Raw genomic sequence first — 115,343 nt, 5'->3', positions numbered from 1 at the left:
GCAATCAGGGTATTATCTTCGATGAGGTTATAATTTCCATTATTGCCGGTACCATTGCTGAGGGTTGTACTCGAAGAGAATACGATTCCATGTGTTTGGGTGGCTGTGGTAATCGTATTGAAGTTGATCGTACACCTTTTGAATACGTTATAATCCGCTTCATTATTGAATTGTACTCCTACAAAGTAGTTGTTTGATGTGCAAGCTATTGTCAAGCTATCGATGGTAACTCTATCAGTGCCATTCAGATATATGACAATCCTATCATTGGCCACCGTATTGTATTGGAGGGTATTTCCATTTCCATTGATGGTAATGGTATTGGTAGCAGAGGTACCAGATATTTGATTCAAGTGAAATTTTTCAGTGTAGGGACCTGTACCAGCAACTACTTCTATATTTACAGGACCAGCAACTCCACAATTATTTAACCTAAAAGCCAAATCGCTAAAACTGGTAAAATTGGTCGCTGAGGAGGCAATGTTTTGGTTGATGGTATAGCTTCCATTAAGGGGTGTGCCACATACAGTAGAGAAATCAAAAGGTCCGACCCATGCTGTAAACTGATTGTTGGGGCATACAGAACGCACATAAAAACTGTAGTTAGTAAGCTCCGTTAATCCTGTTAATGTATAAGGATTTGTGTTGATATTCTGTAACACAGTTCCAGTACCTTGTGAAAATCCTTGTATTCCATACTCAATTTCCCACACAGTAGAGTTTCCATTTTCTGTCCAGCCTAATTGGGCGCTCGTAGCACTTATGCTGCTGGCGTTTAGGTTAGAAGGTACTACACAACCTGACGGAGTAAACTCAATGGCTCCAGGGTCTGGGGTGGCAGTACGAGCTACTTTGAAGAAGTCGTTGGATACAGTGCTCAATAGATTTGTTCCTATATTATTGATACTTGCGGTACTTGGTGTGTAGTCAAAAGCTGCCAAATCAACAAAAACAGGATCTGTTTCTACTGAGTTTGCATCTTGATTGGTAGCAGTTTGCCAATCAGAAAGGGTATTTCTGTATTGACCATTGAAGAATCCTACTCCTATACTGGCATTAGCTACTGGCTTGATGTAAAATACATTGTGATTGAATGATGAGCTTCCCATATTGGTAAACGGAAATCGAATACCCACCTTATAGCCGGTACCATCGCGATCGATAAACAGAATGTTATTTTGAACAACAATACCAATATTGGATGTCATTTCAATGGCATCTGAGTTACCAGAATTGCCCGGTGAGGTTATTATTATGGTATTGTGATAGGCCCTTATGTGATTACCTCCTATAAAAATGCCAGTATACGTGCCACTTCCTCCATGTAAATGCAGGATGTTGTTGTATATGAATAAAGGATTTGAAGAAGTTCCTCCACCCGATTGGATGTAAATGCCGCTTATTGCCTTAGTATTACTTACACTGATGTTTCCAAACAACCTGTTGATCAAATTATTTCTGATGATGGTACCTGAACTGGTGTTGGATGAATTTATTGCTCTGTAAGGGTTAGATGAATTTGAAAAAGCAGAATTGTTTATTTCATTATCTTCAATAAGACATTGTACACAAAAGACGATGTCAATAGCTCTTGACACTATGTTTTCTAGTTTATTTCCCCTAATGATATTACCGATTGCAGCTGTGCTTGAATTTCCATATATGGTAATTCCCCGATCGATGCTTGTACTGTTTGCCGCTATGAAGGTATTTTTTTCAAATAGATTGTAGGAGCCTACTTGTCCTTGAAATATTGAGGAAGATGTAGAATTGGACATAGCGATCCCCGTACTGTTAATATAGCTTGTTACACTGCTGAAATCAAAAACACATTTTCGTATCACATTGCTGTCGGCCTGGTTATTTAATAAAAATCCCATACCATATTGGCTGTTTAATGATTTTATTTTCAGTGAGTCAAAAATGATGTGATCGGCCCCATTCAAATAGACTATATAATTGAACGTTGCATTCGGATTAAACTCCAGTGTATTTCCGTTGCCGTTGAAGGTGATGGTTGCAGCACTGGATGCACCTCCTATTTCAGGGATTTCTAATCTTTCATTGTAGGGACCTGAGCCTGCAACTACATCAAAAACCACATGACCTGATACACCACAATCGATGAGTTTTTTAATGGCTGTCTCAAAGGAGGTAAAATTGGTTGCAGATGAGGCTGCATTCTTGTTTATGGTATAATTGCCAGCAAGAGCACCACTGCAAATAGTTCTGAAGCTGAATGCCCTGCTCCAAACGGTGTAGTTGTTGGCTCCGCAGTTAGACCTTACATATACATCATATTCTGTAAGTTCATTGAGCCCTGTAAGGGTAAATGGTTTAGTACTTATATTGCTGATCAACGTACCGGTGCCCTGTGTAAATCCTTTTATTCCATATTCTACTTCCCAGGAAGTAGAAATCCCATTTTCCGACCAATTGATTGCTACGCTTGAACTTTGAATATTGGAGAATAGAACATTGCTCGGAACTACACAATTACCTGGAATGAACTCGTAAGCTCCAGGGTCAGGGCTACTACCCCTAACAACACCGTTGATGTCAGTAGGTACCAAAGCATTTGCGTTGAAGCCAATATTGTTGATGATTTGACTTTGGGGTACAAAGTTTTGGTTGCTCATGTCTACAAAAACGGGATCGTTTTGTATGGAATTGGTATCTTTACCGCTCCAGTTATGCCATGCGGCTAAATTTTTGAGTGGTCATACACTTCCTACCACGAAGGCTAAGGCATCTAACTCCCTGTCAGGAGAGTGAAATTCATATACATTATTATCGATTTGATATAAGCTAGAGCTGGAAAAGTTCCCGTTATTAATACTAATCAATCTCTGACTTGAACCACCCGTTCGATCAAAATAGAAAATATTGTTTTTAATATAAGTTCTGGTGATTCCTCCACCATTGAAAGTAAGACAACTGCTTTGTCCTGTTCCAGTTTGATTTAACCCTTTAATCACTATAGTATTGTGATACAGATAGGTGTGATTGGCCGACAGACTTATTCCAACATATTCGCCAGATGTTCCATCTAATTCTACGACATTGTTGTAAACACTTAGTGGCGAGGCTTGTGTGCCTCCTGTGACTAAACTCATCCCTATGTATAGGTCAGTGTTTGAACCTGGAAGATTCCCTTTTATCTTCCAAATCTTATTGTTCCTTACTACCGTGTTATGGTGAGGGCCTGAGTTAAATGATAGGCCAACTTTATTAGAAGGTAGTATCGCTGACAGATTCTGCCTGTAGATTTCATTTCCTTCAAAAAGGCAGCCAACACATCCCAAGGATTCAATTCCTACAGAAGTCCAGTCTATTATTTTATTGAATTTAAAAAGGTTACCTTCTGCAGTACCTGTAGCTAAAAATATACCTGTAGCTACTGCACCTGTTCCCCCTATTTGATTGTTTTCTATAAGGTTATAATTTCCAGAAATTCCTACATTATTATAAATATTACTTATACCGTTGGAAATGACAACGCCATAGTATTGAGTATGAGCGGTGGAGTTTAATGAAAAGTCAAACAGGCATTTGCGTACTACATTGCTGTCTGATGACTGGGTAAATTGAATAAAGTGCCCAAAATTATTGATATTGGTACTTTTTATGGTTAAACTATCAAGGATATAGTGCTTTGCTCCTTCTAGTCTCACAATGCTTCTATCTGTAGAGCTAGGGTTGAATCTAATGGTTTCTCCATTACCATTAATGGTTATGGTATTGATGGTAGATGTACCAGAAATTTCTGTTAAAATCACCTGCTCATCATAAGGTCCTGTATTTGCAACTACATTAACCACCACTGGTGCGCTCACACCACAATCAGAAAGTCTTTTTATCAAGGTGCTGAATGAAGTAAAATTGGTAGCTGAGGCAGCGGAATTTTTATCTAAGGTATAGGTACCTGCAAGTGGAGCAGAACATATTGTCTTGAAAGGTATGCCTACAGTGTAGGTTGAGAAAACGTTGCTTCCACAGTTAGAGCGCAGATATACCACATAATCGGTGAGTTCAGTTAAGCCCGTAACTGAAACACTTAGCCCAGTAGTACTACCCGATGCCACTAATCCCGTAGGACCAGAACCTGGCAAACCTGAAGTACGTACTTCATATTCATAGCCACTACTTGGAGCATTTGGTGGGGCATTCCAGTTGATTGTAGCCCCAGTAGCAGTGATGTTGCTCACATTGATTCCATTAGGAATTTGGCAGGTAGATGCTGTGTAGATGAATTGCGCATGAGGTTTTGAATCTAAACCAGAATTTACATCGAGGTCGCAAATAGGTGTACTTACACTTTGCCTATTGGAGCGTAACTGGTTAGGGGTATTGTTATATGTCCAAATGGTTCCTGAAGTAAAGGATTGTCTTACATAACAGATGTCTAAGAGTATATTTTCTACTCCATTCCATTCAAACGGAGTATCAAAAATAATGGTGTACCAGCCCAAACTGCCTGGAACTAAGGTATGAGCATTTTTAACCACCATGGTTGGGTCATTGTTATGTGCTGCGGCATTTGTAGCAGAAGTATGCCCCATGCGTATCTCATAATTGTTGAGGTTGGCGGTATTCACAGCAGTTACTTTAAAGGCAAATGCGCTTATAGAACCAGCACTAGCACCTGCATTTGTCAATTCTGCCGCTGTATATACAAACTGTAATCTATTGGAACTGAACCATCCACTGTAAGGACTTGCTAAACTTGAATTTATGTTAAATTGCTCACTACCAAGGGTTATCGTAGTTTGGGAGTAAACATTTGTTGCACAAAAGCTTACAAAGAGTAGAAGTGTAAAGAATCTTTTCATAAAACTGAGAATTTATTTTCATCAAAAATATTTTGGTCTAATAGGTCCCATATCTCAGAACCTATATTCGGGGCGTTTTATCAAAAATTCGGAAGCTTATCTGAATAGGTCTAAAAAATCTTCTTTTTTTTTCCTCGATAAAGGTATTTGCTTGCCATCGGTCATGATTAAATAGCCCCCTTCACTTTTTATGTACTTTTTTAAATATTGAGGATTGATCAAGTGAGATTGATGTACTCTGATGAACCCACTATCTTTAAATAACTGCTCCTCAACATCTTTCAAAGTTTTTGATAACAAAATTGGCTTTTCATTATTCAAATAAATATAGGTATAGCCAGCATCACCCTCACATCGTATGATGTCCTTTTGTTCGATGAATATCAAACCTTCACTTACAGGAAGCGGTATTTTAATAGGCGATTTTTCTTGTTTATTAATCAGTTCTTTAAGAAGGGCTAGTTGCTCAAGGCTCACTCCTTTGTTTTGATTTTTTTTGAAGTTTCTAAAAACTTTTGTAAGTAACTCTCTATCTACAGGTTTTAGCAAATAGTCGAATGCACTTACACGAAACGCATCTACTGCAAATTGATCGTATGCTGTAGTAAATATTACCTCAAAAGGAGGCTGCTCCCATTGTGCCAATAGTTGAAAGCCATTCATTCTAGGCATTTCTATATCCAGGAATAATATATCGATCTCATTGTTTTTTAAATACCTTACTGCCTCTTCCGGATTGCTGAATTTAGCCAATACTTCGACATCTGCATTACATCTGGCTATCTGAATATCAAGGGCATCGAGGGCATGTTGCTCATCGTCAACTATTACAGCTTTGATTTTTTTCATTTTACAAGATGTTGGTGAGTCATAAACAATTTAGTAACGTAATTTCAACGCAAGTACCTGCTGCATTTTGATTAGGGTCATATAAATCCTTGATGGAGAATTCTATGTTGCCGGATAAATTATTTTTGATGAGCTCAAATCGTTCGCTGGTAATTTGCAAGCCAAACGATTTGTGTTTTGTAGCGCTTTTGCTTTTGAGCTGCCTGGCTTTTTCCCGGCCAATACCATTGTCTTTTATAGTTATCTTCAGGTTTTTGCCATCTCTATCAAAGCTAATATCCAGTTTGCCATCGTGATTTTCTTTGTTGAGCAGTCCATGCCAGATGGCATTTTCCACAAAAGGCTGTATTAACATGGGTGGTATTAATATTATCGAGGTATTGATGCTTGAATCTATGTGAATTTGGTATTCAAATTTATTCTTAAAGCGCATAGACTCCAAGGTACAGTAGAGTTCGAGAACTTGTATTTCATTATTTAGGTTTACCCATTCGTTTCTGGAATTGGCCAATACGTGTCTGAGCAATTGAGAAAATTTAGTGAGGTAATCACTTGCTATTTCTTCTCGCTTTATAAGAATGAAATAATTAATGGAATTCAAACTGTTGAACAAAAAATGTGGATTCATCTGAGCTCTAAGGGCTTCGAGCTTTACTTCTGCGAGTCTTTTTTCAAAGTTACTTTTCAGTTGACTCTCTTTTTGAATTTGATGGATACGAAATCTGTAGAAGGAATAAATCACAAGTAACAGTGCTGAAACCATTAAAAACTTAAACCAGTACGTAAGCCAAAAAGGGGGTAAAATTGTAAAGTGAAAAACGTCCTGTGGTGTACTCCATGTGTTGTTTACGGTGGATGTTCTTACCTCCAATATGTGTTTTCCATAAGGTAGATGTGTGAACAAGCCCTTGTTTTTATTGGCAGTTTGCCAGACTTCTTCTCCCTTTATTCTGTATTGAAAAACAACATCTGCCGGATTTTCGTAGTGTAGTGTAGTGAATGAAAAATTGATAAAATTTTGAGTATAGTTCAATACTAATTTTTGTTGTTTGGCGACGAGCTCTTCGCCTTGAAGAATTGAGATAGAACTCAATAAAATTTGAGGCTCATTTGGGATGAATCTGGCATCAATTTTTTTTAAATCTATTCAATTGATCTCATTGTTGAGCGACAAATTGAGAAAATGGTCGGGTGTGTAATGAAGTTTGATGATGCTTTGGTAGGGTTTCAGTCCATTTGAGTAATTAAGGAGCAATGATGTATTAGTTTTTAAATCAAATACTTGAATTCCAATGGGAGTAGCCAAATAAATTTTATCATTTTTGTCTATGGCTGTACTGTAGAGCTGATCGCTGAAGAGAATGCCTTTTTCATTGATGTGCCGAAGTATTTGGATGGTGTCCCGTTTTACTCTCAAACCAAATATTCCGGATGAGGCACTTACTGCCCAGATCATTCCTTTGCTATCTTGATAGATTTGCCTGATTTCGGTCATCAAGCTATTTACATTGCCCTTTTGGGTTTGTTTGAACTTAAATCCGCTTTTGGGTTCATATACAGCCAATCCTGGTAGTGTACCTATCCATATTCGCTCTTCGCTGTCAGCAAATACGGTAAAAATTCCATTTTCCAATGCGGAATTAGAAAGTCCGGCTTCGGATGTGGGTATTTCTTTGTAGAAGTTTCTTGCTTCATTGAAAATTACAAGGCCTTTGTTGGCAGTAGCCATGTAAACAGTGCCATCTCGTACGATGCAAGCCGTGTAACAAGCGCTTTGGTTAAGAGCATTTACCTGTGAAATTTTTACTCTTGTGAATTTATTATTTTTCCACTTATATACCCCGTTTCTAAAGGTGAATATGTAATAAAAATCTTTGAATTTTAAGATTTTTGTGATTGTAAGCAGGCCAGGTAAGGGATATGAAATGAGAGTTTCGCTGTTTAAGTGTATTGCATCGAAATATTCAGAATCCCGATTGCCTAAATACAACTGATTTTTATCTCGATCCAGGTATACTTCATATGAATAAAAAGTGCGTTGAAAAAGTGTATTTCCTTCAGATAATCTGAATCGTTGAATCAGCTGATTACTAGGATGCAAATAACTCAATCCATTGGATGTACCAATCCATACGGCTCCAATTAATTCATTTAAAAACGTGTAACATTCCTGATTGATGGCGGAGTACATATCATCCGGGTAATGTTTGTAGAAGAAAAATTTGTTTGATGCTATATCAAACACTCCAAATGCCGAGTCATGGGTAGCTATCCAAAGTTCGGAATCGGATTTTCTCGCAATTTTTCGAATGATGTTTCTGGTTCCATTCAATGGAAGTCTGTTGTCATAGATATAGTTTTTCCATGTGTTTCTTTTGTGATTAAAGTAAATCAGACCTCCACCCCATGAGCCTATAAACATTGCACTATCTCCTTGGAAAACAATGTACCGCATACTGTTGTGTAAGCTTGTTGATATTTTGTCATTATTGTAATTAAAGATATCAAATTTACCGGATTTTCGATTCCATTTTACTAAGCCTGCACCTGTGCAAATCCACAGGATATTTTTATCGTATGGGTCGCTGTTAAAACTGTGTATATTGTGAAGAGATGAAGCGATTTTTTTTTCTTCAAGAAGCTTATCCGAATAGTCGTACATGGTATCTCGCTTTATGTCATACATCTGAAAAAAATTGTAGTGTAGACCTATGAAAAGCAGTGAGTCACCTTCCTGATATAAACTGAGAATTCTGTTGTCCTTTAATGGATGCTTTTGGCTGTCTATTTGATAATTTGCAATTACTTTTTGGGACTTTGGATCAAACAAACTGAGTCCACTGCTGTAGTGCCCTAGCCATAGATAACCTTCGGGGTGATTTTCGATAGCCATAATTTCATTGTCAGGTAGCTGTACATGAGGGTCACTTTTTCGTAAGACTTTGAAATCATATGCATCAAATCGAGATAATCCATTGCTTGTTCCGATCCATACAAAGCCATCTGAATCCTTAGCAAGTGCGTAAATGGAGTTGGAGGGAAGTCCCTGAGAAACCGTGTAGTTTCTAAAATAATGGTCGTATTCTTGACCCTTTATTTTAAAAATAAGCGGATAAACAAGCGAAATAAAAAAAAATACAAAGTACCTCATGTAGATTACAAAATAATTACTCTCTACGGAATCCTGGCACGTTAGTAAATTTTATTTTGCTTAGATCTAGGGTTTGTTTTTCATCTATTACTTGTGTCGCTTTAAATTCAAAGGTTTCTCTGCCATCTTTTACTTCCATTTCTAAAAGGATTCCCTTCAAACTCTTATCTAATTCGCTTAAAGCATACCTGGGCATCCCTGGCATCATGATATAGGGAGTTTCTATCTGTGGTGCAAGCCATATTTTGCTGTAATTATTTCCGTCTGAAGAATGCAACAAATCCAATGTATATCCTAAGAGTGTTTTGTGATTTTTTTCTATAACTATGTTCTGTTTTTCTGTAACTATTTTTTTATCGTCAAGGAGTTTTGGAACCAAATTTTCAACGATTCTGTTTACTCCTATTTTCATTTTCATATTCATATCGGGTTGAATCATATACATCATATCACTTTGATAATCGTATAGAACAGAGATTTCCTCATTGTCGATGTTGTACTTAATTAGATAGTATTCATTACCTGAGCTCAGATAATATTTCATTGAATTTACGTCCTTTCTTTTTCCCTTTATGGTGTTTATTTCATAAGTGATTTCATAATCGAAAACAAATACCTGTGCTATCGATGTATGCAGAAATAGGAGAAGCCATGCTCCTAATATCCATTTATTTGGTTGCATATATTGATTTTTTTATTCAACTCAAATGTAGGCTTTTTACCTGTGGAAGTGGTTGAACTTTAAAAAAGAGGTGCTGTCTGACCCATATTCGGTTGAAAGAGTAGGTGTAGCTGTAATTTTTTAACGTGTAAGAGGAATTGGTTCAGTGATTATGTGAGAATTGCTGGAAATTGATAGGAGAAAAGATTCCGGAGCTGGTGAGTATTTGCGTCTATTTAATGCGAAAGCTTTGAATGCTTGACTGATTTTACGGATTTTGAACAATATTGAATATAGATTTAAGAAAAGGGATTTATAAAGTCAGCTTTCTGGATTCGTATTTCAAGTTTTTGCAGAGCGAATATTTCAAAGTAGTTTCACTTCTTTATTTTAAGGAGAGCGATTGGGGTGCTTTATCTCGGTGAAGGATGGGGCGGTGTGCATTCTCAGTGGGCTTAGCGTGAGGGATGCGGAGGGCGCCCGCAGGGCGGTGCGAAGCACGGGAGCGAAGCGTACCCCGGAGCAGCCCGACCCCGCGCGATAAGGCCGCCAGGCCGGCGCGCGGGGGCACGCCCTAATGGAAATTAAAAATCAGTGGGGTATGTGGAGGGTGAGGCCATCGTAGGCGAGGTGCATGCCGGGGGGCAGGGTGGGCTCTACTTGCGCGTGCAGGCCCAGGTCGTGTGAGATATGGGTAAAGTAGGTGTGCTCGGCGTGTACCTGGCGGGCGATGGTGATGGCTTCTTCAAGGGTGAAGTGTGAGTAGTGCGGCTTGTGACGAAGGGCATTGAGCACGAGGTAGCGGGTGCCGGTGAGCAGTCGGAGGGTCTGCGGGGGAATGTGATTGGCGTCGGTGATGTAGCTGAAGTCGCCAATGCGGAAGCCGAGTACGGGCCATTGGCCATGAAGTACGGGCAGTGGGGTGATGGTGAGCTGACCGATGGTGAAGGGGCGTTGCTCATCGATGAGGCAGGGGGTCAGTTCGGGAGCACCGGGATAGCGGTTTTGTGGCGCTGCGAAGGCATAGGGAAACTGGCGCTGGACTGCCTGTAGCGTCTGATCTGAGCCGTAGAGGGGCATGGGCTTGCCCTGGATGAAGATCAGGGGGCGGAGGTCGTCGATGCCGGCGAGGTGATCCATGTGTTCATGGGTGAGGAGTACGGCATCCAGTTGGCGGATGTGGTGGCGGAGCATCTGCTGGCGGAAGTCGGCGCCGATGTCGATTTGAAGGTGCAGGGAGTCGGCGATGAGGTGTGCCGAGGTGCGCGTGCGCTGGTCGCGAGGGTCAGTGGAGGTACATACGGGACAACTGCAGCCAATGACCGGGATGCCTTGTGAGGTACCGGTGCCGGTGAATATGATGGTGAGGTTCATGAACCTGGGGATTCGAAGGTGACATTGTCGACGATTTCAAGGCCGTAGCCGGTGACTCCTACGCGTTTGATGGGGTTGTTTGTGAGGAGTTTTACTTTTCGGATGTGGAGGAAGCGAAGGATTTGTGCACCGATACCTATGTCGCGCGGGTCGCGGGTAAATGAGGGAGTGGGTTGGGACCGGTGCTGCTTGTAGTGGCGAATGATGTCGAGCAGGTGGTGGGGTGGGAGGTTGTTTTGGTTAAGGTAGACGATGGCCCCTTTGCCTTCTTGTGAGATTTTTTTGAGGGCTTTGTGGAGCTGGTGTGCCGGATCGGCGAAGATAAGGGAGAGCAGGTCGGAGCCTGCCAGGGCGGAGTGGAGGCGGACCATCACGGGTTCGTCTTCTGACCATTGGCCGGTGGTGAGGGCCATGTGGATTTGTTGGTTGGTGGTTTGTTCGAAAGCGTAGAAGTGAAAGGGGCCGTATGGGGTCTGGATGTCGAAGTGATCGTGAAGGCGGATGAGGGATTCGTGCTTCATGCGATATGCAACGAGGTCTTCGATGGAGATGATTTTGAGGTTGAATTTCCGGGCGATTTCGATGAGTTCGGGCAGGCGTGCCATGGAGCCGTCTTCGTTCATTATTTCGACGATGACGCCTGCGGGTTTGAGGCCTGCCAGGCGCGCCAGGTCGATGGCGGCTTCGGTATGGCCGGTGCGCCGGAGTACCCCGCCCGGGCGGGCTCTGAGGGGGAAGATGTGTCCCGGTCGGGCGAAGTCTTCGGGCCGGCTTTTATCATCGACCAAAGCACGAATGGTGCGTGCGCGGTCAGCGGCTGATATTCCTGTGGTGTTGCCATGGCCTTTCAGGTCGACCGATACGGTGAAGGCTGTGTGATGTGGATCGGTATTGTGGGTAACCATGGGGGGCAGGTCGAGCTGGTCGCAACGTTCGTCGGGCAGGGGTACGCAGATGAGCCCGCGGCCGTGCCTGGCCATGAAGTTAATAATTTCGGGGGTGACTTTTTCGGCAGCTGCCACGAAGTCGCCTTCGTTTTCGCGGTCTTCGTCGTCTACTACGATTACGATTTTACCGTTTCGGATATCTTCTATTGCTTCTTCTACGGTATTGAGTTTATACTTGGTTTCTTCGGGTTGGTTGCCAGACATTTGATTTTACTCCTTTGGTGTATTCAATAAATCCGATTAGCAGGGCAAAGTTCATGTGTATGAAATGATAGAGGTACTGTGGAATATTTAATTTCCAGTCGAGCCGGATGGACAGGTATCCTATAAGGGCCAACAATGCGGCTGCTGCTGCACAGAGCATGAAAAATGTATAGAGCGGAGAAGATGCGGTGGCCAATATGGCAGCGGACAGCAATGCAAGGAGGAGTAAAAACGGGGTAATCCACCGAAGGCCTTTGTGTGACCAAAATACAAAGGCCAGCAATGGCCTGGAGTGAATGCAGGTGAAAAAGTGAAAGAGGTTTTGAAAGTTGCCAATGGAAATGCGTTTTTTTCTCTGAAATTCTTCGGATGGAAGAGTGCTAACGTCTTCGTAGGCGATGACACCGGGGTGGAGTATGGCCTTGTATCCGCGGCAATAGAGGTGAAGAGTCTGGAAGAAGTCTTCCATGAAGTAGTTTTTTGGGATGGGGGCAAACAGGGAGCGACGTATAACATAGAGTCCTCCTTCCAGGCCCATGGGATAACCCCAGAGACTGGATTCTGTGAATTTCATTGCATTTTCGCGCTGTCGGTAGAAGTTTTCTTGGGGTGCGATACCGGAGGATTTTGATGTGAAGTAGTGCAAGGTACCTCCGACGGCCCCCAGTGTTGAATTGTGGAGCAGGGCAGCGACTGCGATTTTTAAAAACTCGGGTGTGTGTATGATATTGGCATCGGTGAGGACGAGAATTTCGGCGGACGATTCCTCAACGATTTTGTTGATAATGCGGGCTTTGCCGGTTCTTTGGGTAAATTTTTGGAGGGTGATAAAGGGATATTTTTGGGCATAATGGCTTATGATGTCGTCGGTCTGATCAGTAGATGCATCGGAGCCGATGGTTATGCGAAATTTATCCCTTGGATAGTCAATTTGGATAATGGATTGAAGTTTTTTTTCAATGACAGCTTGCTCGTTGAAAGCGGCAAAAATGAGGTGCACTGCAGGCCAATCGGTGCAATCAGTAGGGCTAGAAGGAGGGATTGACGGATGTAAACGGAGTAGCCATGGATAGATGAGGTAGCTATGGGCTACTCCGGCTGTCGATATCCAGAAAAAGACCTCAAAAAGCCACATCAGGCTATTGTTTCAGGCCTATTTCGCGAAGTCTTTCGTCGAGAAATTCTCCGGCGGTAATGTCGGGATATGCTTTGGGGTTTTGCTTCGTAATGCATTGAGGCAGGCAGTTGAGCGGCATGCTTGATTTGGGATGCAGGAAGAAGGGTATGGAAAAGCGCGGCTCGTGCCACTTATCTTTTGGTGGATTGACAACTCTGTGTGTGGTCGAGCGCAATACATTGTTGGTAAGTCGCTGGAGCATATCGCCTACATTGACGATGATTTGTTCGGGCAGCGCTGTGACGGGGATCCACTGTCCTTTTTTATTGAGTACTTCAAGCCCTTCGGCTGAAGCACCCATCAGCAGTGTGATGAGGTTGATGTCCTCGTGCTGTGCAGCGCGAACGGCATCATCAGGCTCGCGGGTGATGGGTGGATAGTGTATGGCTCGCAGGATGCTGTTGCCGTTGTGTACCCAGGAGTCGAAGTAAAACTCATCGAGTCCCAGGTAGAGGGCTATGGCCCTGAGCATGTGAATGCCGGTAGTTTCAAGGGTTTTATATACTTCTCTTGCGACTTCATTAAAACCTTCAACTTCAGCTACGTAAACATTTTCGGGATAGACTTCACCATCCACCGGACCGCTGACCCATTGGCCAAACTGGAAAAATTCTTTGAGGTCTCCTTTGTTGTGTCCTTTGGCATGTTCTTTACCAAAGGAGGTGTATCCGCGCTGGCCGGCGAGTCCGGGGATTTCGTATCTGGCTTTTACATCTGCCGGAAGGGAGAAGAACTGCTGGACTTTGTCGTAGAGCCGGTCCCTAAGCTCATCGGAAAGTCCATGATTTTTTACGGCTACAAATCCGATTTCTTCGTAGGCTTTTCCCAGTTGTTCGACAAATGAAGCTCTGGAGTGGTTGTCTCCATCGACAAATAATGCTAAATCTACGGAAGGTATTTCTGTCATCTTGTTTGTTGGTTTTAAACGATGGTTGTTCTACTCTTTGGTTGCCTCAAGAAATCCGACCATGTATCCCAAAAGTCCTATGCCATACAACAACATGGCTACGGGTACTACGAAACTTAGATTTTCCCTGAAATTGCAAAAGCTCAAAAGGTGATTGGATACCGATATACCGGCCAAACCTCCGATTAAAAAATATTTCTTTTGCGGTGTTGTAGAATGTACAAGAGTGGTAGCTGTCAATATCAGAAATGCAGCCACAAAGAGATAAAAGGAAATGTTGCCTGCCTCATTGCTGCTGAAAATATACAGGTAAGACAAAACTCCATTTACAAGGGTAAAAAATGTAGCAATGAGCATGTTTGATAATGTAAATTTGGTACGTGTTAGGGCTGTAATGGACAAGAATGTAAAGGCTGCTGAGTACGCAAGCATAGGAGTATCGAACTTGCAGGGATCGTATTCGGGATTGACCATCATCAGAATATTTCCCAGGATAAAAAAAGCAATGGATGAAGAAATGAGGATATTGCTTACCTTATCGACATTGTAGTAAAAGTTGTAGAGAAAGACCGAGAGTGGTATGAGTAATTTTGTAAAGAATATAAAGGAAAAATCTTTTGCCACTGTTTGTGCAGCTGTATGCGCCAAAAGTATGACTGCATAAATTTTTATAAAATCTTTTAATTTCAAGTTTGGGGATTATTGAGGTTTATAATATTTCAAAGCTTCGGGAATTGCTGCATTCAAATCATTGATTCTTCGTTGGTCTGAGGGGTGGGTGCTGAGAAATTCAGGAGTTACTGTGCCGCCTTTTAATCTGGCCATTCTTTCCCAAAATTTCGGTGCAGCATCGGGATGATAACCTGCCATAGCCATGAAGATGAGTCCTAATCGGTCGGCTTCACTTTCGTGTAATCTGGAAAAGGGCAATAGTGCACCTAAAGTAGTTCCGACGCCATAAGCTGCCAAGAACATGGCTTGTGTTTCGGAGGGTTTATCGCGTAGTGCAACGGCAAGGGCGACTCCTCCAAATTGCTGGAGGAGAGCTTGAGACATGCGTTCGTTGCCGTGCTGAGCTATGGCATGAGCTACTTCGTGTCCCATAACCACAGCCACTCCCTCTTCGTTTTGGCAAACTGGCAGAATGCCGGTATAAAAAGCTACTTTTCCGCCGGGTATGCACCAGGCGTTCACCGCGTCGTTTTTGATCAGGATAAATTCCCATTCGAAGCCACGAAGCAGATTGGACTGGTTGTTCATAGCCATATAGTCTTCTACGGCTTTCTGAATGCGCCTGCCGACGCGTTCTACCATTTTGGCTTCGGGAGTACCGGTGATTACTTGTTCTTTTTCCTTAATCTGCTGATATTGAGAAAAGCTAAGGGTATTCAACTCACTGGCGGGAATAAAGGCAAGTTGTTTTCGGCCGGTGATGGGTACTTTTTTACAAGTCGAGGTTATGACCACCAGAAGTAGAAGACTGAAAATTTTCAGTACTTTCTGTTTCATCGGATTCTGGTTTGATAGGAATTCTGCAGAACGTATTGACCCATTGCAGGATTGTACCTGAAAATTAAGGTGAGAACGTGCAACTTATCTGCTGCTTCACTGAGGGTAGTTTTAGGTATTCTGAATCGGATTGGGGTTTCCGGGAGACCAAAAATATCTCCGGCATCGTAGCTACTCCCGAAAAAGTTAATGGTATCGAGCAATATACCTGGGGCAAATGCGATGGAATCGGTTCCAATCAATACACTGTAGTGCATGACGGGGTCTCCTTTTCTGATGACTGTGATGGAAGTATCTCTGAGCGATTTGACATCTACAGCAAAGGAAAGCTTTCCGTCGACCACTTCGGTAACGCCAGGCACTGCCGGTGTGGTAAAGTTGATGCCTCCTCCGTAGTCTTTTGGTTCAAAATCGCCTAAAAGGTAGCTGACTACGTAAAATGAGGTTAGGTAGATAAAGTCAAAAAATTTCACTTTAGCCCGGATTTCGTAGTGGTCGCCTTTGTCAGTGACCAAGTGATTCACTCCTGCAGTTGGCTTTCGTTGGGCAATTTCGGAAATTGCCTCTTCAAGCTCAAGTCCAACATATTCGTTGTTGACATGCAAGGCAGGCATGGGTGGTTTTTTGAAGAAAGTGATCAGAATGCTGTCGGTAATATCAGGCTTAAACGCGATGTTGTTGCTGGATGGGATGTTTAAGGTAAATACGCTGCCTGGCAAAAAGTCCTGATAGACCTTAAAAAGTCCGGCAGCTACTCCGGAAGCGGGATCATTCGGACCGTAGGTATTGGTAAGCAGTATGAAGTTTTTTTCCTCTACAGTCAGGGCAAATAGCGGGTCGTCATATGCGTTGTTGTCGTCGGATTTTTTGCAGCTAGTGGAAAATACCAACATTGCAAGTCCGAAGATCAAAGTATTTTTCATTTTTGAATAGTCGTTTGTCAAAAAGTTGCACAAATAAAACATGAAAAAAATCAATTTTTAATGATCAAATCTACATAAACCGGTAAGTGGTCGCTAAATCCTCCGTTGAATTTAAATCCGATGAATTGGCGAAAAGGCATTTTACCGGGATAGCGCCTATCGTCTTCCAGCAAAAATTCTGCCTTAAAGACATTGGCTTCCTGGTTATGTATCAGGAGTCTTCCTTTGGCTTGAAACAAGGCTTGAGATACAATGATTTGATCGAGGAAACCCCAGTTGCCTTGAAATTTATGACTGCCGGAGCCTTCGGGCATCTGAAGCATCAGATTGATGAGTTTTGAGTTGGAGTTGGGGGCTTTTGCCTGTAAGATTTCCAGAAGACTACGGTCTTTGGGTTCGTCGTTGAAGTCGCCCATGATAAGAATATTGGCATTAGCATGTAATGCGAATATGCTGTCGGTTTTGGCCTTCAGGGTGGAAGCTGCGGCAATTCGATTTGGCTCACTGGTAGCTGCACCACCTAATCTGGAGGGCCAGTGGTTGACAAACAGATGAAGGGTATCTGAATTGGCCAATATACCTTTCACATATAAGATATCCCGGGTTTTAAAATTTGGATTGTCAGGTAATTGTACTAAAATGGGTTCAGAATACAGAAGGTAAAAGAGCTCATCTCGGTAGAAAAGTCCTACGTCGATTCCGCGTCTGTCCGGCGATTCATAGTGTACAATTCGGTATTTTCCATCCTTGATTATGGGGTGTTTGGCAAGTTCTTCCAACACCAATCTGTTTTCAATTTCGCAAAAACCTATAATAGCCGGCAGATTCCCTTCTCCAAGGGCGCGAATTACCTTGGAGATTTTGGCGGTTTTTTCCCTCCAGCGGTATTCGGTCCATCGATAGTTGCCTTCGGGTGTAAAGTCGTTGTCGTTTTTCTCAGGATCGTCGTAAGGGTCAAAAAGGTTTTCGACGTTGTAAAACATGATTCTGAAGGTGCTTCCCGTAGATTGGGATGCTGGCTGACCGTTTGAAAGATCACAGGCCAACAGCAGAAGGACTGCGGAAGCAACTTTACCTACGGATATTTTTTGCATTTCAGTATCGTCCAAGGCGTTTTAAACTTTCGGAAGCAGGCTCGTAATCAGGGTTTAATGTGAGTGCATGGGTATAGTCTTCGATAGCGCCTTTTACATTTCCCAGCAGCTCATTGGTATACCCCCTGCCGTAATAAGCTTTGAAGGAAGACGGATTGGCTTTTATAGCCTTGTCAAAGTAATCTCGTGCTATCTGATAGTTTTTGGTTTCTACGTGAATGTATCCCATGTTGAAGTAGCTCTGTTCGTCGTTTGGGTTTATTATGGTCGCTTTGGTAAACATGTCCATGGCATCGTTAAACTTTCCAAACCGCATGTAGGCGTATCCTAGCTTGTAGAGCAGGTCGTGCCGGTCAGGCGCATACGACAAGGCATTTTGCAGGTATTTAATGGCCAAAGGATCGCCTTTTGCCGTGAGGAGTACACCCATCATGTCCAATGCATCGAGATAGTCTTCCCGGATTTCCAGGGCACGCTGGATGGAAAGCAGGGCTCTGTCGGTATCGCCGTACAAATCGCGTATGACTACCCCCATCATAAAGTGAGCGTTGGCATTGGTCTTATTTTTTTCAAGTATAACTTTTAAATGTTCGAGAGCCGCTTCCAGGTCTTTTACAGCCAGGTAGAGTTCTGCCAGACGCATGCGGCAGGTTTCATTGTCGGGGTCTTGCTCTACGCAACGTTGCCAGCTGTCCCGCGAGGCACGAGTGCGGTTGAGTACGTAATACACATCGCCACGAATCAGCTGAACCCGGATGTGATTGGAGTCCAGGAGCCACGCTTTGTCAATGTCCTCCAGTGCTTCTTTATAATTTCGGTTGTCGAGGTACAACGAAGCTCGCTCTGCCAGGTAAATGGCATTGTTGGGTTCGCTTTCAATCAAGGCCGTGAGGCTGTCAATAGGCGTTTTGTGGCTGTCTGTTTGCTCTACTTCGCGGTTTGTGTTTTCTGAACCTGGACCTGAGCAAGACCATAAAACAAACATTAACAGCAGAATTGGATTGGCTCGAATAGATCTCATGCTACAAAAGTGTGATGAAATTCTGTTAACCTTTTGTAAACGATGAAAAATTGTGGATAGCGTGACCTTTTCTTCATTCTATTGATTTTTGCTATCCCTTACAATCACACACACTCAATTCAGCACTGGTTTTTGACTACCGAGTTTGGATCAGTATGTTTTGCAATTGGTTGCCGATGTGGTAAAGGTTTATTCCCCGAAATGGCATTCCATTTAACTATTGATCTGGAACTTTTGGTTCGCCGGAATGCAGGCTTAGGGACAGATAATTTGAATTTCAATCCATAGTTGCATTGCAGAAATCAACTAAATCAGCAATGAAGCGGAAATTATCCTGCAGAAAAACCTACATTCCTTTGTAATCTACAGAAAATGCACATCAAAAAATACCCTCCTATACTCGGAATTTCTCTAAAAGGGCAGGAACAGCAGATTTACCACCCGAAGCAAAACTACTGACGTACTCTAACATGTTCGAGTTTCATTAGATTGTATTTAGCCATTTCCGGGTTTTTTGTTCAATTTATGAGAGGTAAAGTTGACGGTGACGTTGCATCACGCCTTTAAATTCAGGGGACTTCAAACGATGGTGGAGTTGGAAATGCAAAGGTATAAGGTCAGAAAATATCTTTTCTGCGCATAGTGCTCATAAAAAATTCCTGGCCGCGCCCTTTGATTGGAATATCAGCAAGATTCAGGATTCGCTATCAGATCGGATCCACATTGCTGGTGACATCTTGTCACCTTTCATGAGTTTGGCATTTGATTCGTCAAAAGATACAGATAAAAATAAAATCAATATGAGTACAAGCGGTAGAATTAGCGTAACAGCCGACAACATCTTCCCGATCATTAAAAAATTTCTCTACTCCGATCACGAAATTTTTCTCAGAGAACTTATTTCCAATGCAGTAGATGCCACTACCAAGCTTAAAACTCTAGCTTCTATAGGCGAATTCAAAGGAGAACTGGGCGATTTGACCATCTCTGTAAAAACCGACAAAAACAAAAAAACCATCACCATATCCGACCGGGGAGTAGGGATGACGGCAGATGAAATCCGCAGATACATTAACGAAGTAGCTTTCTCAGGGGCTGAAGAATTTGTTAATAAATACAAAGACAAAGCCGGCGATGCCGGCATAATTGGTCACTTTGGATTAGGATTTTACTCTGCCTTCATGGTGGCCGATAAGGTGGAAATTTTTACAAAATCCTGGACGCAAACCGATGAAGAGGAAGGGACCCACTGGGAGTGTACCGGAACTCCTGATTTTGTGATGAAACCAATTGAGAAAAAGGACCGAGGCACCGACATTGTACTGCACATATCCAGCGATAGTACAGAGTTTCTTGAGGAATACAGAATCCGAGAGCTGTTAAAAAAATATTGCCGATTTCTGCCCGTACCTATACAATTTGGCACCAAGGAAATTACCGAAAAAGACGAAAAAGGCAAAGAGATAAAAAAAACAGTACCCGATATAGTTAACAATCCCTCGCCGGCCTGGATTAAAAAGCCCTCTGAGCTCACGCATGAAGACTACATCAATTTCTACCGGGAACTTTATCCCTTATCCTTTGAAGAGCCTTTGTTTTACATTCATCTAAATGTGGATTACCCCTTTAATCTGACAGGTATCCTGTACTTCCCGAAGATTAAACCATTGATGGAACCTTCCAGAAACAAAATTCAACTCTACCAGAATCAAGTATTCGTCACAGACTCACTGGAAGGAGTGGTACCTGAGTTCCTCACGCTGCTCCACGGGGTTATCGACAGCCGCGATATTCCACTCAATGTTTCCCGATCCTATCTGCAGAGTGATGCCAATGTGAAAAAAATATCGTCCCACATTACTAAAAAAGTAGCGGATAAGCTTGAAGAAATGTTTAAGAACAGTCGGGAAGATTTTGAGCAGAAATGGAACGACATAAAAATATTTATTGAGTATGGAATGCTCTCAGAGGAGAAATTTTACGAAAGAGCCAGAAAATTTGCACTTTTCCCAACTACTGATGGTAAATTCCATACCCTGGATGAATTGAGGAAAAACCTTATGGACCGACACATTGATAAGGAAGGTCATCTGGTACTGTTGTATGCTTCCGATAAAGACGGCCAGTACGCTTACATCCAAAAAGCAAAAGACAGCGGCCACACCGTACTGTTTCTAGACAGTCCTCTTACAGCTCATTTGATCAATAAACTGGAATACAAACAGGACGACAAACTTCGGTTTGCACGAGTGGATGCCGGACCGCTGGATCAATTGATACCGAAAAAAGATCAAACTAAACTGTCTATTCTGTCGCAAAAACAAAAGGATGATTTGAGAGACTTGGTCGCAAAAAATGTTGATAAAGAAAAGTTTACTGTCAGAGTAGAAGACTTGTCCTCCTCTGATGAGCCATTTCTGATTACCCAGCCAGAATTTATGAGGAGAATGAAGGAAATGAACATGATGGGAGGCGGGTTTTATGGCAGCGGAAATTTACCAGAGTCCTTCGACCTGATTGTCAATGCAAATCACCCTGTCTCACAGAAAATCCTGGAATCCACCGATAGCGAACAGCAAAAACAATTGATTCAGCATTGTACGGAATTGGCCATGTTGCAGCAAAATTTGCTCAAAGGTGAAGCACTTACAGATTTTGTGAGGAGAAATATCGCTTTGCTAGCGAAATAAAAATACTACTAATGCCCGGTTTTCAGCCGGGCTTTTCTACTTAAAAGCAATCGTAATTTCATTATTAGAGCTACTTCTGTTGAGTTGTTTTGCTGACGTGTGAATTGATAGATGGTCAGCGTAAGGAAAGTACCAAATATTAACAAATGAAATATTCAACGATCGTGAAGTACATCGTTTACCTTAATTGGTTATATCAAAACACCACTTTATTCGCGATACAAAATTTTAGTGGGTAGAAAATGATATTTTTTTTAAAACTCAATATAGCTAATTTAAAACTTGATTCAAAGGTCTAAGATAAACACCTAATAATAATGAATTCTTAAGGCTATTGATCTACTCAATATTCTATTGTATAAAAAAATTCCAAAAAATGAATCAACATTTTCCAAATTTGAAACATCATTACATATAGTTGGAATTTTTAAGTTCAATATTAAAGTGTTATTTATCAATAAAATATGCTTCATTTTGCCTTTGATTGAACGTTTATGGCCTTTGGTAGTAAAATTGAAGTAAAGTATTTAAATACTGGATAATAGTATGAAAAATTTACTCTTTATATGGTTGTTTGCCTTAACATTGATCGGGTCAGCTCAGCCAATAGCCATGGTTACAAATACCAATGATGCAGGACCTGGCTCGCTGCGGCAAGCAATTTTAGATGCCAATTCAAATTCAGCTTATACCGCCATTCACTTTAACATCCCCACAACAGACCCAAATTTCAATGCTGCATTAGGGGTTTTTACCATTGCAGTGGCTACCCCCCTTCCACAAATAACTCGGGCAAATCTGGTGATAGACGGCACTACGCAACCTCCGGCAAACAATGTTTTAATTGGCTCTAACCAACAGACAGGAACCTGCTTACCGGCCCAGTATTCTCCAGTGATCAAAAGACCTGATATCAGCATCGTAGGAAACAACACAATACCAACCGGATTTGACGTATCGGCATCAGGCGTAAAATTCAAAGGCCTTCACATTACGGGTTTTGGCACTGACTTCGACAATGCGCATCACTGTATTTTCTATCGCTATGGGGCTAACAACGGCGAAGTTTCTCATTGCTTGATTGGCGCGGATATTTCTAGCCTTGGCTCCAATATCATACTGCCACCGGCACCCATCCGAACCAATGGCGGTGGCATTTTCGTTCTTGCCGGTTCCAATCATTACATTCACCACAATATAGTAGCTCATTGCGGAGCCATGGGCGTATATTTTGGTTACAACTGTCAGAACGGATTGGTAGAATACAATGAATTTTTCGGAAATGGGAGAATACATGTTGTAACCGATGGACTTGATATAGCATTTAATACTAAAAATTTCACCATCAGATACAATTTATCACACTACAACGGGGGAAATGGTTTCGATACACATCAGGCAGAGGGAAATCACCTATTTGAGTGCAATACGTCGCACCACAATGGTCAACTGAAAGTAGAAACCAATGGATTCAGAGTTTGGGGGCAAAATAGCATTTACCGGTATAACAATGTTTTTGAAAACTACGGAAATGGTTTTATGGTGGCGGCTTTTGGCACACCAGTACCCACCAAAGGAAATATAATTTCTCAAAACAGGACCATCAATAATGGAAACTACTTAATGGGTTCCAATCCTATTACTGGTGCAATTGGTATTGATTTGATTCCTAACGGAGGTTTCAATCTAAAAGGTGTGGCCCCGTATGTAACTTTAAACAGCGATGTTCCTCCAGGTAACAATGGAGGTAACAACCTAAATAATTTTCCGGTAATCGAATTGGCAGCTTTCGATGGCACAAATCTGCATCTGAAAGGTTTTGTTCGTCAGGGGCAATTGGTTGAAATTTTCAAAGCACACAACTATCCCGGTGGATTTAATGCACAGGGCGAAACTTATGTCACAAGCTTTACAGAAGGTTCTTCAGCTGACCTCGACAATACAACAGGCAGCTATAGCGGAGTAGTGAATGGCAAAAATGTGGGAACAGGAACCAACGTCGATCGCTTTTATGTCATCATACCAACTACAGCATTTGCTATTGGAGATTCACTAACCACCACCGCCACAGGAGCTGATGGAACATCAGAATTTTCACCAGCAGTGGTCGTAGGAGCATATGTGCCTTCTGGTATTGTTACTCCTTTGTGTCACTGTAAATGGAACAACACACCCGCTACTGTGGCTGGTAATTTTGGCTATAGCAATACAGGTGCTGCTATCCACATTCCTGTTGGCCCAATGAATTCCATTGCAGGCACAGCCTTATCCTCACAACCGACTATGTTCCATGCTGGCACCAACAACCATGTAGTTGACATTCAATATGTAGGTGGTTTGGCCTCCTGGACTTTGCAATCCAATACTGCAATAGCAAATTCTTCCACCGGTTATTGTCCGCAAGATTTAGATGTACAAATTGCTTCTTCCAGCATAAACCCCAATCCGGGAGATCAGGTGACCGTAACGGTGACCATTACCAATAACACCTCAGCCCCCTTTGTTTTTACCAATGGATATTTTACAAATCTGGAAATAAGCATTACACAACCTTCTGGTTTTGTATTTGTTTCGGCTACTCCTTCTACAGGTTCGTATGGAGGTTTAAATTGGTCAGTTCCCCATCTTGGTCCGGGAGCCTCAGCAACTCTTCAATTGGTATATACAGTAAATACTTCAGGAGTAGTTGCAGCTTACGGGGGTATTTTCGACCAGTATGACCCAGATCTGACAAATAACCTTGCCTCCGTCAACATTACTACCGCTTCCTCTTCCAGCGGTGGCTCAGGTGGTATAGAATCCATTGGGGGATTATCAACACTCCTTGCTCAACGCAATATGCAGAGGCTAAGAGACGGAAAATTTAATTTCTTCAACCAAGTCGATCAACTTCCTCTGGCTGGTACAGTTGGTTCAGTTCTTGGCGCAAGGGGAAATCTCACCCTCGCAGATGTAACGCCTACCACAGGGCCTGAAAGCAGCACCGGCAAAGTGGTAACACCTGGTGATCTGATCGGCATTACCAACGCAGTGGACGTTTATTCTGTTGACTATTTCAAATCAGGTAACAGAATAGGTTCAATTCTGGCCCTGGAGTCACCTACCGGTAAAGTATACGATCACACCAAAGTGGTGTGTGATCGACTCACTGGCGCACGGCTACCAGAAATTCGTGTCGTCAATGCTGCCGGCCATCCTTTTCTGATGGCATTGCTTGAGCAGGAAGACGGTCAGGTCGATTACAATATCACCTTTGTCATGTATCTACACGAAAATGGCACGATCGAAATAGACAATAAATGGAATCTGGCTGAATACGATGTGCCCGCCGGCGCCAGGGTGTTCAATATGCAGGTATGGTCCGTATCGCCAAACCTTACGATTGAAATGGTACAGGAAATTATCCATCTTGCTAATCTGCACGGTGACGTAAGCTTTTTGAACAAAAGACCAGCACCAATGCCTTCAGTATTTGTTGAAAGCGGATTTTATCAAAATGGAAAATTACATCTTAAAATCAGAAATACAGCCCATGCCAACAGAATTACTTTCAGAGGTTTGGCTGCAGCTACAGAGACTCAATCCCACACGCCGGTATTTGACGACCTTCCACTTCCAGCCGGTCAGCAGATAGCAGACTTTGTGTTTCCGATTGGTTTTACTTTCGATGCAGGTTTTAGCATTACCAACGATGCCAGTTCGGGTGCAGATCAAATTTATGTGGCTGACGGTGCATGGGGTGTTGATTATGAGTTGACATCTGCTGAAGACGTTGAGTTTGAAACCGTATCGCAAACCAAAGAATTGCCAAAAGACGGCCTGGCTCTGGAAAGAGCCGCTGTGGCTTCAGCCAAAGTAAAAGAATACTTCTCTGTCTACAGAGTGTTGCTTCCAGGTGCTTACAGACCGATGAATGTATCTGAATTCAACACCATAAACTTTACGGCCACCGTTCAACAAACTACAAATGTCCAACTCGTAGTAGTCAAAAAGAGCATTTCAAAGTGGTCTGAGCAATTTAGAGCTACCATAACTTTAATCCCCGGAACTCATGCGTACACCGTATCGTTTGACCAATTGAAGTCATCCAATGGAAGTGTCTTTACTGCTGATGATGTACTTTCAGTAGTGTGGCTGGCTACAAAAGGTTCTACTGCCAATGATAACGTGTATATAAAAATTTCCGACCTGATTTTCAAAAAGGGAAATGCATCTGATGTAACCCTTACTCCGGGTAAAAAAGAAATATTTGTTTATCCCAATCCCGCCGTATCCGATTTTAACTATTCTTTTCTTCTCGAAAGCGAAATGAATGTAAAGGTTGAATTGATCAATTCTTTAGGTCAGGTAATTGATGTATTGAAAAATGAGCGCATGAGCCAGGGAGTTCACACCTTTGTTTACGATAAAAAACTTCACCCGGGTATTTATCACATACGAATTACCACAGGCCGAAATTCAAAAAGTGCAAGTGTAGTTATCGTAAATTAGTTTTTATGAGCTTTATAACGAATTTAAGCCCGGTAAATCCGGGCTTATATGTTTAATCGATTAGCTACCTTGCTACTGGTATTTCAATAAAGTTTGAAATCATTTGTCAAATAGAAAAGTACCGATATTTTTACTGCCTTGTTTATTGAAAATTAAAAAAAATGCTGAACATTGTACTTTTTGGTCCACCAGGTGCCGGTAAGGGTACTCAATCCCAATTTCTTATAGAAAAATTCGGACTGATTCACTTGTCTACCGGCGACATCTTCCGAAGAAACATAAAAGAAGGCACCGAACTAGGAAAATTGGCACAGAGCTACATGAATCAAGGAAAATTAGTACCTGACGAGGTTACGATCAACATGCTCAAAGCCGAGCTCGAAAAATACCCTGATAGCAAAGGATTTATTTTTGATGGCTTTCCTCGTACACAGGCACAGGCCAAAGCATTAGATGCCTTGCTGAAAGAGAAGAATACTTCCATTACCCGAATGATAGCCCTTGAAGTACCAGAGGAAGAACTAAAAAGACGCCTGGCTGATAGAGCAGTCACCAGTGGCAGGCTCGACGATGCTGACCCGGAAGTGATTCAAAAACGCATTGATGTATACATGGATGAAACATTGCCTGTAAAGTCTTATTATGAAAACCAAAATAAATATTGCGGTATCAATGGAGTTGGTGCCATCGAAGAGGTCACAAAAAGACTTCTCGACGAGATAAATACCCTCATCTGATTGATTAATTGGATTCCTTATCTATTTTTGCCCGCGTTTTTTAGAATTTAAAATATTTGATTTTCAGTATGTCGAAAAAAGAAACTGAACAAAAAGAAGAGGTCATTATCGATGTAGCTGCCTCATTAACAAAGGCTGAGGCTTTTGTTGAAAACAATAAAAAGATCATAACTTATGTAGTTGCAGGGGTTTTGGTGCTGGTTGCAGGGTATTTTGGGTTTACCAAATTGTATCTCGAGCCATTGGAAAGAGAGGCACAGCTCGAGCTCTTCAAAGCTCAGGAAAATCTGGACAGAGATTCGCTGCGCTTAGCGTTAAATGGTGACGGGGTCAGCATGGGTTTTCTCGAAATTGCAGAAGAATATAGCTGGACAAAAGCCGGCAACCTTTCCAGATACTATGCAGGCGTATGCTACTTACAGTTGGGTGAATATGAAGATGCCATCCGACAAATGGATAAATTTAGCACCAGCGATCCTGTGTTTAAAGTTCTGACCAACGGAGTAATCGCTGATGCATTTCTGGAGCTTAATCAGCCAAAAGAAGCCCTTGAATATTACAATAAAGCGGTAAACGCTTCCGACAACGAATTTGTGGTGCCTTTTTATCTAAAAAAAGCCGGTATGCTGGCCGAAGAACAAGGTAAATTAAAAGAAGCAAGGAGGTATTTTGAACGTTTAAAGAATGAATTTCCAAAGTCACAGCACGCCCTCGATGCGGAAAAGTTTTTAGCCAGAATAGATGCCAAAGAAATGAATTCAAAATAAAAATGGCTACAGCGAATACAAATTTATCTCAGTACGATAAAAGCCGACTGCCGTCGGCTTTTTCGTTTAAATATGCCATTGTAAAAGCACAATGGAATGAACAAATAACCAATGGATTGTATAAAGGTGCATACGATACACTTATCGATCTTGGGGCTTTACCTTCCAGCATACATACCATTGAAGTACCGGGAAGCATGGAGTTGATTTATGGATGCCGGCAGGCTGCCGCCATCAGACCTGCGGTGGACGCGATCATCGCCATTGGTTGTCTGATCAAAGGCGAAACCATGCATTTTGAATTTGTCAGTATGGCCGTGTATCATGGTCTTAGCCAATTGAATCTCTCACTTACCATGCCAGTCATTGCATGCGTTTTGACCGATAACAATCTGGAACAAAGCATTGCACGGAGCGGGGGAGTACATGGAAACAAGGGCGTAGAAGCCGCTGTAACGGCCGTTCTAATGTCAGGCAGAAGGGTGATTTAAAATCATTGTTTGCATGGAAAAGGAAGTAAACTTTGCTCTGGTAGCATTTACATCGTTTTTTTCTGTGATGAACCCTATCGGAGTCATGCCTTTATTTCTGAGCATGACTGCCGGAATTGACCTGGCAAATCGAAGGAAAACGGCTGTAAAAGCCTGCACTGTAGCTTTTGTAACCCTGGTCATTTTTGGGCTACTCGGAGAATTTATCTTTAATTTTTTCGGGATTTCTGTTAACGGTCTTAGGGTAGTCGGTGGTTTTATCTTCTTTAAAATGGGTAGTGAAATGCTCCAGGCTCAGGTAAGTAAAATGAAATTGCCCGACAATGAAGTAAAGACCTATGTGGGTGATATTTCCATTACCCCTCTCGCCATACCTATGATCACCGGTCCTGGTGCCATCACCAATGCAATGCTGCTGATGCAGGATGCCACCTCTCTATTCTTCAAAACCATTTTGGTAGTTGTTATGCTATTTGTTTGTCTTATAATGCTTTTTGCCCTGTTATTTGCTAGTCGTATTGTCAGCCTGCTCGGTCAGACAGGTGTAAATGTTTTGGTTCGATTGATGGGTCTTATTGTCATGGTAGTAGCAGTAGAATTTTTTATTTCAGGATTGACACCTATCATCCGAAGCATTCTCATCATTGCTCCATAACGCGTATCAATTCACCACAAGCCGGCAATTTTTCATTTACTTTATAGAGTGCATTGAAATCGCTTGGTGAACTTTTAGCGTTTGTCTATCGTAAGACTACGAAATCCCACTCTCTTTGAGCAATGAAACTCCGATTGATACTTGGCGACCAACTGAACGAAAGGCACCCTTGGTTTGCAGTGCCTTCCGATGAAATACTTTATACCCTGATGGAAGTCCGATCAGAAACCGATTACGTGGCTCATCACATTCAGAAAGTTACGGCAATTTTCATGGCAATGCGAAAATTTGCTGATAACCTAGCCAAAAAAGGGCATAAAGTACAGTATATACAGCTCGATGACCCTCGAAACCAGCAATCATTCATTGAAAATATCAAGTTGATTGTACAACGGTATCCCATTCGTGAGATTGAGTATCAGGAGCCCGATGAGTATCGCCTGGACCGGACCTTGGCCGAATTAAGCATCAAGACCGGATTGCCGGTTACCATGGCCAAAAGCGAGCACTTTCTCACCTCCAGAGATTCTATTGCAGAAGTATTTCCCGGTAAAAAGCACTATTTGTTAGAAACATTCTATCGGTATTACAGAAAAAAATATCAGATTTTAATACTTCCCGACGGAACTCCGGAAGGAGGACGCTGGAACTTTGATGCCGAAAACAGAAAATCATACCCTAAAAATCATGTACCTCCTGAACCCCTGTTTTTTAACCATTCGGCAGATGAAGTTGTGACCATGCTATCAAAATCAGGCGTCACAACCATCGGGCAGATGGAAAACAACCAATTGCATTATCCCTTAGACAGAGCTGAAGCGCTAAGGTTGCTCGAACATTTTGCCATTCAGTTGTTGCCCAATTTCGGGACTTACCAGGATGCCATGCATACCCATCATGCATTTGGCTATCACTCCCGGTTGTCCTTTGCACTAAATACCAAAATGTTGCATCCGTTGGAAGTGATTCAACGATGTATTGATGAATGGAGAGCACGTCCCGGTGAAATTAGTCTGTCTCAACTCGAAGGCTTCGTAAGACAAATCTTGGGTTGGCGAGAGTATATGCGCGCCATTTACTGGGCAAAAATGCCGGAATATGCTACCCTAAATTATTTTAATCATCACAATCCACTTCCAGAATGGTATTGGACCGGAAATACGAATATGAATTGTTTAAAACACACGATTCGTCAGTCCCTGCAATATGCCTACGCGCATCACATCCAAAGATTGATGGTCACAGGAAATTTTGCCTTACTTGCCGGCTGTCATCCCAACGAAGTAGATCAATGGTATCTGGGTATCTACATCGATGCCTTTGAATGGGTAGAAATCACCAACACACGGGGGATGAGTCAGTTTGCAGATGGCGGAATTGTAGGAACCAAACCATACACATCATCAGCTAATTACATCAACAAAATGAGCAACTACTGCAAAAGTTGCAGTTACAACCACAAGTTGAAACATGGTCCCAGAGCCTGCCCATTCAACAGTATGTACTGGCATTTCTTTCACAGACATCGAAATTTGTTGGAGCACAACCCGCGAATCGGAATGATGTACCGTACATGGGATAAAATGGAATCAGATGAAAGGCAAAAAATCTTAGCGCAAGCAGAAAAATACCTCAATGCCATCAATGACTTATAAATAATCCCTTTTCAGTTTAAGTCCTCTCAATTCGCCAAAATAGAGGATTCCACCCTTTACAATGATTTCTTAATGAAATTCTCCATTGTGCCTTTCTATTTTTGCTCCTTCAATAAAAAAACATGAAAAATCTACACTTCATACTAACCGTCAGTGTATTTATTGGATTACATGCAAATATTCTATCAGCACAAAGTAAATATCATCCCAATCATACAGATGAGAATGGGCGTAAGCAAGGAGCCTGGGTGTATTATCATCCAAGTGGAAACCTGAAAACAATAGAAAATTACAAAGACAACCTATTGGATGGCATACGTATCATTCTGAATGACAGAGGCTATCTAAACATAGAAGAATATTACAAATCGGGTAAACTCCACGGCGAACAGCGGATTTTCGATGGATTTGCCCGATTAATGGAGCTAAAAGAATACCACGAAGGAGTGCTTTCCGGAAGTTATAAAAAATACAACCCCAATACCGGAAAATTAAGTGAAGAAGGCACCTATGTCAACAATGAAAAGCATGGAAAATACATTTGGTATTACGACAATGGAAATCCGGCCGTCGCATATACTTACAATATGGGTATTATCGATGGCGACGCGATTGAATACTTTCGAGAAGGTGGAATAGCATCTATTTCTACATACCGTGCAAATGAACTTAATGGTCCTTACAAGGAATTTTATCCCGATGGGAAAATAAAACTGGAAGGCCAATACCGCATGGGAGAAAAAGTCGGAAAGTGGTATTCCTTTGATGAAAATGGAAGAAAAACACTGCTGAAAAACAACAAAAAATGAAAACAAAAGAAGAAATTGTAAACAACTGGCTCCCTCGATACACAGGGGTATCTCTGGACCAATTCAGCAAGTACATATTGCTTACCAATTTTAACAACTATCTGGAAGTCTTTAAAGAATTGTATGGAGGTGAAATAATGGGTACTGACCGTTCGATGCCGAGTATCCATGCCAATGGTGTATCATTTATAAACTTCGGCATGGGAAGTCCCAATGCAGCCACCATAATGGACCTATTGACATCTGTACAACCCAAAGCAGTACTGTTCCTGGGAAAATGCGGGGGCTTAAAAAAGAAAAATGCCATTGGCGACCTGATACTTCCCATTGGAGCTATACGCGGTGAAGGAACTTCAAACAGCTACATGCCTCCTGAAGTACCGTCGCTACCTTCCTTTGCTCTCCAAAAGGCAGTGTCCACCACCATCCGGAACAACGAAAAAGACTATTGGACCGGTACAGTCTACACCACAAACAGACGAGTATGGGAACATGATCTTGATTTTAAAAAATATTTAAAAGTTACCAGAGCAATTGCCATTGACATGGAAACTGCCACACTGTTTACAGCCGGATTTAGAAACAAAATTCCGACAGGAGCTCTATTGCTGGTAAGTGATCAACCAATGGTACCCGAAGGCGTTAAAACTGAAGAAAGCGATAAGATTGTAACTGCTAATTTTGTAAGGTCGCATGTAAAAATAGGCGTAGAATCACTCCTGGAACTCATTAACAACGGACTGACGGTGAAACATTTGAGGTTTTAAACACTAATACATCCAATACCTCATTGGGACTCATAGCTCGGCAAACCATTAAAGGTAGCATTGCCTCATACGCAGGAGTAGCGCTTGGCACATTTACATTGCTATTTTTATTTCCGGCCTATCTGACCGAGAGTCAGATCGGGTTACTACGCATTGTGCTTAATGCAGCCGGTATGTTTTCTACCATTGCAGTACTTGGTATCCCCCAGGTTTCGGTCAAATACCTACCATTTATACAAACGACAAAAGATTACCGGGCATATGCTACCCTGCTTTATCTCGCTGGTCTTGTGGGAGTATTGGTTTGTTATCTGATTTTTTTGGTATTTGAAAATTCCATCACCCAGTTTTACTCAAAAAATTCAAAAGAACTCACCGATTATTACTATCTGGTCTGGAGCATTACGCTTTTAAATACTTTGTACCTTATTGCAGCTTCCTACGCGAGGATGAACAATAGAATTGTAGTTCCGGCAGCCATCAAAGATGTGGGAATACGTATTCTGACTATTGTGTTCTTCACCGGGATTATATACAATCTTTTTGATTTTAAGGCCTATCTAAATATTCAAATAGTGATTTATGGATTGGCGCTATTGGGCGTTCTCATTTACAATCATCAACTTGCACCATTTGTACCATCTTTTGAATTTAAAAGATTAAAAGGACATCTAAAAGACGTAGTTCCTTTTGCTTTTTTTTCATTATTGACAACAGCAGCAAGTGTTCTCGTGACCACAATTGACAGCCTGATGATCGGAGGATTGATCAACTTGGGTGAGGTAGGTATTTATGTCATAGCATCTTACATTGGCCTGGTTATCGAAATGCCCAAACGCTCTCTTAATGCCATAGCCGGGCCGTCCATTTCCGAAAGTTGGAAAAAAAATAACATCGAAGCCATCAATCAGTTGCACCAACGAAGCTCTATAAATCAGATTATTTTCGGAGGAGGAATGCTCCTTCTCATTTGGGCTGCAATTGATGGAATTTTTTACCTGATGCCAAATGGAGAAATATATGCCTCAGGTAAGTACGTTGTTCTGTTTATTGGTTTAGCCAAATTTACAGATTTAGCTTTTGGACTTACTGCAGAAATAATATCATTTTCACCGAAATACAAATACAATCTCTATTTATTGATTTCTCTGTCTGTGATAGCTGTACTTACCAATTATCTGCTCATACCTATTTTAGGAATCACTGGTGCAGGACTTGCCACATTTATCTCGTATTTAATATACAATCTTTTATCGTATTGGTTGATGTACAATAGGTATAAAATTTCACCGTTTTCAAATGATTCTATTAAAGCTATCCTACTATTATCAGCATTGTTTATTACAATTTCATTTTTAAACTTTACCAATCATTCATTGATCAATTCTGGCGTAAAAATTTTATTTTCAATTGCACTTTTATTCATTGGAATTAAGAAAATGAATATTCGATCAGATGTTTATATTTTATCGGACCGAATATTAAAATATATTCAAGGGATTTTCCGGAGAAAATAAAATTTTTGAAATTTAAAATCTGGCTATTCAGAGGGTTTATCTTCAGACCAATTTCCAGAGTATTTTACTTTCCCATCTGGGCCATAAAGCGTGCCATGACCTGAGCGCATATTTTTTTTCCAATTACCTACATATTTCTCTCCTGATGTCCAATAATATATGCCGTATCCCTCTCTTTGATCATCGTAAAAATCTCCATCGTATTTATCCCCGTTTTTCCAAATGTATACGCCTTTGCCATGTCTAAAATTATTTTTCCAAAAGCCGTAATAATAACCTCCAGTTGACCAAATGCCCACGCCCCTTCCATTAGCTTTATTATTGTTAACTTCACCGAAGTACCGAACCAGATTTCCTGTACTTGAAACAAAGTTCAAAGTATCATACTGTTTGGATTTTTTATTTTGTGTATACTCTTCCAACGAATCCCTTATACTATTTTGAACTTGCAATAGTGAATCAATCAAAAATGTAGTGTTATTTGAGGTGTATTTTAGCGCACTTAACTGCGTTTTTAGACTATCGATTTCCCTTAAAGCTTTTGAATATGATTTGACAAGTGATTCTGAGTTCATTGCTTCGAGTCTTGCTAAATTTTGCGTTTTTTCCATCCAGGCTCTCTTTTCGACTACCAAATTAGAGCCTGTAAGTGAATCTATTTCTCCATATATCTTTAAAGCATTATCTACTTCGCCATTGTAAAAGAATTCATCCGCATTCATTTTAAGCTTTGCAACTTTTAATTCAAATACTACACTATCATACGTTAACTCTGATTTTTGCAAAAGATTTTTATAATGAATGTGTTGATATATATTTACTACTAAAAAAATCAGTAATGCGAGTAATGTAAGAAGTTTTGTTGAATTTTTTTGTTTCATATCCATGGTCTTTTTTAGTCTCCCATCATCACATTTGGTAATACTTTTGATGGGTTTCGAAGGTCTAGATTAATAAAAATATTCAGTCGTATTATATGTGTTTGATTGTAGATATTTCCGACTTGATCTTGACCGACAGTCCACATGTGTCCGCCAAAAAAAGTAACTGAATTGTTTAAAATGTATCCCAATCCAGTGTACACTCTGAAATCTTCAAAATGATTATAGACGATACTTTTACCGCTTTGCATAAAGATTTCGGCACTTGGAGAGAAGAAAAGGGTTCTTTTTTCTAGTTTATTTTTGTTAATAGGTATATAGGCAAAAATTTTATATCGGTATCTGTTGGTATATTGAAATTCTGAACCTTTAAGATTACTTCGTCTCCATCTGTGTTCAAAGCGAAATTGGTGGTATATTTTCACTCTTCCTAAGTAGGGCATGGTAAATAACCATTGATGCCAAATTCTGGGTTCAATGGTTATATACTCATAATCCGGGTCTCCTGGTCTGGGCGTATAATTCAGTACCAATGTAGGTCCGATGATAACATTGAAATATTCGTTGTAGAAATAATTGATTCCAGCCCGATTGTACCATTGACGCATTCTACCCACAAAATCGTATAAATTATCTACACTGTTTCTCCGTCTGTAGTGGTGCTCACCATAATAGTATAATTTTTCGGATATTCGAAAACGCAAGTAAAGACCATTCCAATTTCCTGTTTCTACCAATCTGTTTTCTGCAACATCTTGAGCTCGTGATGGCCAAAATAATAGCATTAATGAAAAAAATACAATACATTTTTTCATAGAAATTTATCTGATATCTAATGAAAGTTTTTTAATAAGAGTTTCGAAATTGTCTTTACGTCGTATTTTTCTATTGTAAGATTTCATTTTGGAGTCATCCGTTTCGAGCATAAATTTCAAGACGGTTTCAATATTTTGGTATTTATCAGAAAATTCATCGCAATTTCCATTTGTCGCTGTCTCTCCCAACATATGTATCAGACGTGGAAGTAAAATTTCCCTGTATGCTTTATGCACTCTGGGATGTTGAATTTCTGTAATACTGGTATTGGTATATGGATTAAACTCCAGTTTATGGAATTTGTTATGAACGTTATCTGAAAGCGTTTGTAAATTTGAAGTGTTTTTAAGTTTTTCAAGGATGTCGTTCAGGCACTTAAGACTCTGTATTGCAATCAACTTCCGGTTTGAGTCGCTATAATCGACCAGATTACTTAATTGAAGATCCAACAATTCTTTATATGCCTTTCTGTACTTTTCTGTTATTGAGTTGCTAAAGAAAAAACTCCCATCTGATGATAGAATTTTTCGTATCTGATCAGCAACTTCTTCAATTTTTTCTACAAGTTGATGATATTCATCATTGCTTTTTCTAATTTTTTCTGCATTTTTAGCTTCTGACAGCAGATTTTCAATTTCCCTGATATAAAAGGTAACCAGGGTATCAAGTACGACCTTCCAGTCTGAAAAATCAATTTCTTCGGGAATTCGAATTTTTCCATCCACAAAAGTTCCTTTGTGAGAAATGGTAAATTCTCTGTTTTGACGTAGGTCATCAAGCATATTTATTATCCATTGTTCTTTAGAAATAAAGGCAGAATATTTTCCGTTTAAAGCAGATATTTTATGTATCAAATCTCTAGTGGTAGATTTATATTTTTCCAATAAACCTACTTTAAGCGAATGGTCTATATTGTTTTGGGAAATAAGTAAAGTATTGAATATTGCTAAAGCCGAATCAAGCAATGACTGATTTAGATATAATTGGTGTAAACAATTGGTAAGAAACTTTTTATCTGCTTCGGAAACATTAGCAACAGGAAGTGAAAATAAAGATTTAAACAGATTGGGTGTTTCGATCCGGAGGGTTTCATCACTGAATTCAGGGCCATTGTTTTGGAAATTATAATCAAAATGTATAAAAAAATTCGTTATTGATGACAGCAATGCGGTCATTAGTTCTCTGTCTTTTAAATTGGAAGGTATCCTGCTGATAAAATAATAATAAATAGATGAATCGGGCTCAATATCCGTGTAATTTTCGGCATCATCCTCGGTAAATATTACAGTATCCTTGCATACAATATACATTGGAATACCATCAGAAAAATACATCTTGCACGTATCGTCTATATAATCACGAAAAAATAAATGGGATGTACCGGATAATTGACCTTGAATTGTTTTAAGATTCCATGACAGATTTTTAGTACGATCGTGGAATTCTATATAGCCATTGATTTTTCCGTTTTCGACTGGAATCGTTGAAACTTGAAAAGTATCCACATAGACCTGATTGTCGATTTTTGAGGTAGTAAAAATCCACTTGCCTACTGGTACATTGTTGGCAAAAGAACCTTCGATATGCGATATGGTGCCGGAAAGCGGAATTTTCATGTTTGTTACTGAGGGTCTGACATTTTCATAGTCAAGCCGATATTTTACTTTTCCACACTTATACTTTCCATTGAGCTTTCCATTGTTAAACTCTGCGTTTAATAAATACAATTGCTTTAGTGAATCACTGTGTTGAATATCCAAATAATATTCAAACAACCCATGCAAAATGATTTTTTCTTTTTGCAAAATGTAATCATAATACACATATCGCACGGAATCTTTACTGAGTGATGTTTTTTTTGAAAAGTGATTTTTTTGTTGAGCATTTAATTGATGGTCAGAAATTGTAAGTAACAAATAAAGAAGTAAGAGGAAATGAAAGAAGTTTTTGCAAAAGAATAAGTTCATGTTTTGGATGATAATTCTAACAGCCAAAGTTACCCATAATATTTATAACAGAATTTAAAATCATTTAACACGCTGATAATCAGTTTATAAAAACAAAAAAGACGCTTCATCTGGAAGCGTCTTTTTGACATTAAAAAAGAAAGATCATCTGATACCGATTTTAATGCCCCCCATAAGTAAAAATGGCATTCCAGGTCTGTATCCTTGTGGCAGGTTGGATGCAATATACGATCGATTAAATAGATTGTTTATACTTGTAAATACACTAACGGTTTCGGATACAGCATAGTTGGCTGAAAGATCACATATCCAATATCCGTCCAGGGTGTTGATTTGTGCCAAGGAAAATTGTTCAGATGGTTTCGTATCAAGGGTCGTAGTAGGCCTTACCGGTGTAGCGCTCAGATACCTTGCGGTAAAGGTGAGGTCAAAAGCTCCATGTTCGAAACCCGAGAGGAAGGTGAGTTGATGAGGGGTAATGAAAGGTATCCGCTCACCAAAATTGATTTGTCCGCTTCCCCAGTCACCACCTGGATTTATAAACGTTTCTCTGAAACGAGCATCGGTAAATGTATAGGCGATTCTTAAGGGTAAGTTCCACGACTTCTGAATTCCAACAAGGTATAAAAGGTCCGATTTTACACTGAATTCGACTCCTTGGGTCACAGCTTTTCCACCATTGAACATATCACCAGTACCCATGCCGCCAGCGGCCATCATATCCGAACCCAGGATATTGGAATAATCGTTGTAAAATCCAGTAGCCTGTAGTTGAATATTTGAGGTGAAGTATCTGTATCCAAGTTCATAATTCCATGCTTTTTCTGGTTTTGGTTGCTCATCTGAATCAAGACGCGGCATACCGGGAGGGGAGAATCCCTGGTAAACACCTGCAAAAACATTGGAGTAGTCCGTAAATTGGTAAGTAAACCCAATACCTGGTGTTATGACCTGGATGTTTTGGGACTTAGTTCGGAAGTTGGTCTTTATTCGGGCCGGATCCTCAATTCCAAAATTGTCAAATCGCAGATCGATATTTTCGTACCTCAATCCTGGTATGATAGACAATTTATCGATTTGTACTGTATGTTGGATCCATGCCGAAGTAGCATCTGCATTCCTTATTTGATTTTCTGTATTTCCTTTTACACCTTGTTGTGAGAGAATCAATACCCCATCGGTCATGGTATATTGTGAACGTGTTCCGAATCTGTCGGCCATATCGCTGTGAATCCTCACACCTGCCTCAAAAACGTGCTCAATGCGGCCTGTGTTAAAGCTGTAACGGCTGTTACCCTGGATTCCTCTGGAATAATAGGTTCTGGCTGCACTTCTGTAGTCAACGTTTCCATTGGCTGTACCAGTTAGTATGGAATATTCGACTTGGTTTGCTGTAGGATTGGTAATGATGGCTGTAAGTGATTTCCCATTAATAGAATTTGCACGAGCCCAATCCCTGAATACAAAATTGTTGTAAGCTGTGATATTCAACTGCCAATTATTCAGCGGTTTCACAGTATACGACAAGGATATATGCCTGTGTCTTAGATCAAGTCGATCCAATTGAGTGACGGAATATCTTCTGTATGGATTTGCTCTGAAATCGGTATAGTTTAACCCTAAATACGTTTCATCAGCTTCTTCGGTAGTGCTTAACAGCTTCAGTGTGAAGTGTTGATTAATTTTTAATGAAGAGGGTGTCCATCTGATTTTTCCCATAAAGTCTCTACGGTCAAATCCGGTAGGTCCGCCATTGTCCAATTGCTTAAATCCGTTGCTGGCATATCGGCTCAATTCAAATACATAGGACAAGCTTCCATGCTGGTCTGTGACATATAAATTTTGGAACCCAGTACCATACATACCATAAGACAATTGTGAAAATGCTTCAAATCGGTCGCCGATTGGTGTGGATAAAAAATTAATTGCGCCCCCTATTGTGTAAGGTCCGGCTACAATCTGACTACTTCCTTTCAGTATTTCAACACCTTGCATCCGGGAAAATGTTGGAAAATAATAAGCGGCAGGATCGGCATAGGGCGCTGGCGCTATCAGTATGCCGTCTTCCATCAAAGTGATTTTAGTTGAACGATTGACAGAAGTTCCGCGCATGCCAATGTTGGGTCTTAACCCAAAACCTTCTTCATCTCTGATGTTAAGTCCCGGTACTATACGTAGTGCTTTTGTCACATCAGGTTGATTGATTTTTTGAAGTGTTGCAGAAGGAATATACTCACCCGAGCCCGGTACTATATGGATCCTGTTGGCCGTTATTGTGACTTCATTTAAAAACCGTACACTGTCCGGAGGTTCTGGAATCTTTCCTTCCACTACTGAAAAGGTCAATGCTGTAATAAGCAGTGTTTTCATACCTTATATTTTATTTATTTAGACTAAATATAAACAAGGCAAAAATGATTAAGATGGGAAAAATAGAAAAATGATATCTGTCATAATCTTTGGTTAATTGCTTTGCAAGTACTTCTTTTTGGTATTCAATACTATGAAATATAAGGATTTAGGAAAAAAAGAGGTTACAGGAGTCGAAAGTATCAGAATGCTCAGGTATTTGCTAGTGGAATTACCATTTCTTTGTCTGGAAAGCATTTGAGATTAAATTGCATTGAAAAACAATTCACTATGATGTCAAAGATATTCATACTTCTTGCCTTCATGAGTTTGCTGTTCCCCGGATTCGGTCAGACTACAGACAGCCTTAAAAAATATGTAGAACATTTGACCATACATAATTCCTTCAGTGGCCAAATAGCTATAGTTCAAGGCGGAAGACTTTTATTTTCTACGACTGCTGGTTTTCGAGATGTCGAAAGTAAAAAGCCGATTTCTATGGATGATGTATTTAGAATCGGCTCTATTTCAAAAACCTATACAGCAGCTTTGATATTCAAACTCATTGAAAAAGGCAAATTGAACGCAAAGACAACTTTAGACAATTTTTTTCCGGAAGTTGCCAACTCAAAAAGAATCACCATAGAAATGATGATTCGACACAGAAGTGGAATCAGAAGCTATACAGAACAGATGGATTATCCGGAATATCATACCCAACTCAAAAATTCTGAACAAATTGTGAAGAAAATTGAAACCTATCCGCCGGAGTTTGATCCAGGTGCACAATACAAATATTCCAATAGCAATTATTTGCTTCTGGCGCTTATAGCTGAAAAAGTAATGAAAAAAAGTTATTGTGAGCTTCTTACAGAACTGATTTTCAGGTCAAACAAGCTAAAAAATACTTTTTGCGACGATTTATGTATCCGGAGAGTGATTCCTTCCTTTTATCATATTGGCGATAGCATCATCCCATCGACCATCACGGCTTCTTCTGTAGCAAAGGGAGCAGGAAATATCTGTGCTAATGCCAGTGATGTAGCTCTATTTTATCAGAGACTTTTCGATGGTAAAATCATCAAACCTACAAGTTTATCCGATATGGTCACTTTTGAAAACAATGTAGGAGCCGGAATTTTTCAGGTGCCTTTTTACAACAGAAAAGGTTATGGTCATGGAGGGAAGATAGATGCCTTTCGCAGTTATGCAATCTACTTCCCTGATGATGGGCTGAGCCTGGCAATTGTAAGCAATGTAGAAAATGATTTTGACTTAAACGATATTTTGATAGGTTTATTATCTATTTGGTACGGAATTCCGTATTCATTTCCGGAATTTCAAACTGTAAATTTTTCAGCTTCTGATGCTGAATACTATATTGGAGAATATACTTCTAACGAGATACCTCTTTCCATCGATATTTTTTTAAAAAATCAGCAGATTTATGCGCAGGCTACAGGTCAGGCAGCATTTCCTCTAAAAATGGAAGACGTAGAAAAATTTTCTTTTAAGCAGGCAGGGATAGTTTTGGAGTTTAAAGACCTTCGTGATGGAAAATACCAAGGGTTCATCTTACGACAGGGAGGCTATACATTTCATTTCATCCGAAAGTGAGAAACCAGATATATTTCATCATCGTACTGACTCTCTTACAAGAAACAATGGCTCAGTCCACTGATTTTCAGTGGTGGAACGAACGACATGGATGGGATGGTATTTCTCCTTATGAAAAATACATGCATATCGAACCGGGTCGAATGGGCCCTAATGCACTTCCGGTACCTGATCTGGTCTTTTTTGTCTGGGATTCTTTAAACTATCTAAAAGGGAATGTTCAAACCTATTTTGCTCCCGGTGATTTCACTTTTTCTGGAGGATGGCAAGTTTATTACCAGGCCGACCGAAGAGTAGCTATTTCAGCCCACATGGTCTATGCGGAATTTTTCAAAACATCGGAGAGTGTCCGGGATTTTCGGGTGGCGCGTACTTTTGATGCAAGAGGCTGGGCTGTAGGTGATCTTTATGTAGAGACACACTGGTTGATGGTCAGGAGTCGAAGATGGATTCCAGAAGTGATTCTGCGTTCAGGCATAAAAACTGCTTCTGGCAACAGACTTGAAGATGCCAGGTTTTCTGATACTCCCGGGTATTATTTTGATTTGAATTTCCGAAAAGTTTTTAAAAAAAATTTCATTGTACATCAATGGTACTCCATGATGGGCTTTTATGCTTATCAGACGTACAGGGTTGATTATAAACAAAACGATGCTTTGTTGTACGGAGTAGGGTGGAGGTTTCAAACAAGGACCATTGGTCTGGATACGCATTTGAGAGGTTATGCAGGGTATTTTGGAAAGTACGATAAACCCCTGATCTTTTCATTTAGCTTTTTCAGACAATTAGAAAGTTATTTACTCTCCGTTCGATTTCAGAGAGGTAATCACAGCTGGCCGTTTTGGTCAGCAGAATTGGGTTTTGTCTATCGCTTTTTTTGATGATATACTTCTACTTGTCGAAGTATTTTTTAATTTTGAGTTGCAAAATTCATCCCACCATGAGTACAGTAGATCAATGGTTTTCAGAATATGCTGAAAGTCATCAGCATCCCACGAATAAGTTAATTCATTGGATTTGTGTGCCTTTGATTTTTTGGAGCATTCTTGCTCTATTGTATTCTATACCGGTGCCTTCATGGATATCTGACAGTATAGAAGGGTATAATTGGAGCTATATTGTTGTTTTTGCTGCCTATATATACTACTTACGACTATCGATCCCTTTATCATTGGGAATTGCAATTTTTGTGATTGCTTGTTATCTGATCATTTTTTCGCTCGAAAAAACGGGTTTATCTATATCGGTGATCGCATTTTCAGTGTTCGTACTTGCATGGATTGGACAATTTATCGGACATAAAATTGAGGGTAAAAAACCATCGTTTTTAAAAGATCTACAGTTTTTACTGATTGGCCCTGTGTGGCTGCTGCATTTTATATATAAAAAACTTAATATATCTTACACATAAATACCGGGTCGAAGATGTTTCCAGCGCTTATGTGTCCATAAATATATTTCTGGTTGCTTTTTTATACTGGCTTCAAGCAGCTGATTGTACCTGTCTGTTATCTCGAAATCCGGGAGTTCCCTAGGATTTTCTGTAATTATAACTGGTGTATATTCATATTTTCCTCTGCTGACTTTTTCACAATTCAAGTATATCACCACCATGTTGTACATTTTAGCTAGTTTTTCAGCTCCTACATGAGTTGGAGTATCTTCTGCAAAGAACTTTGATCGATGATGAATTCTGCCTTCATGAGGGCTTTGATCTGCAATAAAACCATACACAGCTGTTTGATCCATATTACGTTCAACAAATGTGTAAGTTTCTTTCATTGGAAAAAGTTTTAAGCCAAATTTTCCTCTTTTTCTTAAAAAATCTTTCTCTATTTTTTTATTTTTTAATTCACCATAAACAGCATAAATATTTTGAGGAATTAAGGCCGGTAAAATGGATAAGTATTCAAAGTTACCATGATGGCCTAACATAAGCATTATTCTTCTTTTCATTATATAGTAATGTTCAAATATTTGAAGATTATTTATGTTCACAAATTTGAAATTTTCTTTATATTCTGGATTAAAATCTTTAAGGTTTTCGGCTATTAATTCTGAAAAATATATATAAAAATTCTCCCTCAGAGTTTTCCTTTCTTCTTCGGACTTGTATGGGAAAGCGATTTTCAGATTTGCTTCAACTACTTTTTTTCTATATTTATAAAATCTGATGACTAATGAAGTTAAAAAATACAGTACCGTAAGAGGCAGTTTGGAAATAAAATTCAATAGAAACATGTGCTACAGGCCGTTGATTCTACCATCTGTTGTATCGGCCAAATTTAGAGGGGTTGATAATGATGCTGTTGTTAAATCGGTTACCCCAGTCACCTGCCTGTGCGGGAAGGTCCACGTCATCAACATTTGGCGTCCACATATCTCTTTCCATGAGCAGATATTGCCATCTTTCGTTGAAATTTTCGCCCATCGCATTGCTATGAATAAGTCGGTAAGTGCCAGTATTGATTTCTCTATCGGCAAAAATGAAAATTCTATCCGACTGAGTGGTACTTCCATTGTAAGCTATGAGTCGGTCATATTGCCAGATTTCATACGGATAGGTATTGGGTTCATGTTTTCTGCTTTCAATTATAGTGGGAGGCCCATAGAGACAAAATACCCTTCCTCGGTCTGTCCTGAAACCTTTGATCAGCCTTGTACCGTAGTTTGAATTGGCTATTTTCACTCGATCATAATATTCCTGCCAGTATTTTCCACTCGATGCTTTGGTAATCCAGTAAGAATTGAAATATTTCATCATCATCTCAACATCGCCTTCGGCAAGGAGGCGGTCAATGATTTTCTGTTCGCTGTAAGTAACTATTGGCATCATGTAGAGCAAGTAATCTTTCACACTGTCTTTTAAGGTTTCGACGGGTACAATTGTGTTTTCCAAAGTGAATTTTTCGAGTAGATCAAGAGAAACTGATGCGGGCTCTACGTCAGAAATTCTTTCGATTCTAATTTTTTTGCCTGCATACAATTCATTTTTTCGATTTATGGCTTCAACGACCAAGTTGTATATTCCTGAAGGCAGACTGGATATATCAATTTTCGCAAAAACAGGATGAAGGCCAGTGTTTTTAATTTTTACTCTACCTGAAAATTTTTCCATGGGAAAATTCCCATTGAACGATTCTAAATAGTAATTTACAAAGAATGGCAGTTCTTTTTCGTCGTCCACGGGCAAGTCATAAAATTCCAGGTAAAAAAGAATTTCTTTTACTCTGTTGTCATACAGATACGTGTTGCTGGCGATGTAGGGTATAAAATCATTTTTAGATAAATTTCCTGAAATATTGTCAGGAATACCTGCAATCAACATCAAATCTGAAACTTTGAAATCTTCAGCATTTGGTACATCTATGGTAAGCTCAAAATGATAACTTTCTGAAGCATTGTTTTCGTCCATAATTTCCAGGGCAAGGATATTTATACCGGGCGGAAGTCTGAATTGAGATTTTGCAGTAAATCCTCTGTCATAAAAATCCAGATCACTTACCTCTGGAAGAGTAATGCGAATCTTATCACCTTGAATAACCTGACCATCCTTATAAAAGGTCATCGTAATTAGAACAGATCCGGTATAATCACCACTTTCATTTTTGATGGCTGATATGGATTTGCCGTATACATTGAAGTGAGTTTCGGTATATATATTTACTTCAGGATGAAAAAAATGAAAGTAACCGAATCGCAGGTCTAACTTTTCACCGCATAAATTGAGGATAAACAATGTATTTATAACATTTAAAATGAGATATTTAAAAAACCGTTTTGTCATTTTTTGAAATTTCTTCTAAAATGCATATAAATCTACAAAAAAAAAGTTGTGCAAAAACCAATCCAATATAATTTTGCGCCCGGAGAGATGGCAGAGTGGTCGATTGCGGCGGTCTTGAAAACCGTTGAGGTTAACAGCCTCCGGGGGTTCGAATCCCTCTCTCTCCGCCAAAAAGCCAGCCAACAACTTTGGCTGGCTTTTTGTGTTTTATATATTGAGTAATTTCGTTATGAAAAATAATTTATTAAAATTCTTTTTGATAAAAATATTATTATTATGGTCTTGTTCTGTTAAAAAGGGTGCCGAGGTTAAGACCATCAACAAATTGCCCACTTTAGAATTTTATGATGATGTGATTATTATATCTGATCAGAGTCTGTTACCAGACAATAGAAGAGATGTCGGCACGATCCAGGTAACTCATTCAGATTATCACGATGTACCTTGTGGATGGATAGAAAGACTTACAGCTGCACAATTGGAAGCGCGCAAATATGGAGGCAATCTCATATTGCTAGATAAAATAACTGGACATGTAAATCTAGCAACCAACTCTTGTGGAGTGATTTCCGGATATGTTTACAATGTGGATGAAAGTACATTATACAGACTAAAAAATCAACGGATAAATGGAGGGCTTAGAAACAAATACGATTTTGCTAGAGTGGTCTTTATAAAACCAACTTTTGCCACTAATTATTCCATCTATGTCAATAAAGAAAATCTTGGACTTATTAAAGGTGGCGAAATTGTAGAGTATAAGACAAAAAATAAAGAACTTTTGGTCATTTGGGCAAAGACCGATCGAAAATCTAAGCTTGTGATGAATGTAGAACCTGGATATGATTATTTTGTTTTGTGCAATGAGTTACCCATGGGATTGTTATTGCCTACTGTTCAATTTGTAACCTTACAGCCAGAAGTAGCTATTGATTTAATTAACAGGATGAAGCGATGAAAAAACTAGCTTTTGTACCTTTTATACTAATTGTTTATTTTTTACCGTATACATCATATTCTCAAGACAGAATCATCACGAAGAGAAACCAAAGAATAGAATGCAAAATACTACCTATCAGAGATAAAGAGTATGTTTATTTTCAAATATATGAAGATAATGAATTGAGATACACGTTGATACCTAAAAATAATGTAAAGAGAATTGACAGAAATTTTTACAAAAGACCTATTTTAAACATGGAGCAATCTTTAAATAAACTAAATTATCACAAACTTCTAATATCAGCTAGGGCTGGATTAGGTCGAATGTCCTATCAAATTGATCAAAATCTCGCTCCACAATTGAAAGATTTTCAAAATAGAGAGCGTTTTGGTTTAAATTTAGAGTTGGAAATTCAATACATGTTTTCAGAATCATTTGGTATTTTTGTTAATTATATGAATTTTTCTAATAACTTGAGCAAAACCTATCAATTTTCGAATCCTGGAAATCCTTCCGAGCCTTTAGAACTCACTTTTAAATCATCACAGCTGAATCAAAACTTTTCCTTTGGGGTTGAATATTTCACTTTACTTTCTGAAAAAGCATCTTTTTCAGTAGGAATTGGCCTGGGAAGATTTAATAATCGATACGATATTAATTATGATTTTTTAACTACTCCAACCAGATATCTGGGAAATAATTTATCCATATTAACAAAAATTAATTTTAGCTACAAAGTATCTGAAAATCTGTACGTACAAGCGGGTATTAATTTCTTAAGCGCCAATATGACGAAAGTTAGAGAAATCACCGAAAATTCTGATATAGAAGTTGATTTAGGACTTAATCCGTGGTCGGTATCAAGGACCAATTTTACCTTAGGATTGAGATATGGTTTTGACTTTTAATTGAAGAGGTAAACCTGTCCTTTTTTTACATGTAGAACATCCTGATAATCTCTGGCTTTGATGATATAATTATATACTCCTGAAGGTACATTAGCGCCTTGATGAGTACCATCCCATCCTTCTGATGGATTGGTTGAAAAATAAACTCTATCTCCCCAACGATTAAATATAGAAATTTCAAATTCAAGAATTCCGGATACGGACACAAAAAAGATATCGTTGATCCCATCACCGTTTGGTGTGAAAGCATTGGGAACAAATATGGTTATTTCAGGAAAAATCCAAATGACGAGAGAGTCTGTGTCTACGCATCCATAATTATTTATTACTTTTACTACTGCTGTATATCTACCTGTATCTGAAAAAGTGTGACGATATTCATCAAAATTTGGCACCATGGTACCGTCACTTAAAATTAATGAATATTGAGCCGGGACATCAGATTTAGATGTATTTTTAAAAAAGATGGTAGGAAAGAATATACTTGCATTTATGGGGTTTGCAGAAAAAGACGCTTTCGGAGCGGGGTAAATTGTGATGGGTGGAAGGGATATTTCAGCTGAGTCAATACATCCGGTTAAAGTGTATACCTTTAGCTTTGGGAAGTATATGCCTGGATTTTGATAATAATGGAGTGGATTGCATTGAGTAGAAGTTAAACCATTGTCAAAATCCCATAAGCAAAACAATGGGGTTTCTGCTGTGGATTGATTAAAAAACTGAACGCCTTCCCCCAGACATACTTCAATGGATGAAGCATCGGCATTGAAAATGGGCGGCTGAAAAAACTGCACGGTGTCGGAAAAATAACTCTTACAGCCGAAATCTTCTACCTCTAACGTGACGAGGTGAGGACCTGGAGTATTGAAAGTGATTACAGGTGGTGATGCTCCGTTGTAACCGGAAACAGAGGCATTATTTCCAAAATTCCAATGAATTTTAGCCATGGGCGAAAGGGAAGTGCCTTTCAGCAGAAATTGTACTTGGGTATTTGGAAGACATAAACTACCCTGATGTTCAAAATAAACATTCAGTGGGTACCTGACCTCATAAATTTCGTAAGTAGTATCTTTACACCCATTGCCTGCATCTATTACAAGCATAACGTTGTAAACACCTGTATCAGAGAATGTATATGTTGGATTTTGCAGATTGGAAGTATCGCCCGGAGCTTTTCCTGGGTCGTTAAACTTCCAGAAATAACTTTTGGCATTATTGCTGTAACTTACAAAGGGGATCGTCAGGCCGGCACAGTAGGTTTCTGGTACGAGATTTTGAGGCCTAATAGTAGCAAATTTTGACAAATCACAGTTGTAAACAGTAAACTGATAATCTCTGCGGTGAATGCCTAATAATTGACCATTTCTCCATTCCTGAACACAAACCGTTACTACGTGAATTCCACTTATGGTTGGATTGGCTGATAAAATACCCGTTTGCGGATGTATTATCATGGGCGGATTTCCCATCATCGGATTTGCACCACTATATCCGGGAGCATACGTAACATTTGAATATGGAGGGGGCAAAGGTGGATCGGGCTGAGGGGATGTAGGTCCTCCAGGTATATTGTCCCGGCCTCCTCCATGAAAAGCATTGCAAAGAGAGTAAACCAAAGAGTCACCATCATCATCTATTGCACTATGGTCAAAGTTAAACCCCATATTTCTGCAAAGAATCAAAGGAGGGTGATATGGAAAATGAGGAGAGCTATTGCAAGCAGTGTCCATAGGTGGAATAGTGGCCATGTATGTAGCTCCATTAAAATCAGGGTTGATCAAATTGATGATCGTTGAATTTCTGCAACATCTTTGATACACAATTGTATATCCCCCCGGCACTGGCGGAAGAGCAATTGTACTGGTATACGTAGTATATTCAATACAAGTATTGGGCGGTGGCGGAGCACAAGGGCTTGGAGCACTGTATGGCAGAAGGAAGACGGCTTGGAGTGGTAACTGGAGTTTTTGCACTAAGTTGGTTCCATTGTAAATCCCGACAATTGCAGGATTGTCGAAAGGTGCGCCATTAATCGAGTTGCAATCCCTGTATATGGTAAGCTTAATCTGATATAATTTGTTTCCATTTGAAGAGTTGCCCTGACATTTATATGACAATTCTCCTCCCACAATGTGGAACGAAAAAATTTCTGAGGATAATATCAATAGCAAAAAAACCAAAGAAACCCCTCTCATCATCTAACAAAAGTAGAAAAAAAACGCGACTTTTCATCGTCGCGTTTTAAAGTCAGAATATTAGTTTTAAAATGTAAATCTGAAACTTAAATTAAAATTTATTAAATCCCAGAAATATGGGACTATGTTTAGCTCAGGCTTTGCGTCCAATGAAATGTTGAGAGGGACACCCTGAAATTTGTAGTCTATTCCAATAATGCCATCTACCCCAAGCAGCAGATTATCGTTGGCAGGTGGTACATTGCGTCTGCCACTGGCATAAGTACCAACATGCACACCGTATCCGTAAAACCAACTTAAACCTGGTTCGTTACCAAGCGGTCTGAAGTGTTCGATAAGTCCTGTAAGACTAAATCCGCCCCATCTGGGCGAAAGGATAAATTCATAGGCATGACTCTGAGAATTATAGTATCTGTAAGTCAGACCATTATTAAAACCTCCTCTCAAGCCAAGTGCATGATTATAACTTTGAGCACCAGCAATGATGGACATCAGAAATGCAAGTAAAATTAGTGTTCTTTTCATAGAGAATATTTTTTCAAAAGTAGAGTATTCAAAACTTAGGAAAGTTTTAAACCTTACGTTATTTATGGAAGATAAATCTAATTAATGTTATTTTTGTTTAAAATAAAAACCTTAGAACCATGAGAACAGTAAGGCTGAGTACCACATGGATATCTGATGGTTTAATTGACTTTGAGTATAAAGTTTACCAACTTCTCGCTTATTTGCAAAAAATCAATGTGTTATTCGGTCAGAAAAAAATTTATCCCCATTTGTCGGACATGCTTGAACAGTATCGATATCTTGCAGATTTTAAAAATCAAAAAGAGGATACGAAAAATAAATTTCCCCAAACCATATCAGAAATTGATTTAAAAAGTAAAATGGTGCATTATGAACATTTATTTGAAGATGATGATGTCTTGAAAACTATTGACGAAATCATTGATTTTGCACTACCAAAACTGAAAGAAAATATTGAACTGGGAAAAGAACTTTTCGAATACGCCTCTTCGGTAATGGAGCTGGAACCCATAGGAATAGTTCCACTTTATAGAAAAGAAGGGTATTTTTTGCTTCGAGATACGTCTATCAATCAAGCTTTGATTTTCTATTATAAGGTCAAGTTAATCCAAACCGAAATAGATAAATACAGAGCCTTAGAAACCAAATATCTGGGAAGAGAGAAACTTTCCATAGTCAATACTCCGGAAAATATAAAGCTAAAACTTATAAAAAATTTCAAAGAAATACCTAATCCCTCCAGTTATATGATAAGTATAAAAGAGCCCTTGCCATTAGTGCCAACATGGCTTCCGATAGCCAAACGAATGCTGCTTAAAGCAGTTAGTTGAAAAAAGTAAAACATTTGATTTAATTGGAAAAATACGATATAATAATAACAGGGGCAGGGGCTGCAGGGCTTAGTTTTGCATATAAACTAGCAAAAGATAGTTTTTTTGACAATAAAAAAATATTGTTATTGGACAAGGAGGAAAAATCTGTAAATGATAAAACCTGGTGCTTCTGGAGTAAAGAAAATAATATCTTCCCTGAAATAATATTGAAAAAATGGAATAAATTACTGATAAGAACATCCCATAAAAGTCAAATATTTGACATAAACCCTTATTCATATAATCTGATTAAAAGCTCTGATTTTTATCGGTATGTATTGAAAACGTTGCATTCGAAGAAAAATTTTCATTTTAAAACAGAGAAAATTGAAGAAATAAGAACCCATGGGTCTGTAGTGACAAATAAAAGCATTTATCATGGAGAGTACATTTTCAATAGTATCGGAAACACAATTATAAAAGAAAGGGAAAAAGTAATTACTTTACTTCAGCATTTTAAAGGGTGGGAAATACAAATGGAACGCCCTGTTTTTAATCCGGAAGTTGCTACCCTCATGGATTTTGACATAGATCAAAAAGGGGATTGCAGATTTGTTTATGTACTGCCATATGACGAGTTTACGGCTATGGTTGAGTATACAGTTTTTTCAGAAAATTTACTTGACAGGAAAGAATACAATGCAGAGTTGGAAAATTATTTAAATACAAAATATAATAATCAACCATATAAAATACTTCACGAAGAATTTGGTGTCATACCAATGAGCGATTTTAAGTACACATCTGATGTAAAAAACAGCATCATCAATATTGGAACTTTAGGCGGAGCGACGAAGGCATCAACTGGTTATACCTTTTACTTTATTCAGAAGCAAATCGATCATTACATCAAACAATTGAAAAAAAGTAAAATCAAAAAAGCCTTCATGCCAAAATTTAAATATCGGCTCTATGATAGTGTTTTGCTTCACGTATTAAAGGAAAAGAAAGTGCCTGCTTATACAATATTTGAAGATTTGTTTTTTAAATCAGAAATAAAGCTTGTCTTAAAATTTTTAAGCGAAAACACTAATATTCTTGAAGATATTATTCTCATGAGCAAAGTGAATATTCCAGTTTTTTCCAGGGCGATGATAAGGCGATTCCGAGAGTTAGATTAATTTATTAACATTGTATTTTAAATAACTGACAAACCAATACGTCTGCATTCATCTTTATCGCAATACCTTTGAGCAAATATCAATGTGTATGAAATTTTTTCGTATTTTAATTAGTATAACAGCTGTAAGCTCTTGTGTATCATCAAAAGTACACAAAAATTTGATGAACAGCTACAAACAGCTGGATAGCATTCACATGGCTACTTTACATGAAAACAATCAACTGAAAGCAGATAACAGAGCTTTAATGGACGAAGTTGCTTTTTTAAGTGCTTACATTGATAAATTAAGAAGTGATTCTCTGGATTACTATCACAACATTCTGAGTAAATCAAGGCAAATTGATGAACTCAATTGGTCTTATGAGTTTTTACTGGAAAACAACAAGTTGCTCATGAATCAGAGTTCTGCTGAAAACCGTAAGCTAATGCAGCGCCTGGAGAAACTTCAGGAAGAACTTCAGCAACGTGAAGATAGCCTCCGGTCTGAAAGGGTAAGGTTGGAGCAGCTTTCATTAAGACTTACTGATCGGGAGAAGCGTGTTGGAGAGCTGGAGGTAACGCTCTCACAAAAGGACAGCATTCTGCGATTTTTCACCGACAGAGTTTCCAGAGCACTGATGCCTTTTCAGGGAAAAGGATTGCAGGTGGCTATGAGAGATGGAAAGGTTTATGTCACTTTGGAAAATGCATTGCTCTTTGAATCCGGTAGTTGGACACTGAGCGAAAGGGCGATACCAGCATTGAAAAACCTGGCCAAAGTTTTAGAAGACAATCCCGACCTCAGTGTACTTGTTGAAGGACATACCGATAGCGATCCCTTCAGAGGTCAGACCGCAGTACGTGACAATTGGGACCTTTCTGTAATGAGGGCTACATCGGTAATAAAGGCATTGTTGGCCAATGGCAATATCAATCCGGCTAGAATTGTTGCTGGGGGCAGAGGAGAGTTTCACCCAATAGCTCCAAATACCACACCTGAAGGAAAGGCACAAAACCGGAGAACAGAGATTATCATCACTCCCGATTATTCAAAGTTGGTTGACTTACTGAAAGTTAAGTAATTCATTGAATGTGCTGAACGATTATGAAAGCGCCCTGAGCTGGCTGATGAGCCAGCTTCCGTTTTTTCAAAGGCAAGGTCATACAGCTTATAAACCTGGTCTCGAAAGGTCTCTAGCCCTGATGAATTGGCTGGGTCATCCTGAAAAAAAATTTAAAAGCATTCACGTGGGAGGTACAAACGGCAAGGGCAGCACTTCCCATTTGATTGCGGCCGCACTTCAGACAAAGGGACTTAAAACCGGACTGTACACCAGTCCACATTTGTATGATTTCAGAGAAAGAATACGAATTAATGGTCAAAAAATCAGCAAAGAATACGTAGTTGATTTTGTTAATAAATTTCGGTCGGAAGCCTTGCTGGTTGAGCCAAGTTTTTTTGAACTTACCATGGCCATGGCTTTTTCCTGGTTTGCTGATGAAAGGGTAGATATAGCCGTAATTGAGGTAGGTATGGGGGGAAGGTTGGATTCTACAAATGTGATTACGCCAATGGTCAGTGTAATAACCAATATCGGATGGGATCATATGCAGTTTCTGGGAGATACTCTGCCAAAAATTGCTCAGGAAAAAGCGGGTATTATCAAACCCAATACTTCTGTGGTCATTGGTGAAAGACAGGCCGAAGTGGAAGAGGTCTTTATCTCCGCAGCCAGAAGCAAAGGGTCAAATCTCATATTTGCATCAGAAGAGTTTAAGGAATTGGAAATCGAATGTGGGTTGCAAGGAACTTATCAACGCAAGAATGTTAAAACTGCTTATGCGGCATTGCAACTCTTGCCGGATAAAATCAGACCTAATGAATCCGAGATCAGAGAAGCGTTTAGAAATGTAAAAAAACTAACTGAAATCAGAGGTCGATGGGAAATCCTGCAGGATGCACCTTTAGTGATTGCCGATACGGCACACAATTACAACGGAATTGCCATGGTAATGAATCAATTAAAAGAAGTCAGAAAAGGGCTTTTGTTCATGGTATGGGGAATGGTTAGCGATAAGGATGCTGTAAAAATATTCTCCCTGTTACCCGGTGATGCTCTGTATCTGCTGTGTAAACCTGATGTACCAAGGGCAATGCCGATTAAACAGCTGGAAATAGTCGCCGACAAATTCAACCTCAACTATGAGAGTTATGATCATGTAATAGCTGCTTATACAAGAGCTTTGGAACTAGCCGGTAAATCTGACACCATTTTTATAGGCGGTAGCACTTTTGTAGTAGGAGACCTTCTAAAACACCTGGACAATGGTTGATACAGCCTATATCCTGTGCGGAGGAAAGGGGACACGGATGGGTGAGATTTCCACTCAAGTGCCCAAACCAATGCTCCCTATACTTGGAAAACCTGTTTTAGAACACATAATTCTGCAGTGTAAAATTAATGGTATTTACAATATATGCCTGATTACCGGGCATTTGTCGCAAATAATAGAAGAGTATTTTAAAAATGGCAGAAAATGGGGGGTAGAAATTTCATATTTTATTGAAAAAGAACCACTTGGAACTACAGGAGCCTTTAAGGAAATGGAATCTGTGTTACCTTCAGTGTTTTGGATTTTGTACGGTGATGTGATTTTTGATATGGATTTGAGCAAAATGTATGGGTTTCACATTCGTAAAAAAGCGGCTTTGACCCTTGCAGCTCATCCGAATGACCATCCTTTTGACAGTGATATAGTGAAAGTTGATGAGACAGACCGTGTCATCGAAATACTCCCAAAACCCCATTCGTCCGAGATCCTCGCAAGGAATTTGGTAAATGCTGCCTTGTATCTGGTCAATAAAGAAGTAATAACCTATCTTCCAGATGGTAGAAGCGACTGGGGCAGGAGAGAACTGCCAAGAATTTGCAAGTCGCTGCCGGTATATGCATGGCGTACCACAGAGTATATCAAAGATATGGGCACGCCAGAAAGAATTCAGAAAGTAACCGAAGATGTATTGAGAGGAAAACCAGCAATCAGAAACCTTAAAAACCTTCAAAAAGCTATATTTCTCGACAGAGATGGGGTACTAAACGAAGACAAGGACCTCATAAAATCTCCAGATGAGCTGGTGGTGTTTCCTTTTGCAGGTGAAAGCATCAGACAGATTAACAAGAGTGAATATCTGGCTATAGTAGTTACCAATCAAAGCGTAGTCGCCAGAGGATTGACAGATAGTGCCGGGCTTGATAAGATTCACGCCAAACTGGATAAGGTCCTCGCAGAGAGTGAAGCTTATCTTGATGATTTGTACTACTGCCCACATCACCCAGACAGTGGTTATGAGGGAGAGATAAAAGAGCTGAAAATTAAATGTACATGCAGAAAGCCATCGCCAGGAATGCTGTTGGCAGCCGCCGAAAAATACAATATTGATTTAAGTCAGAGCTGGATCATTGGCGACAGAAACAGCGATATTGAAGCTGGAAAAGCAGCAGGATGTATCACAGTTGGAGTATTGACGGGCAATGGTTTGAAAAACTTGAAAACAATGCCCGATTTTATATTCGGAAACTTACCGGAAGCCATTGAGTATATTCTCACCAAACCTCATCACAATGTATTACAAAAATTAAAAAGTCTGCTAAAAAACCATTTGAAAGGCAGGCCTGCTGTAATTGCAATTGCAGGAAATACCGGAAGCGGCAAATCCACCCTATCCAACTATTTACAAATTTTTTTCAATAAAGAAGGATTTAAGACATTAAAAATTGAATTGGATCAATGGATTTTACCTCAATCGCAAAGAGGTAAGGTACACAACCTTTACGAGGTATACCGAATAGACAAAATTCAAGAAAATCTCAGGGATTTGATTAAAGGGAAAAAAGTTATGCCACCAGGCTACCAGCGACATCCAACCTGGTCTATAGAGCCTCCTGTTTACCTGCTTGAACCAGATACTGATCTGGTGATTTTGGATGGGATAATAGCCTTCGAAACCTCGAAAAGTTTTAAAAATCAAAGGGTAGTAAAAATTTATTGCAAAACAAGTCCTGAAAAATTCACATACAATCTCATTCGACTAAATACCTGGAAAGGAAGAACAAAGGACGAAATCAAATCCATGTTCGATTCAAGGAAAAAAACCGAATACGAAAAAATTGAAATATTGGAACGCGAGGCCGATATTTTAGTTGAATATTAGCAGAACAACGCTTAGCGATGTCCACTCCACTTACGTTTAAAATAAAAATTCCTGATAAGCGAATTTTACATGGATTGGAATCCCGAATGCAAAAAGTTCAGGGTAAACCGGGCCGCTATGGGATTCTGGAAAAAATAGTTTTAAAAATTGGCCTCATCCAGCAGAGTCTTGAGCCTTTTATTCAAAATCCGGTACTTCTGCTGTTTGCAGGAGACCATCTTTCAGGTATTAAAATGTCCAAAGACCCGGTGAGTCCCGCTGCCAGACGGATCCACAAAATGTTTCTCGACGAAGCACCTGTGCTTCAAATTGCAAAAAAGATGGGTGTAAGTTACAAGATTATCGATGCCGGTGTCCATTATCCGTTGGACAGTTTTATCGATTATTGGATCAACAGAGGTTCGGTAATAATTAATAAGAAAGTCAGGGGAGCAGCCAGGGATTTTCTCCATGAACCCTCGCTGACCACTCATGAAGTACACCAGGCTATTTCAATTGGAGCTGATTTGGTAAACAAATTTTACTACAACGGCAGCAATGCATTTCTATTTGGACACATCGGGACTTCCTGTGCAATATCTACTGTAGTGCTGACCTCGGCCATATTGGGAAAATCGGTTGAGACGCTGTGGTATATCATCGAAAAAGAAGACGAAATACTTTTGAAGTACTCCAAAATTGCGCTGAAAAAACATCCTAAAACAAGTGATGTCATAAATAATATAGCACATTTTGGCACGGCTCAAATTGCAATGATGGCAGGAGCAATGCTAAAATTAGCCGAGAGGGAAATATTTTTTGTGGTAGATGACAATGAAACGCTTCTTTCATTGTTGATAGCATGGAAGTTGCACCCCGAAGTTGCGGAATACGCTATAGTGGCTCAGAATTATTCCTCCATTGCCAAAGAAATTTGTAATAAAATGCATGTTTCTCCAATCATCGATTTTAAAATTACTGCAGATGAAGGATTGGGGACACTGATGGCTTATACCCTTATACAGTCAGCTCTTCAAATTAATTCGTAAATACTTATATTAAAATTAATTATTTAGTTCAACTTAAACTTATTGTTCAGTTGAATAATTTCATCAATTAATTGTAATACAAATAGTTAAAGATTCTATTTAATTTGATGATGTAAGTGCTAAAATTGATCTTGAAATGATTCTCATAAAAATTTATAAATCAAATATTTATCAATTCCACCAGCTTTTTGGACAAGATAGGCGCCAGAGCGATTCCCATGCCAGATAATCGCACTCCATATAAGGTTCCATTGTCAGTTTTACCTAAAAGGTACCCCTTTTCATTATTTGGCCCAAAACCCATAATGCCTGCCCAGCGAAATTCTACGGGATGTGATGCAGGCATTTTAAAAAACTTTTTTAAAGCTTCCTCCAAAGCGGTCTGAATCTTGGCACTTATTTCAATTTCATCCGTAGATTCTTCATTAAAATCAGTATTGCGGGCACCTCCAATCAGAATTCTTCTATCTCCGATATTTCTGGCGTAATAATATCCTTCATCCCAGTGCAAGTTACCTTTCCATTCCAAAGGCTGAGGCAGGGGAGCAGTTACCAGAATTTGTCCTCTTTTAGGCGCCACATTTGTACTTTCAAGTAGAGATTTGCCAAAACCATTGGTGCACACGATAGTTGCTCTTGATTGAAATTTGCCAATCGATGAATGGACGATGAAATTTTCTCCTACCTTATCAATGGAGGAAACTTCTACTCCATGAAGCACAATGACACCCAATGAATGAGCTTTCTGCAAGAGCTTTAAGATGAGCTTTCCCGAGTGCAATTGACCTTCATATGGTGTGTAGATGGCTCCGATCGCGTTTTTTATACCCGATAATTCCTCCAGGTCATCGTCAATGTAAAATACTTCGGAGGCCAGTTCTTTCAAGTCGTTGTTTAATTCACTGATTTTGGAGCAGACTTCTTCATATTTTTTCTTTTCACCTTTGAAAAAAAGCTCATATCCTCCCAGAAATTTAAAGTCTACATCGTAGGGTTTAATGATGTGAAGCAGCTCTTTGATTCCGTGCCATCTATCGGCTACCAAATGAATGGCTCGGTCTTTTCCCATCGTGGCAATATCTGAAAGTATTTCCGTAGGACTTCCGAAACAGGTAAATCCTGCATTTCTTGAACTGGCCCCATACGGGATTGGCGATCTTTCGAGCACGAGAATTTTTGCTTTTGGAAATACTTCAGAAGCCCTGATAGAGGTGAGCAACCCGGTGATACCAGCTCCTACTATAGCAATATCGACATTTTTAAATATTGCATCGCATTCCCAAAAGCTCAAACTTCTGCTCATACAGCATCGGGAATTCTTCTTTCAATTACAGAGAAGGACCATAAAATTAAACCACCATATACCAAGGTGCCAAAAAATTGACTGATAGCAAATGGAATTGCGGCAACGTAACAGGCCAAAAGACCGGAAAAATTTTGAGGATACATTTGACTTCCGAGCCAGACTCCATAGTTTGAAATCAAAAAGAATAAAAGGCTTGAACCCACAGAAGCCGCTAACCAGTTGACCAGACGTGAATGATTTTGTCTAAGAACCCTGGACAGGATTATGGAGAGAAAAAATGGAAAATAAATAAAAGCAGCTCCGGGTGTAATCCACACAAATCCATCAAAAAATTCTTTCATTAAAAAATTGTTGATGATCAAATCGGATACAAAAAGGGATAGAAAAGTGGCCAGAAATGCAGGTTCCCATTTTTTATACACCATGGCGCCCGCTACTGCGATGGCGCCGACCGCTGTGAAATTAGGGTAGTGTGGAATAATCCTCGAAATAAATGCCAAACCAAATAGACCTAACGTAAAAATCCAATCTTTTTTTGTCATTCCAATCTACTTTAATGGCTGACAAAGGTAAATTCCAAAACCTGTCAAAGGTTAAAATCCTGCGTTGGGGTATAGAAAATTACTTTACCATCGGAGGTAAACAAGGCTACTTTTACAATTGTAAATAAATTAGAAATATTTTCATTTGTTAATTCCCGTTGGGAGCTTTCAAGGTTCTTATTGGCAGGTATGCTTACAGCTTCTTTGGAGTCAGAATTAGGATGTTTGCCCGACTCATCCATGCGATTTACTGTGTTGTAATTATCTGTTAATTGATTGGAAAATAATGTATTGTTATCTTTCATTTCATTTAATGGTTCCAGTAAATTTCCCTCGCCTTTGATGAGGTGGTTGAAATTTACATTTGGAAATTTTCGAAAAATAGCCTCCAATATGGTCATCGATGGTGCATTTCGTCCATTGTAAATATGTGAAAGAGCTGCAGGACTAATTCCCAGTAATTCAGCAAATTCATTATTGGATAAGCCTTTTAACATCTGTAATTTTCTGATGCGACCCACTACTTCGTTTGTATTCATATATGTAAATTTATGTTCTCGGGATTTCAAGTGGTAAATTTACATATCTAATTTATTGGATGTTCTCTATTTTTGAAATTTGTCACCAAATCTCTGTTAATCCCCTTTGCAATATGTTGATTTCAAAAGTAATATATCGAGGTACACTCCGCTGTGAAGCTGTCCATCTGAAAAGTGCTCAACACATTACAACAGATGCTCCACCCGATAATCGTGGAAAGGGGGAAGCCTTTTCACCTACGGACCTGTTGAGTACTTCTCTGGCCACCTGTATGCTTACCGTTATGGCTATTGCTGCTGGGGATAATGAAAAAATGCTGCAAAACAGCTATGCGGAAGTTGTAAAAGTGATGGCAGCTCATCCCAGACGGGTGTCTGAGATACATGTGACTTTGTACCTGCCAGAAGGATTTAAAAAGGAAGAAAGAACACGCCTGGAGCGCGTAGCCCTAAATTGTCCGGTAGCCAAAAGCCTGCACCCGGACATTGTCCAAAAAGTTGAATTCAAGTGGATCCTTCCCGATTAGACTATTGGTTTTTTGCACCTTGTCTGTGCAAATGGTGATTTATTGATTGGATAGTATGATGAGTTCGGTCCTGCGATTGCGCTGTCTGCCTTCTTCGGTTTGATTGTCGGCAACGGGTTTTGTATCGCCATATCCCCTGGCTACCAATCTGTTGGAATCTATTCCATTGCTGATGAGATAGTTGACTACTGTTTTTGCACGGTTTTGTGAAAGAACTTTGTTGTACGCTGGAGAACCTTGATTGTCTGTATGGCCGGCAATTTCGACTTTGACTTGCGGATTTTGTTTGAGAAATTCAAGAATTTTTATCAATTCCGCCTCTGATTTTGGCTGAATCTGATACGAATCCGTATCAAAAAATAAGTTTTGTAATACGATTTGACTACCTGCTTCTATAGGTTGCAATTTTACCTCCACAAAAAGAGCTTCTTCAGGCTTTTGTTCTGCTACTTCAAAATTTTGGGAGTGAAAGAGATAACCTTGTTTTTCTACATACATGGCATATTCTCTGTTGCCAGGTAATACCCAGAAAAAGCTTCCGTCGCGTCTGCTGCTGCCGTTCCAGATTTCTTTGCCATTAAATAAATCAATAAGTCGAATCTTACATCCGGCTAATTTGGCTCCTGATTTGGCATCCACAGTTAAGCCAGCTACATAAGCCACCGGAACCTGCCTGATTTTTTCATCCAGGACAAAACGATACAAATCAAAACCTCCAAACCCGTCAGGTCTACTATCACTTGCAAAATAACCTACCGACCCGTCTGGACCGATGATCAGACTGAATTCTTCTGCAGAAGTATTAAGTGGAAAACCAAGGTTCACTGGCTTTGACCACGAGCTATCGGATTGTCTTACTGTGTAAAAAAAGTCCATATCACCAAATCCCGGATGGCCATCGCTGGCAAAAAACAAAGTTTTGTTGTCAAAGTACATGAATGGAGTAGCTTCTCTATACGGAGTATTAACAACGTCTGAGAGGGGTTTTGCCTCCGTCCATTGTCTGTTTTCACCCAACGTGGAGTAATATATGTCCGTTGATTCGTCCCTACCGTTTTTTCCCCGGACAAAAAACAGGGTTTTTCCGTCTGGCGACAGTGAGGGCTGGCTCTCCCACTGGGAAGTGTTGATGGCAGGTCCTAAATTTTGTGGAGCACTCCATGAACCATCGGGTAACAAAAAGCTGGCATACAAGTCGCACGAACCATACCCTTCAGGTCTGTGGCAACCCGTGTAAATGATGGTCCTACCATCGGCTGATACGGTTTGTGCACCTTCGTTGAGTGGAGTGTTGATGCTACCGGGCAATTTTCTCTTAGGCGTCAACTGTCCATCAGAAGTGATTTCCGAATAGTAGAAATCTTCATCTTTTTTATCGGTGCCAATTTCTCTTTCCGTAAAGACCAGCAGTCGTCCGTCAGCCGAGAGGGAAGGAAAGTACTGATGATGCTGATCATTGAGGGCACTTCCAAGATTTTCAGGTAAAAACGTAAGGGTGTCTTTTATTGCTTCCATTGCAAATTCAAGATTTTTCAGCAATCTATTGGCTTTTTGAATTCCCTGGGGACTCGCTTTCGCATAGTTTAAATATCGATCCAGATGCATCCGCGCCGGGGCATATTGGTAGGTAAGAAAATACAAGTCGGCCAGCGATAGGTGTATAAAGTCGCCGGCACCGGCCCTTACAGCACCCTGAAAGTACGTTATGGCTTGCAAATAGTTTTTTTCCCGCGTGTAAAAATCGCCCAACAAAATCCAGGAATCCTGAAAATCAGGATATTTTCTGGTAATCTTTTCCAGTAGTGCAACAGCTCCTTCCAGATCTTTGGCTGAGAGCTTTGCTCTGGCTTGCTGGTACATTTTTAAGGCTTTTTTGTTTTGTGAACTTGCCTCAAAGGGCAGTAAACAAAAAAATAATGCTATAAATACGAGTAGACGCCTGAGTATTACCACGTTTTTCTTCTAATTACTGAAAATCAAATATCGAAATTTTTACCCTGACAAATACCCGGTCATAAAATTAATTAAATAAACGGCCATAAACCCACAGCATCGTATTAGGGGCGATGAACTGCGTGGCCGGGATTTGTTTTTTTCAATAAAGCTACAGAATGCAGCTGTTTTTATTCTATTTCTCATAATTTAGCCTTGAAAATTAGATAGGCTCATGCGCTTTCAAAAAGTACTTTTGGTTTCATGCACAATTATCTTTTTTTCAGAATGTTCGCTCAGAGATGTAAAACCTTCCGGAGTTGTCATTGAGAGGAAGGAAGCCATCGGTGACTTATCCTCGATCACATTAGCAGGGAATTTTAAAGTAATGCTCAAAGACAGCGATCAAAACTATCTTACAATCAAAGGAGATAGTGCCTATCTTGCACATTTGTCCGTTGAGCATAAAAAGAAAAGGCTGATCATCGAGGCAGATCGGAACTGGATGTCAGACAGTATACCCGTGGTTCATCTCTATCTGCAATCCACCCCTTCTAAAATAGAATTGGCCGGAGCTGCCCGGTTGATTTCCCAAAAGAGGATGCAGACCAATGCCGTCCAACTGGACATGACAGGTGCCGCACGGGCCGATCTCAACATGAGGGTGAATGAAATCTTCGTCAACCAAAGTGGTGCAAGCATTTTAAAAATCAGCGGTGCCACGGAAAATTTTATGCTGAATATTGCCGGAGCTTCGCAATGCGATGCAAAAAACTTTCCGGCCAGAAATGTAAAAACCTCAGTGAGCGGGGCCTCGAAAGGAGAAGTATTCCCCATCGAAAGACTGAATGTAACCCTATCCGGTGCCAGCACTCTGAAATACATCGGTAGTCCTGCGATAAAATCCAATATTTCGGGAAATGCTACACTATCCATTATCGAATAAATCTGATCATTCATGGAAACAAACATTATCGAACGGGCCCGTCTGTGGACATTACCCCCTTTTGACGAAAAGACAAGAACCGAAGCCCGGCAATTAATCGATAAAGGCGGAAAGGAACTCACAGATGCCTTCTATACGGACCTTGACTTTGGCACCGGAGGTCTGAGGGGCATAATGGGCTGTGGCACAAACCGCATCAACAAATACACAGTAGGGCAAGCCACTCAAGGCCTTGCCAATTATCTCTTAAAACACTTTGATCCTGAAACCACCTCTGTAGCCATAGCGCATGATACCCGAAATGGCAGTCGTATGCTTTCCGAATTAACCGCTCAGGTCCTCAGCGCCAATGGTATTAAGGTTTTTTTGGCAGAAAGTTTCAGGCCTACTCCTTGGTTGAGTTTTGCCATACGTGCATTGAATTGCAGAGCCGGTATTGTGATCACCGCATCGCACAATCCTCCTGAATACAATGGATATAAAGTATATTGGAGCGATGGAGGCCAGCTCGTACCCCCTTATGACAAAGCAGTGATCGAGGAGGTCAGAGCAGTTTCTTTTGACCAAATCAGCTTTCAAAGCAAGCCGGAATTGATTCAACTCATCGGAGCTGAGCTGGACCAGCATTATATCCAGACAATTAAGCAGCTTAGCCTTACCAATGTAGGCAAAGAAAATCTCAAAATAGTGTTCACACCCCTGCATGGTACTTCGGTCTATCTTTTGCCAGATGCGTTGAAGTCTTCTGGTTTCACTCAGATTTTGACCGTGGAACAACAAGCTACTCCCGATGGCAACTTCCCTACGGTGAAATCCCCTAATCCCGAAGAGGCTGAGGCTTTGAGCATGGCTCTGAAAATTGCCGAGGACGAAGATGCTGACTTGGTCATTGGGACCGACCCTGATGCTGACAGAGTGGGAATAGGGGTAAAAAATCTGGAAGGGAAGTGGACCCTGCTCAATGGCAATCAGACAGGTGCAGTTCTGATTTGGTACGTTCTGGAACAATTCAGAAAAGAAGGCCGACTCAAAAAAAACGCTTTTATCGCCAAATCAATAGTTACAACCGACCTAATCAATGAATTAGCACATGCCTACGATGTAGAATGTGTGGAAGTACTTACCGGGTTTAAGTGGATTGCCGACCTGATCAGAAAAAATGAAGGCACCAGAGAATTTATCGTCGGATGTGAAGAAAGCTACGGCTATCTGGTCGGCGACTTTGTTCGAGATAAAGATGCCATTAGCTCGGCAGTAATGATAGCGGAGACTGCGGCATGGGCCAAAAGTCAAGGCTCTTCATTCTACAAATTGCTTACGGACCTTTGGCTAAAATTTGGCTATTACGGCGATAAGCTGATCTCAATTACCAAAAAAGGCAAGGAAGGACTGGAAGAAATTGAGCGCATGATGGAAAACCTGAGAAAAAACCCACCAAAAGAACTCGGCGGTGAAAAAGTAATTAAAATTCTGGATTATAAATCGCTGATTTCCTCAGATCTAATAGCAGGTGAGTCCTCTTCCATTCAAATGCCAGCCTCCAATGTGCTCCAGTATTTTACTGAATCGGGCGCGCGGATTACTGCCAGACCAAGCGGCACGGAGCCAAAAATCAAATTTTATTTCAGTGTAAAAATCCCAGTACACTCTTTCAGCGATATAGCCCGGGCTGAGCATTCGGTCAATACACAAATTAATGCATATATGACCTCCCTGGGTATTTAATACACCAAGAATGAAGAGGTGGAAATTTGAAAATACGCTCTGGCTTTTTTTCTACCTGTCGATAGCAGTGGTCTATGCACGCGGACTTTTCCTGGGTATTATGGATGTAGACAGCGCACAATATGCTTCCATAAGTCGGGAAATGTACGAAAGTGGTGAATATCTGATGGTAAGGCATCAGGAAAGGGATTATCTGGACAAGCCACCGTTTTTGTTTTGGACTGCTGCACTGAGCTATCGATTATTTGGCATCAATGAATTTGCCTTCAGGTTTTTTTCCTTTGTCTTTAGCCTTATTGGAGTCTATGCCACCTACAGGCTGGGCCGGTTGCTGTACAATATCTGGGTAGGAAAAGTCGCTGCCCTCATCCTGGGCACCACTCAGGCCTGGTTTCTGTTTAATCACGATGTGCGCACCGACACTATACTGGCAGGCAGTGCCGTTTTCGCCACATGGCAAATCATCTATCATCTGAAGACCAAACGGGTTTCGAACTTTTTGGCCGGTTTCACAGCCATTGCAATTGCCATGCTGAGCAAAGGCCCGATTGGCTTGATTGTTCCGGCTATTGCCGTAGGAACATATCTGATTTCCAGAGGTTGTTGGTATAAACTGTTGCACTGGAAGTGGTTAGCTGGTGTTCTGTGGGTCTTGTTGCTACTATCCCCGATGATTTATGGCCTGTATATGCAATACGACGCTCAGCCCCAAAAAGAAATAGAACTCATGACCAGCTCCGGCCCGCAGGTGTACAAAGGTATATCCGGTATTAAATTTTATTTTTGGACTCAGAGTTTTGGCAGGATTACCGGCCAGAGCGATTGGCAAGACAAAAGTTCGGCCTTCTTTTTTGTACACAACTTCCTTTGGTCCTTTGCACCTTGGAGTATAGTGGCATGTATTGCTCTATTTTCCAGAATAAAAAACAACTTCTTTCAAGACAAAAGATACAAAGAATGGGTATCTTCCATCACTTTTTTGGTCGCATTTTTAGCATTTTCTGCTTCCAGATTTAAACTCCCTCATTATCTCTTCATTGCGTATCCTTTCGCAGCCATTTTTACCGCTTATTACATGGTGATGAGACTGCCGAAACTCAGTGGCTGGGTCAAAAACCTGATTGTACTGCAGCAATATTTGGTCGCTTTTTTCTCAGGAATCCTGGCATTGTACCTCATGGCAGTAGTCTTCCCGGAAAAAGAATATTCTTCCGTCATCCTTTGGTTTACGGGTATCTCGGCCATTATAATATCATTGCTCAAACTGCCCTATACCCGTGCCATCCTGGCAGCCGGAGCTTTTACCGGCGTGATGTTTAACGGAGTTCTGAACTTCAGGTTTTACCCCGAACTCTTTGAATATCAGCCAGGATATTTTTTGGCTGAGAAAATTCAGGAATTGAACATTTCGCCTTCCGAAGTGTGCATTTCCTATCCGAGATCAATTCACGCGCTGGAGTTCTACAGCAGACACATCTTCTGCCAGGCAGAGGACATTAGTCCTGTCCAGTCAAAGTATTGGATTTGTTCGGATGAACAATTAAAAAGTCTGGAACGTCAAGGAATTGCTTATGAAATGCTCTACCAGCGACCTGCATTTCACATTACCTTGCTCAATGCTGAATTTTTAAATCCCTCCACGCGATCGAAAACCTTAAGTCAGGTATATCTCATAAAACTAACTCAATGAAACACTTACATATATCTTATTTGCTACTTTTAGGGAACTTATCATTTTCTCAAAATGCGCATATCAGCGAAATAACAGCCAAACTTCACCCTGTACCCATCCGATTTGACGCCATTATCGAGGAAAATACCAATCGGGTTGCCCTTAGCATCATCAATGCTACGGACACCATTGTATTGACAGGACAGAAGATTATAAAAAATGAATATCTCTTCGAATTTCCTGTTTTCAACACCTACATTCGACTCAAAAAAGAAAATAAACACTGGACCGGACATTGGACCGATCAGGACAAAAAGGAATCTCACACTTTGACCCTCCGGCCAAAGTCAAAAAATCAAATCCGATATCCACTACCTGATTCACGGCAACAACAGGCTCGATACCTCATTTACTTCAACAGAGGAACAAATAACGAGCGCCCGGCAATTCTTGAATTCTTCCCTCACTCCTCCGGGCAAGTGAAAGGCTCCGTGCTCACTACTGCCGGAGACTATCGCTTTTTACAAGGCAGTGCTAATGGCGATAGTGTCATACTTTCTACTTTCGACGGAAAATTTGCCTATGTATTCGCAGCTCAGCTCATGGGTGATTCCCTGTATGGAATACAATATTCGCCAGGTGGTCCGCCCAGAGAATTTTCTGGTATACGAGACGACAACGCTCAACTGCCAGACCCTGAAAGCCTTACCAAAATAGCTAAGGAAGAGACCACAGTTCGATTCACACTGCCCGATACCGACGGCAGAAACGTGGAATTCATCGGCGATCAACAATCTCACAAAGTCACCCTTATCACCATCGGAGGGTCCTGGTGTCCGAATTGCATGGACGAGGCACGATTTCTCAACCAAATTTACAACGAATACCGGAGTAGGGGACTCCACGTCATCGGAGTTTATTTCGAATACACCGACCAAATGAACATAGCCATACCCTTGCTCAGGCGAATGAAAGAACAACTCAAACTGGATTTTCCCATCTTGTACGGAGGTAGCGTGCGCCGGCAGGCGGCCGCAAAAGTCTTTCCTCAAATTGAAAAAATCCTGGCCTATCCTACACTGATAGCCATTGACTCCAAAGGTCAAATCATTAAAACCTACACCGGATTTTATGGTCCGGGAACCAGTCTTTTCAGGGAATATGAAGCCGCTATGAAAAATTGGCTCGATAACCTTTTGTCCGATTGACCATCATACTTGCCCGTTTTTGGACCTGTAGAGCTCGATCAGCGTTACTTCCGGCCAAATCCCCACTCTGCCAGGAAAACCGATAAATCCTAATCCGCGGTTTACATACAAATACCGGTCATTTTCTCTATAGATTCCCGCCCATTTGGAATATTTCCATTTTACCGGACTCCATTTGACCCAGCCGGGAATCTCAATCCCAAATTGCATACCGTGAGTGTGGCCGCTTAAGGTAAGGTGAATTTTTTTGTCGAAATGTTTGATTTCCAGGTCAAAATGAGTAGGATCATGACTCATCAATACGATGAAATCGGTGTTGTTGGCTTCTTTTAGTGCTTCCGATATGCGGCCATGCTGAGGGAAGGGGGGAGCTCCAAAATTTTCAACCCCTGCCAGATAGATGGTATCCGAATCCCGCTGGATTCGAACACCTTTGTTGCGAAGATTGCTAAATCCGGCTTCCTCCTGGTAAGCAATCAGTTTTTTTAGGTTCTCGGCTTTTTCGGTCACAGAATTCCAGGGTACATAGTCTCCATAGTCGTGATTGCCGAGCACCGAATACTTTCCATACCGGGCTTGTATGCCAGACAGCACCTCTGTAAATGGCGCAGTTTCATCGGCTATGTTGTTTACCCAATCGCCTGTACAAAGCACCAGGTCTGGCTTTTGTGCATTGATTAAATCTACAGCCTCTTCCAGGGGCTCCTGACTTCTGAAACTTCCTATATGCAAGTCCGATATCTGAACGATTCTGAAACCCTCAAACGCCCTAGGAAGGTCGGGAAAAGCCAGGCGTACTTTATGCAGTTTAAAGAGATACTTGCCCTTGACCATCCCGTGAAACACCGAAAAAAATGGCAATGCAGCCAGAGCCACCGCCATGCGGCTGACAAATACCCTTCTCGTGGTGTCAAACTGCGAATTCAGCACAGCATTGCTCATCCAACTCAACAGCCGCCCTACATCTTCAATCATCAGCACTGCCGCGATCAGCATCTTTGGCACATACAGCAATATCATGGCACCAAAAATCCAAAAGGCCGGATAGTACCTGCCCGGCTGTTGCCCAACATACAGAACCAAAGAAAACACAGCCAGATAAAAACCACCCGTAGTCACCCAATACAAAGTCCTCGGCCAGGTGCTTTGAAAACCAGTCTTGAATGCCTGCCAGGCATAGTAATCTATTGCAACTAAAAAAATCAGCGAAACCAAAAACCTTATAAGATAAGTAGATGTCATTTCTTTACAATCTGTTAATTTCAAAAAGCCATGTGCACCAGGTGCTACTTTTTGCACATACCTTTGAATATCAAAGAAACGAAATACCGAAAAAATCGTTTTCAAATCAGTTGCTAATTTCGAATGAAAGTGAAATTCTCCAGAATAATTAAACTTTTTTCCGGTTTACTACTGGTATCCTGCAGCAACGAACTCAAAGTCAACGCACCGTGGAAAGACATACCCATCATCTACAGCGTACTTGACCCCTCAAAAGACACCCATTTCGTTCGCATTCACAAAGCCTTTCTGGGCGATAAGCCAGTAGCAGAAATGGCCTCCGTACCGGACTCGATCTACTATTCCGATTTACAGGCCGAAGTAGAAGAATACATCAACGGACAAAAAACCCGTTCCTTCCCCTTGCAAATACACCCAAACCCACCTAAACTAAACGAAGGAATCTTCACCACCGACGGCTTCAGGTTATATTATTTCACCGCTCAGCTTCAAAACAATGCACAATACAAAATCATCGTATCCCGGCCCGGCCAGCCCGACGCTACTGCCATCACAGACCTGGTCGGCACCTACAGAATTGTGAGGCCTGTCACTCAACAGCTGAACCTATCCGGCCGTTCCACCGATTTCGCCTGGACCAGGCCTGAGCGCGCTACCATTTTTACCTGGGAGCTCGACCTCTTCTATCTCGAGCAAAAAGTCAACAACCCCTTAGACACCGTCACCAAAGTCATCACCTATACCTTCAATCACGAACCCATCAATTTTCCCCAACAGCTCAATTACACCTTCTCCACCGACCAATATTTTGCATTCCTGGCAGCCAATTTCGACAGCGACCCCACCGTGTATCGTTTCTTTAGACGCATGCGCATGCGTTTGGTAGCCGGTCACGAAACCATGGCGCAATTCGTCCGGGTCAATGCACCCACCGGAGGTATAGTGCAGGAAAGACCGCTCTTCACCAATGTTGAAAACGGTGTAGGCCTCTTTACCTCATCCCGCACCGTAGTACCCAGCAACATCAATACCGGTCAGGAAATCATCTTTGACTTCGATCAGGGCACGCAAATCCGGCTTTTTTCAGACCCCGTCATGTGCAACAAACGCTTTGTACGCGTCACCAGCGTCGACAGCTGCATTTGCATCAATGGCAATATCGTCTGCTGGCGATAAGTTCCTACCTGCCTCTGCCCACATTGATCACTTTTTTTCAATCAACACATACATATCCGGCAATATATGGTATTTGTTAGCCGGTATGTCCTCCCATGCCACCACTTTGTACTTATCGCCCGACCGAATCTCACCCGCCAGCTCCCTTTCTACAAAAGCAATGCGCTGTTTCATCAGCCTTTCGTTGTCAGCTTTTATGTAAAAAGTATATCGATATCCAAAACTGTTTTCTATATCGCTGGCAATCAGCTTCAAATTAAACCTCGATGCCGGCGGCATATTGTTTTTAGCTGGAAAAAATCGGATACCAGGTAGCTCAAATCTCCATGAGTTTACCGGCGTAAAACCCTTTACCTCTATGCGCTCACCGGTATCAAAGAGCACAAAAGCCTCAATACGCCGGTTTTTCATTCGCGTCTCTTCGTTGGTCTCTTTTTCAGCCGGACGCCTGTTGCCAAACCCTTTGTATTGAAGCCTTCCGGGGTCTACTCCATGGCTGATCAAAAAGTTGGTGATAAATCTCGCCCGATCCTCCGACAGCCTGTGGTCATTGTTGCAGCACACATGACCTTGAATTTCCACTTTCAGCCCCCGCCTTTGCAGCAGCACCAGCAAAAGCTCGTTCATGACCTTAAGCGAGTACCAATGCGGCACCACTTGATTGGCGATAAAGTGCAAATTTGGCAGCACATATCGCTCTCCTGCCTTCAGCTCCAGGTCAGCGATTCTCTCCTCCGAATGCCCAGGTTCTGCCACCACAAACTCCGCAATCAATTCACACCTGCGGTTTTTAGCCTTGCCCTCTTCGGTCTCATTGCTGTATTTTGGACGGGTACGCCCGTAGTAGTTCAGCGTTATATCTTTCAGCTCCAGTCCCTTGCTGATCAAATACAGCCGAACATTTTCAGCCCTGCGTCGCGAAAGGTCCATGTTGTACGCATCCGTTCCCATCGAGTCGCAATGCCCCCCCAGCTCCACACCCACCAGCCGCATCCTGTCCTTGCCAAACAGCCACTCGTCAATCTGATTTCTCGCCTCCCTGGTCAACTTGTCCGAATTGTATATAAAATACACCTCAAACGACCTGATTTCCACATTTTGCGAAAACACATAATTCACAATAAACAACCAAACCAAAAAGATTTTCCCGGTACAGCTCCTCATTCAAAATTCAAAACTTAATTTGTGGAACGATTTTTTGTACAATTTTACCACAAATATTCACCTATGAAAAGCGCAAAACACATTTTACCGCTTCTGATCTCCCTTTCCTTTACCCTCCTGGCACAGGCCCAATCCAAAGTACAGTGGTTCAAATTTTCCGATATCGAAAAACTCCAGAAAAAACAACAAAAACCCATCTTCGTAGATGTGTACACCAACTGGTGCGGCCCCTGTAAAATGCTCGATGCCAATACCTTCAACGACCCACGCGTAGCCGAATACATCAACAAAAACTTCTACCCCGTCAAATTCAACGCCGAAGGCAACGACACCATCTACTTTCAGGGCCAGCTCTACATGAACCAAAATTATGACCCCACCCGCGCTCACAGCCGCAACGCTACCCATCCCTTCGCCGGTTATTTTGCCGTCAACGGAGGCCTGGCATACCCCACCACCGCCTACCTCGACCCCAACTTCAAACACCTCACACAACCCATCCAGGGCTATCTCACCCCCCAAAACATCGAACCCATCCTCAAATACTTCGGAACCAACGCCTACAAAACCAAAACCTGGGAAGACTTCCTCAAAGACTTCAAACCCGAATGGCAATAATCCCCAAAATCCCCGTTTACCCATACTTTAATGTTTATTTGGGCGTGCCCCCGCGCGCCAGCCACCTTCGGCGGCTTTACCGCTCGGGGTCGGGCTGCTCCGGGGTACGCTTCGCTCCCGTGCTTCGCACCGCCCTTGCGGGCGCCCTCCGCATCCCTCACGCATCCCCCCAAAACCCTAAAAAACACTACACTATCCTTCAGCACATCGCAGAAAAGCACTACTTTTGAACTACAATTTTTCGATACACACGTTGAATGGTCGATAGCCCGAAATACATACCTCCGGCAGTCAGTACACAGCAGCCGGAAAATCAACTTCAAGCCACAGAAAAATCTCAAAAATGAAAACAGCACACAAACTCGGCGCACTCGGACTATTGATAGCTCTCACCACTTCACTTTGCTGTATTACGCCCATTTTGGCCTTATTGGCGGGAATTGGAGGACTAGCCTCGACTTTTGCCTGGATAGACCCATTGCGACCCTATATGGTCGGTTTCACAATTTTGGTACTTGCTCTCGCCTGGTATCAAACACTAAAACCCAAAAGACAAACAAACTGCTCCTGCGACTCAACCGACTTTCCCACCGGCAAATCAAGAAGTACACCCTTCCAGCATTCAGTGATATTTCTGAGCATCAATACCACATTAGCCATCCTGATGCTTACATTCCCAACCTACGCACACCTTTTCATACCCAAAACAGAGGGCAACATCGCCATCACCCATCCGTCAAAAATCCAGAAAGTTCAATGTTCCATAAGAGGAATGACCTGCTCCGGTTGCGAAGAGCATATAAACCACCAATTAAGTACCTTACCTGGTATACTTCATACCACTACTTCATACAGAAAAGGAAACGCCATCATTGAGTTCGACCCATCCCGGACCGAAATCAATGAAATACAAAAAGCCATCGAAAAAGCCGGCTATACAGTTACGGACCAAAGAGAAATTCTATGAACGTCATCCTACGATCCACTATCACTTGTCCCGACTGTGGCTATGTAAAAGAAGAAACAATGCCCACAGACGCCTGCCAATATGTGTACCAATGTGAAAACTGCAAGAAATTAATAAAGCCCAAACAAGGGGACTGTTGTGTGTATTGTAGTTACGGAAGCGTAAAATGTCCGCCAATCCAAATAATTTCAAAAAATTACAAGAGTAAAAAATTCGACAATTAGGATAAGTTTAAGGAATATCGCAATGTAACTTACCGTTACGATTTATTTAGTTGTTTATTTTTTAGCTAACCTTAGATTTAATTAGATAATTGAATTTAAACAAAAATGTACTGTTGTCATAGCTTTTATTGTAAATTAATAATATTATTAAAGTTTATCAATATGCAAATCCAAAAACAGAGCACTTTATTTGATAAGTCTTAATGGCCATTATATTTGCAGCAATGAATAAAAACAAACGAAAAAGAGTTCTATTCCTACCCATTTTAATCCTTACACTTTACTATACAAAAGCACAAGACATAACGAAGGACACTCTGACCTTTGCTTCACTTAAAAAATCAAGATTGTCATTCATACTTTCCGACACATATCTCATTGGAGGTCTTAACACATCAGGAATATACTACAGTAATAATTTTAGAAAATTATCCTACAAATCAGGTTTTTCAATTGGAGTGGAACAATATTTTCCATTATAAGGAAAAGTTTTCTTAAGCACTGGCATTATAACCAGTCAGAGAAACTTTTCCTACTGGAAGGAAAAACCACGTATAGAAATAAACAATCTTTACCATACCTATAACAACTGCTTTTGAATTACCTATCTTAAGAACCTTGACTTTCGAATCTTTTTTGGGGCAGTGACTGCAATTAGATTAAACTCGTATATCTTGGGAGATTATTGTACATTATTAAATCAAAATTCTAATATCTTTTTGTATCAAAAAAGTGATTTTCATTCAATTGATTTTGGTTGGCATTTTGGCTTAAGTACTGAATATAAAAATATACTATTCAGGATTCGGTCATTTTCAGGATTTGTTAAATTTGATTATAAGGATCAAGGAATGATGAACTCTTTTAATATTGAAATAGGATATTTTTTATTTAGAAGAACAAATAAAAGAAAGCATGAATTGTAGAAAATATTATGAAATCATTTTAATAATCTTTACCATTTCTTCAATTCACGCTCAAACTATAGTAAGTAATTTTAAATCGTTCGGCAATTATTCAGGGACAGAAAAATACAATATAATCACAAAAGATACCATTCAGATAAAACACGGTAATTATTTATTCTTTTCTGACCTGATTACATCAATAAAAAATGGTAAATTTACTATAAAAGAACTTTCAATAAACGGTTCGTATTTACAAAATTAAAAAAAACGGAATATGGAGATATAAATACAATTCGTATTCATTAGAAAATTTAAAATTAAAACGATCATGGAATGTCACTTTGCAACACAATTTGAACGGAGTTGAGGATGAATTTAAAATAACCTACTCAAAAGGAAACTTTAATGGTAATTCAAATTATACAAAAAGATATATCACAAACGGACAACTAGGAAATCCAAAAGCTCACGCGCAAATTAATTTTGTAAACGATACAATAATTGGAGCATTTGAAATTTCTATCGATAAAATTAAAATTAAAGGTAAAACTAATAAACAAGGATTTTTAGATGGAACTGTACTTTTGAAGTACTACATTAAGAATGACTCAATAATTGAAACAAGAAAATATCAGGATGGATTTTTATTAGAAATTGAAAAGAGAAATGCATCAACCAATGAATTGCTCGTCAAACTAATTTACGAAGACATAATAAAGAAGCTTTCACAAATAAAAAAACAAGAAGACAACTTATATTTTAAAATATCAGATAAGTTTTTTGGCTTGGAATTTAATATTGATTATCAAAATTTCGACAATAGATTTGTTGAACAATTTGATGGCAATAAAATTCTTCAAAAATACTTGTGTTTATTTGACTCAATTCATAATAACAATACCTCTGAAAATACGAAAAAAAGTATTTTAAATTTATCAGAAGATTTAAATATATGTACAATAATGAGGAAGATTCATTAGTCGCTCATCTTTCAAAAGAAAACAATATTTTAAATGACAGTATAAATGAAATTATGAATAGTCCAAATGTAGTTTTTCGCGCAGAAAGTTCTGATACTTTATTTAAACAGTATCAAGTTTTAAAACACGTAAAAAGTAAATCTGATACATTACAAAAAGTATTTGAAAAAATCACTACTGGCTTCTTTGACTATCGTTCGCGAAATCAATTTTATTACAATGGAATACCAGGTTTGGCTGAATTTGATACCATTAAATATTTCTTAAAAGGTGACACTATAAGTTTACCATTTAACTTTAATCACAGAATTACTTCTTTTGACAATATAATTTATCAAATATCAAACTATTTACAGGCATTACAAGAAAAGGCAAATTCTACCATGTCAAACTTATCCAAATCGCTTAAAATATACGAGAATCAAGAAATAATTGACAGTTTAGATAGAGTTTTATCCTCATTGCAATCAAGTATAAATGAAAAATATTCTGAAGCATCTAATTTTGAAGATATTGATAATTCAAAAGTTTCATTTTCAATTAAAGTCTATCATAGTTTACATAAACGAATTTTAAGCGGTATTAAAAAAAAGTATATCAATAATTCTCTCTCACAAGAGAAAATGATTGAATTAGGCAATACATTAATTTGTTATTACGCATTTCTTGATTCAAATAAAACATACTTAGATAGAATAGATAATATGCATAAGTACTGGAATGACAGCCTATTTACCGTTTACCGAGACAATCCTTTCGATTTTCGAAAACTGCAAACCAAAATATTAGAAGGGGTACAAAATGCTTCAAATATTTTACTCAATCATTATGCAAATCAATTACTCAATGCAAAAACTTGCGAACAAATATATAATGAACTCAATAAAATAATTCTATTAAATAATCGAGTTGAATTTTTAGTAAAAAATATGGAATTAGATATTGTGCAAAAATTAAACAGAGCTTTAAGGCGAGAAAGAGTCCCTAACAGGATTGAAAGGTTGTTAGAATTATGAACAAATATTTAATTAAATACATCTTGTTTTTAATACCAATTTTGTCATCAGCTCAAGATGTTGATTTTTTAGACAATCGCATTTTGTACACTAAATACTATGTATCTGATTTTTTTAATGATTCGACTAAATGGGCTTGGGAATTAGATGTTGTCTATAGGAGGCAAAGCGAACTTGGTAAAAGAGATTTTTGGTCTTTACCGTTGCAATACAGTGTTAGGCCTTGGATTGCTTATCAGTTCACAAAATTGACAAGAGTAAGTTTTAACCCAATTGGTATATTTAATTCAGCACCTAGGTTTCCATTAGAAAGTGATTTAGACAGACCTTTTGAAAGAGAGCTAAGAACTACATTACAAATTAATAATTATGCCTTTTATGGCAGGTTTAATTTCACACATCGCTTACGATTTGAATCTAGATGGAGAGGGATAGACGATCCAAAGGGTCCTAGACATAATTACAGATTTAGATATCGAATACGACTAAGAACCCCTCTGAACACTAATTATTTTTACAAAAACAACACATTGTACATTTCAAACTATCATGAAGTTCATATTGAATTTGGTAAAGATTATGGAACAAATTATTTCTCACAGACAAGAAATTTTGTCGGATTAGGATACAGATTTTGGGATTGGACTCGGATTGAATTAGGATATATATATCAGTTGAATACAAGGTCAAACAATAGGGAAATTGATGTAAGTAGAGGGCCAATGTTTTACTTATTCTTAGATATACTTAGTCGAAACCAATCCAAATACAAATACTCGTTTTAAATACAAACGCAATCAAATCAAATGATACATCCTAATTGTTCAAGTTTATGTTCATATTTGGCTATGTTATCAAAAATGCATCATAAATGCTATTTATTAGTTAACATAATATAAATTATGGTTATAAAATAATTTTTCGGTTACGTCGGGGCTATGCATTTTTAACCGTAATTTGTCAGCTGATTTCGAATACTTTTTATTTTATGAAAACTGGTAAAGTTAAATTCTACAACGAAGCCAAAGGATACGGTTTCATTGTTTCCGATGACCAATCGGGTGAAGTTTTTGTCCACGCAACAGGACTCAATGAAAAAATCGCTCAAGACGACCGCGTACAGTACGAGGTCGAATCCAGCCGAAGAGGTCCGCAAGCTGTCAATGTATCTAAAATTCAATCCTAAATATTGGTTTAGCTTACATTGAAATTCTTTCAAAAGCCGCAAAAATTGCGGCTTTTTTTATTGTTTGGAACAAAATTTGACTTTTGTCACACTATAAGATGACATTTGGGATTTTTTAGTAATGTAAAATCGAAAAGCCATGAAAAATAATTTTCAACCCATTGAAAAAGAGGTGATTAAAAATCTTAAATTCCCAAAAAACGATGTGCTGAGCGATGAGCTTGAAAAAAAATTCCGCAAAATTGAGTTAGAACGTGCCTTGCGCCTGGGAAACGGTGAAAAAGTAAAATTCAATATCTATTTCGAAGACGAACGGGCCAAATTAAAAGTACACACCACCATTTGGGGGCTCACCGAAGATCAGGTAATTCTGAAAACCGGTGTCACAATACCCATCAGCAGAATTCATCTGCTTGATTGACAACTTTCCTTTTGCCCAGGAGCTGGGGGTTGGACTATTTTCGCTTCAAAATTGACCAATGACTCCCCCGAGCGATAAAAAGCTGTTTTTACTGGATGCCTATGCCCTGATATTTAGATCCTATTTTGCCTTTGCCAAAAATCCGAGGGTTACCAGTACCGGCATGGATACCTCGGCCATTTTTGGCTTTACCTCCACTTTGCTGGACCTCATTCAGACCGAAAATCCGACCCACCTGGCCGTTGTATTCGACACCGATGCTCCTACTCAAAGACATATCGATTTTGAGGCCTACAAAGCTCATCGCGACGAAACCCCTGAAGCCATTAAACTCGCCATTCCTTACATAAAAAAGATACTCAATGCCATGCATATACCGGTGCTTGGAGTAGATGGCTTTGAGGCTGATGATGTGATAGGAACTCTTGCTAAAAAAGCCCAAAACGCCGGTTATACGGTCTACATGGTAACCCCTGACAAAGACTTCGGACAACTGGTGACCGATCAGATTCTGATGTACAAGCCCGGCCGGATGGGCAATCCAAATGAAATCTGGGGTCCTGCGGAAGTCTGCGAAAAATTCGATATCCAACGCGTCGAACAAGTTATTGACATGCTCGGCATGATGGGCGACTCAGTGGACAACATCCCCGGCATTCCGGGTGTGGGCGAAAAGACTGCGGCAAAATTGCTCAAAGAGTATGGCACATTGGAAAATGTATTGGAAAATGCCCATCAGATCAAAGGCAAACTGGGCGAAAAAATTGCCGCTGCCAAAGAGCAAGCATTGATGAGCAAGCAGCTGGCCACCATCATCACCGATGCTCCTGTCGACTTTGACGAAAAACTCTTCCAACTCGATCCACCCGATATGACCGCTGTAGAATCCGTATTCAACGAGCTGGAATTCCGCACGCTGCTCCGGCGGTTCAAGGAAGCATACGGACATGCGGATATGCAAGGCACACCTGCGGCCCCTCCTCCACCCCGCGACTTGTTTGAAGAGACATATCCCTCCACACACTCGGAAGCAACCGAATCCCTCCCCTCTAGAAAAAACATACAAAACACAGAACACCTGTATACACTTATCAACGATATTCAAGGTTTTAAACAACTGCTCAAAGTCCTTGAAAACAAAGCAGAAATCTGTATCGACACCGAAACTACCTCACTCAACCCACTGGATGCCGAACTACTTGGCATAGCCATCAGCTATCGACCTCACACAGGTTTTTACGTTCACCTTCCGGAAAACAAGGATGAAAAACAAAACTGGCTGAACTTGATGGCTCCTTTATTTGCCAATACCGAAAAAATCTGGACTGCCCAAAACTGGAAATACGACCTGGAAGTCCTCACCCGATACGGCCTGGATTTAAAGGGCAAAATGTTTGATACCATGCTGGCTCATTACGTGATCAATCCCGATACCCGGCACAGCATGGACGTATTGGCAGAAAATTACCTGAATTACACACCCATCTCCATTGAATCGCTCATTGGTAAGAAGGGTGCCCAGCAGGGCAATATGAAAGATGTAGACATCCGAACCGTAGCCGAATATTCGGCAGAAGATGCCGACATCACCTTCCAACTTGCACAAGTATTTAAACCGCTTTTAAAAGAAAAAAACGGCGAAAAAGTCTTTTACGAAGTCGAAATGCCCCTCGTACCGGTATTGGCCGATATGGAACTGTGTGGCGTAAAACTCGATACAGAAAACCTTCAATTACAAAGCAAAGAAATAGAACTCGAAATCAAAAAGACCGAGCAAGAAATAATCGAAATGGCCGGTGTTGAATTCAACATTGCCTCCCCGAAGCAACTCGGAGAAATTCTGTTTGAAAAATTAAAAATCGGCGGCAGCAGGCCAAAAAAAACAAAAACCGGTCAATACGCTACCGGCGAAGAGGTTTTGCAATCGCTGGCGCGTGAGCACCCTATCATCTCTAAAATACTGGAATACAGACAGCTTACCAAACTAAAAAATACCTATATCGATACCCTTCCTCAGATGATTCACCCAACAACAGGAAGGGTACATACCAGTTTCAATCAGGCGGTAGCTGCCACCGGACGACTCAGCTCCAACAATCCCAACCTTCAAAACATTCCGATCCGAACCGAGCGCGGTCGTAAAATCAGAGAAGCATTTATCGCCGATGAAGCCTATAAAATTCTATCGGCTGACTATTCGCAGATTGAGCTCAGGATCATCGCTGCCATCAGTGGTGATGAGGCAATGATTCAAGCTTTTAAAAACGGTGAAGACATTCACGCTGCCACGGCTGCAAAAATATTTGGGGTACCACTCGAGCAAGTGACCAAAGAAATGAGGTCCAATGCCAAAACGGTTAACTTCGGCATCATTTATGGCGTTAGTGCATTTGGATTGAGTCAGCAAAGTACTTTGACTAAAAAGGAAGCCGCTGACGTAATTGAGGCCTATTTCAAAACTTACCCAGGAATCAAAAATTATATGGAACGACAAGTACAATTTGCCAGAGAAAAAGGATATGTAGAAACCATACTGGGCCGAAGGCGCTATCTGCCCGATATCGATAGCCGCAATCAGGTAGTTAGAAGCCAGGCCGAACGCATCGCCATCAATGCACCCATACAAGGAAGTGCTGCCGACATTATTAAAATCGCCATGATCAACATCCATCAGTATCTGAAATCAAACCGATGCAAGACCAGAATGCTCCTGCAGGTACATGACGAACTGGTCTTTGAATTGCATCAGGACGAGCTCTCCCTTGCTGACCAGATCAAAGCCATGATGGAGCAAGCATGGACCTTTGCTGTACCTCTGGTGGCAGAGACCGGTATTGGAGATAACTGGTTACAGGCTCATTAAATACATCAATCACGCAGGAGTAATGAAAATTAAAAACGCGATATTTACTGTCCTAATGGCATTTGGAAGTTTTATGTCCTACGGACAGCGCCCCGGTAGAGTGACACTAGCGGGATTTGTATCCGATGCGAAATCAGCGGAGCGCATTGTAGGTGTCAACGTGTATGTACCCAAGCTCAATACAGGTACTATTACCAACAATTTCGGATACTACTCTCTGAGTTTACCTCGTGGAAAACACACAGTTGTCTTTTCTATGGTAGGATTTAAAAGTCAGCAGATGGAGTTAAATCTTGAGCGCGATACCCTTATCAACGTAGAGCTTTTAGAGGAAATTACCGAGCTGGATGAAGTGCTGATAGTAGCTGAGAAAAAACAGGCAGAAAAAGTGCAGATGAGCAGCATCGACCTACCCATGAAATCCGTAAAAAAAATACCGATGCTCTTTGGAGAGACGGATTTGCTACGCGCTATTCAATATTTACCGGGAGTACAAAGTGGCAATGAAGGATTTACCGGCATTTATGTACGCGGTGGTAGTCCTGATCAGAATCTGATCTTGTTGGATGGAGTTCCGGTGTACAATGTCTCTCACCTATTTGGTTTCTTTTCTGTATTCAACAGCGATGCGATTAAAAGCGTTCAGCTTTACAAAGGTGGATTTCCGGCACGCTTCGCAGGTCGGCTCAGCTCCGTCATTGACATTACCATGAAGGAGGGCAATATGCGCGATTTTTCCGGAGAAGGGTCAATAGGTCTCATTGCCTCCAGACTAACCATCGAAGGACCCATTGTAACTGATAAGACCTCCTTTATCCTGAGTGGTCGAAGAACCTATCTGGACCTGCTTACACAACCATTGATCAGCTTGCAAAGTGGAGGTGCAAGGGCTGGTTACTACTTCGGCGATTTCAATGCTAAACTCAACTACATCCTCGATGCCAGAAATCGCTTTTATTTAAGCTATTACGGTGGAATTGACAGGTTTTATTTTAGGGATAGGTTGAGCAGTGGTTTTCAGACTCAAACCCTGGAAGGTGGTCTGCAATGGGGCAATAATACCGGATCACTGAGGTGGAATCACCTGTTTAACAACAAAATGTTTGTAAACACAACCCTAAATTACACCCGTTACAGATTCCTGACCTCCTTTGAAGAAAAGCATTCAATAAACACTGAGCAAAATTTTTCCGCCAAATTTTTCTCATTCATTCAAGACTTTTCCATCAAAACAGATTGGGAATATTCACTCAACAAAAACCATTATCTAAGGTTTGGAGTCATCAGCATTTTACACGATTTTAGGCCCGGAGCAGCAGAAGTAAAATTAAATTTGGTCAATATTGACAGTGTCATAGACTTTTCGAAAAGAATCCGTGCCATTGAAAACGGGTTGTATGTGGAAGATGAGATCACTCTAAATTCACGAACCAAAGCAAATATCGGCCTGCATTATGCTCAGAATTTTGTCAACAGAGCTTTCTATCACAGTCTGCAACCTCGAATCAGTGGCCGTCTGATGCTTTCGGATAAAACTTCTCTTAAGGCATCTTATGTGATGATGCAGCAGTACATTCATCTGCTCAGCAATACGGGTATAGGGCTGCCTACTGATCTATGGGTGCCGGCTACCGACCGTGTCAGGCCTCAGATAGCCCATCAGGGGGCAGTTGGAGCCTCTTACAGCCTGAGCAGCTCATATGAATTTTCAGCGGAGGCCTATTATAAGCATATGAGTCATCTGATCGAATATAAAAGCGGGGCGAGTTTCTTCTCGACTACCGACTGGCAGGAATTGGTGTATACAGGAGGAAGAGGCTGGAGCTATGGATTAGAGCTTTTTGCCGAGAAAAAGCTAGGAAAAACCACCGGATGGATTGGTTACACACTCAGTTGGAGCTGGAGGCAATTTGCTGAATTTAACAACGGACTCCCCTATCCTTTCCGATTTGATCGAAGGCACGATGTATCCGTAGTGCTGACCCACAAATTCAGCGAACGGTTTGACATTGGTTTTACCTGGGTCTACGGTACGGGTATCGCTACCAACATACCCCAGGGCCAGTTTGCCACTCTGCCGATTGAATTCTGGGATTTCAGGGAGCCCTTATACATCAATCCTGATATGATTAAAGTCGTTGAACACTATGGCCCGCGCAACAGCTTTCGCATGCCACCGTATCACAGAGCAGATTTGGGACTTAATTTTAATAAAACGTTGTTTAGAGGAATACAAAGAACCTGGAATGTAAGTTTTTACAACCTATATAGCAGAAGAAATCCATTCTTTATTTATATCGATTACTCGAATCAAGGCAATCCCGACCGGGGAGTTTATAAGCTGGTTAGTTTATTTCCAATTATTCCCTCAATCAGTTACAACCTGAAATTTTAACCATGAAAAAATTAGTTTACTTACTAATCCTAATTATGGGTATTGCAGCTTGCGAAACCATTATCGACCTGGACATACAATTTGACGATAAGCAAATGGCTGTATCAGCCATTTTTTGGGACCAGCGAAATCCGGGCGATTCAACGGTATGCGTATGGGTAAGCGATGTTTTGCACCCCCTTGCAAAAAATACGTCCCGCATTATCCTTACCGATGCGGAAGTAAGCCTTTTTGAAAACGGTCAGTTTGTCGAAAACCTGCAACCAATCATCAGATACAAGCAAGAATATAATTGGCAAAACAATCAAATTGATACCATAAAGTTCGGTTATTTCAAATCCCATCATCCACTCACACCAGGATACTCTTACAAAATCACCGCCAATCGTCCCGGGAAGAAGGAAGTTACTCACTTCTATATTCACCCTCCAAGGGTTATACCCACATCTGTAAAGCTTACCAATCCTGAAAAAGGCGAAGTTACCATTACCTTTGACAATCCCAAAGGAATTCAACAATTCCTTGTCTCCCTTAAATCATCTACAAACAGAACAGAATACTTCTCATCCATTGATCCACATTTTCAAATATTCAGATCTTCAAATTTAGATGATTCAGAAGACGAGCCCGGAGCTCCTGTAGTAGGGCGATATGGTATACTTTATGACAAAAATTCTCAACCCCGCTCACAGCAGCAATTTACATTTTACATCCGCGATTTTGATTCTCAAAATCTATCGAATTATTCTGTCGAATTTGGTGCTGTATCCGAAAGCTTTCCCCTTTACATCGCTTCTTATTTGGCGTTTATAAATTCCGAAAATACTCTTTCTACCCAACCTGAGGTTATTTACAGCAATGCATCCAAGGGCCTAGGAATATCTATGGGATTAAATACAGGAAATTACAATATTCAACCCTGAAATGACTCGATTACCAGAACTTTACCATGCTTATCTGCAATGCAGCGATGTGAGCATTGACAGCCGCAAACTATCCGGAAATTCCTTATTTATCGCCTTAAAGGGGAGCCAACGCGATGGCAATCAATACGTAAAACAAGCTCTGCAGGATGGGGCACGGTATGCCCTGGCCGATGATCCGGCCTTATCTGACTGTGATCGTGTATTCGTCGTGCCTGATTCTTTGGCCGCTTTACAGGAATTGGCCAGATATCACCGCAGACAATTGAAACTTCCAGTGATAGGCCTTACCGGAAGCAACGGAAAAACTACTTCTAAAGAACTCTTTCGCAGTGTTTTGGCTACGAAATACAACACCTTCGCTACCCCAGGCAACTACAACAACCACATAGGTGTACCTCTTTCCATCCTCAGCATACATCCGGAGCACGAAATGGCTGTAATAGAAATGGGTGCCAATCATCAAAGGGAAATTGAATTTCTGTGCACCATTTCAATGCCCGATTACGTGTACATAACCAACTATGGACTGGCTCATCTGGAAGGCTTTGGAGGTGTGGAAGGCATTGTCAAAGGCAAAAGTGAAATGTACGAGTATGCACGCCGATATGACAAAACAGCGCTGGTCAATGCCGATGACCCAAAACAAGTAGAAAATTCGGCCGGTATTGGCAAAATCATCACTTTCGGTACTTCGGACCATGTCGACTTTAATATCCGCTTGTTTTTAACCAAACCGTATGTAGCAATTGCATTTTCTAACCAAATCATTCATAGCAGATTAACAGGTATCTACAATTTTAGCAATATTGCCGCAGCAGTGGCTATAGGTGCACATTTTGGCATCGATACAGAAATGATCAAGCAAGGAATTCAGGCTTATACGCCCGAAAACAACCGCTCACAGCTCGTAGAGACTGAACGAGCGCGATTTATCTGCGATGCCTATAATGCAAATCCCAGCAGCATGGAAGGGGCTGTGTACAATCTGGCTGATTTTGATGGCATAAGAGTGGCTATTCTGGGCGATATGCACGAACTTGGAGACTATACCGATGAAGCTCATCAATACATCGCCGATCTGTGCGAAAAAGTAAAAATCGACGAAGTATATCTGATTGGTGAGTTTTTCAGCCGGGTAAAGACAAAAAAGTGCGTAAAATTGAAAGATATCTCCACTGCCATTGAATTTTTTAAGACCTACGACACCAGAAATAAAAACATTTTGATCAAAGCTTCTCGGTCCATGGCTCTGGAGCGACTTTATCCCCTCCTTGGAATCCCATCGGCCTGAGGTGAGTATAAGGGATTTTTTTAAACACCCCCATTATCTTTGTAAAAAAACGACAGAAAATGAAACGCGTAGGTGTATTTCTTTTTCTCTTGCTTCATTTTTCCTGTAAAAAAGAGCCACAACTACGTGAAGCTATGCTGTTTACCCTGTCGGTGAAGGACAATCTACGAAACGATCTCCTGGATACCAACTACGTAAACCACTTTCCCTGGTCCGAGATATCATGGACTGAGCAGCAGTCGGGAGAAGAAGTTTCCTTTACCATCCAGTACAAGTACGGTGCATTTTTACTGGAAAATACCTCCAAAATCAGAGAAAACCTCGATTATTTTATCAATTTTCCCGCTGTAGCTCCCCAGAAATTCAGATTTGAATTTAGCGATTATCAAATGCAGGAGGCAGGAACCGGCAAAAACCTCACAGTCAGGGCCATATCAAAAGTATACTGGAACGATGCCCCGTTAATAGCCGAAAAAGGATATTTTGAAATTACACTGACCCCTTAAAAATTGCCTTTGAAACCTGAATTGATACTTGAGAAAACATTACGTAAGTCATTCATATTCAACATCATCATTATTTGCATAAAACTGATAAGCGGGATAGTAGGCAATTCTTTTGCACTTCTGGCTGATGCGGTCGAATCGGCTTCAGATGTAGTGGCATCGGCCATTGTATGGCTGGGTGCGCGGTGGGCAGCCCGGCCGGCGGACGAAAATCATCCCTACGGACATGGCCGGGCAGAATCTCTGGTAACCTTTGTGGTGGTCCTGCTGCTTGTCTTGTCGTCGGTTACTATTGTTTACCATAGCATTTCCAATATTCAAAAGCCGCAGCAGGCCCCTGAGACATGGACCATAGCAGTAATTTTGCTGATTATTGTGGCCAAGGAAATTGCCTACAGGTTCATTTACAGCATTTCTGACAGGATCAACAGCACCTCGGGCAGATCCGAAGCCTGGCATCATCGGTCAGATGCCATTACCTCTTTGTCCACACTCGTAGGGGTTACCATTGCCGTAGTGGCTGGCGGAAAATGGGTAATCGCGGATGAAATGGCTGCTATGGTAGCAGCGGGTTTTATTCTCTACAATGCGTACAAACTCTTCAGGCCGGCTCTGAGCGAAGTGCTGGACGAGCATGTACACCATCAACTCGAAGACGACATTCGTAGAATTTCGAAAGAAGTAGACGGAGTGCTGGACACCGAAAAATGCCATATTCGTAAGGCAGGTCTCAGTTATTTTGTAGATTTACATGCTATAGTAGATGGTGAAATATCGGTGCGAGAGGGCCATGAAATAGCGCATAGACTAAAAGATGTACTTATGAATGAAATTCCTTCCATCTCCAATGTTTTGATACATGTAGAACCTTATGAAGTTAAAAAGTCACAAAAATGAATTTGTCCCGCTACAGATTTACCCTATGGTTGCTCAGCCGATTCAAGATTCCGATGATTGGATTCTGCAGTCCGAAACTTGTGGAGTTAAGTAAAAAACAGATTGTGGTTAAAATTCCCCTCGGTTTTTTTACCAAAAATCATTATGGATCCATGTATTTTGGAGCACAGGCTGTAGGAGCTGATCTGGCAGCTGGATTTTTGGGGTATGTACTATGCAGAGAGCGAGGACTTGATTCGGGACTGGTATTCAAAGACTTCAGTGCAGAGTTTCTCAAAAGACCCGAAAGCGATGTGTACTTTGTCTGCAATCAGGGATTGGACATCAGCAATCAAATCGACGAAAGTCTGAAGTCAGCCAGTCGAATTACCAGACCTATTACAGTGAATGCTTACATCCACTACTCTACTCCACAGCAGGAGGAGGTTTCTCGATTTACGCTGGGACTCAGTCTGAAGGTTAAAACCAGAAGCTCAACTGTGTAGGTATGCATTGCGACCACCTGGACTATCTGATCGATGAAGCGGCTGAAATCTTATTCACCACAGCCAGGTATTTCAAAAATACATTCATTTTATTTTCAGGGGGTAAAGATTCGATAGTCCTCAGTCACATTGCCAGCCGAGTATTCTATCCTTCAAAACCTCCTTTTAAGCTTCTTCATGTGGATACAGGCCACAATTTTGTGGAAGCCATAGAGTTCAGGGATTATTTTGTAAAAAAATACGAATATTCCTTATGCATAGCCGATGTGCAATCAGCGATCGACTCCGGATGGGTACAAGAGCCCGAAGGCCCTGATAAAAACAGAAACAGAATCCAATCTGCAGTGCTTCTAGATTTCATCAGAAAAAATGAAGTAGATGCACTGTTGGGTGGTGGCCGAAGGGACGAAGATAGAGCCAGGGCCAAAGAACGCATATTCTCACATCGCGATATTAGCGGCTGCTGGGTTCCGGAAAATCAACGGCCTGAATTAGGTACTTTGGCACTTTTAGACAGAGGGCCAGGTGAGCATTACAGGATTTTCCCGCTGAGCAACTGGACGGAGTTAGATATATGGATATATATCCGCAGGGAAGGTATTGAAGTACCATCGCTCTATTTTTCAAGGCCGAGAGAAGTCGTCCTGAGGCACGGTGCCTGGGTTCAGGTATCTCCTTTTATAACTATAAAACCGAATGAAAAACCGGAAGTCCGAAATATTCGATTCAGAACACTCGGAGATATTACCATTACAGGCGGTATTGAATCGAATGCTGAAACTATAGACCAAATCATCGAAGAACTCCTGCAGACGCGCAGTGGAGAGCGCGGCCATCGGCATGATGATCGCCAGGCACTCTACAGCATGGAAGTCCGAAAAAGAGAGGGTTATTTTTGAAACTTTTTATCTCGAATTGCGTTTTGTTTATCATGACTGACGAGAATAGATACAGACTTAGAATCGATAGTCAGATCGTAGGATACAAGCGCGTATTAAACGAAAACTATGAGTTTTATTCCAGAAATGGTTTGTGGTGGACAGGTCATCCGCTTTATTACAAACAAATTGATGAATTTTGCGGACTCCGTGACATCAACAATCAACTGCTCTATGAGCTCGACATTGTAGAGTATAAAATTGACCCTGATCTGCCGGTCAGAAAGGGGGTAATATTGTGGAACCGCAAGGAAAAGGAATTTTGCATCAAAGACCTGGAGGATACGGGTTATTTCCCGGTGGAAGTCAATGGTGTACAGATTTTCAGTTCCAGGAGTCTGAAATTTCATTCGTTTTTGTTTATCAATCCCGACATAATGGAAGCTCTCGGGATCGTAGATGAATAAAAAAACCGGCTAAGTGCCGGTTTGCGTTTCTTTCAGAGTAGAGACAGATTTTTTAACTAATTCCCTCAGAAAGTTCTTTTCCGGGTTTGAACTTTGCTACTTTTTTAGCCGGGATTTTAATCACCTCTCCAGTGGAAGGATTACGGCCTTCACGAGCTGATCTCTCAGACACTGAGAAAGTACCAAAACCGGTGAGGATTACCTTATCACCGTTTTTCAAAGCATCGCCTACGGTGCTGATAAATGCATCTACAGCAGCTTTGGCGCTTGCTTTACTCAGTCCGGCTTTTGCCGCTACTGCGTCAACAAAGTCTGTCTTGTTCATGTGAGTAAATTTTATGTTAAATTTTTATTGCTGTGACAAATGTAGCTGAATCTGTTAATTATGCAAGATTTAGCCAAAAAAAAATCAATGATTTAATCAACAGCCGTTTGTTGGATTTTTATCAAGTCCCTTTTGTTGGAAATACCGTTCAAAAACTCTTCCGCCGACATCCATTTTCTGCCTTCCGGAAGGAGTTTCAGAATTTTCAAACTGCCATCCTGGCATCCGATCATCAGTTGATTTTTCGGAAAAATCCGAACATCTCCTGGTGCAAGATCTTGAATTTCGTAATTTTTTTCTGCTTCCAGTATTTTTACTGTCAGCGTATTACCGGCAATCTGAAAGTGCGTAAATGCTCCAGGGGCGGGGCTCAAACCTCTTATAAAATTAAAAACTTCCGAGACCTTTTTGTTCCAATCGATCCGGCAATCGCTTCTAAAAATTTTTGGAGCCGGCTTCAGGGGCATCGTTACGGGCTGCTCCACGGGTATTAAGGTATTTTGCACGATGCCCTCAACAGTCCGGAGAATCAGCTCAGCGCCCGGCTCCAGCATGGCATCGTGCAGCTGGCCGGCATTCATTTTTTCATCGATCGGAATTTTAGTCTGCAGCAGTATTTTGCCTTCATCGATCTTTTCGTTGATGAAAAAAGTAGTCAGGCCGGTTTGGGTTTCACCGTTGATGATGGCCCAGTTAATGGGTGCAGCCCCGCGGTATTGGGGCAGCAGAGAGGCATGTAGATTAAATGTGCCTAATGGCGGAAGTTGCCAAATGCGCGCCGGCAATTTTTTAAATGCAACCACTATTTGCAAGTCGGGCTTCAATTGGCAGAGTTGGTCATAAAAATCATCGGAGCGCAGACTTTGAGGAGTAAGCACCGGAATTTCCAGGTCCATTGCTGCTTTTTTCAGCGGGCTTGATTGCATCCTGAGTCCTCTGCCGGCAGGTTTATCAGGTGTGGTCACTACGGCTACCACACGATATCCATGAGCAACGAGTTTTCTAAGTCCGGGCACGGCAAACTCCGGAGTGCCCATATACACAATTTTGATATCATTTTTCATCGTTCAGAATAGGATTTCACTTACCGGCTCTTCGGCTTCCTGGTCATCCAGGGGGTTATCGCCTTTTTCTATTTTAAGGTTGGAAATAATAAATTCCTGTCGGGTGGGGGTGTTTTTGCCCATGTAAAAGTCGAGAATTTCGTCGATGGTTTGATCCTTACCGATGATCACCGGCTCCAATCGGATGTCTTTGCCAATGAAATGTCTGAATTCGTCGGGACTGATTTCGCCCAATCCTTTAAAGCGGGTAATTTCTGCTTTGCTTCCGAGCTTACGCAGGGCTTCGTATTTTTCTTCTTCGGAGTAGCAGTAGATGGTTTCTTTTCTGTTTCTGACCCTGAAGAGCGGTGTCTGTAAGATGTAGAGGTGGTTTTCTCTTACCAGCTCGGGGAAAAACTGCAAGAAAAAAGTGATCAGCAGCAATCGTATATGCATGCCATCCACATCGGCATCTGTGGCGATTACGACTCTGTTGTACCGGAGGTTTTCCAGAGAGTCTTCGATGTCGAGCGCTGCCTGCAAGAGGTTGAACTCCTCATTTTCGTAAACGACTTTTTTGGTGAGTCCATAGCAATTCAACGGTTTTCCCTTGAGCGAAAAGACGGCCTGGGTATTGACGTCTCTGGCTTTGGTAATGCTCCCGGAGGCCGAATCCCCTTCGGTGATAAAAAGGGTGGATTCGTAGCAGCGTTCGTCTTTTAAATCGGTAAGGTGAATCCGGCAGTCTCTGAGCTTTTTGTTGTGAAGGCTTACTTTTTTGGCTCTTTCCCGGGCAAGTTTTTGAATGCCTGCCAGTTCTTTGCGTTCTTTTTCAGCAGCTATGATTTTTTTCAAAATGGCATCGGCTACTTCCGGATTGCGATGGAGGTAGTTGTCGAGCTCTGTTTTGATGAAGTCGTTGACAAAGGTACGGATGGTGGGTAGTCCCGGCCCCATATCGGTGGAGCCAAGTTTGGTTTTGGTCTGTGATTCAAATACCGGCTCGATGACCTTGATGGATATAGCCGCTATGACGGACTGACGGATATCCGCTGTATCAAAGTTTTTGTTGTAAAATTCCCGGATTGTTTTGATCATGGCTTCTCTTAAAGCGCTCTGATGGGTACCCCCCTGGGTAGTATGTTGTCCGTTGACAAAAGAATGGTAAACTTCGGATTGAGATTTTTCGCTGTGAGTAATGGCGACTTCGATGTCCTGGCCTTTCAGATGAATGATTTCATGCAATACAGCCCCGTCGATGGAGTGGGTCAACAGGTCTTTCAGTCCGTTTTCACTTCGAATGGTCTGGCCGTTGTAGACGATGGTCAGGCCGGCGTTGAGGTAGGCATAGTTCCACATCATACGCTCCACATACTCATCGACGAATTTGTAATTTTTAAAGATGTTTTCGTCCGGAGTGAAGACGACCTTGGTCCCTCTGCGCAGAGTAGTATCCTCCAGGTCTGATTCAAAGATGAGTTTCCCACGTTCAAATTCGGCCCATTTGGTTTTTCCGTCTCGGATGCTTTGCACCCGGAAATGAGACGAAAGCGCATTGACGGCTTTGGCACCTACTCCATTGAGGCCTACAGACTTTTTGAATGCCTGGCTATCGTATTTGGCACCAGTGTTTATTTTACTTACTACATCCACCAGTTTGCCCATGGGAATACCTCGGCCATAGTCGCGTACGGTCACGGTGCGATGATTGATGGTAACTTCGATGGTCTTTCCTGCTCCCATCACAAACTCATCGATGGAGTTGTCGATTACTTCTTTGAGTAGAATGTAAATTCCATCGTCGGGCGAGCTGCCATCTCCAAGCTTTCCGATGTACATACCCGGTCTGAGTCGGATGTGCTCTTTCCATTCCAGGGTTTTGATGTGCTCTTCAGTGTATTTTACTTGATTTTCAGACATTTATTGTTTTATGTTGCTTGATATTCTCAGATTTCAAGTATAAAGTACATTGTCGATGGTCCTGCCGTGATGCCATCTATTTTATTAACCGATTAATTTACATTCTATTGTTTTTAACGAATGGCCTTTACTGGCAGTAGTGGGGTCCCGTAGCGGATGTGAATAGCTTCAGACACGGCCAATCAAATGTACTGTGCATTTCAATGAACGTCGGGTTTGGGTTTTAATCCCAGTTTGTGCATCTGACTTACTTCCAGGGTATAGACTCCGTATTCTTCGCAGACTTTACCAATGAGGCGATATATACCTTTTCCGCGGAAGGGATGCGCGATGGCTACCTGAGGAAAATGCACACTATCTACCCAATGGCCATCGATATCGATCCAGGTTCCAAAATACATGCGCTCACCTTTGATGGTGCGGGTGGGTTTGATGGTGACCAGATATCCGTAGAACTCAACCATCTGACCCAGATGCTCAGGAATGTCAGCAGCCCTGAGCAGGGTATCGGGCAGTCCATCGGCAATTTCGAAGGGCGAACACAGTGGAAAGCCCAGCAATTCCATCTGGTCGTAGGCATCTTCGATCGGTTCGGTAATCAGGGGTGGCAATTGGAAATCGACTTTCTGCTCTTCGAACAGAGCCGGTTGCTGGTGGGCGACTTTTTCACCGGCGAGCAAGGCATGTGCCTGCCAGTAAAGCTCTTTTTTGTCCAATCCTGTACATCTGAAACAACCTGCTTTGATGAGGATTTTAAGTTGTTCAATACCGGGACTGACGCGTCTGACAAAATCTTCGACCGAACGGTAAGAGCCGTGTTTGGTTCTCTGATGCACTATTCGCTGTATAAGGTTGTGTTCCAGTGATTTGATCAGTCCAAGGCCCAGCCAGAGCGTGTGGCCCCTGATGGTAGAGAGCTCCTGGCTGTGATTGATGCAGGGAGCCTGCACATCCGCGCCCAACATGCGGGCCTCGTGGATGTACATTTCTGTGGAATAGAATCCGCCAAAATTGTTGATTACGGCGCACATAAACTCCAGCGGATAGTGTGCCCTGAGGTAGAGGCTCTGATAGCTCTCCACTGCAAAACTTGCCGAATGCCCTTTGGCAAAGGAATAGCCGGCAAAGCTTTCGATTTGTCTCCAGATTTCAGCTGCTTCCTGGCCGGGATATCCCTTTAACCTGCAATTTTCGAAAAATCGGTTTTTGACGCGCTCAAACTCTTCTTTCGAGCGGTATTTGCCGCTCATACCGCGCCTGAGCACATCGGCTTCGGCCAGTGTGAGGCCGGCATAGTAGTGGGCGACTTTGATCACATCTTCCTGATATACCATCACGCCGAATGTATCCGGCATAATGTTGTACAAGATGGGGTGCGCATCGCGCCGGGCTTCCGGACAGCGATACCTGCGGATGAACTCTTTCATCATGCCGCTGCGGGCTACTCCGGGTCTGATGATGCTGCTGGCGGCCACCAGACTCAGATAATCGGTACACCCCATTTTTTTGAGCAGCTGACGCATGGCCGGGGATTCGACGTAGAAGGCACCCATGGTTCGGCCCTGGCGGAGCATCTTGCTGATCTCCGGGTCTTTTTTAAAGGCGGGAATGTCGTGTATATCGATGTTTTGGCCTCTGTTGGTTTGGATGATTTCCACTGCATCGCGGATGTGTCCCAATCCTCGCTGGCTTAGGATGTCAAATTTGTACAGACCGATGTCTTCGGCTATGTACATATCAAACATGGTGGCAGGCAATCCCTTTGGCGGCACAAAAGTGGGCGAGTACCAGTAGATGGGCTTTTCGGATACGAGTACACCTCCGGCATGGAGGGTCAGATGGTTGGGATAGTCGTGCAGATATTGGCTGTAGTGGATGACCAGGCGGCTGACGTGGTCGAGGTTTTGCGACGAAATTTCGCCTTCAGCAAGGCGGTCGATTTCGGCTTTGGGCAGGCCAAAGACCTTGCCGAGCTCGCGCACCACTGCACGATACTGAAACGTGTTGACTGCGGCCAGCAGTGCCGTGTGATTGGTTCCGTGCTTTTGAAAGATATAGTGCAGCACCTCATCGCGGTCGCGCCAGCTAAAATCCAGGTCGAAGTCGGGTGGATTTTCGCGGTAGAGATTGATAAAGCGCTCGAAATACAAATCGAGCTCAATGGGATCTACGTCGGTGATGCCCATGCAATAGGCTACCATGCTATTGGCCCCACTCCCCCGCCCTACATGAAAAAATCCGCGGTGAGTGGCGTAGCGCACGATATCCCAGGCAATGAGGTAGTAGCTCACAAAGCCTTTTTGCAGGATGATGTCGTATTCCTTTTGCAGCCTGGAGCGAAGCTCCGGAGTTTCACGTCCATAGCGCCGGACAAGTCCTTCTTCGGTGATGCGCTGAAGCAGGTGCCAATCGCCTTCTGCATCGGTGGTAAAGATCTGCTTGTTTTGCATCTGACCAAACGTGTAGTGAAAACAGCAGGAATCGAGTACTTTCTCCTGCTGAGTGACAAGCTGTGGGAAGGTCTGATAGGTAGCTCTAAGCTCTTCGGTCGAAAGCACTCTGAGCTCCGGAGAGGCCTGTGCTTCTGCCGGCAGCTTGCTCAGCAGGCAGTTGTGATCAATGGCTCTGAGCAGCCGGTGCGCATTGTAGTCGCGCTTATGGCGAAAAAGCATGACAGGCCAGGCGATGAGCTTGTGCGGATGGTACCGCCAGGGAGAGGTCGCTATGCGATGCAGATCAACGGGAGTAATGCCGATATATTCGTGCGCATCAGGGGCAAAAAACCAGTCGCTGCGCAACGGATATACGGCAATGACCCCTTCCAACACCGGTGCGCGCTGCGGAAACACCGAGCCCGTGTGCAGATGGTACGACAGCCACTGATTCATGTTGCCAAAGCCCGCCCACGTTTGACAAATCAAGGTATAATGAACGGTATTTTCACTGCGGATTTCTACACCTGGAATGATCTGGATACCCACCTTTTGACCCCTGCGCATCATATCGAAGATGGCAGAAGTGGTGTTTATGTCGGCCACTACCAGCCGTTTAAGCTGCTGCCCAGCACAGTATTCTATCCACCAATCATCCGGGATAACTCCATATCTCAGCGAATACCAGGTCTTGACTACAGGCGTTGCTTTCATGCAAAATATGACAACTATTTTATCAATTATTTGATAGCAATATAATCAACTGAAAGAAAATTCAAATGCACAGCATTATAAAAAGCGAAATCAATGTCGTTTAAAATCAGAATATTCTCATATAAAAATATATAATTCTCTGATTATCAAACGATATAAGTATGTAAATAGAACTCACAGCACCTTCGTAAATGTTATTTTGTTTTGGTGAGGCGTATGGGCAATCTTCCGGCACAATGCTATGGAAAGCTGCTTCAAGGACATAAACACTATCGATGAAAACCATTACCTAGAATCAATTCTGCGCCTTTTATTAAATGTAGAGAAAGTGTTGATTTGGCGATTGGAAGTTCTTCGGCACTATCTCAGTGATAGCAACACGCCTGAGAATTTTAATGTTTTGAAATTGCAATGCGTACAGGAAGTCCCGGGGCTTTTGCCAATCTTGTGGTCAGTTCTTGTTCTTTTGCGACACAGCTCTTTTATCAGCTTTTGTCATTCTTCCAATAGTATTATGCACTAATCTACGAACATTCATTTAAAATCTAAACTTCTGCAACACAGGTAATGGACTGGTGTAAACGTATAATGCGCAACAAAAACAATCATACTAAACACAGATGTGCTGTCCATTTCCCCTTTTACCTCAATTTGTTTTTTGTGCAGAGATGTTTTTGCAAATGCTGCAGATAAAAATTTTCGGATTTAACTAAAATTAGCAGTACTACCTGCTTCAATTTCTGCGTAGAGCAATGTTTGCTAAGCACCTTTTGTAATAACGAATACACATTTGATATATTCAAATATACCTCTATTAAGGCAATATATTTATTGCATCAATTCGTAGTTGTTTACTCTTAATTTTAGATTGTTTACCGAGCTTAAAATTACTTTTATTCGTATCTGAACCTATGAATCAAATATGAACCGGCATATGTTGTTGATATTGACATTGATTATTTTAGATGTTTAATGCTTTTTCTAAATTTGCTTTAAACTCGTTTTCGTTGTTGTAATTGTAAAACGGAACGGCTGTTATCAAATAAGTGTCCGTGTGGATTTTAATTGTCTTTTGTTCAGCTCTGATTTCATTTAAAAAGTCTTCTTTCCATTTGTCGTGTTTTAAATGTTCTCCTTTGGGCTCTATGAAAACCTGAAAAGTCATTTGTTCTCCGTTACGTTGTTTGCAGAACAATAAAAAGTCAGGTTCAAATGCTCGTCCGATTTTGTCGAAGATTTTAATTTCTCTTTCATTTCGGATTAAGTAAATGTTCTCAAATTTTTGCTTTAGAGTTTCAAATCGTCTTGAAAATAGTTCTACAAACTTCTTTTCTTCACGGGTTCCGTAGTTTGCATTGTAAACATACCAAGGCTCGTTGGCGACTAATTCTTCTTGTCCTTTGGCTCGTTCATCGTATTTATGAACCCGAATTTCTTTATCCTTAAAAACATTAGATATTCTATCGTGAATATAGTCTGAACCTTCGTATTCTGTGGAATTGCTCTTTATATCTGCTTCAATGGTTTGGAGAAGTCCGTTTAAGGCTTGTAAGTAGTCGTAATGGCTGATTTCTTTCAGTCTATCAGGTGTCCCGATAAATGTGATTTTGAAGCCTGCGGATTAAGGAAATTGTCTTTGGTTTTCCGAATGATATTGTTGCTGTTTACAAAAAACAAAAAATTGCGATAGCCTTTTTGGTAAAGATGCAACATCAATCCCGCCATGATTAAAGTCTTACCACTACCCGTTGCCATATTGTAGAGCAAGTGGTACGGCTTTTTGGGTTTTTCTTCTAAATCTTCTTGGTCTAAATAAATGTATCTCTTAAAGGCTTCAATTTGATAAGGTCTTTGTTTGAATTTCAAATTGTCGCTAATCCAATTAGGTATTTCAACCTGTGCTAAGGTTTTTTTAGCAATAGGATTATTGAATATTTCGTATAAAAATCCCATTATTCTTTCTGTTTGTTTTTGGTGTTCAATGCTTTAAGTTTCTTAACAGCAAAATATTTTTTCCGAAGAACGAATATCCCGAATGCGTTCGAGCAGTTCTTCAAAGTAGCCACCGCCCTGCTTTAGCAAATCATCGTTCATCGTGAAGCCTTTTATCAGGTATTCCCGCAGGCGTTCGGTTGCCCAAATACAAAACTGCGTGCCCCTTAGCGATTTTACTCTGTACCCTACAGAAATGATTACATCCAGATTGTAATGCTCTATTTCACGCTCAACCTGACGATTCCCTTCCAATCGAACTGTTCGGAATTTCCGAACAGTTGAGTCGGGCTGTAATTCTCCCTCCTCAAAAATATGCTTGATATGTTCGCTGATATTGGATTTTGACGACTGAAACAATTCCACCATATCGGCTTGCGTGAGCCAAACGGTGTTGTCTTCCAAACGGACTTGGATTTTTATTTTGCCCTCATCGGTTTGATATAGTAAAATTTCGCTACTCATGGTTTATGCTTTGGCTTAAAATAATTGAAGGTAATCATCAAACACAAATATTCTGTTGCGGTTATATCCTGTAATCTCCTTTAAAATACCTGCTTTTACAAAATCCATTACCAGGTCGTTGGCGGTTTTAAAAGTGGTTTTTGTCAATTCTTTTACCTGATTTGTGTTTACAACCGGTTTTTTAAATAAGTGGTGAAGTAAAGCGGCTGCTTTATCGGTTCTTCGTCCAAATTGCTGATGTATTCTGGATTCCAGATTTGCTTTCAATTCAATTACTTTGGAAAGGGTTTGGGTAGCATTTTCGGCTGTTTCGGCTACTCCTGTCAGAAAGTATTTGAGCCATTGCTTCATATCGTTTTTGATACGAGCAAAGGTTAAGTTGTCGTAGTACAATCCTTTGTTTTTTTCAAAAAATGCCGATAAATACAGCAGGGGCTTTGTTAATATTTTCTGGTCTACTAAAAATAGCGTAATCAATAAACGACCTATTCGTCCGTTACCATCCAAAAAAGGGTGAATGGTTTCGAATTGATAGTGAGCAATACCAATTTTTATCAGGGCAGGTATATGGATATAGGTATTGTGCAAGAAATTTTCTAAATCGCTCATCAGCTCATTTAAATGGGTATGATGCGGTGGTATGAATACGGCATCGAGTAAACTTGCACCACCAATCCAGTTTTGTGAAGTTCTGAACTCTCCGGGTTGTTTGTGTTCACCTCTTACGCTATCTAAAAGTATGCGGTGGATTTGTTTAAGTAAACGGGAAGAGACAGGCAATTTTTCCAATTCTGCTATGGCATAGTTCAATGCCTTGATGTAGTTGTTTACTTCTTTCCAGTCGTCTCTCCGTTCGGGTGATACTTCGTATTCTTCCAGTAAGGCCTCGTCAATTTTCGTTTGCGTGCCCTCTATACGACTTGAAACAACTGCTTCTTTGGCTACATGCAATTGTATAAACAAATCAATATTAGGCACTAATCTGGAATACGAATTTAATTCGCCCAGCTTTATGGCAGCTTTTTCTAACAATGTAGTCAGCGTTTGGTCGTTCCAGTTCCATTCATCGTTAATTTTGGAAGGTAAAAAGTACGAGTATCCCGTTGGGTGTTTGATGAATTGACCGGCTACGTAATTTTCAATGCGAATCATTTAGTTGGTTTTGTGTTACAAAACTAAAATATAAAATTCCATATTTTAGTTTAAGCGTTCAAAACTAAAATACAAAAATCTATATTTTAGCTTTATACTGATTTCATAAGCCATAAAAATCTTTCGTTACCCTTTTTCTTCTTCCGTACATTCAAAATCGCTGTCGTGGAGCGAAGAGAGATTGACGTACAATTGGTATTTATTCAAAAATTCAAAGGTGTTGTTTCTGCCGGATAAATTTTAAATCTACAATCTTGTTGTAACTTTCATTCAGGTAATTTTTCTGTTCCAGGAAGTTGAGAAACAAATCTTGCTTAAATACCAATACATCTTTGACTTTGACGAAGAACTTTTCTTTCAGAACCTCATTTTCAAGCAAGAGTTCGATGAGCTCTTCGTCGTAGTTCCGGGCGCGGTCAATAACGACCCATTTTTTTAGTTCTCCGTTATCACTTACAAAGTTGATTTCTTTTTTTGAGTTGTTGCTCTACTATTTCGTATAGTTTTATTTGTTTGTTACAAATTTTTCGTCTGTCAAATTTATTTTGGATTGTGATTTAATAATTCGGAAATAAACGGTTATTCTGAGTTGGTTGACAGAAAGTTTGGGTATCTTATATGTTTCGGAAGTAAAACGACTTTAGCTATACTATACAGGAAATCGTATGAACCCCATATCAAGTCAGGTACTTGCCAGAGTGAACAGTCTTCTTGCTTTGTAGTTCGAAGTGTGGTTTTGCAGGATGCAGGATGAAGTGTTTTGGCTTAATCGATAAAGTAGAGGCATTGGTCAGGTATTGCTTTGGTGAGCATTTGATAGCTGTTGAGGGTTTTATTTTTAGTGCTTTTGATGGAGATTGTTTTTAGCCCGTATTGATTTCTGGTTTTTCCAAGGTTTGGAGGTATGTGTGGTTATCTAAGGCAAGTTTGTGAAAATAAACGGTGTATACATATTTAATTTAAGCAATTTTTCGATGTAGGTGATGCCACCGGCTTATGCGTGAGGGATGCGGAGGGCGCCCACTGGGGCGGTGCGGAGCGCAGCGAAGCACGGGAGCGAAGCGCACCCCGCAGCAGCCCGACCCTGCGCGGTAAGGCCACCGCTGCGGTGGCCGGCGCGCAGGGGCACGCCCTGAAATTTTTTTTTAAAAAAAGTATTGTAGAGGGGAGTGTTTTTGCTGTCTGCCCGTTGGGGCGATTGGGTGTGAATGGATGTTTCCGGTGTGGGGTAACTCAGGTTACACCCGGGCAGGGAGCGGACAACGGAATTTTGAGGAAAAATTATACCGATGGGAATTTTTAATGTATTATTTGGAAAAAAGACTGATTTTAAGGAGCTTGTAAAGAGGGGTGCCCTTATCATCGATGTGCGGACTCCGGGGGAGTACGCTACCGGGCATGTCAAGGGGTCGAAAAACATACCGCTGGACCAGCTCGACAAGCATATTGATGCGTTGAAAAAAGATGGAAAGCCGGTGATAGCGTGCTGCAGGAGTGGGGCGCGCAGTGGTGCTGCTGTAAGTCGCATGAAGGCTGCTGGCATAGAGGCTTACAACGGTGGTCCCTGGGATTCGCTGGATGCTCAGCTGGGCTAACGGTCTAGGGGCGCAACATGTCGATGTGGAGAATGCCGCAGTCGTCGTAGGGTTCGGTGATGGGTTCAAAGCCGAAGGAGCGATAGAAGTCTTTCAGATAGAGCTGTGCCTGGATTTTGATGGGTTGAGGGCCGAAGGATTGGAGGAGGATTTGGAGCGATTCGCCGAAGATCATGCGGCCCAGGCCTTTGTGTCTCCATGATTTTTCGACGCATACGCGGCCTATGCTGGCCTGCTCGTAGACGGTGCGTGGAGGCAGGATGCGGCTGTAGGCAATGGGGGTGTGGTTATGGTAGTAGGTGTAGTGCAGGCAATGAGGGTCGTGCCCGTCGGCATCGAGATAGATGGACTGCTGTTCGACGACGAAGATGGTGCTGCGAAGTTTTAGGATTTCGTACAATTTTGCGGGGGTGAGTTCAGCGAATGTCGAAAGTTCCTTAATCATATCGGAATGAGAGTAGTGATACAGCGTGTACGACGGGCAAAAGTAACGGCAAACGGCAAAGTAACGGGTGCGATAGGCCTGGGGCTGGTGGTGCTGGTGGGCATTGGCCATGACGACGGAAAGGAGGATGCCGATTGGCTGGCCGGCAAAATATGTCAGCTGAGAATCTTCAACGATGCGCAGGGCAAGATGAACCTAAGCCTGGCTGAAGTAGGCGGAGAGCTGCTGGTGGTGAGCCAGTTTACCCTGCATGCCTCTACCCGAAAGGGCAACCGGCCGAGCTATGTGGCTGCGGCCAGGCCTGAGGTGGCGATACCGCTGTACGAATATTTTGTCGAAGCGCTGGGAAAAATGACGGGCAAGAAGGTGCATACGGGAGTGTTTGGAGCGATGATGGAGGTGGAGCTGGTCAACGATGGGCCGGTGACGATCTGGATGGATTCCAAAAACAGGGAATAGGGGTCAGAAGCTGAAGTACTGCAGGAGCTGGTTTTTTAATTGTTCTTTGGAGAGGTTGAGCTCATACTGTCCGTCGTGGCACAGCATGAACTGGCGGGTTTCTTCGGAGAGGGCGATGACCACTACATCGGTGCGCTCTGAAATGCCCAAGGCGGCCCTGTGCCGAAGGCCAAAATGACCTGGGAGTTTCGGGTTTTCGCTGACTGGGAGTATGACGCGGGCTGCAGTGATTTTATTTTTTTCGATGATTACGGCACCGTCGTGAAGGGGGGAAGTTTTCTGAAAAATGCATTCGAGCAGGAGTGCGCTCAAATGGGCATCGAGCAGGACGCCGGTTTGCTTGTATGTGGAGAGTATGTTGTTTCGTCCGATGACGATTAGGGCGCCGTTTCCCTGGATTTTAAGTCGTTCGCAGGCGAGGAGGATCTGATCGTAGTCGGTCGATTCGAGCTGGTCATTGTTCTTTTTGACCAAATACCGTCTGAGCCAATTGAGACTGATTTTATTGCCGGGTGCTCCGAGTACGAGTAGAAACCTGCGGATTTCGGTCTGAAAGATGATGACCAGGGCCAAAAAGCCAATGTCGATAAAGCGGCTAAGAATTTCGGTCAATATGGTGAGCTTGAGCCATTGGACCACTTTCCATATTGCGAAAATGAAAAGGATGCCTAGCAGAATGCTTTGGGAAGAGGTACCTTTGATAAGGCGGTAAATCTGGTACAACAGCAGGGAAACGATAAAGATATCGAGCAGTTGGATCCAGAGACTGGCATTCATCAGCTGATGTCTGAGTTTTTGATCAGTTCGTACAGTTTGATGGTCTGGATGGCTTCTTTTACATCGTGAACCCGGAGCAGGTGCACACCGGCCTGAAGAGCTACCATGTGAAGGGCGGTAGTGCCGTTGAGGGCTTCTTCGGGAGTGATATGGAGGGCTTTGTGAATCATGGATTTACGGCTGATTCCGACCATCACGGGCATGGCAAAGTCCTGAAAGATGTGCAGGTTTTTGAGGATGGCAAAATTGTGTTGAAGCGTTTTTCCAAAGCCGAAACCGGGATCGAGTATGATGTCGTTGATGCCGGCATCTCTGACTTTGCTGATGCGTTCGGTAAAGTATCTGTAGATATCTCCTATGAGGTCTTGATATTGAGGGTCTTGTTGCATGGTTTTGGGTGTGCCCTTGAGATGGGAAAGTACATAGGGTACCTGCAGACGGGCTACGGTTTGAAAGATTTTGGGATCGAGTGTACCTCCGCTGATGTCGTTGATCATCTGTGCGCCGGCAGCGATGGATCTTTCTGCGATTTCAGACCGGTACGTATCTACCGAAATGATGACCCGGGGAAATTCTCTTCTGAGTGCCGGGATAATGTCTTTGATGCGCTCCCATTCGTTTTCCAGGGTAGGTGGCTCACTTCCCGGCCTGGTGGAGCAGCCACCTACATCGAGAAATTCTGCCCCTTCTTCCACCATTTTGCTTGCCAATCGGAGAGCTTCATCCACGCTGCTCACTCGACTGATGGAGTGAAAACTATCGGGCGTGGCATTGATGATGCCCATAACTTTGGGAGTGTCAAATGTTATAAGATTGCCGTCAACATTGATGCTGGGCGGTATTTCGCTGATGATTCTGTACTTTTTCATGGATGGCCGTAATGTGCTGTGCAAAGTACAGTTTTTTATGTTGGTTTGAAAAAAGTTTATTTTTCGATGCAGCCCATCTGTGCCAAGCATTATGAAAATCATGAAGGCCGCGGAAAAATACGGCAATACGGCTAGAGCTCATCGTCGGTTGTAGCCGTAAAGTGGAGAATGCGGACTTCTCCGCCAGGTGATAATACCACGGTGTAGCGCAGGGTAATCGGCCTGCAGCAAACCTCACAGTCTTCTATGTAGTGGTAATGGCCTGGCAGGGGCTCTGTCAGTATGGAAACTGATGCGTAGCAGTACGGGCAATTGAAAAAAAATTCTTCCATCGTCGCAAGTTGTTTATTGCCGGTAAGAAACAGAAGGTGCATTTAATTTAATTATGAAGTCCATGGCCGGGCATGGAGATACCTCTCAGGTTGCGGTAAAGCTCTAAGGCGTAGAGGTCGGTCATGCCGGAAATAAAATCGAGAACTTTGATCACTTTTTCATAAGGGCGCTCGTCAGGGTGTGATTTAAACTGTGCCGGTATGAGTCGGAGCAACTTTTTATCCATTCCTGTGGGAGGAGAAGACAGTACAGCCGGGACAAAATCTTCCAGCAGACCCGACAGGATTTTGTATCCTGCCAATTCTATTTTTACGACCGAATCGTGGTTGTAGATGTATTCTACGGAATGGTTAACAATTTTTTGTAATGCGGATTTTACCGCAGGTGGCAAATTGTCGACGAGCGAGGGAGGATGTGTTTGGAATTTATCTGAAGCTACGTAATGCTCAAATACGGCAATGCAGTGTTTTACCAGCACATTGATGCACTTGGCTCTGAGGTAGGCCAACTGCTCGTTGGGGTCGTTTTCCAGTCCATTTAGTATGGCAGTTATTTTTCGGGAGTTGTAATCGGGGTCGGTACTTATGAGCTCCAGTAGCAGTTCTTTGGCAAAGTCGATAGGAATAATGCGCAATTTGGCGGCATCTTCCCAGTCCATGATGGCGTAGCAGATATCGTCAGCAGCCTCTACCAGATAGACAAAGGGATGTCTGCCGTAGACGAGCGGTCGGGAAGCTTCACATTTCATACCCGTACGATCGGCCACCTCAGCAAGCAATTGCTTTTCGCTCTGAAAGACATTGTATTTTTTGCGGTGTACAAAGTCCTTGTCGATGGCGGTAGATTCGCAGGGATATTTGATCATGGCAGCAAGTGTAGTGACTGTGATCCCCAACCCCTGCTGGAGGCGATTGGGTTTTCGCTGCGCAGCAATTCGGAACGAATTGGCATTGCCTTCGAATCGGGTCAGATCTGTCCATTGCCCTTCAGAAAAGAGGTTTCTTAGGGAGCTGTTGTGTTCAAAAAAACGGCTGATGGCTTTTTCACCCGAGTGACCAAAGGCAGGGTTGCCGATGTCGTGAGCCAGACAGGCGGATGCAATCACCGATGCCAAACTGAATGTGTAAAATTCCCGTGTCGCTGCATCATTTTTGTCAACACAGTGCTGAGCTATGTACCCTCCGGCAGCTCGACCTAGGCTTCTGCCTACGCTGGCTACTTCGAGCGAGTGTGTCAGGCGATTGTGCACCAGCACGTGGCCGGGAAGTGGAAATACCTGAGTTTTGTTTTGCAATCTGCGGAAAGAAGATGAAAAGATAATGCGGTCGTAATCCCTTTCATACTCAGTACGCAGGGAGTTGCCGGAGGGCTCTTCCCCAAGTCGGTAAGGTGAAAAAATTTTTGACCAATCCATCGGCTGCGTCATTGGTGTACACTGTATTTTGCAACAAAAAAACTACACAACCGTTGACAAAACGCTTTGACGATTCCATTATCTACCCGATCAGCGGCATGAAAGCCCCCAACCGACTGGTACTCGCTCCTATGACCAACCAACAAAGCCACCCCGACGGTACCGTGTCTGAAGAAGAAATCCGTTTTTTGGAAATGCGCGCCCAGGGAGAGTTTGGCACTGTGGCGACCTGTGCTATGTATGTGACCGACGATGGAAAAGCCTGGCAAGGGCAGATGGGGTTGTCCTCCGACCGGTTTATCAGCCCCCTACGAAAGCTCACTCAAGCCATCCACAGGCACGGTTCACTGGTGATCGCACAATTGTTTCACGGTGGCTCGCGAGCCAATCCGGAATTGACTGGCCGGAATCTTTGGAGTGCATCGGACATCTTTCATCGATCCAGTGGTCAGTTGATCGCCCGAGAGGCACCAGAGACATTGATCGAAGAGTGGATAACGGCATTTGAGCAGGCAGCCATCAGAGCCTGTGAAGCCGGATTTGACGGTGTGGAAATTCACGCAGCGCACGGATACCTGATCCACCAGTTTCTCAGTGCTGCCACCAACAAGAGAACCGACCACTGGGGTGGAACTCCAAAGAAGCGAATGAACTTCCTGCTTGCCATCCTGAAGCGGATTCAGCGCCATCTGAAAGGAAAAAAGATCGTGGGCGTACGAATATCGCCGGAAGACTTCTCATTTTTTACCGGGATCGACTTTGATGAAAGTCTGCAGACTGCCCAACTATTGTTTGAAAGTGAAGTGGATTATCTGGATATTTCGCTCTGGAATGCCCTGAAAAAACCCGAAAAGTATCCCGATGGCCCGCACGCCATCACCTATTTTGCCAACCAGAAAGTAGGCCATGCATCACTGATACGCACAGCCGGTGAAATTTACACCCGGGAGCAGGCACAGCAAGTCTTGCACCTGGGTGCAGACCTGCTCGCCATAGGCCGGGCTGCCATAGCCCATCACCACCTGCCCGAACTTTGGCGACGGGATATCCTCCCCTCACTACCCCCCTACTCCGAAAATCACCTGGCCGCCCAGGGACTTAGCAAACCTTTTATCAACTATATGAAGCGCTGGAAAAACTTTGTGTCAGAAACCGAACAATGAATGCAAAAAAAGTAATTAAAAACTGGGCTGACGACGACAAACCTCGCGAAAAACTCATCCTAAAAGGCAGAGAAAGCCTCTCAGACTCTGAACTGATAGCCATCCTGCTCGGCTCTGGCACCCGCGAATTGAATGCGGTAGAGCTGGCCAGAAAGCTGCTTACTGAAGTTTGCAACAACGATCTGATAAAACTGTCACGCCTGAATTTCCGCGAATTAAAGTCCATCAAAGGAATCGGAGAAGCAAAAGCCGTTACCATTCTGGCTGCCATGGAACTCGGAAGGCGCTGCCGCGAAACCAGAAGTTTGAAAACAGTAATCAACACCTCTCAAAAAGCGTATGAATTCTTGATACCCTATCTGTCTGATTACGAAGTCGAAAAATTTTACGTCCTCTACTTAAACAACAAAAACAATGTGCTCGGCTGTGAGCAGATAGGTGCCGGTGGCATCAATGCTGCTTATGTCGATCCCATCGTGGTGTTTAAAAAAGCATTTGAGTACAGTGCCAACAATCTGATACTGGCTCACAACCATCCATCCGGCAATCTGAATCCCTCTGAAGCAGACCGGCAAATCACAAAACGATTAAAAGAAGGCGGTACTATCCTTAACATTAATGTCCTGGACCATATCATCGTAGGACAAAACGAATACTACAGTTTTGCCGATAACGGAGAAATCTGATACGCATCCTTGCAACATAATTCATTTGGCACAACTATTGGCTCAATACATTTGCATCGTAAAAACATCTGATATGAAGAAAATTACCACTGCAATGTTCCTCTCCGGCATTGCGCTCGCACTTGTGACCACCGGGTGCCGTAGCAAGAAAAACAAAGAAATACCCATTCCATCCGATGAGGTAGAAATCAAGCTGCCATGCTCCGAGTACAAATCCGACGCGAAGACCTTTCGGGCATTCTCCTTTGGAGAAAGCATGGACCTCAATACCGCCAAAAGAAAAGCACTGAGCAATGCCCGGGCTGAACTGGCCGGAATGCTGAGCACAACCATGAAAGTGGTAGGCGATAATTACGTAAAATCTTCTGAATACAACAACAGGGAAGAAATCCTCGAGCGTTTTGAAGAAAATGCACGCACTGTGATCAACCAGGAGCTCAGAGGTGTGATACCCGTGTGCGAAAGGTCTACCAAAGTAAAAAACTCCAATGTATTCAAATATTATGTGGCCCTGGAACTCAGCGCCGACAGACTGGCCGACAGCTACTTCCAGACACTCAGCCGCGATCAAAGCCTTAGAATCGACTACAATTACGAGCGGTTTAAGCAAACCTTTGAAGAAGAAATGAGAAGATTCGAAGAAGGCAGATAACGCCAACCCTGTATCGCACAACCACCCGTCGAGGGTGGTTTTTTTTTACCGTCTTCTGATTAAAAAATTTTTTCAGGCCTATTGAAGTCCCTGACCCATAGCCGGCCCCAAAAGTTTACATCAGACATCCACCTCTTAATTTTGCGGGCATGCCGGAAGTGTCCATAGAAATCAATGGCCGTAAACTCAACGTAGCCAAAGCCATTGACATCAGTTTGCCCATCGACTTTTCATTGCCACACGAAAGAGCCTGGTACATAGGACCGTCCTCGCGCAAAGCAGTAGTGCTCGGCGACTGGGTCGGCTCCACAGAAGCCGGTGGCAGCGTCAATTTTTTTAACCTTCAACTCAATCCGCATGCCCACGGCACACACATCGAAACCGAATGGCATGTACACCACCACCGGCAGATGTATCCGGCCATGGACCAATGGTTTTTGAATGGCTACCTGTTTACAGCAGAAGGCAAAACCAATGAAGCACTGGACTTAAGGGGCCTGTGGCCTGTATTACCAAAAAATACGGAAGCCCTTGTCATCCGTACATTGCCTAATCCTCCATCCAAAGCTTCCATGCAATATTCGCAGACTCACCCCCCCTACCTGGCGCCGGCCGATGCCGAAAAAATTGCCAGACAGGGCATCTCTGTCTTGCTTATCGATCTGCCCTCTGTGGATCCGGAACAAGACGGCGGACTGCTGGCTGCTCACAAATCCTTCTGGAAACATCAAACAAAAAATTCCGGCCAACAGGCCCTCATCGGCGAGCTGCTCTACATTCCTGATCGGATCGACGACGGTGAATACGCCGTTCACATTCAGCATCCTGCAATGATCAACGATGCAGTACCCGCACGCATTTTTTTAATACCATTTCTGTAAAAGCCCTTGAACACATGCTGATCCCTATCGTAAAATCACAAAAACAAGAATTCGAAACCCATACCCTGCCCAACGGATTCACCATACTCATCCGATACCACGATTCACCGGTGGTACATACAGGCCTGCACATCAGGGCAGGTACCCGAGACGAACTACCCCACGAACAAGGCATCGCACACTTCACCGAACACATGCTTTTCAAAGGCACCTCAAAACACAGTGCCCGATACCTGCTCACCCGATTGGATGAAAAAGGCGGTGAGCTCAATGCATTTACCACCCGTGAAAATACCGTGTTGCACGCCACCATTTTTAAAAAATACTACCGCGAAGCCATCGAACACCTGCTGGAGATAGCGCTCGACTCTACCTTCCCCGAAAAAGAAATCCGCAAAGAGGCCGAAGTCATTCATGACGAAATCCTGTCCTACAGAGATTCGCCTTCAGATGCTCTCCTTGATGAATTTGACGAACTGCTCACAGGGGGGCATCCCATCGGCCGCAACATATTGGGCACTCCGGAAAGCATTGCTTCCTTTACGCAAGAAAACTTTATCCGTTTCACCCGGCAATTCTACCGTCCCGATAACATGATACTCTTTTTCTCGGGAAAGGTAAAACCGGAGAGAATCCTCTCCCTTGCCGAAAGTGCCCTTCGCTACAAAACTTTCGCGCCCTCTACTCGCAGCCGCACACAGAGCCCGGTACACCATCATTTCAACCTGAAGAAAAAGAAACCCAACCACCAATGCCATGCAGCCTTTGGAATCCTCGCTCCGGGCGTCCACCATCCACACTTTCCGGCCTTGTCCTTGCTAAACCATCTGCTCGGAGGCCCCGGACTTAACAACCTGCTAAACCTTAACATTCGCGAAAAATATGGCCTTACATACGAGCTCGAATCCTTTTACCACCCCTATTCCGACTGCGGATTCCTGGGCATCTACTTCGGCACTGACAAGAGCAGTTTAGATAAAGTTATCAAACTCATTCAAAAAGAGCTCTTTAAACTCATTGACACTCCCCTTTCGGAGCGCAAGCTCATGAAAGCACGCATTCAATTTATGGGTCACTTTCTCATACAACAGGAAAATGCCCTAAGCCGCATCATCAACGCAGCCCGAAGCTATGAACTTTTTACCAAAATCGAATCCACCGCTCAGATTTGGGACAAATTGCTCGAAATTACACCCCAGACCCTTCAGCAGATTACAGCCGAATACCTCCACCCCGAACGACTCTCCTACCTTATCTTTGAATCAGAATGAACCCAAATTTAAATCCGGATAAGCATCGCCTTGCTCCCGAAGAACTCGAAATCGAACGCCGTCTCCGACCCGTCACATTCGACGACTTCGCCGGCCAGGATTCGGTGGTAGAAAATCTGCGTGTTTTTGTAGCCGCAGCCAATCAGCGCAATGAAGCCCTCGACCATGTACTGCTGCACGGTCCTCCCGGACTTGGAAAAACTACCCTGGCAAACATCATAGCCAATGAGCTCGGTGTCAACATCAAAATCACCTCCGGCCCGGTGCTCGACAAACCCGGCGACCTGGCAGGCCTTCTCACCGGACTTGAAGAACGCGACGTTCTCTTTATCGACGAAATACACCGCCTGTCGCCCGTAGTAGAAGAATACCTCTACTCCGCTATGGAAGATTTCAAAATCGACATCATGATCGACTCCGGACCGGCCGCCCGAAGCATCCAGATACAAATCAACCCCTTTACACTCATAGGGGCTACTACCCGTAGCGGCCTGCTCACAAGCCCCCTTCGGGCCCGGTTTGGCATCAATGCTCGTTTGCAGTACTATACCACTGAATTACTGGCCGGTATTGTAGAGCGCAGTTCTGCCATCCTGGGTGTACCCATCTACGCCGATGCAGCCGTGGAGATTGCCCGGCGCTCCCGCGGCACCCCCCGCATAGCCAATGCCCTGCTCCGCCGGGTGCGCGACTTCGCCCAAATCAAAGGCGATGGAACCATCACTCTCGACATCACGCGCTATGCCCTCAATGCCCTTAAAGTAGACGAATACGGACTCGACGAAATGGACAACAGAATCCTGTCGGCCATCATCGACAAGTTTAAAGGCGGACCCGTAGGCATCAATACCCTGGCCACCGCCGTGGGCGAACAAGCAGGCACTCTCGAAGAGGTGTACGAACCCTACCTCATCCAGGAAGGTTTCATAGCCCGCACCAGCCGCGGACGGATCGCCATGGAAAAAGCCTATCGCCACCTGGGCAAGCGCCCACCCTCTGCCGGCCTCCCCTTGCTCTTCGATATCGAAGACTAAAAGACCTCATCCCCCTCCCCGTTCAGGCACCCACCCCTGCAGCACATGAGCCCCCCCCCTACAGCAATCTGCCCTTACAGTTGAATTCAGCCCCAAAAACACCTTCCAATGAACCGCCTCAAAGACTCTCCCAGCCCCTATCTCCGACAGCATGCCCACAATCCCGTAGATTGGTATCCATGGGGCGAAGAAGCCTTCCAAAAAGCAAAGGAAGACGACAAACTCCTCATCATCAGCATCGGATACTCAGCCTGCCACTGGTGCCATGTGATGGAGCGCGAATGCTTCGAAGACCTGCAAGTAGCCCGCCTCATGAACCAGCATTACATCTCCATAAAAGTAGACCGCGAGGAGCACACCGATGTGGACCAAATTTACATGGACGCTCTGCAGCTGATGACAGGCAGAGGCGGATGGCCCCTCAACATCATAGCCTTGCCCGATGGCCGTCCCGTATGGGGAGTCACATACCTGCCCAAAAAAAGCTGGATGAGTGCACTGACCCAGATCGCCGAAATCAAGCAAAAAGAACCCGCCCAGCTGCTCGAGTATGCTGACAAACTCAGCCAGAGCATCAAAGTACTCCACGCCACGCCTCTAGTAAAAGGTTTCGAAAAACCATCGGCTGACTTGCTCTATACCGCTGCTCAAAAACTTCTGAAAAACCGCGATTTGCAATCCGGAGGTCCCGACCGCGCACCCAAGTTCATGATGCCCGCCCAGTTGCTCTCCATGCTCAAAATAGCCGTCTACACCGACGAAGACCAACTCTCCCGCTACGTCCACACCACCCTCCAGAACATTTCCCGAAGAGGAATATTCGACCACACCGCCGGCGGATTTTACCGCTACTCTACCGATGCCCATTGGAAAATCCCCCACTTCGAAAAAATGCTCTACGACAATGCCCTCCTGATCGAAACCTACGCCGAAGCCTATAAACACTCCAGGTCAGAAAACTATATCCACACCATCCAAAAAACCCTCCATTGGCTCCACGCCGAAATGGCCAACCCTGAAGGCGGATACTATGCCGCCCTCGATGCCGATGCCGATGGCGAAGAAGGCAAAACCTACACTTTCACGCCTGCAGAGATTCACACCATGCTTCAAGGCCTACACCAGGACTTTCTGCGCGACCTGTACTCATTGCATCCGGGCGAACAGTGGGAAGGCCTCTATGTACTGCACCAGTCCCAACCACTCGAACACTACCTCCAAAAGCACCACCTCACACTCTCCCAGGCCGCAGACCAAATCAAGCAATTCCTCACCCGCGCACGTCAGATACGCTCTGCCAAACCCCGACCCGGAGTCGATGACAAAGTCATTGCCGCCTGGAATGCCCTCCTCACCTCTGCACTCGTCACCGCCTACGAAGCTACCGGCCACCACCCCTGGCTCCTGCAAGCCAAAGACCTGTTCCGGACCATTTACCAAATCATTACCCACGGTGCACACTATCAGAAAAAAAGCGCCTTCCACGCACGTTGCCTCCTCGACGACCTTGCCACTGCCATCCGTGCAGCCATACGGCTCTTCAGCACCACCGGCGACCCATCCTACCTCCAAACCGCCCTCGCCTTCACTGAGCGAGCCTACCTCTACCACAACACCCCCGAACAAATACTCTTTACCAATACCCCCCAACACGATACACTTCTCATCCACAAGTCCGTCGACACCGAAGACAATGTAATCCCCTCCTCCAATGCCCTCATGGCCGAAAACCTCCTATTCCTGGGTCACATCACCGGCCACCACGAGTACACCGAGCGCAGCCAGGCCATGCTCAATGCCATGCGCGACCGCATCATCGACCATCCCGAAGCCTACTACCATTGGTGGTACGTACATCTGCTGCACGCAGCCCCTTTGAAACTATACGTCATCACCGGACCCCGCGCCCATCAGAAAGCACTCCCCTACCGGGCAAACTTTTACCCCGATGCCCTTGTCCTCTCCACCGGACAGCCCGACCAGGCCGACATCTTCCTCCATCGGTTCCATCCCCACAAAGACCAACTCTTCCTTTGCATAGGCGAAAGCTGTCGCCCCCCTGAAGAGCTACACTAACCCGGTGATTATCTTTATTTGGGCGCCTCCCCCGGCCGCCCTGTGCCGGCGGCCGGGGGCCGGTCTACGGCTCCTATTCCCTTTGCGGTTCGGGCGTGGCACATCGGGCTGCGGTGGCTCGCTACCGCTCCGCCTCCTCGCCCGTGAGCCACACTGCCCGCCCGCTGCAGCTCATATCCGCCTCCGCCCTGGCGCATGCTTCCGCGCGTCTCTATCCTACAAGCTTTGTTAAGGCTAGCTCCTTTGGCATTTCCGCTCCCATCCTGCAGATAACAAAAAATAGTAAAACCCTATAATTTTTAATACAGTCATGACCTCCTCAAATAAAATTTTTAATTATATTTATTCATTTAAATGTTGCGAAATAGCATGACAAAAACCATCACCCTAAAATCCATCGTTAAAGATGATAAAATTTGCATTGGAATTTACTTCCCCTACGATAAAACTTTGATAGAAACTGTAAAATCTGTCGGAGCAATATGGAGCAAAACCATGCAGTGTTGGTATCTGGAAAATACCAAACAAAACTTCAAACGGATGTATGAAACCCTGAAGGGATTCGCATGGCTGGATCTCTCTGAATTAAAAAAAAAGCAACCCATACCCTATAAAACCCAAAAACAAGCAAGCAAATCATTACCTCCTCTAAGTCATGAAGCAATAGTTCAAATTCAGTTATTTGAGCAGTGGATGAAATCAAAGCGTTACAGCAGTAATACCGTTAAAACGTACACAGAGGCCATCCGTACCTTTTTGCGCTACCATGCATCCAAACCAATTTCAGAAATCACCGGGCAGGATTTGATCGAATTTAACAATCAATACATTCTTAAGAATCAATATTCATCTTCGTTTCAGAACCAGGTAGTAAATGCTGTGAAGTTATTTTACAGCCGAATGACAAAGCGCCGACTGGATCCCGGAGAGATTCACCGACCTAAGCAGGGAAGAAAATTACCGAATGTACTCAGTAAAGAAGAAGTAAAAGCCATTTTGGAAGCACCGGCGAATATAAAACACAAGGCCATGTTAAGTTTAATCTATGCATGCGGATTAAGAAGAAGTGAACTTTTAAATTTAAAGCTATCCAATGTGGACAGTAAAAGGAATTTGCTTATTATTCATAATGCAAAAGGAAAAAAAGACAGAATAGTTCCTGTTTCAGATAAACTGATTAAGCTATTACGAGAATACTATAAAATGTATAAGCCTAAAGTATGGTTATTTGAAGGTCAAAAACCTACGGAACCATACAGTGAAAAAAGCCTACAAAGCGTTTTGAAGCAGGCTTTACAAAAAGCAGGCATCAAAAAGCCTGTCACCCTTCATTGGTTAAGACACTCGTATGCCACACATTTACTGGAATCCGGTACCGATTTACGGTACATTCAGGAATTGCTTGGCCATAAGAGTTCAAAAACCACAGAAATATATACCCATGTAACAGAAAAAAGTTTAAAAAAAATCAAAAGCCCCTTTGATGATTTATAATATTTTTAATAAAATTGCACACGTAATAAAGCCTGATAAAAAATCAGACCTATCTACCCATATTGGGAGCTAAAGGATGATTCTATCAGACTTATAAGTTAGTTGGCGGTCATGCTAAAAAACGACACAGTAAACAATTAACAACGACATAATATATGTTTGAACAGATTAACGAAGAAATAAAAACACCCTACTATCAGGACAATTTCCCCAACAACGGACAAAGATTTATTGCTTGGTATTTGCGTAATGTTCACCTGCGAGACATGGTAGAAACCAGAGACGACATTACAGATGGTGCAGACGACAAACAAATAGATGCGATAGTAATTGATGATGATAAAAACACAATTTTCATTCTTCAAGGAAAGTTCATTGGTGGGACAGTGGTTGACGCTGAACCTTTGAGAGAAGTATTATCCTCATGGATACAACTACGTGACCTTGTTAGACTTCAAGAAGTTGGTAACAACAAACTGAAAAGAAAATTATCAGACGTTGCAAGAGCATTAGAAGACGACTATGAAATTGCCTTTGAATTAATAACCACAGGGGATTTAACGGCAGCAGCTAAAAATGACCTAGCGACCTTTCAACAACAGCTTGCGGACTTATCTGAGAAAGACGATTTAATCTGTTCTATTTCCGTCATAGACAGTGACGAAATTAAAAGACGTTATGACCTTGCACTTGAAAAGGAAAATCCTTCTATAAACCATGTAATAGACCTTTCGGCAGGACACTTTATGTATGAAACATTAGCAAACACAAAAGTTGCTATTGGCGCACTACCGTTAAAAGAGTGCATAAAGATACCAGGTATAAAAGATGGAACTCTCTTTCAAAAAAACGTTAGGCAGAGTTTAGGACTAAGCAACACAGTAAATAAGGGTATTAGGCAAACCATTTATAGTGACAAACACAAAGACTTTTTCTTTTTCCATAATGGTATTACTGCCATATGTAACAGAATGGAAAAGAAAGATAATCAATTGAAACTACACGGACTTAGTGTTGTAAACGGTTGTCAATCTTTAAACACGATTTTGAGTTGCAGTGAAAAAGTCAAAACACTTGAAGACACTTACGTTCTTTTCCGTTTCTATGAAATTCCGCAGCGAGACAGAGCCGATAGAATAAGCATTAACACAAACTCTCAAAGCGCTGTAAAACCAAGAGATTTAAGAAGTAATGACAAGCGTGTTTTAAATATCAAAAAACAATTTGAGCAGAAATATCCACAAGGTTACTTTATTACTAAACGTGGTGAAGTTCCACCAGCCGACAAAGACAAATCTTATGTTCTTGACTTTTCAGACTTGGGTAAGTTCTTAATCGCTTGGCATTCACAAAGACCAAATATTTCATACAGTGAAACAAAAATATTTGACAAATACTTTGAGCAGCTTTTTAAAAGAGAATACAAACCTGAAAATGCTCAGGCGCTTAATTTCTTCTATCAAGAAATACTGAAAACATGGGGAAAAGAAAATCCACTTGGACTTAATGAAACTCTTTTAGCAATGAAAGCATATGCACCCTATCACCATTTATATGCGGTATCAATGTGCTTTTCAATATCAAATAACCAAGCTGAAAGAGTTCCATTTCCAATTAAGTGCTACGAAAAAGCAAAAGAAGCAGGCATGATTGGAGAAATAATTAAAATTGCTGGTGTGAGTCTAAATATGGCACTTGAAGCAGCAGCCAATGAACCGCAACCCCAAAACAGAGTTTTCAGCCCTCACAATTGGATTAAGGCAAAAAGTTGTTTAGCAGGTATAAATGGTGCGATAAGAAACTATTTCAGTATGCTTCCTCTTATGCCGGGTGGACAAGAAATAAAAAACCGACTGACAACAACTCTTGAATTAAATCCAGAAGATTTTGAATATAGATGGGCAGCAGACTAACATACAAAGAAGAAGCACGAACCGCCAACACGGGTTTTGCGTCAGGCGGGGTGACGTGCAAACTTGGAGCTTTGTGCTTCTATTTAAGTTCAGTGCTGGTTGACAGTTTTGTGCTCCGAAACCCGCCCGAACGCAAAGCCCGAAACCGTTAGCGGGCATTGTAAACAGACAAACAGACAAACAATAAAATGACAACAAAACAGTTAAACGAACAATTAATTTTTAGACAAATGAAAAAGTTAAAATCAACCGCAGTTCTATTTGGACTTATTTTAGTTGTAACAATGACAAGTTGCACGACAACAAGAGTTGCCACTTTGACCAAGGGCGACAATGAAACAATAGAATTATTTACGACAAAGTTGCCGGACAAAAAATATTCAGAAATCAGCTACATACAAACTGACGGTGCAGTCTTTCATACTCCACAACAACTCTTAAATGGACTTAAGAAGAAAGCAATAGAACTTAAAGCTGATGCTGTAATAAATATTAAGTATGATTTCCAAGCTTGGTATCCAGTTGTTTCAGGGACAGCAATAAAATATGTAGACAAATAATTATTAAAATTTTAGAACCAAGTTAGTGGAAAAAGATTGAGACACGTGAAATCTAAACTGACTAATTAATAACCTATAGACTGAAAAAAGAACAACAAAAACTGAGAGACAATTGGAGAGAAAAGAAGAACAACGACCCGCTAACAGCACCTACCCAAAAGGCGGGGTTTTGTGCTATAAAGACAGATTTGTGGTGAACGAAACTTTTGTACTTTTAATCAACATTTGTGGTGAATC

At 41.8% G+C, this 115,343-nt stretch carries 100 protein-coding genes and 1 tRNA gene (1 of these 101 running past the window's edge); 58 read left to right on the top strand and 43 right to left on the bottom strand.

Annotation, left to right across the window (positions count from 1 at the left end):
- From DES35_RS04450 to DES35_RS04380, 15 genes are all read right to left on the bottom strand, one after another.
- Positions 1-2,639 carry the 5' portion of a fibronectin type III domain-containing protein gene (locus tag DES35_RS04450; RefSeq protein ID WP_114365907.1) on the bottom strand. Its footprint begins 2,209 nt before the window's first position, so the window shows 2,639 of its 4,848 coding nt (coding positions 1-2,639); its start codon is at positions 2,637-2,639; its stop codon lies beyond the left edge, outside the window.
- Positions 2,640-2,720: 81 nt separating this feature from the next.
- Positions 2,721-4,832: a fibronectin type III domain-containing protein gene (locus tag DES35_RS04445; RefSeq protein WP_114365906.1), complete on the bottom strand. Its 2,112-nt coding sequence runs from the start codon at positions 4,830-4,832 to the stop codon at positions 2,721-2,723.
- Between the two features lie 96 nt (positions 4,833-4,928).
- The gene (locus tag DES35_RS04440; protein ID WP_114365905.1) at positions 4,929-5,681 is read right to left on the bottom strand and encodes a LytR/AlgR family response regulator transcription factor; all 753 of its coding nucleotides are present in this window, start codon (positions 5,679-5,681) and stop codon (positions 4,929-4,931) included.
- A gap of 19 nt (positions 5,682-5,700) precedes the next feature.
- Positions 5,701-6,774, bottom strand: a complete 1,074-nt coding sequence (locus tag DES35_RS04435; protein WP_114365904.1) for a histidine kinase — start codon at positions 6,772-6,774, stop codon at positions 5,701-5,703.
- A 54-nt stretch (positions 6,775-6,828) separates the two neighbouring features.
- Complete coding sequence (locus tag DES35_RS04430) at positions 6,829-8,832, bottom strand: ligand-binding sensor domain-containing protein (RefSeq protein WP_114365903.1); 2,004 nt, start codon at positions 8,830-8,832, stop codon at positions 6,829-6,831.
- Positions 8,833-8,848: 16 nt separating this feature from the next.
- A complete protein-coding gene (locus DES35_RS04425; RefSeq protein ID WP_114365902.1) occupies positions 8,849-9,514 on the bottom strand; it encodes a hypothetical protein in 666 nt (221 codons plus the stop codon).
- Between the two features lie 570 nt (positions 9,515-10,084).
- Positions 10,085-10,867 (bottom strand): MBL fold metallo-hydrolase, encoded by a 783-nt coding sequence (locus DES35_RS04420; RefSeq protein ID WP_114365901.1) that lies wholly within the window; start codon positions 10,865-10,867, stop codon positions 10,085-10,087.
- Positions 10,864-12,018 carry a 3,4-dihydroxy-2-butanone-4-phosphate synthase gene (ribB, locus tag DES35_RS04415; RefSeq protein ID WP_114365900.1) on the bottom strand — a complete coding sequence of 385 codons (1,155 nt, stop codon included), beginning with the start codon at positions 12,016-12,018 and terminating at the stop codon, positions 10,864-10,866. The genes DES35_RS04420 and ribB overlap by 4 nt, the downstream gene beginning before the upstream one ends.
- Positions 11,984-13,153 carry a glycosyltransferase gene (locus DES35_RS04410; protein WP_037356584.1) on the bottom strand — a complete coding sequence of 390 codons (1,170 nt, stop codon included), beginning with the start codon at positions 13,151-13,153 and terminating at the stop codon, positions 11,984-11,986. The genes ribB and DES35_RS04410 overlap by 35 nt, the downstream gene beginning before the upstream one ends.
- A 4-nt stretch (positions 13,154-13,157) precedes the next feature.
- A complete protein-coding gene (locus DES35_RS04405; protein WP_114365899.1) occupies positions 13,158-14,102 on the bottom strand; it encodes an isopenicillin N synthase family dioxygenase in 945 nt (314 codons plus the stop codon).
- 30 nt (positions 14,103-14,132) lie between these two features.
- On the bottom strand, positions 14,133-14,792 hold the full coding sequence (locus tag DES35_RS04400) for a hypothetical protein (RefSeq protein WP_114365898.1): 660 nt from the start codon (positions 14,790-14,792) through the stop codon (positions 14,133-14,135).
- Between the two features lie 9 nt (positions 14,793-14,801).
- Positions 14,802-15,611: a M48 family metallopeptidase gene (locus DES35_RS04395; protein ID WP_114365897.1), complete on the bottom strand. Its 810-nt coding sequence runs from the start codon at positions 15,609-15,611 to the stop codon at positions 14,802-14,804.
- Positions 15,608-16,534, bottom strand: a complete 927-nt coding sequence (locus DES35_RS04390; RefSeq protein WP_125039334.1) for a hypothetical protein — start codon at positions 16,532-16,534, stop codon at positions 15,608-15,610. The genes DES35_RS04395 and DES35_RS04390 overlap by 4 nt, the downstream gene beginning before the upstream one ends.
- Positions 16,535-16,584: 50 nt before the next feature.
- Positions 16,585-17,643 carry an endonuclease/exonuclease/phosphatase family protein gene (locus DES35_RS04385; protein ID WP_125039335.1) on the bottom strand — a complete coding sequence of 353 codons (1,059 nt, stop codon included), beginning with the start codon at positions 17,641-17,643 and terminating at the stop codon, positions 16,585-16,587.
- The gene (locus DES35_RS04380) at positions 17,630-18,649 is read right to left on the bottom strand and encodes a tetratricopeptide repeat protein (protein WP_114365894.1); all 1,020 of its coding nucleotides are present in this window, start codon (positions 18,647-18,649) and stop codon (positions 17,630-17,632) included. The genes DES35_RS04385 and DES35_RS04380 overlap by 14 nt, the downstream gene beginning before the upstream one ends.
- 800 nt (positions 18,650-19,449) lie before the next feature.
- Here DES35_RS04380 and htpG point away from each other — a divergent pair.
- From htpG to DES35_RS04330, 10 genes are all read left to right on the top strand, one after another.
- A complete protein-coding gene (htpG, locus tag DES35_RS04375) occupies positions 19,450-21,339 on the top strand; it encodes a molecular chaperone HtpG (protein ID WP_114366022.1) in 1,890 nt (629 codons plus the stop codon).
- Between the two features lie 546 nt (positions 21,340-21,885).
- A complete protein-coding gene (locus DES35_RS04370) occupies positions 21,886-25,830 on the top strand; it encodes a T9SS type A sorting domain-containing protein (RefSeq protein WP_114365893.1) in 3,945 nt (1,314 codons plus the stop codon).
- A gap of 161 nt (positions 25,831-25,991) precedes the next feature.
- Positions 25,992-26,567 (top strand): adenylate kinase, encoded by a 576-nt coding sequence (locus tag DES35_RS04365; RefSeq protein ID WP_037356563.1) that lies wholly within the window; start codon positions 25,992-25,994, stop codon positions 26,565-26,567.
- A 68-nt stretch (positions 26,568-26,635) separates the two neighbouring features.
- On the top strand, positions 26,636-27,334 hold the full coding sequence (locus tag DES35_RS04360; RefSeq protein WP_037356560.1) for a tetratricopeptide repeat protein: 699 nt from the start codon (positions 26,636-26,638) through the stop codon (positions 27,332-27,334).
- A 2-nt stretch (positions 27,335-27,336) separates the two neighbouring features.
- Positions 27,337-27,825 (top strand): 6,7-dimethyl-8-ribityllumazine synthase, encoded by a 489-nt coding sequence (gene ribH, locus DES35_RS04355; protein WP_037356557.1) that lies wholly within the window; start codon positions 27,337-27,339, stop codon positions 27,823-27,825.
- A gap of 13 nt (positions 27,826-27,838) precedes the next feature.
- Positions 27,839-28,480, top strand: a complete 642-nt coding sequence (locus DES35_RS04350) for a MarC family protein (RefSeq protein WP_037356554.1) — start codon at positions 27,839-27,841, stop codon at positions 28,478-28,480.
- Positions 28,481-28,602: 122 nt separating this feature from the next.
- Entirely contained in the window at positions 28,603-30,135 is a 1,533-nt protein-coding gene (locus DES35_RS04345) for a cryptochrome/photolyase family protein (protein ID WP_114365892.1), read from the top strand.
- A gap of 122 nt (positions 30,136-30,257) precedes the next feature.
- Positions 30,258-30,944, top strand: coding sequence for a toxin-antitoxin system YwqK family antitoxin (locus DES35_RS04340; RefSeq protein ID WP_037356548.1), 687 nt, complete (start codon positions 30,258-30,260; stop codon positions 30,942-30,944).
- Positions 30,941-31,711 carry an AMP nucleosidase gene (locus DES35_RS04335; protein ID WP_037356545.1) on the top strand — a complete coding sequence of 257 codons (771 nt, stop codon included), beginning with the start codon at positions 30,941-30,943 and terminating at the stop codon, positions 31,709-31,711. Before DES35_RS04340 ends, DES35_RS04335 begins: the two co-directional genes overlap by 4 nt.
- Before the next feature lie 23 nt (positions 31,712-31,734).
- Positions 31,735-33,228 (top strand): oligosaccharide flippase family protein, encoded by a 1,494-nt coding sequence (locus DES35_RS04330; protein ID WP_037356542.1) that lies wholly within the window; start codon positions 31,735-31,737, stop codon positions 33,226-33,228.
- A 23-nt stretch (positions 33,229-33,251) separates the two neighbouring features.
- Here DES35_RS04330 and DES35_RS04325 read toward each other — a convergent pair whose 3' ends face one another.
- The 4 genes from DES35_RS04325 to DES35_RS04310 form a co-directional block, all read right to left on the bottom strand.
- Positions 33,252-34,109 (bottom strand): MORN repeat-containing protein, encoded by an 858-nt coding sequence (locus tag DES35_RS04325; RefSeq protein ID WP_170125695.1) that lies wholly within the window; start codon positions 34,107-34,109, stop codon positions 33,252-33,254.
- A gap of 14 nt (positions 34,110-34,123) precedes the next feature.
- Positions 34,124-34,894, bottom strand: coding sequence for a DUF2490 domain-containing protein (locus DES35_RS04320; RefSeq protein ID WP_211306533.1), 771 nt, complete (start codon positions 34,892-34,894; stop codon positions 34,124-34,126).
- Between the two features lie 36 nt (positions 34,895-34,930).
- Positions 34,931-36,709, bottom strand: coding sequence for a hypothetical protein (locus DES35_RS04315; protein WP_125039336.1), 1,779 nt, complete (start codon positions 36,707-36,709; stop codon positions 34,931-34,933).
- Positions 36,710-37,036: 327 nt separating this feature from the next.
- The gene (locus DES35_RS04310; protein WP_051889159.1) at positions 37,037-39,262 is read right to left on the bottom strand and encodes a TonB-dependent receptor family protein; all 2,226 of its coding nucleotides are present in this window, start codon (positions 39,260-39,262) and stop codon (positions 37,037-37,039) included.
- A gap of 270 nt (positions 39,263-39,532) precedes the next feature.
- On the opposite strand from DES35_RS04310, the gene DES35_RS04305 reads away from it, so the two are divergent.
- From DES35_RS04305 to DES35_RS04295, 3 genes are read left to right on the top strand one after another with little or no spacing between them, the layout of a single operon-like run.
- The gene (locus DES35_RS04305) at positions 39,533-40,858 is read left to right on the top strand and encodes a serine hydrolase domain-containing protein (protein ID WP_125039337.1); all 1,326 of its coding nucleotides are present in this window, start codon (positions 39,533-39,535) and stop codon (positions 40,856-40,858) included.
- Positions 40,855-41,739, top strand: a complete 885-nt coding sequence (locus DES35_RS04300; protein WP_037356536.1) for a hypothetical protein — start codon at positions 40,855-40,857, stop codon at positions 41,737-41,739. Before DES35_RS04305 ends, DES35_RS04300 begins: the two co-directional genes overlap by 4 nt.
- A 59-nt stretch (positions 41,740-41,798) precedes the next feature.
- A complete protein-coding gene (locus DES35_RS04295; protein ID WP_037357116.1) occupies positions 41,799-42,269 on the top strand; it encodes an Mpo1 family 2-hydroxy fatty acid dioxygenase in 471 nt (156 codons plus the stop codon).
- Here the strand turns inward: DES35_RS04295 and DES35_RS04290 are convergent.
- Together DES35_RS04290 and DES35_RS04285 are read right to left on the bottom strand one after the other, a co-directional pair.
- The gene (locus DES35_RS04290; protein WP_084180089.1) at positions 42,260-43,099 is read right to left on the bottom strand and encodes a lysophospholipid acyltransferase family protein; all 840 of its coding nucleotides are present in this window, start codon (positions 43,097-43,099) and stop codon (positions 42,260-42,262) included. The genes DES35_RS04295 and DES35_RS04290 overlap by 10 nt on opposite strands.
- Before the next feature lie 19 nt (positions 43,100-43,118).
- On the bottom strand, positions 43,119-44,645 hold the full coding sequence (locus DES35_RS04285; RefSeq protein WP_114365889.1) for a GWxTD domain-containing protein: 1,527 nt from the start codon (positions 44,643-44,645) through the stop codon (positions 43,119-43,121).
- Positions 44,646-44,726: 81 nt separating this feature from the next.
- Here DES35_RS04285 and DES35_RS04280 point away from each other — a divergent pair.
- The 3 genes from DES35_RS04280 (at position 44,727) to DES35_RS04270 (ending at position 46,496) form a co-directional block, all read left to right on the top strand.
- Positions 44,727-44,815 (top strand) — tRNA-Ser (locus DES35_RS04280).
- A gap of 59 nt (positions 44,816-44,874) precedes the next feature.
- Positions 44,875-45,603 (top strand): hypothetical protein, encoded by a 729-nt coding sequence (locus tag DES35_RS04275; RefSeq protein ID WP_037356528.1) that lies wholly within the window; start codon positions 44,875-44,877, stop codon positions 45,601-45,603.
- The gene (locus tag DES35_RS04270; RefSeq protein WP_037356525.1) at positions 45,600-46,496 is read left to right on the top strand and encodes a hypothetical protein; all 897 of its coding nucleotides are present in this window, start codon (positions 45,600-45,602) and stop codon (positions 46,494-46,496) included. Before DES35_RS04275 ends, DES35_RS04270 begins: the two co-directional genes overlap by 4 nt.
- Here DES35_RS04270 and DES35_RS04265 read toward each other — a convergent pair.
- The gene (locus tag DES35_RS04265; protein ID WP_170125693.1) at positions 46,493-48,277 is read right to left on the bottom strand and encodes a PKD domain-containing protein; all 1,785 of its coding nucleotides are present in this window, start codon (positions 48,275-48,277) and stop codon (positions 46,493-46,495) included. The genes DES35_RS04270 and DES35_RS04265 overlap by 4 nt on opposite strands.
- A gap of 480 nt (positions 48,278-48,757) precedes the next feature.
- On the bottom strand, positions 48,758-49,216 hold the full coding sequence (locus tag DES35_RS04260; protein WP_037356519.1) for a hypothetical protein: 459 nt from the start codon (positions 49,214-49,216) through the stop codon (positions 48,758-48,760).
- Positions 49,217-49,335: 119 nt separating this feature from the next.
- On the opposite strand from DES35_RS04260, the gene DES35_RS04255 reads away from it, so the two are divergent.
- The 6 genes from DES35_RS04255 to DES35_RS04230 all read left to right on the top strand — a co-directional run bounded on the left by DES35_RS04255 (position 49,336) and on the right by DES35_RS04230 (position 56,434).
- Positions 49,336-50,049 carry a hypothetical protein gene (locus tag DES35_RS04255; protein ID WP_114365887.1) on the top strand — a complete coding sequence of 238 codons (714 nt, stop codon included), beginning with the start codon at positions 49,336-49,338 and terminating at the stop codon, positions 50,047-50,049.
- A gap of 23 nt (positions 50,050-50,072) precedes the next feature.
- Complete coding sequence (locus DES35_RS04250; protein ID WP_114365886.1) at positions 50,073-51,212, top strand: lycopene cyclase family protein; 1,140 nt, start codon at positions 50,073-50,075, stop codon at positions 51,210-51,212.
- 163 nt (positions 51,213-51,375) lie between these two features.
- Positions 51,376-52,275 carry an OmpA/MotB family protein gene (locus DES35_RS04245; RefSeq protein WP_170125692.1) on the top strand — a complete coding sequence of 300 codons (900 nt, stop codon included), beginning with the start codon at positions 51,376-51,378 and terminating at the stop codon, positions 52,273-52,275.
- Between the two features lie 10 nt (positions 52,276-52,285).
- Positions 52,286-53,527: a bifunctional folylpolyglutamate synthase/dihydrofolate synthase gene (locus DES35_RS04240; protein ID WP_244906317.1), complete on the top strand. Its 1,242-nt coding sequence runs from the start codon at positions 52,286-52,288 to the stop codon at positions 53,525-53,527.
- The gene (locus tag DES35_RS04235; RefSeq protein WP_114365884.1) at positions 53,520-55,406 is read left to right on the top strand and encodes an HAD-IIIA family hydrolase; all 1,887 of its coding nucleotides are present in this window, start codon (positions 53,520-53,522) and stop codon (positions 55,404-55,406) included. The genes DES35_RS04240 and DES35_RS04235 overlap by 8 nt, the downstream gene beginning before the upstream one ends.
- Positions 55,407-55,423: 17 nt before the next feature.
- Positions 55,424-56,434: a nicotinate-nucleotide--dimethylbenzimidazole phosphoribosyltransferase gene (locus tag DES35_RS04230; RefSeq protein WP_114365883.1), complete on the top strand. Its 1,011-nt coding sequence runs from the start codon at positions 55,424-55,426 to the stop codon at positions 56,432-56,434.
- A 160-nt stretch (positions 56,435-56,594) separates the two neighbouring features.
- Here DES35_RS04230 and DES35_RS04225 read toward each other — a convergent pair whose 3' ends face one another.
- The 3 genes from DES35_RS04225 to DES35_RS04215 are packed head-to-tail and all read right to left on the bottom strand — an operon-like array spanning position 56,595 to position 58,821.
- A complete protein-coding gene (locus DES35_RS04225) occupies positions 56,595-57,737 on the bottom strand; it encodes an NAD(P)/FAD-dependent oxidoreductase (RefSeq protein WP_114365882.1) in 1,143 nt (380 codons plus the stop codon).
- On the bottom strand, positions 57,734-58,282 hold the full coding sequence (locus DES35_RS04220; RefSeq protein ID WP_114365881.1) for a DUF6580 family putative transport protein: 549 nt from the start codon (positions 58,280-58,282) through the stop codon (positions 57,734-57,736). Before DES35_RS04220 ends, DES35_RS04225 begins: the two co-directional genes overlap by 4 nt.
- Before the next feature lie 44 nt (positions 58,283-58,326).
- Positions 58,327-58,821: a helix-turn-helix domain-containing protein gene (locus DES35_RS04215; protein WP_114365880.1), complete on the bottom strand. Its 495-nt coding sequence runs from the start codon at positions 58,819-58,821 to the stop codon at positions 58,327-58,329.
- 113 nt (positions 58,822-58,934) lie between these two features.
- Here DES35_RS04215 and DES35_RS04210 point away from each other — a divergent pair, with 113 nt between their 5' ends.
- The gene (locus tag DES35_RS04210) at positions 58,935-59,348 is read left to right on the top strand and encodes an OsmC family protein (protein WP_114365879.1); all 414 of its coding nucleotides are present in this window, start codon (positions 58,935-58,937) and stop codon (positions 59,346-59,348) included.
- 39 nt (positions 59,349-59,387) lie between these two features.
- Here the strand turns inward: DES35_RS04210 and DES35_RS04205 are convergent, their stop codons facing one another.
- A complete protein-coding gene (locus DES35_RS04205) occupies positions 59,388-61,208 on the bottom strand; it encodes an OmpA family protein (protein ID WP_125039338.1) in 1,821 nt (606 codons plus the stop codon).
- Between the two features lie 307 nt (positions 61,209-61,515).
- Here DES35_RS04205 and DES35_RS04200 point away from each other — a divergent pair, with 307 nt between their 5' ends.
- The 4 genes from DES35_RS04200 to DES35_RS04185 are packed head-to-tail and all read left to right on the top strand — an operon-like array spanning position 61,516 to position 66,831.
- Positions 61,516-62,226 carry a head GIN domain-containing protein gene (locus DES35_RS04200; RefSeq protein ID WP_114365877.1) on the top strand — a complete coding sequence of 237 codons (711 nt, stop codon included), beginning with the start codon at positions 61,516-61,518 and terminating at the stop codon, positions 62,224-62,226.
- Positions 62,227-62,238: 12 nt separating this feature from the next.
- Positions 62,239-63,951 carry a phospho-sugar mutase gene (locus DES35_RS04195; protein ID WP_114365876.1) on the top strand — a complete coding sequence of 571 codons (1,713 nt, stop codon included), beginning with the start codon at positions 62,239-62,241 and terminating at the stop codon, positions 63,949-63,951.
- Between the two features lie 10 nt (positions 63,952-63,961).
- The gene (locus DES35_RS04190; protein ID WP_037356492.1) at positions 63,962-65,641 is read left to right on the top strand and encodes an ArnT family glycosyltransferase; all 1,680 of its coding nucleotides are present in this window, start codon (positions 63,962-63,964) and stop codon (positions 65,639-65,641) included.
- On the top strand, positions 65,638-66,831 hold the full coding sequence (locus tag DES35_RS04185) for a peroxiredoxin family protein (RefSeq protein ID WP_114365875.1): 1,194 nt from the start codon (positions 65,638-65,640) through the stop codon (positions 66,829-66,831). Before DES35_RS04190 ends, DES35_RS04185 begins: the two co-directional genes overlap by 4 nt.
- A gap of 3 nt (positions 66,832-66,834) precedes the next feature.
- On the opposite strand, the gene DES35_RS04180 is transcribed toward DES35_RS04185, so the two are convergent.
- Positions 66,835-68,178, bottom strand: a complete 1,344-nt coding sequence (locus DES35_RS04180; protein WP_125039339.1) for a metallophosphoesterase — start codon at positions 68,176-68,178, stop codon at positions 66,835-66,837.
- A gap of 18 nt (positions 68,179-68,196) precedes the next feature.
- Here DES35_RS04180 and DES35_RS04175 point away from each other — a divergent pair, with 18 nt between their 5' ends.
- Entirely contained in the window at positions 68,197-69,249 is a 1,053-nt protein-coding gene (locus DES35_RS04175) for a DUF4249 family protein (protein ID WP_114365873.1), read from the top strand.
- 27 nt (positions 69,250-69,276) lie between these two features.
- Here DES35_RS04175 and DES35_RS04170 read toward each other — a convergent pair whose 3' ends face one another.
- Positions 69,277-70,344, bottom strand: coding sequence for an OmpA family protein (locus tag DES35_RS04170; RefSeq protein ID WP_211306532.1), 1,068 nt, complete (start codon positions 70,342-70,344; stop codon positions 69,277-69,279).
- A 132-nt stretch (positions 70,345-70,476) separates the two neighbouring features.
- Here DES35_RS04170 and DES35_RS04165 point away from each other — a divergent pair, with 132 nt between their 5' ends.
- The 17 genes from DES35_RS04165 (at position 70,477) to DES35_RS04070 (ending at position 87,441) form a co-directional block, all read left to right on the top strand.
- Positions 70,477-71,031 (top strand): thioredoxin family protein, encoded by a 555-nt coding sequence (locus tag DES35_RS04165; protein ID WP_114365871.1) that lies wholly within the window; start codon positions 70,477-70,479, stop codon positions 71,029-71,031.
- Positions 71,032-71,374: 343 nt separating this feature from the next.
- The gene (merTP, locus tag DES35_RS04160; RefSeq protein WP_114365870.1) at positions 71,375-71,998 is read left to right on the top strand and encodes a mercuric transport protein MerTP; all 624 of its coding nucleotides are present in this window, start codon (positions 71,375-71,377) and stop codon (positions 71,996-71,998) included.
- Positions 71,995-72,222 (top strand): GDCCVxC domain-containing (seleno)protein, encoded by a 228-nt coding sequence (locus tag DES35_RS11665; RefSeq protein ID WP_114365869.1) that lies wholly within the window; start codon positions 71,995-71,997, stop codon positions 72,220-72,222. The genes merTP and DES35_RS11665 overlap by 4 nt, the downstream gene beginning before the upstream one ends.
- Before the next feature lie 1,261 nt (positions 72,223-73,483).
- Positions 73,484-74,110, top strand: coding sequence for a hypothetical protein (locus tag DES35_RS04135; RefSeq protein ID WP_114365865.1), 627 nt, complete (start codon positions 73,484-73,486; stop codon positions 74,108-74,110).
- The gene (locus tag DES35_RS04130) at positions 74,083-75,126 is read left to right on the top strand and encodes a hypothetical protein (protein ID WP_114365864.1); all 1,044 of its coding nucleotides are present in this window, start codon (positions 74,083-74,085) and stop codon (positions 75,124-75,126) included. Before DES35_RS04135 ends, DES35_RS04130 begins: the two co-directional genes overlap by 28 nt.
- Positions 75,123-75,911, top strand: a complete 789-nt coding sequence (locus DES35_RS04125) for a DUF2490 domain-containing protein (protein WP_114365863.1) — start codon at positions 75,123-75,125, stop codon at positions 75,909-75,911. The genes DES35_RS04130 and DES35_RS04125 overlap by 4 nt, the downstream gene beginning before the upstream one ends.
- A gap of 203 nt (positions 75,912-76,114) precedes the next feature.
- Positions 76,115-76,312 carry a cold-shock protein gene (locus DES35_RS04120; protein WP_037356465.1) on the top strand — a complete coding sequence of 66 codons (198 nt, stop codon included), beginning with the start codon at positions 76,115-76,117 and terminating at the stop codon, positions 76,310-76,312.
- Positions 76,313-76,451: 139 nt separating this feature from the next.
- On the top strand, positions 76,452-76,733 hold the full coding sequence (locus DES35_RS04115; protein ID WP_037356461.1) for a hypothetical protein: 282 nt from the start codon (positions 76,452-76,454) through the stop codon (positions 76,731-76,733).
- A gap of 58 nt (positions 76,734-76,791) precedes the next feature.
- Entirely contained in the window at positions 76,792-79,596 is a 2,805-nt protein-coding gene (gene polA / locus DES35_RS04110; protein ID WP_114365862.1) for a DNA polymerase I, read from the top strand.
- A gap of 22 nt (positions 79,597-79,618) precedes the next feature.
- The gene (locus DES35_RS04105) at positions 79,619-81,991 is read left to right on the top strand and encodes a TonB-dependent receptor (protein ID WP_244906316.1); all 2,373 of its coding nucleotides are present in this window, start codon (positions 79,619-79,621) and stop codon (positions 81,989-81,991) included.
- 2 nt (positions 81,992-81,993) lie between these two features.
- A complete protein-coding gene (locus DES35_RS04100) occupies positions 81,994-82,914 on the top strand; it encodes a DUF4249 family protein (RefSeq protein WP_114365861.1) in 921 nt (306 codons plus the stop codon).
- Position 82,915: 1 nt separating this feature from the next.
- The gene (locus tag DES35_RS04095; RefSeq protein WP_114365860.1) at positions 82,916-84,208 is read left to right on the top strand and encodes a UDP-N-acetylmuramoyl-tripeptide--D-alanyl-D-alanine ligase; all 1,293 of its coding nucleotides are present in this window, start codon (positions 82,916-82,918) and stop codon (positions 84,206-84,208) included.
- 59 nt (positions 84,209-84,267) lie between these two features.
- The gene (locus DES35_RS04090; RefSeq protein WP_114365859.1) at positions 84,268-84,714 is read left to right on the top strand and encodes a hypothetical protein; all 447 of its coding nucleotides are present in this window, start codon (positions 84,268-84,270) and stop codon (positions 84,712-84,714) included.
- A 9-nt stretch (positions 84,715-84,723) separates the two neighbouring features.
- On the top strand, positions 84,724-85,611 hold the full coding sequence (locus tag DES35_RS04085) for a cation diffusion facilitator family transporter (RefSeq protein WP_244906315.1): 888 nt from the start codon (positions 84,724-84,726) through the stop codon (positions 85,609-85,611).
- Positions 85,608-86,096, top strand: coding sequence for a PaaI family thioesterase (locus DES35_RS04080; RefSeq protein ID WP_114365858.1), 489 nt, complete (start codon positions 85,608-85,610; stop codon positions 86,094-86,096). The genes DES35_RS04085 and DES35_RS04080 overlap by 4 nt, the downstream gene beginning before the upstream one ends.
- 2 nt (positions 86,097-86,098) lie before the next feature.
- Positions 86,099-86,995: a sulfate adenylyltransferase subunit CysD gene (gene cysD / locus DES35_RS04075; RefSeq protein WP_114365857.1), complete on the top strand. Its 897-nt coding sequence runs from the start codon at positions 86,099-86,101 to the stop codon at positions 86,993-86,995.
- A gap of 32 nt (positions 86,996-87,027) precedes the next feature.
- Positions 87,028-87,441 (top strand): hypothetical protein, encoded by a 414-nt coding sequence (locus tag DES35_RS04070; RefSeq protein WP_114365856.1) that lies wholly within the window; start codon positions 87,028-87,030, stop codon positions 87,439-87,441.
- Positions 87,442-87,493: 52 nt separating this feature from the next.
- On the opposite strand, the gene DES35_RS04065 is transcribed toward DES35_RS04070, so the two are convergent.
- From DES35_RS04065 to DES35_RS11785, 9 genes are all read right to left on the bottom strand, one after another.
- Positions 87,494-87,766 (bottom strand): HU family DNA-binding protein, encoded by a 273-nt coding sequence (locus tag DES35_RS04065; RefSeq protein ID WP_114365855.1) that lies wholly within the window; start codon positions 87,764-87,766, stop codon positions 87,494-87,496.
- Positions 87,767-87,858: 92 nt separating this feature from the next.
- Complete coding sequence (gene fmt / locus DES35_RS04060; RefSeq protein WP_114365854.1) at positions 87,859-88,830, bottom strand: methionyl-tRNA formyltransferase; 972 nt, start codon at positions 88,828-88,830, stop codon at positions 87,859-87,861.
- Positions 88,831-88,833: 3 nt separating this feature from the next.
- Positions 88,834-90,729 (bottom strand): DNA topoisomerase IV subunit B, encoded by a 1,896-nt coding sequence (locus tag DES35_RS04055; RefSeq protein WP_114365853.1) that lies wholly within the window; start codon positions 90,727-90,729, stop codon positions 88,834-88,836.
- A gap of 200 nt (positions 90,730-90,929) precedes the next feature.
- On the bottom strand, positions 90,930-93,875 hold the full coding sequence (locus DES35_RS04050) for a DNA polymerase III subunit alpha (protein WP_114365852.1): 2,946 nt from the start codon (positions 93,873-93,875) through the stop codon (positions 90,930-90,932).
- A 961-nt stretch (positions 93,876-94,836) separates the two neighbouring features.
- Entirely contained in the window at positions 94,837-95,040 is a 204-nt protein-coding gene (locus tag DES35_RS04045; RefSeq protein ID WP_037356429.1) for a hypothetical protein, read from the bottom strand.
- Positions 95,041-95,450: 410 nt separating this feature from the next.
- Entirely contained in the window at positions 95,451-95,828 is a 378-nt protein-coding gene (locus DES35_RS04040; protein ID WP_037356427.1) for a DEAD/DEAH box helicase family protein, read from the bottom strand.
- A gap of 42 nt (positions 95,829-95,870) precedes the next feature.
- Positions 95,871-96,332: a virulence RhuM family protein gene (locus DES35_RS04035; RefSeq protein WP_051889147.1), complete on the bottom strand. Its 462-nt coding sequence runs from the start codon at positions 96,330-96,332 to the stop codon at positions 95,871-95,873.
- 15 nt (positions 96,333-96,347) lie between these two features.
- Complete coding sequence (locus DES35_RS04030) at positions 96,348-97,484, bottom strand: Fic family protein (RefSeq protein ID WP_114365851.1); 1,137 nt, start codon at positions 97,482-97,484, stop codon at positions 96,348-96,350.
- A gap of 211 nt (positions 97,485-97,695) precedes the next feature.
- Positions 97,696-97,845 (bottom strand): site-specific DNA-methyltransferase, encoded by a 150-nt coding sequence (locus DES35_RS11785; RefSeq protein ID WP_371851075.1) that lies wholly within the window; start codon positions 97,843-97,845, stop codon positions 97,696-97,698.
- Between DES35_RS11785 and DES35_RS11725 the strand changes: the two genes are divergently transcribed.
- Together DES35_RS11725 and DES35_RS04015 are read left to right on the top strand one after the other, a co-directional pair.
- Positions 97,795-97,923, top strand: coding sequence for a hypothetical protein (locus DES35_RS11725; RefSeq protein ID WP_260429668.1), 129 nt, complete (start codon positions 97,795-97,797; stop codon positions 97,921-97,923). The two genes, DES35_RS11785 and DES35_RS11725, sit on opposite strands and share 51 nt — an antisense overlap.
- 850 nt (positions 97,924-98,773) lie before the next feature.
- The gene (locus DES35_RS04015; protein ID WP_037356421.1) at positions 98,774-99,079 is read left to right on the top strand and encodes a rhodanese-like domain-containing protein; all 306 of its coding nucleotides are present in this window, start codon (positions 98,774-98,776) and stop codon (positions 99,077-99,079) included.
- A gap of 4 nt (positions 99,080-99,083) precedes the next feature.
- Here the strand turns inward: DES35_RS04015 and DES35_RS04010 are convergent, their stop codons facing one another.
- Positions 99,084-99,524 carry a GNAT family N-acetyltransferase gene (locus DES35_RS04010; protein WP_037356418.1) on the bottom strand — a complete coding sequence of 147 codons (441 nt, stop codon included), beginning with the start codon at positions 99,522-99,524 and terminating at the stop codon, positions 99,084-99,086.
- Between the two features lie 6 nt (positions 99,525-99,530).
- On the opposite strand from DES35_RS04010, the gene dtd reads away from it, so the two are divergent.
- Positions 99,531-99,983 (top strand): D-aminoacyl-tRNA deacylase, encoded by a 453-nt coding sequence (gene dtd, locus DES35_RS04005; RefSeq protein WP_037356415.1) that lies wholly within the window; start codon positions 99,531-99,533, stop codon positions 99,981-99,983.
- Positions 99,984-99,986: 3 nt separating this feature from the next.
- Here dtd and cdaA read toward each other — a convergent pair whose 3' ends face one another.
- The 4 genes from cdaA to dgt form a co-directional block, all read right to left on the bottom strand.
- Positions 99,987-100,760: a diadenylate cyclase CdaA gene (cdaA, locus tag DES35_RS04000; protein ID WP_037356412.1), complete on the bottom strand. Its 774-nt coding sequence runs from the start codon at positions 100,758-100,760 to the stop codon at positions 99,987-99,989.
- Complete coding sequence (folP, locus tag DES35_RS03995) at positions 100,760-101,629, bottom strand: dihydropteroate synthase (protein ID WP_051889145.1); 870 nt, start codon at positions 101,627-101,629, stop codon at positions 100,760-100,762. The genes cdaA and folP overlap by 1 nt, the downstream gene beginning before the upstream one ends.
- Before the next feature lie 131 nt (positions 101,630-101,760).
- Complete coding sequence (locus DES35_RS03990) at positions 101,761-102,003, bottom strand: CPXCG motif-containing cysteine-rich protein (protein WP_307718905.1); 243 nt, start codon at positions 102,001-102,003, stop codon at positions 101,761-101,763.
- 5 nt (positions 102,004-102,008) lie between these two features.
- A complete protein-coding gene (dgt, locus tag DES35_RS03985) occupies positions 102,009-103,376 on the bottom strand; it encodes a dGTP triphosphohydrolase (protein ID WP_037357061.1) in 1,368 nt (455 codons plus the stop codon).
- 53 nt (positions 103,377-103,429) lie between these two features.
- On the opposite strand from dgt, the gene DES35_RS03980 reads away from it, so the two are divergent.
- The 10 genes from DES35_RS03980 (at position 103,430) to DES35_RS03935 (ending at position 115,106) form a co-directional block, all read left to right on the top strand.
- Positions 103,430-104,539, top strand: coding sequence for an NADH:flavin oxidoreductase (locus tag DES35_RS03980; RefSeq protein WP_125039341.1), 1,110 nt, complete (start codon positions 103,430-103,432; stop codon positions 104,537-104,539).
- Positions 104,536-105,225 (top strand): RadC family protein, encoded by a 690-nt coding sequence (gene radC, locus DES35_RS03975; RefSeq protein WP_114365849.1) that lies wholly within the window; start codon positions 104,536-104,538, stop codon positions 105,223-105,225. The genes DES35_RS03980 and radC overlap by 4 nt, the downstream gene beginning before the upstream one ends.
- A 73-nt stretch (positions 105,226-105,298) precedes the next feature.
- Positions 105,299-105,877 (top strand): hypothetical protein, encoded by a 579-nt coding sequence (locus DES35_RS03970; protein WP_037356403.1) that lies wholly within the window; start codon positions 105,299-105,301, stop codon positions 105,875-105,877.
- Positions 105,878-106,026: 149 nt separating this feature from the next.
- A complete protein-coding gene (locus DES35_RS03965) occupies positions 106,027-106,758 on the top strand; it encodes a cyclase family protein (RefSeq protein WP_037356400.1) in 732 nt (243 codons plus the stop codon).
- Positions 106,759-106,772: 14 nt separating this feature from the next.
- Positions 106,773-108,029 carry a M16 family metallopeptidase gene (locus tag DES35_RS03960; RefSeq protein ID WP_114365848.1) on the top strand — a complete coding sequence of 419 codons (1,257 nt, stop codon included), beginning with the start codon at positions 106,773-106,775 and terminating at the stop codon, positions 108,027-108,029.
- On the top strand, positions 108,026-109,063 hold the full coding sequence (gene ruvB, locus DES35_RS03955; protein WP_114365847.1) for a Holliday junction branch migration DNA helicase RuvB: 1,038 nt from the start codon (positions 108,026-108,028) through the stop codon (positions 109,061-109,063). Before DES35_RS03960 ends, ruvB begins: the two co-directional genes overlap by 4 nt.
- A 108-nt stretch (positions 109,064-109,171) precedes the next feature.
- Complete coding sequence (locus DES35_RS03950; protein ID WP_114365846.1) at positions 109,172-111,139, top strand: thioredoxin domain-containing protein; 1,968 nt, start codon at positions 109,172-109,174, stop codon at positions 111,137-111,139.
- A 369-nt stretch (positions 111,140-111,508) separates the two neighbouring features.
- A complete protein-coding gene (gene xerA, locus DES35_RS03945; RefSeq protein ID WP_114366018.1) occupies positions 111,509-112,633 on the top strand; it encodes a site-specific tyrosine recombinase/integron integrase in 1,125 nt (374 codons plus the stop codon).
- A 155-nt stretch (positions 112,634-112,788) separates the two neighbouring features.
- On the top strand, positions 112,789-114,546 hold the full coding sequence (locus DES35_RS03940) for an AIPR family protein (RefSeq protein ID WP_071136797.1): 1,758 nt from the start codon (positions 112,789-112,791) through the stop codon (positions 114,544-114,546).
- A 188-nt stretch (positions 114,547-114,734) separates the two neighbouring features.
- Positions 114,735-115,106: a hypothetical protein gene (locus tag DES35_RS03935; protein WP_114365845.1), complete on the top strand. Its 372-nt coding sequence runs from the start codon at positions 114,735-114,737 to the stop codon at positions 115,104-115,106.
- Positions 115,107-115,343: the final 237 nt, after the last annotated feature.

Origin of the sequence: Schleiferia thermophila, from assembly GCF_003337435.1 — a bacterium.
In the GTDB taxonomy this organism is placed as follows: domain Bacteria; phylum Bacteroidota; class Bacteroidia; order Flavobacteriales; family Schleiferiaceae; genus Schleiferia; species Schleiferia thermophila.
Note: the sequence above shows the minus strand (reverse complement) of the source record. Positions and strands in the feature narration are given on the sequence as shown.

Bases quoted from the DNA above. Each gene is read 5' to 3' on its own strand.
- DES35_RS04095 (WP_114365860.1), top strand. From the start codon at position 82,916: ATGACTCGATTACCAGAACTTTACCATGCTTATCTGCAATGCAGCGAT.
- DES35_RS04035 (WP_051889147.1), bottom strand. From the start codon at position 96,332: ATGAGTAGCGAAATTTTACTATATCAAACCGATGAGGGCAAAATAAAA.
- DES35_RS04040 (WP_037356427.1), bottom strand. From the start codon at position 95,828: ATGGGATTTTTATACGAAATATTCAATAATCCTATTGCTAAAAAAACC.
- DES35_RS04205 (WP_125039338.1), bottom strand. From the start codon at position 61,208: ATGTACCAGCAAGCCAGAGCAAAGCTCTCAGCCAAAGATCTGGAAGGA.
- DES35_RS04125 (WP_114365863.1), top strand. From the start codon at position 75,123: ATGAACAAATATTTAATTAAATACATCTTGTTTTTAATACCAATTTTG.
- DES35_RS04390 (WP_125039334.1), bottom strand. From the start codon at position 16,534: ATGAAAAATACTTTGATCTTCGGACTTGCAATGTTGGTATTTTCCACT.
- DES35_RS04310 (WP_051889159.1), bottom strand. From the start codon at position 39,262: ATGAAAACACTGCTTATTACAGCATTGACCTTTTCAGTAGTGGAAGGA.
- DES35_RS04405 (WP_114365899.1), bottom strand. From the start codon at position 14,102: ATGACAGAAATACCTTCCGTAGATTTAGCATTATTTGTCGATGGAGAC.
- ribB (WP_114365900.1), bottom strand. From the start codon at position 12,018: ATGTCTGGCAACCAACCCGAAGAAACCAAGTATAAACTCAATACCGTA.
- cysD (WP_114365857.1), top strand. From the start codon at position 86,099: ATGCATTGCGACCACCTGGACTATCTGATCGATGAAGCGGCTGAAATC.
- DES35_RS04230 (WP_114365883.1), top strand. From the start codon at position 55,424: ATGTCCACTCCACTTACGTTTAAAATAAAAATTCCTGATAAGCGAATT.
- DES35_RS04395 (WP_114365897.1), bottom strand. From the start codon at position 15,611: ATGAAACAGAAAGTACTGAAAATTTTCAGTCTTCTACTTCTGGTGGTC.
- radC (WP_114365849.1), top strand. From the start codon at position 104,536: ATGAATGCAAAAAAAGTAATTAAAAACTGGGCTGACGACGACAAACCT.
- DES35_RS04340 (WP_037356548.1), top strand. From the start codon at position 30,258: ATGAAAAATCTACACTTCATACTAACCGTCAGTGTATTTATTGGATTA.
- DES35_RS04290 (WP_084180089.1), bottom strand. From the start codon at position 43,099: ATGTTTCTATTGAATTTTATTTCCAAACTGCCTCTTACGGTACTGTAT.
- dgt (WP_037357061.1), bottom strand. From the start codon at position 103,376: ATGGATTGGTCAAAAATTTTTTCACCTTACCGACTTGGGGAAGAGCCC.
- DES35_RS04360 (WP_037356560.1), top strand. From the start codon at position 26,636: ATGTCGAAAAAAGAAACTGAACAAAAAGAAGAGGTCATTATCGATGTA.
- DES35_RS04325 (WP_170125695.1), bottom strand. From the start codon at position 34,109: ATGAAACAAAAAAATTCAACAAAACTTCTTACATTACTCGCATTACTG.
- DES35_RS04210 (WP_114365879.1), top strand. From the start codon at position 58,935: ATGTTGATTTCAAAAGTAATATATCGAGGTACACTCCGCTGTGAAGCT.
- DES35_RS04420 (WP_114365901.1), bottom strand. From the start codon at position 10,867: ATGAACCTCACCATCATATTCACCGGCACCGGTACCTCACAAGGCATC.
- DES35_RS04175 (WP_114365873.1), top strand. From the start codon at position 68,197: ATGAAAGTGAAATTCTCCAGAATAATTAAACTTTTTTCCGGTTTACTA.
- DES35_RS04130 (WP_114365864.1), top strand. From the start codon at position 74,083: ATGTACAATAATGAGGAAGATTCATTAGTCGCTCATCTTTCAAAAGAA.
- DES35_RS04275 (WP_037356528.1), top strand. From the start codon at position 44,875: ATGAAAAATAATTTATTAAAATTCTTTTTGATAAAAATATTATTATTA.
- DES35_RS04120 (WP_037356465.1), top strand. From the start codon at position 76,115: ATGAAAACTGGTAAAGTTAAATTCTACAACGAAGCCAAAGGATACGGT.
- DES35_RS04255 (WP_114365887.1), top strand. From the start codon at position 49,336: ATGAGAACAGTAAGGCTGAGTACCACATGGATATCTGATGGTTTAATT.
- DES35_RS04425 (WP_114365902.1), bottom strand. From the start codon at position 9,514: ATGCAACCAAATAAATGGATATTAGGAGCATGGCTTCTCCTATTTCTG.
- DES35_RS04195 (WP_114365876.1), top strand. From the start codon at position 62,239: ATGGAAACAAACATTATCGAACGGGCCCGTCTGTGGACATTACCCCCT.
- folP (WP_051889145.1), bottom strand. From the start codon at position 101,629: ATGAAAAAGTACAGAATCATCAGCGAAATACCGCCCAGCATCAATGTT.
- DES35_RS04055 (WP_114365853.1), bottom strand. From the start codon at position 90,729: ATGTCTGAAAATCAAGTAAAATACACTGAAGAGCACATCAAAACCCTG.
- DES35_RS04345 (WP_114365892.1), top strand. From the start codon at position 28,603: ATGAAACTCCGATTGATACTTGGCGACCAACTGAACGAAAGGCACCCT.
- ribH (WP_037356557.1), top strand. From the start codon at position 27,337: ATGGCTACAGCGAATACAAATTTATCTCAGTACGATAAAAGCCGACTG.
- DES35_RS04050 (WP_114365852.1), bottom strand. From the start codon at position 93,875: ATGAAAGCAACGCCTGTAGTCAAGACCTGGTATTCGCTGAGATATGGA.
- DES35_RS04445 (WP_114365906.1), bottom strand. From the start codon at position 4,832: ATGAAAAGATTCTTTACACTTCTACTCTTTGTAAGCTTTTGTGCAACA.
- htpG (WP_114366022.1), top strand. From the start codon at position 19,450: ATGAGTACAAGCGGTAGAATTAGCGTAACAGCCGACAACATCTTCCCG.
- DES35_RS03960 (WP_114365848.1), top strand. From the start codon at position 106,773: ATGCTGATCCCTATCGTAAAATCACAAAAACAAGAATTCGAAACCCAT.
- DES35_RS04225 (WP_114365882.1), bottom strand. From the start codon at position 57,737: ATGAGCAGAAGTTTGAGCTTTTGGGAATGCGATGCAATATTTAAAAAT.
- DES35_RS04115 (WP_037356461.1), top strand. From the start codon at position 76,452: ATGAAAAATAATTTTCAACCCATTGAAAAAGAGGTGATTAAAAATCTT.
- DES35_RS04305 (WP_125039337.1), top strand. From the start codon at position 39,533: ATGATGTCAAAGATATTCATACTTCTTGCCTTCATGAGTTTGCTGTTC.
- DES35_RS04350 (WP_037356554.1), top strand. From the start codon at position 27,839: ATGGAAAAGGAAGTAAACTTTGCTCTGGTAGCATTTACATCGTTTTTT.
- DES35_RS04430 (WP_114365903.1), bottom strand. From the start codon at position 8,832: ATGAGGTACTTTGTATTTTTTTTTATTTCGCTTGTTTATCCGCTTATT.
- DES35_RS04320 (WP_211306533.1), bottom strand. From the start codon at position 34,894: ATGCTATTATTTTGGCCATCACGAGCTCAAGATGTTGCAGAAAACAGA.
- merTP (WP_114365870.1), top strand. From the start codon at position 71,375: ATGAAAACAGCACACAAACTCGGCGCACTCGGACTATTGATAGCTCTC.
- DES35_RS04440 (WP_114365905.1), bottom strand. From the start codon at position 5,681: ATGAAAAAAATCAAAGCTGTAATAGTTGACGATGAGCAACATGCCCTC.
- DES35_RS04045 (WP_037356429.1), bottom strand. From the start codon at position 95,040: ATGACTTTTCAGGTTTTCATAGAGCCCAAAGGAGAACATTTAAAACAC.
- fmt (WP_114365854.1), bottom strand. From the start codon at position 88,830: ATGAAAAATGATATCAAAATTGTGTATATGGGCACTCCGGAGTTTGCC.
- DES35_RS03970 (WP_037356403.1), top strand. From the start codon at position 105,299: ATGAAGAAAATTACCACTGCAATGTTCCTCTCCGGCATTGCGCTCGCA.
- DES35_RS04165 (WP_114365871.1), top strand. From the start codon at position 70,477: ATGAAAAGCGCAAAACACATTTTACCGCTTCTGATCTCCCTTTCCTTT.
- DES35_RS04370 (WP_114365893.1), top strand. From the start codon at position 21,886: ATGAAAAATTTACTCTTTATATGGTTGTTTGCCTTAACATTGATCGGG.
- DES35_RS04215 (WP_114365880.1), bottom strand. From the start codon at position 58,821: ATGAATACAAACGAAGTAGTGGGTCGCATCAGAAAATTACAGATGTTA.
- DES35_RS04105 (WP_244906316.1), top strand. From the start codon at position 79,619: ATGAAAATTAAAAACGCGATATTTACTGTCCTAATGGCATTTGGAAGT.
- DES35_RS03965 (WP_037356400.1), top strand. From the start codon at position 106,027: ATGCCGGAAGTGTCCATAGAAATCAATGGCCGTAAACTCAACGTAGCC.
- DES35_RS04010 (WP_037356418.1), bottom strand. From the start codon at position 99,524: ATGATTAAGGAACTTTCGACATTCGCTGAACTCACCCCCGCAAAATTG.
- DES35_RS03940 (WP_071136797.1), top strand. From the start codon at position 112,789: ATGTTTGAACAGATTAACGAAGAAATAAAAACACCCTACTATCAGGAC.
- DES35_RS04410 (WP_037356584.1), bottom strand. From the start codon at position 13,153: ATGTGGCTTTTTGAGGTCTTTTTCTGGATATCGACAGCCGGAGTAGCC.
- DES35_RS04100 (WP_114365861.1), top strand. From the start codon at position 81,994: ATGAAAAAATTAGTTTACTTACTAATCCTAATTATGGGTATTGCAGCT.
- DES35_RS11665 (WP_114365869.1), top strand. From the start codon at position 71,995: ATGAACGTCATCCTACGATCCACTATCACTTGTCCCGACTGTGGCTAT.
- DES35_RS04245 (WP_170125692.1), top strand. From the start codon at position 51,376: ATGAACAGCTACAAACAGCTGGATAGCATTCACATGGCTACTTTACAT.
- DES35_RS04090 (WP_114365859.1), top strand. From the start codon at position 84,268: ATGAAACGCGTAGGTGTATTTCTTTTTCTCTTGCTTCATTTTTCCTGT.
- xerA (WP_114366018.1), top strand. From the start codon at position 111,509: ATGACAAAAACCATCACCCTAAAATCCATCGTTAAAGATGATAAAATT.
- DES35_RS04295 (WP_037357116.1), top strand. From the start codon at position 41,799: ATGAGTACAGTAGATCAATGGTTTTCAGAATATGCTGAAAGTCATCAG.
- DES35_RS04235 (WP_114365884.1), top strand. From the start codon at position 53,520: ATGGTTGATACAGCCTATATCCTGTGCGGAGGAAAGGGGACACGGATG.
- DES35_RS04070 (WP_114365856.1), top strand. From the start codon at position 87,028: ATGACTGACGAGAATAGATACAGACTTAGAATCGATAGTCAGATCGTA.
- DES35_RS04260 (WP_037356519.1), bottom strand. From the start codon at position 49,216: ATGAAAAGAACACTAATTTTACTTGCATTTCTGATGTCCATCATTGCT.
- ruvB (WP_114365847.1), top strand. From the start codon at position 108,026: ATGAACCCAAATTTAAATCCGGATAAGCATCGCCTTGCTCCCGAAGAA.
- DES35_RS04365 (WP_037356563.1), top strand. From the start codon at position 25,992: ATGCTGAACATTGTACTTTTTGGTCCACCAGGTGCCGGTAAGGGTACT.
- DES35_RS04270 (WP_037356525.1), top strand. From the start codon at position 45,600: ATGAAAAAACTAGCTTTTGTACCTTTTATACTAATTGTTTATTTTTTA.
- DES35_RS04030 (WP_114365851.1), bottom strand. From the start codon at position 97,484: ATGATTCGCATTGAAAATTACGTAGCCGGTCAATTCATCAAACACCCA.
- polA (WP_114365862.1), top strand. From the start codon at position 76,792: ATGACTCCCCCGAGCGATAAAAAGCTGTTTTTACTGGATGCCTATGCC.
- cdaA (WP_037356412.1), bottom strand. From the start codon at position 100,760: ATGAATGCCAGTCTCTGGATCCAACTGCTCGATATCTTTATCGTTTCC.
- dtd (WP_037356415.1), top strand. From the start codon at position 99,531: ATGAGAGTAGTGATACAGCGTGTACGACGGGCAAAAGTAACGGCAAAC.
- DES35_RS04185 (WP_114365875.1), top strand. From the start codon at position 65,638: ATGAAACACTTACATATATCTTATTTGCTACTTTTAGGGAACTTATCA.
- DES35_RS04285 (WP_114365889.1), bottom strand. From the start codon at position 44,645: ATGACAAAACGGTTTTTTAAATATCTCATTTTAAATGTTATAAATACA.
- DES35_RS03935 (WP_114365845.1), top strand. From the start codon at position 114,735: ATGACAACAAAACAGTTAAACGAACAATTAATTTTTAGACAAATGAAA.
- DES35_RS04335 (WP_037356545.1), top strand. From the start codon at position 30,941: ATGAAAACAAAAGAAGAAATTGTAAACAACTGGCTCCCTCGATACACA.
- DES35_RS04065 (WP_114365855.1), bottom strand. From the start codon at position 87,766: ATGAACAAGACAGACTTTGTTGACGCAGTAGCGGCAAAAGCCGGACTG.
- DES35_RS04080 (WP_114365858.1), top strand. From the start codon at position 85,608: ATGAATTTGTCCCGCTACAGATTTACCCTATGGTTGCTCAGCCGATTC.
- DES35_RS04200 (WP_114365877.1), top strand. From the start codon at position 61,516: ATGCGCTTTCAAAAAGTACTTTTGGTTTCATGCACAATTATCTTTTTT.
- DES35_RS03950 (WP_114365846.1), top strand. From the start codon at position 109,172: ATGAACCGCCTCAAAGACTCTCCCAGCCCCTATCTCCGACAGCATGCC.
- DES35_RS04380 (WP_114365894.1), bottom strand. From the start codon at position 18,649: ATGAGATCTATTCGAGCCAATCCAATTCTGCTGTTAATGTTTGTTTTA.
- DES35_RS04190 (WP_037356492.1), top strand. From the start codon at position 63,962: ATGAAGAGGTGGAAATTTGAAAATACGCTCTGGCTTTTTTTCTACCTG.
- DES35_RS03990 (WP_307718905.1), bottom strand. From the start codon at position 102,003: ATGCACCTTCTGTTTCTTACCGGCAATAAACAACTTGCGACGATGGAA.
- DES35_RS04015 (WP_037356421.1), top strand. From the start codon at position 98,774: ATGGGAATTTTTAATGTATTATTTGGAAAAAAGACTGATTTTAAGGAG.
- DES35_RS04220 (WP_114365881.1), bottom strand. From the start codon at position 58,282: ATGACAAAAAAAGATTGGATTTTTACGTTAGGTCTATTTGGTTTGGCA.